This window comes from Nonomuraea terrae (assembly GCF_044465245.1).
Lineage (GTDB): Bacteria > Actinomycetota > Actinomycetes > Streptosporangiales > Streptosporangiaceae > Nonomuraea > Nonomuraea terrae.
Map to the genome: position 1 here is coordinate 57,672 of NZ_JBITLL010000009.1, position 114,374 is coordinate 172,045.

Annotated in this window: 104 protein-coding genes (2 of these 104 cut by a window edge); 51 read left to right on the plus strand and 53 right to left on the minus strand. The window is 71.5% G+C overall.

Features of this window, described 5'->3' with window-relative positions; all coding sequences use genetic code 11:
• From ligD (ACIBP6_RS42525) to ACIBP6_RS42545, 5 genes are all read left to right on the plus strand, one after another.
• Positions 1-305 carry the final stretch of a non-homologous end-joining DNA ligase gene (gene ligD / locus ACIBP6_RS42525; RefSeq protein ID WP_397060380.1) on the plus strand. Its footprint begins 577 nt before the window's first position, so only the last 305 of its 882 coding nucleotides appear in the window; the start codon falls outside the window, past its left edge; its stop codon occupies positions 303-305.
• Entirely contained in the window at positions 302-1,174 is an 873-nt protein-coding gene (ligD, locus tag ACIBP6_RS42530; RefSeq protein WP_397060382.1) for a non-homologous end-joining DNA ligase, read from the plus strand. Before ligD (ACIBP6_RS42525) ends, ligD (ACIBP6_RS42530) begins: the two co-directional genes overlap by 4 nt.
• Positions 1,175-1,217: 43 nt before the next feature.
• On the plus strand, positions 1,218-1,424 hold the full coding sequence (locus tag ACIBP6_RS42535; RefSeq protein ID WP_111184499.1) for a hypothetical protein: 207 nt from the start codon (positions 1,218-1,220) through the stop codon (positions 1,422-1,424).
• A 119-nt stretch (positions 1,425-1,543) separates the two neighbouring features.
• On the plus strand, positions 1,544-2,164 hold the full coding sequence (locus ACIBP6_RS42540) for a TetR/AcrR family transcriptional regulator (protein ID WP_165969699.1): 621 nt from the start codon (positions 1,544-1,546) through the stop codon (positions 2,162-2,164).
• Between the two features lie 88 nt (positions 2,165-2,252).
• Complete coding sequence (locus tag ACIBP6_RS42545) at positions 2,253-2,483, plus strand: DUF3107 domain-containing protein (RefSeq protein WP_132611774.1); 231 nt, start codon at positions 2,253-2,255, stop codon at positions 2,481-2,483.
• 462 nt (positions 2,484-2,945) lie between these two features.
• On the opposite strand, the gene ACIBP6_RS42550 is transcribed toward ACIBP6_RS42545, so the two are convergent.
• A complete protein-coding gene (locus ACIBP6_RS42550) occupies positions 2,946-3,590 on the minus strand; it encodes a ferritin-like fold-containing protein (RefSeq protein ID WP_397060385.1) in 645 nt (214 codons plus the stop codon).
• Positions 3,591-3,940: 350 nt separating this feature from the next.
• Between ACIBP6_RS42550 and ACIBP6_RS42555 the strand changes: the two genes are divergently transcribed.
• The 3 genes from ACIBP6_RS42555 (at position 3,941) to ACIBP6_RS42565 (ending at position 8,378) form a co-directional block, all read left to right on the plus strand.
• Entirely contained in the window at positions 3,941-5,851 is a 1,911-nt protein-coding gene (locus ACIBP6_RS42555; protein ID WP_397060387.1) for a DEAD/DEAH box helicase, read from the plus strand.
• A 720-nt stretch (positions 5,852-6,571) separates the two neighbouring features.
• The gene (locus tag ACIBP6_RS42560; protein WP_397060389.1) at positions 6,572-7,462 is read left to right on the plus strand and encodes an alpha/beta fold hydrolase; all 891 of its coding nucleotides are present in this window, start codon (positions 6,572-6,574) and stop codon (positions 7,460-7,462) included.
• Between the two features lie 13 nt (positions 7,463-7,475).
• Entirely contained in the window at positions 7,476-8,378 is a 903-nt protein-coding gene (locus ACIBP6_RS42565; RefSeq protein WP_397060391.1) for an oxygenase MpaB family protein, read from the plus strand.
• Here ACIBP6_RS42565 and ACIBP6_RS42570 read toward each other — a convergent pair.
• The 3 genes from ACIBP6_RS42570 to ACIBP6_RS42580 form a co-directional block, all read right to left on the minus strand.
• Positions 8,332-9,507, minus strand: coding sequence for an MFS transporter (locus tag ACIBP6_RS42570; RefSeq protein ID WP_397060393.1), 1,176 nt, complete (start codon positions 9,505-9,507; stop codon positions 8,332-8,334). The two genes, ACIBP6_RS42565 and ACIBP6_RS42570, sit on opposite strands and share 47 nt — an antisense overlap.
• A gap of 107 nt (positions 9,508-9,614) precedes the next feature.
• Positions 9,615-10,514, minus strand: coding sequence for a RecB family exonuclease (locus tag ACIBP6_RS42575; protein WP_397060395.1), 900 nt, complete (start codon positions 10,512-10,514; stop codon positions 9,615-9,617).
• Between the two features lie 59 nt (positions 10,515-10,573).
• Positions 10,574-11,287 (minus strand): MBL fold metallo-hydrolase, encoded by a 714-nt coding sequence (locus ACIBP6_RS42580; protein WP_165970131.1) that lies wholly within the window; start codon positions 11,285-11,287, stop codon positions 10,574-10,576.
• 102 nt (positions 11,288-11,389) lie between these two features.
• Here ACIBP6_RS42580 and ACIBP6_RS42585 point away from each other — a divergent pair, with 102 nt between their 5' ends.
• A complete protein-coding gene (locus ACIBP6_RS42585) occupies positions 11,390-12,934 on the plus strand; it encodes a serine/threonine-protein kinase (RefSeq protein WP_397060397.1) in 1,545 nt (514 codons plus the stop codon).
• On the opposite strand, the gene ACIBP6_RS42590 is transcribed toward ACIBP6_RS42585, so the two are convergent.
• Positions 12,921-13,562, minus strand: a complete 642-nt coding sequence (locus ACIBP6_RS42590) for a DUF6758 family protein (RefSeq protein ID WP_165970130.1) — start codon at positions 13,560-13,562, stop codon at positions 12,921-12,923. The genes ACIBP6_RS42585 and ACIBP6_RS42590 overlap by 14 nt on opposite strands.
• A 74-nt stretch (positions 13,563-13,636) precedes the next feature.
• Between ACIBP6_RS42590 and ACIBP6_RS42595 the strand changes: the two genes are divergently transcribed.
• Entirely contained in the window at positions 13,637-14,035 is a 399-nt protein-coding gene (locus ACIBP6_RS42595; RefSeq protein WP_397060399.1) for an NUDIX hydrolase, read from the plus strand.
• Positions 14,036-14,121: 86 nt separating this feature from the next.
• Here ACIBP6_RS42595 and ACIBP6_RS42600 read toward each other — a convergent pair whose 3' ends face one another.
• Both ACIBP6_RS42600 and ACIBP6_RS42605 read right to left on the minus strand, forming a co-directional pair.
• Positions 14,122-16,911 (minus strand): hypothetical protein, encoded by a 2,790-nt coding sequence (locus ACIBP6_RS42600; RefSeq protein ID WP_397060401.1) that lies wholly within the window; start codon positions 16,909-16,911, stop codon positions 14,122-14,124.
• A gap of 365 nt (positions 16,912-17,276) precedes the next feature.
• Entirely contained in the window at positions 17,277-18,278 is a 1,002-nt protein-coding gene (locus tag ACIBP6_RS42605; protein ID WP_397060403.1) for a lysostaphin resistance A-like protein, read from the minus strand.
• 99 nt (positions 18,279-18,377) lie between these two features.
• Between ACIBP6_RS42605 and ACIBP6_RS42610 the strand changes: the two genes are divergently transcribed.
• Positions 18,378-19,085 (plus strand): hypothetical protein, encoded by a 708-nt coding sequence (locus ACIBP6_RS42610; protein ID WP_397060405.1) that lies wholly within the window; start codon positions 18,378-18,380, stop codon positions 19,083-19,085.
• The gene (locus tag ACIBP6_RS42615) at positions 19,082-19,630 is read left to right on the plus strand and encodes a DUF6529 family protein (RefSeq protein ID WP_397060407.1); all 549 of its coding nucleotides are present in this window, start codon (positions 19,082-19,084) and stop codon (positions 19,628-19,630) included. The genes ACIBP6_RS42610 and ACIBP6_RS42615 overlap by 4 nt, the downstream gene beginning before the upstream one ends.
• Here ACIBP6_RS42615 and ACIBP6_RS42620 read toward each other — a convergent pair.
• Positions 19,620-20,552, minus strand: a complete 933-nt coding sequence (locus ACIBP6_RS42620) for an HpcH/HpaI aldolase/citrate lyase family protein (protein WP_132614167.1) — start codon at positions 20,550-20,552, stop codon at positions 19,620-19,622. The two genes, ACIBP6_RS42615 and ACIBP6_RS42620, sit on opposite strands and share 11 nt — an antisense overlap.
• Before the next feature lie 349 nt (positions 20,553-20,901).
• Between ACIBP6_RS42620 and ACIBP6_RS42625 the strand changes: the two genes are divergently transcribed.
• Positions 20,902-21,330, plus strand: a complete 429-nt coding sequence (locus ACIBP6_RS42625) for a hypothetical protein (RefSeq protein ID WP_397060409.1) — start codon at positions 20,902-20,904, stop codon at positions 21,328-21,330.
• Positions 21,331-21,375: 45 nt separating this feature from the next.
• Here the strand turns inward: ACIBP6_RS42625 and ACIBP6_RS42630 are convergent, their stop codons facing one another.
• Complete coding sequence (locus ACIBP6_RS42630) at positions 21,376-22,320, minus strand: EamA family transporter (protein ID WP_397060411.1); 945 nt, start codon at positions 22,318-22,320, stop codon at positions 21,376-21,378.
• 96 nt (positions 22,321-22,416) lie between these two features.
• Between ACIBP6_RS42630 and ACIBP6_RS42635 the strand changes: the two genes are divergently transcribed.
• Both ACIBP6_RS42635 and ACIBP6_RS42640 read left to right on the plus strand, forming a co-directional pair.
• Positions 22,417-23,625, plus strand: coding sequence for a magnesium transporter MgtE N-terminal domain-containing protein (locus ACIBP6_RS42635; RefSeq protein WP_397060413.1), 1,209 nt, complete (start codon positions 22,417-22,419; stop codon positions 23,623-23,625).
• Entirely contained in the window at positions 23,615-24,085 is a 471-nt protein-coding gene (locus ACIBP6_RS42640) for a DUF1003 domain-containing protein (protein ID WP_397060415.1), read from the plus strand. Before ACIBP6_RS42635 ends, ACIBP6_RS42640 begins: the two co-directional genes overlap by 11 nt.
• Before the next feature lie 7 nt (positions 24,086-24,092).
• On the opposite strand, the gene ACIBP6_RS42645 is transcribed toward ACIBP6_RS42640, so the two are convergent.
• Positions 24,093-24,539: a MarR family winged helix-turn-helix transcriptional regulator gene (locus tag ACIBP6_RS42645; protein WP_246074965.1), complete on the minus strand. Its 447-nt coding sequence runs from the start codon at positions 24,537-24,539 to the stop codon at positions 24,093-24,095.
• Positions 24,540-24,699: 160 nt separating this feature from the next.
• Between ACIBP6_RS42645 and ACIBP6_RS42650 the strand changes: the two genes are divergently transcribed.
• Together ACIBP6_RS42650 and ACIBP6_RS42655 are read left to right on the plus strand one after the other, a co-directional pair.
• Positions 24,700-25,836: an Mrp/NBP35 family ATP-binding protein gene (locus ACIBP6_RS42650; RefSeq protein WP_397060417.1), complete on the plus strand. Its 1,137-nt coding sequence runs from the start codon at positions 24,700-24,702 to the stop codon at positions 25,834-25,836.
• Positions 25,837-25,972: 136 nt separating this feature from the next.
• A protein-coding gene (locus ACIBP6_RS42655) for an IS5 family transposase (protein WP_397061276.1) occupies positions 25,973-26,894 on the plus strand; the annotation gives its coding sequence in 2 pieces (ribosomal slippage) (positions 25,973-26,422 and positions 26,424-26,894; 921 coding nt in all).
• 19 nt (positions 26,895-26,913) lie between these two features.
• On the opposite strand, the gene ACIBP6_RS42660 is transcribed toward ACIBP6_RS42655, so the two are convergent.
• Complete coding sequence (locus ACIBP6_RS42660) at positions 26,914-27,279, minus strand: sec-independent translocase (protein ID WP_397060419.1); 366 nt, start codon at positions 27,277-27,279, stop codon at positions 26,914-26,916.
• 196 nt (positions 27,280-27,475) lie between these two features.
• Between ACIBP6_RS42660 and ACIBP6_RS42665 the strand changes: the two genes are divergently transcribed.
• The 5 genes from ACIBP6_RS42665 to ACIBP6_RS42685 all read left to right on the plus strand — a co-directional run bounded on the left by ACIBP6_RS42665 (position 27,476) and on the right by ACIBP6_RS42685 (position 32,496).
• The gene (locus ACIBP6_RS42665; protein WP_397060421.1) at positions 27,476-27,868 is read left to right on the plus strand and encodes a GntR family transcriptional regulator; all 393 of its coding nucleotides are present in this window, start codon (positions 27,476-27,478) and stop codon (positions 27,866-27,868) included.
• Entirely contained in the window at positions 27,865-28,755 is an 891-nt protein-coding gene (locus ACIBP6_RS42670; RefSeq protein ID WP_397060422.1) for an ABC transporter ATP-binding protein, read from the plus strand. The genes ACIBP6_RS42665 and ACIBP6_RS42670 overlap by 4 nt, the downstream gene beginning before the upstream one ends.
• Entirely contained in the window at positions 28,752-29,804 is a 1,053-nt protein-coding gene (locus tag ACIBP6_RS42675) for an ABC transporter permease (RefSeq protein ID WP_397060423.1), read from the plus strand. The genes ACIBP6_RS42670 and ACIBP6_RS42675 overlap by 4 nt, the downstream gene beginning before the upstream one ends.
• Positions 29,801-31,216, plus strand: coding sequence for a S41 family peptidase (locus ACIBP6_RS42680; protein WP_397060425.1), 1,416 nt, complete (start codon positions 29,801-29,803; stop codon positions 31,214-31,216). The genes ACIBP6_RS42675 and ACIBP6_RS42680 overlap by 4 nt, the downstream gene beginning before the upstream one ends.
• 86 nt (positions 31,217-31,302) lie before the next feature.
• Positions 31,303-32,496 carry an alpha/beta hydrolase family protein gene (locus ACIBP6_RS42685; RefSeq protein WP_397060427.1) on the plus strand — a complete coding sequence of 398 codons (1,194 nt, stop codon included), beginning with the start codon at positions 31,303-31,305 and terminating at the stop codon, positions 32,494-32,496.
• 57 nt (positions 32,497-32,553) lie between these two features.
• On the opposite strand, the gene ACIBP6_RS42690 is transcribed toward ACIBP6_RS42685, so the two are convergent.
• The 3 genes from ACIBP6_RS42690 to sigE form a co-directional block, all read right to left on the minus strand.
• Entirely contained in the window at positions 32,554-34,449 is a 1,896-nt protein-coding gene (locus tag ACIBP6_RS42690) for a trypsin-like peptidase domain-containing protein (protein ID WP_397060428.1), read from the minus strand.
• A gap of 166 nt (positions 34,450-34,615) precedes the next feature.
• Positions 34,616-35,137 (minus strand): anti-sigma factor family protein, encoded by a 522-nt coding sequence (locus tag ACIBP6_RS42695; RefSeq protein ID WP_397060430.1) that lies wholly within the window; start codon positions 35,135-35,137, stop codon positions 34,616-34,618.
• 1 nt (position 35,138) lies between these two features.
• Positions 35,139-35,771 (minus strand): RNA polymerase sigma factor SigE, encoded by a 633-nt coding sequence (gene sigE / locus ACIBP6_RS42700; protein WP_111181302.1) that lies wholly within the window; start codon positions 35,769-35,771, stop codon positions 35,139-35,141.
• Between the two features lie 194 nt (positions 35,772-35,965).
• Between sigE and ACIBP6_RS42705 the strand changes: the two genes are divergently transcribed.
• Positions 35,966-36,604, plus strand: coding sequence for an O-methyltransferase (locus tag ACIBP6_RS42705; RefSeq protein ID WP_132614145.1), 639 nt, complete (start codon positions 35,966-35,968; stop codon positions 36,602-36,604).
• Here the strand turns inward: ACIBP6_RS42705 and ACIBP6_RS42710 are convergent.
• Together ACIBP6_RS42710 and ACIBP6_RS42715 are read right to left on the minus strand one after the other, a co-directional pair.
• Complete coding sequence (locus ACIBP6_RS42710) at positions 36,601-38,031, minus strand: leucyl aminopeptidase (protein WP_397060432.1); 1,431 nt, start codon at positions 38,029-38,031, stop codon at positions 36,601-36,603. The genes ACIBP6_RS42705 and ACIBP6_RS42710 overlap by 4 nt on opposite strands.
• A 70-nt stretch (positions 38,032-38,101) precedes the next feature.
• Complete coding sequence (locus ACIBP6_RS42715; protein ID WP_020545024.1) at positions 38,102-38,269, minus strand: DUF3117 domain-containing protein; 168 nt, start codon at positions 38,267-38,269, stop codon at positions 38,102-38,104.
• Between the two features lie 181 nt (positions 38,270-38,450).
• Between ACIBP6_RS42715 and ACIBP6_RS42720 the strand changes: the two genes are divergently transcribed.
• Positions 38,451-39,227: a PaaX family transcriptional regulator gene (locus ACIBP6_RS42720; RefSeq protein WP_397060434.1), complete on the plus strand. Its 777-nt coding sequence runs from the start codon at positions 38,451-38,453 to the stop codon at positions 39,225-39,227.
• Complete coding sequence (locus ACIBP6_RS42725) at positions 39,224-40,000, plus strand: enoyl-CoA hydratase-related protein (protein WP_397060436.1); 777 nt, start codon at positions 39,224-39,226, stop codon at positions 39,998-40,000. The genes ACIBP6_RS42720 and ACIBP6_RS42725 overlap by 4 nt, the downstream gene beginning before the upstream one ends.
• 153 nt (positions 40,001-40,153) lie before the next feature.
• Here the strand turns inward: ACIBP6_RS42725 and ACIBP6_RS42730 are convergent, their stop codons facing one another.
• The 8 genes from ACIBP6_RS42730 to ACIBP6_RS42765 form a co-directional block, all read right to left on the minus strand.
• The gene (locus ACIBP6_RS42730; protein WP_397060438.1) at positions 40,154-40,867 is read right to left on the minus strand and encodes a hypothetical protein; all 714 of its coding nucleotides are present in this window, start codon (positions 40,865-40,867) and stop codon (positions 40,154-40,156) included.
• Between the two features lie 96 nt (positions 40,868-40,963).
• Positions 40,964-42,283 (minus strand): helix-turn-helix transcriptional regulator, encoded by a 1,320-nt coding sequence (locus ACIBP6_RS42735; protein WP_397060440.1) that lies wholly within the window; start codon positions 42,281-42,283, stop codon positions 40,964-40,966.
• A gap of 183 nt (positions 42,284-42,466) precedes the next feature.
• Positions 42,467-43,018, minus strand: coding sequence for a DNA-3-methyladenine glycosylase I (locus ACIBP6_RS42740; protein WP_397060442.1), 552 nt, complete (start codon positions 43,016-43,018; stop codon positions 42,467-42,469).
• Positions 43,011-43,844 (minus strand): hypothetical protein, encoded by an 834-nt coding sequence (locus ACIBP6_RS42745; RefSeq protein WP_397060444.1) that lies wholly within the window; start codon positions 43,842-43,844, stop codon positions 43,011-43,013. The genes ACIBP6_RS42740 and ACIBP6_RS42745 overlap by 8 nt, the downstream gene beginning before the upstream one ends.
• Positions 43,845-43,923: 79 nt before the next feature.
• Positions 43,924-44,508 carry a TIGR00730 family Rossman fold protein gene (locus ACIBP6_RS42750; RefSeq protein ID WP_397060446.1) on the minus strand — a complete coding sequence of 195 codons (585 nt, stop codon included), beginning with the start codon at positions 44,506-44,508 and terminating at the stop codon, positions 43,924-43,926.
• A gap of 11 nt (positions 44,509-44,519) precedes the next feature.
• A complete protein-coding gene (locus ACIBP6_RS42755) occupies positions 44,520-45,329 on the minus strand; it encodes a TIGR00730 family Rossman fold protein (RefSeq protein WP_397060448.1) in 810 nt (269 codons plus the stop codon).
• Between the two features lie 248 nt (positions 45,330-45,577).
• Positions 45,578-46,645: a succinyl-diaminopimelate desuccinylase gene (dapE, locus tag ACIBP6_RS42760; RefSeq protein WP_397060450.1), complete on the minus strand. Its 1,068-nt coding sequence runs from the start codon at positions 46,643-46,645 to the stop codon at positions 45,578-45,580.
• Positions 46,645-47,478 carry a 2,3,4,5-tetrahydropyridine-2,6-dicarboxylate N-succinyltransferase gene (locus tag ACIBP6_RS42765; protein WP_397060452.1) on the minus strand — a complete coding sequence of 278 codons (834 nt, stop codon included), beginning with the start codon at positions 47,476-47,478 and terminating at the stop codon, positions 46,645-46,647. Before ACIBP6_RS42765 ends, dapE begins: the two co-directional genes overlap by 1 nt.
• 37 nt (positions 47,479-47,515) lie before the next feature.
• Between ACIBP6_RS42765 and ACIBP6_RS42770 the strand changes: the two genes are divergently transcribed.
• On the plus strand, positions 47,516-48,328 hold the full coding sequence (locus tag ACIBP6_RS42770) for a hypothetical protein (protein ID WP_397060454.1): 813 nt from the start codon (positions 47,516-47,518) through the stop codon (positions 48,326-48,328).
• Positions 48,329-48,332: 4 nt separating this feature from the next.
• Here the strand turns inward: ACIBP6_RS42770 and ACIBP6_RS42775 are convergent, their stop codons facing one another.
• The 3 genes from ACIBP6_RS42775 to fdxA all read right to left on the minus strand — a co-directional run bounded on the left by ACIBP6_RS42775 (position 48,333) and on the right by fdxA (position 50,572).
• The gene (locus ACIBP6_RS42775) at positions 48,333-48,989 is read right to left on the minus strand and encodes a DUF4178 domain-containing protein (RefSeq protein WP_397060456.1); all 657 of its coding nucleotides are present in this window, start codon (positions 48,987-48,989) and stop codon (positions 48,333-48,335) included.
• 92 nt (positions 48,990-49,081) lie between these two features.
• Positions 49,082-50,152, minus strand: a complete 1,071-nt coding sequence (gene dapC / locus ACIBP6_RS42780; RefSeq protein ID WP_397060458.1) for a succinyldiaminopimelate transaminase — start codon at positions 50,150-50,152, stop codon at positions 49,082-49,084.
• Between the two features lie 93 nt (positions 50,153-50,245).
• Complete coding sequence (gene fdxA / locus ACIBP6_RS42785) at positions 50,246-50,572, minus strand: ferredoxin (protein WP_397060460.1); 327 nt, start codon at positions 50,570-50,572, stop codon at positions 50,246-50,248.
• 144 nt (positions 50,573-50,716) lie between these two features.
• On the opposite strand from fdxA, the gene ACIBP6_RS46860 reads away from it, so the two are divergent.
• The 8 genes from ACIBP6_RS46860 to ACIBP6_RS42820 all read left to right on the plus strand — a co-directional run bounded on the left by ACIBP6_RS46860 (position 50,717) and on the right by ACIBP6_RS42820 (position 63,045).
• Positions 50,717-50,908, plus strand: a complete 192-nt coding sequence (locus ACIBP6_RS46860) for a putative acetyltransferase (RefSeq protein WP_449595889.1) — start codon at positions 50,717-50,719, stop codon at positions 50,906-50,908.
• A gap of 17 nt (positions 50,909-50,925) precedes the next feature.
• Positions 50,926-51,996 (plus strand): ABC transporter substrate-binding protein, encoded by a 1,071-nt coding sequence (locus ACIBP6_RS42790; RefSeq protein WP_246074959.1) that lies wholly within the window; start codon positions 50,926-50,928, stop codon positions 51,994-51,996.
• A 99-nt stretch (positions 51,997-52,095) separates the two neighbouring features.
• Complete coding sequence (locus ACIBP6_RS42795; RefSeq protein ID WP_132614117.1) at positions 52,096-52,872, plus strand: class I SAM-dependent methyltransferase; 777 nt, start codon at positions 52,096-52,098, stop codon at positions 52,870-52,872.
• A 144-nt stretch (positions 52,873-53,016) separates the two neighbouring features.
• Positions 53,017-55,296: a hypothetical protein gene (locus tag ACIBP6_RS42800; RefSeq protein WP_397060462.1), complete on the plus strand. Its 2,280-nt coding sequence runs from the start codon at positions 53,017-53,019 to the stop codon at positions 55,294-55,296.
• Between the two features lie 4 nt (positions 55,297-55,300).
• The gene (locus ACIBP6_RS42805) at positions 55,301-57,157 is read left to right on the plus strand and encodes a UvrD-helicase domain-containing protein (RefSeq protein WP_397060464.1); all 1,857 of its coding nucleotides are present in this window, start codon (positions 55,301-55,303) and stop codon (positions 57,155-57,157) included.
• Between the two features lie 48 nt (positions 57,158-57,205).
• Positions 57,206-59,047 (plus strand): sigma factor-like helix-turn-helix DNA-binding protein, encoded by a 1,842-nt coding sequence (locus ACIBP6_RS42810; protein ID WP_397060466.1) that lies wholly within the window; start codon positions 57,206-57,208, stop codon positions 59,045-59,047.
• Between the two features lie 33 nt (positions 59,048-59,080).
• Positions 59,081-60,460 (plus strand): cysteine--tRNA ligase, encoded by a 1,380-nt coding sequence (cysS, locus tag ACIBP6_RS42815; protein WP_397060468.1) that lies wholly within the window; start codon positions 59,081-59,083, stop codon positions 60,458-60,460.
• 98 nt (positions 60,461-60,558) lie between these two features.
• Positions 60,559-63,045, plus strand: a complete 2,487-nt coding sequence (locus ACIBP6_RS42820) for a penicillin acylase family protein (protein ID WP_397061278.1) — start codon at positions 60,559-60,561, stop codon at positions 63,043-63,045.
• A gap of 75 nt (positions 63,046-63,120) precedes the next feature.
• On the opposite strand, the gene ACIBP6_RS42825 is transcribed toward ACIBP6_RS42820, so the two are convergent.
• Positions 63,121-63,534 (minus strand): hypothetical protein, encoded by a 414-nt coding sequence (locus tag ACIBP6_RS42825; protein ID WP_397060470.1) that lies wholly within the window; start codon positions 63,532-63,534, stop codon positions 63,121-63,123.
• Positions 63,535-63,609: 75 nt separating this feature from the next.
• Between ACIBP6_RS42825 and ACIBP6_RS42830 the strand changes: the two genes are divergently transcribed.
• The gene (locus ACIBP6_RS42830; RefSeq protein WP_397060471.1) at positions 63,610-64,674 is read left to right on the plus strand and encodes a hypothetical protein; all 1,065 of its coding nucleotides are present in this window, start codon (positions 63,610-63,612) and stop codon (positions 64,672-64,674) included.
• A gap of 47 nt (positions 64,675-64,721) precedes the next feature.
• Here ACIBP6_RS42830 and ACIBP6_RS42835 read toward each other — a convergent pair whose 3' ends face one another.
• From ACIBP6_RS42835 to mshB, 3 genes are read right to left on the minus strand one after another with little or no spacing between them, the layout of a single operon-like run.
• Positions 64,722-65,216, minus strand: a complete 495-nt coding sequence (locus ACIBP6_RS42835; RefSeq protein ID WP_397060473.1) for a flavin reductase family protein — start codon at positions 65,214-65,216, stop codon at positions 64,722-64,724.
• 17 nt (positions 65,217-65,233) lie between these two features.
• Positions 65,234-65,647 (minus strand): DUF6113 family protein, encoded by a 414-nt coding sequence (locus ACIBP6_RS42840; RefSeq protein WP_397060475.1) that lies wholly within the window; start codon positions 65,645-65,647, stop codon positions 65,234-65,236.
• 11 nt (positions 65,648-65,658) lie between these two features.
• Entirely contained in the window at positions 65,659-66,564 is a 906-nt protein-coding gene (gene mshB, locus ACIBP6_RS42845) for an N-acetyl-1-D-myo-inositol-2-amino-2-deoxy-alpha-D-glucopyranoside deacetylase (RefSeq protein WP_397060476.1), read from the minus strand.
• Positions 66,565-66,608: 44 nt separating this feature from the next.
• On the opposite strand from mshB, the gene ACIBP6_RS42850 reads away from it, so the two are divergent.
• Entirely contained in the window at positions 66,609-68,672 is a 2,064-nt protein-coding gene (locus ACIBP6_RS42850) for a S9 family peptidase (protein ID WP_397060478.1), read from the plus strand.
• 72 nt (positions 68,673-68,744) lie between these two features.
• The gene (locus tag ACIBP6_RS42855) at positions 68,745-69,620 is read left to right on the plus strand and encodes an MBL fold metallo-hydrolase (protein ID WP_397060480.1); all 876 of its coding nucleotides are present in this window, start codon (positions 68,745-68,747) and stop codon (positions 69,618-69,620) included.
• Between the two features lie 18 nt (positions 69,621-69,638).
• Here the strand turns inward: ACIBP6_RS42855 and ACIBP6_RS42860 are convergent, their stop codons facing one another.
• The 3 genes from ACIBP6_RS42860 to ACIBP6_RS42870 all read right to left on the minus strand — a co-directional run bounded on the left by ACIBP6_RS42860 (position 69,639) and on the right by ACIBP6_RS42870 (position 74,408).
• Complete coding sequence (locus tag ACIBP6_RS42860; RefSeq protein ID WP_397060482.1) at positions 69,639-71,384, minus strand: ABC transporter ATP-binding protein; 1,746 nt, start codon at positions 71,382-71,384, stop codon at positions 69,639-69,641.
• 3 nt (positions 71,385-71,387) lie between these two features.
• Positions 71,388-73,076, minus strand: a complete 1,689-nt coding sequence (locus ACIBP6_RS42865) for an ABC transporter transmembrane domain-containing protein (protein ID WP_397060484.1) — start codon at positions 73,074-73,076, stop codon at positions 71,388-71,390.
• A gap of 144 nt (positions 73,077-73,220) precedes the next feature.
• A complete protein-coding gene (locus ACIBP6_RS42870; RefSeq protein ID WP_397060486.1) occupies positions 73,221-74,408 on the minus strand; it encodes a nitrate/nitrite transporter in 1,188 nt (395 codons plus the stop codon).
• Between the two features lie 45 nt (positions 74,409-74,453).
• Between ACIBP6_RS42870 and ACIBP6_RS42875 the strand changes: the two genes are divergently transcribed.
• Genes ACIBP6_RS42875 through ACIBP6_RS42895 form a run of 5 tightly spaced genes read left to right on the plus strand, consistent with a single transcriptional unit; the run spans position 74,454 to position 81,466 of the window.
• Complete coding sequence (locus ACIBP6_RS42875; RefSeq protein ID WP_397060488.1) at positions 74,454-77,948, plus strand: nitrate reductase subunit alpha; 3,495 nt, start codon at positions 74,454-74,456, stop codon at positions 77,946-77,948.
• Complete coding sequence (narH, locus tag ACIBP6_RS42880) at positions 77,948-79,549, plus strand: nitrate reductase subunit beta (protein ID WP_397060489.1); 1,602 nt, start codon at positions 77,948-77,950, stop codon at positions 79,547-79,549. The genes ACIBP6_RS42875 and narH overlap by 1 nt, the downstream gene beginning before the upstream one ends.
• Positions 79,546-80,109 carry a nitrate reductase molybdenum cofactor assembly chaperone gene (gene narJ, locus ACIBP6_RS42885; protein WP_397060490.1) on the plus strand — a complete coding sequence of 188 codons (564 nt, stop codon included), beginning with the start codon at positions 79,546-79,548 and terminating at the stop codon, positions 80,107-80,109. Before narH ends, narJ begins: the two co-directional genes overlap by 4 nt.
• Positions 80,106-80,837: a respiratory nitrate reductase subunit gamma gene (narI, locus tag ACIBP6_RS42890; RefSeq protein WP_397060491.1), complete on the plus strand. Its 732-nt coding sequence runs from the start codon at positions 80,106-80,108 to the stop codon at positions 80,835-80,837. Before narJ ends, narI begins: the two co-directional genes overlap by 4 nt.
• Positions 80,834-81,466 (plus strand): phosphotransferase, encoded by a 633-nt coding sequence (locus ACIBP6_RS42895; protein WP_397060493.1) that lies wholly within the window; start codon positions 80,834-80,836, stop codon positions 81,464-81,466. The genes narI and ACIBP6_RS42895 overlap by 4 nt, the downstream gene beginning before the upstream one ends.
• 12 nt (positions 81,467-81,478) lie before the next feature.
• On the opposite strand, the gene ACIBP6_RS42900 is transcribed toward ACIBP6_RS42895, so the two are convergent.
• From ACIBP6_RS42900 to ACIBP6_RS42910, 3 genes are all read right to left on the minus strand, one after another.
• Entirely contained in the window at positions 81,479-82,144 is a 666-nt protein-coding gene (locus ACIBP6_RS42900; RefSeq protein ID WP_397060495.1) for a phosphotransferase, read from the minus strand.
• Between the two features lie 361 nt (positions 82,145-82,505).
• On the minus strand, positions 82,506-82,712 hold the full coding sequence (locus ACIBP6_RS42905; RefSeq protein ID WP_132614524.1) for a DUF397 domain-containing protein: 207 nt from the start codon (positions 82,710-82,712) through the stop codon (positions 82,506-82,508).
• The gene (locus tag ACIBP6_RS42910) at positions 82,700-83,512 is read right to left on the minus strand and encodes a helix-turn-helix domain-containing protein (protein ID WP_397060497.1); all 813 of its coding nucleotides are present in this window, start codon (positions 83,510-83,512) and stop codon (positions 82,700-82,702) included. The genes ACIBP6_RS42905 and ACIBP6_RS42910 overlap by 13 nt, the downstream gene beginning before the upstream one ends.
• 250 nt (positions 83,513-83,762) lie before the next feature.
• On the opposite strand from ACIBP6_RS42910, the gene ACIBP6_RS42915 reads away from it, so the two are divergent.
• Positions 83,763-84,215 (plus strand): ATP-binding protein, encoded by a 453-nt coding sequence (locus tag ACIBP6_RS42915; protein ID WP_397060499.1) that lies wholly within the window; start codon positions 83,763-83,765, stop codon positions 84,213-84,215.
• Here ACIBP6_RS42915 and ACIBP6_RS42920 read toward each other — a convergent pair.
• The 3 genes from ACIBP6_RS42920 to ACIBP6_RS42930 all read right to left on the minus strand — a co-directional run bounded on the left by ACIBP6_RS42920 (position 84,205) and on the right by ACIBP6_RS42930 (position 87,841).
• Positions 84,205-85,392, minus strand: coding sequence for an RtcB family protein (locus ACIBP6_RS42920; RefSeq protein WP_397061280.1), 1,188 nt, complete (start codon positions 85,390-85,392; stop codon positions 84,205-84,207). The genes ACIBP6_RS42915 and ACIBP6_RS42920 overlap by 11 nt on opposite strands.
• Positions 85,393-85,596: 204 nt before the next feature.
• A complete protein-coding gene (locus ACIBP6_RS42925) occupies positions 85,597-86,979 on the minus strand; it encodes an alpha/beta fold hydrolase (protein WP_397060501.1) in 1,383 nt (460 codons plus the stop codon).
• An 82-nt stretch (positions 86,980-87,061) separates the two neighbouring features.
• Positions 87,062-87,841, minus strand: coding sequence for an SDR family NAD(P)-dependent oxidoreductase (locus ACIBP6_RS42930; RefSeq protein WP_397060503.1), 780 nt, complete (start codon positions 87,839-87,841; stop codon positions 87,062-87,064).
• Between the two features lie 153 nt (positions 87,842-87,994).
• Between ACIBP6_RS42930 and ACIBP6_RS42935 the strand changes: the two genes are divergently transcribed.
• The gene (locus tag ACIBP6_RS42935) at positions 87,995-88,612 is read left to right on the plus strand and encodes a TetR/AcrR family transcriptional regulator (RefSeq protein ID WP_397060505.1); all 618 of its coding nucleotides are present in this window, start codon (positions 87,995-87,997) and stop codon (positions 88,610-88,612) included.
• Between the two features lie 468 nt (positions 88,613-89,080).
• On the opposite strand, the gene ACIBP6_RS42940 is transcribed toward ACIBP6_RS42935, so the two are convergent.
• Genes ACIBP6_RS42940 through ACIBP6_RS42950 form a run of 3 tightly spaced genes read right to left on the minus strand, consistent with a single transcriptional unit; the run spans position 89,081 to position 92,486 of the window.
• The gene (locus ACIBP6_RS42940) at positions 89,081-89,821 is read right to left on the minus strand and encodes a succinate dehydrogenase/fumarate reductase iron-sulfur subunit (RefSeq protein ID WP_132614537.1); all 741 of its coding nucleotides are present in this window, start codon (positions 89,819-89,821) and stop codon (positions 89,081-89,083) included.
• The gene (locus ACIBP6_RS42945; protein ID WP_397060506.1) at positions 89,818-91,740 is read right to left on the minus strand and encodes a fumarate reductase/succinate dehydrogenase flavoprotein subunit; all 1,923 of its coding nucleotides are present in this window, start codon (positions 91,738-91,740) and stop codon (positions 89,818-89,820) included. Before ACIBP6_RS42945 ends, ACIBP6_RS42940 begins: the two co-directional genes overlap by 4 nt.
• Positions 91,737-92,486 (minus strand): succinate dehydrogenase cytochrome b subunit, encoded by a 750-nt coding sequence (locus tag ACIBP6_RS42950; RefSeq protein WP_397060508.1) that lies wholly within the window; start codon positions 92,484-92,486, stop codon positions 91,737-91,739. The genes ACIBP6_RS42945 and ACIBP6_RS42950 overlap by 4 nt, the downstream gene beginning before the upstream one ends.
• 133 nt (positions 92,487-92,619) lie before the next feature.
• On the opposite strand from ACIBP6_RS42950, the gene ACIBP6_RS42955 reads away from it, so the two are divergent.
• The 7 genes from ACIBP6_RS42955 to ACIBP6_RS42985 all read left to right on the plus strand — a co-directional run bounded on the left by ACIBP6_RS42955 (position 92,620) and on the right by ACIBP6_RS42985 (position 99,941).
• Positions 92,620-93,549, plus strand: coding sequence for a LysR family transcriptional regulator (locus tag ACIBP6_RS42955; protein ID WP_132614543.1), 930 nt, complete (start codon positions 92,620-92,622; stop codon positions 93,547-93,549).
• 34 nt (positions 93,550-93,583) lie between these two features.
• Complete coding sequence (locus tag ACIBP6_RS42960; RefSeq protein WP_397060510.1) at positions 93,584-94,717, plus strand: PP2C family protein-serine/threonine phosphatase; 1,134 nt, start codon at positions 93,584-93,586, stop codon at positions 94,715-94,717.
• Positions 94,714-95,853, plus strand: coding sequence for a sensor histidine kinase (locus ACIBP6_RS42965; RefSeq protein ID WP_397060512.1), 1,140 nt, complete (start codon positions 94,714-94,716; stop codon positions 95,851-95,853). Before ACIBP6_RS42960 ends, ACIBP6_RS42965 begins: the two co-directional genes overlap by 4 nt.
• On the plus strand, positions 95,850-96,302 hold the full coding sequence (locus ACIBP6_RS42970) for a response regulator (protein ID WP_397060514.1): 453 nt from the start codon (positions 95,850-95,852) through the stop codon (positions 96,300-96,302). The genes ACIBP6_RS42965 and ACIBP6_RS42970 overlap by 4 nt, the downstream gene beginning before the upstream one ends.
• A 217-nt stretch (positions 96,303-96,519) precedes the next feature.
• Positions 96,520-97,281 carry a hypothetical protein gene (locus tag ACIBP6_RS42975; RefSeq protein WP_449595888.1) on the plus strand — a complete coding sequence of 254 codons (762 nt, stop codon included), beginning with the start codon at positions 96,520-96,522 and terminating at the stop codon, positions 97,279-97,281.
• A gap of 12 nt (positions 97,282-97,293) precedes the next feature.
• Positions 97,294-99,195 (plus strand): fumarate reductase/succinate dehydrogenase flavoprotein subunit, encoded by a 1,902-nt coding sequence (locus ACIBP6_RS42980; RefSeq protein WP_397060518.1) that lies wholly within the window; start codon positions 97,294-97,296, stop codon positions 99,193-99,195.
• Positions 99,192-99,941, plus strand: a complete 750-nt coding sequence (locus ACIBP6_RS42985) for a succinate dehydrogenase/fumarate reductase iron-sulfur subunit (RefSeq protein ID WP_397060520.1) — start codon at positions 99,192-99,194, stop codon at positions 99,939-99,941. The genes ACIBP6_RS42980 and ACIBP6_RS42985 overlap by 4 nt, the downstream gene beginning before the upstream one ends.
• Before the next feature lie 66 nt (positions 99,942-100,007).
• Here ACIBP6_RS42985 and ACIBP6_RS42990 read toward each other — a convergent pair whose 3' ends face one another.
• The 10 genes from ACIBP6_RS42990 to ACIBP6_RS43035 form a co-directional block, all read right to left on the minus strand.
• Complete coding sequence (locus ACIBP6_RS42990; protein ID WP_397060522.1) at positions 100,008-101,321, minus strand: hypothetical protein; 1,314 nt, start codon at positions 101,319-101,321, stop codon at positions 100,008-100,010.
• Between the two features lie 99 nt (positions 101,322-101,420).
• Positions 101,421-103,391: a hypothetical protein gene (locus ACIBP6_RS42995; protein WP_397060524.1), complete on the minus strand. Its 1,971-nt coding sequence runs from the start codon at positions 103,389-103,391 to the stop codon at positions 101,421-101,423.
• Positions 103,392-103,466: 75 nt separating this feature from the next.
• Positions 103,467-103,862: a (deoxy)nucleoside triphosphate pyrophosphohydrolase gene (locus ACIBP6_RS43000; protein ID WP_132614558.1), complete on the minus strand. Its 396-nt coding sequence runs from the start codon at positions 103,860-103,862 to the stop codon at positions 103,467-103,469.
• Positions 103,863-103,875: 13 nt separating this feature from the next.
• Positions 103,876-104,970, minus strand: coding sequence for a C40 family peptidase (locus ACIBP6_RS43005; RefSeq protein ID WP_397060526.1), 1,095 nt, complete (start codon positions 104,968-104,970; stop codon positions 103,876-103,878).
• Positions 104,967-105,590 carry a hypothetical protein gene (locus ACIBP6_RS43010; RefSeq protein WP_397060528.1) on the minus strand — a complete coding sequence of 208 codons (624 nt, stop codon included), beginning with the start codon at positions 105,588-105,590 and terminating at the stop codon, positions 104,967-104,969. The genes ACIBP6_RS43005 and ACIBP6_RS43010 overlap by 4 nt, the downstream gene beginning before the upstream one ends.
• A gap of 3 nt (positions 105,591-105,593) precedes the next feature.
• Positions 105,594-107,972, minus strand: a complete 2,379-nt coding sequence (locus ACIBP6_RS43015; RefSeq protein WP_397060529.1) for a type IV secretion system protein — start codon at positions 107,970-107,972, stop codon at positions 105,594-105,596.
• Positions 107,969-110,446, minus strand: coding sequence for an ATP-binding protein (locus tag ACIBP6_RS43020; protein ID WP_132623444.1), 2,478 nt, complete (start codon positions 110,444-110,446; stop codon positions 107,969-107,971). Before ACIBP6_RS43020 ends, ACIBP6_RS43015 begins: the two co-directional genes overlap by 4 nt.
• A 47-nt stretch (positions 110,447-110,493) precedes the next feature.
• Positions 110,494-113,820 (minus strand): TcpE family conjugal transfer membrane protein, encoded by a 3,327-nt coding sequence (locus tag ACIBP6_RS43025; RefSeq protein WP_397060531.1) that lies wholly within the window; start codon positions 113,818-113,820, stop codon positions 110,494-110,496.
• A gap of 55 nt (positions 113,821-113,875) precedes the next feature.
• Positions 113,876-114,127: a hypothetical protein gene (locus tag ACIBP6_RS43030; RefSeq protein ID WP_165970003.1), complete on the minus strand. Its 252-nt coding sequence runs from the start codon at positions 114,125-114,127 to the stop codon at positions 113,876-113,878.
• Between the two features lie 75 nt (positions 114,128-114,202).
• A protein-coding gene (locus ACIBP6_RS43035) for a conjugal transfer protein (protein WP_397060533.1) crosses the window boundary here: on the minus strand, positions 114,203-114,374 show its final stretch. 584 nt of this gene lie beyond the right edge of the window; 172 of the gene's 756 nt are visible here — the last part of the coding sequence; its start codon lies off the right edge, out of view; the stop codon is at positions 114,203-114,205.

A 114,374-nucleotide genomic window follows, 5' to 3' on the forward strand; every position in this document is an offset into this window, starting at 1 on the left:
GCCGCCGTTCAGGCGGCATCGGCTCGCTGGTCATGGGGGTGTTCACGCCGGCCGGCCTGACGTACGTCGGCCACGTGGGCACGGGCTTCACCGACACCGCCCTGGACGATCTGTACGAGGCCCTGCGGCCCCTGGAGATCCGCCACAGCCCCTTCTCCAACCAGGTTCCGTGGCGGAATCGGTGGGTTAGGCCCGATCTGGTCGGGGAGGTGGCCTACACGATGTGGACGGACGAGCAACGACTGCGGCACCCCGTGTGGCGCCGCCCGCGCCCCGACAAGCTCCCCGCGGAGGTGACGCTGTGAAAGTGCCGGTCAAGGTGGACGGGCGCGAGCTGACACTGAGCAACCTCGACAAGGTCCTCTACCCCGACTACGGCTTCACCAAGGCCGAGGTCATCGACTACTACAGCCGCATCGCCCCCGTCCTGCTCCCGCACCTGCGTGGCCGCCCCCTGACCGTCAAGCGCTACCCGAACGGCGTCACCGGCCAGTCGTTCTTCGAGAAGAACGCCCCGGAGCACACCCCGGACTGGGTCAGGCGGGTGAACCTGCCCGCCCCCGGCAGCACCAAGAACCGCGAGACCATCGACTTCGCCGTGGTGGAGGACCTGCCGACGCTCGTCTACTACGCCAACCTGGCCGCCCTCGAACTGCACGTGCCCCAGTGGCGGGTGGATGACGACGGCCGGGCCCAGCCGCCCGACACCCTCGTGTTCGACCTCGACCCGGGGCCGCCTGCGACGATCGTCGAGTGCTGCCGGGTGGCGCTGCGGCTGCGCGAGGTCCTGGAGGCCGACGGGCTGACCGCCGTGCCGAAGACCAGCGGCAGCAAGGGCATGCAGCTGTACGCCGACTGGGACTGCCGCGAGGAGCCGTCGGCGTACGCCAAGAGGCTGGCGCAGCTCCTCGAGAAGGAGAATCCCGAAGAGGTCGTCAGTGTGATGACGAAGAAGGCGCGACCTGGCAAGGTGTTCATCGACTGGAGTCAGAACAACCCGGCCAAGACCACCGTCGCGCCCTACTCGCTGCGGGCACGCGAGCGGCCCACGGTCTCCACTCCGCTGACGTGGAAGGAGGTCGAGGGCTGCGAACGCGCCGAAGACCTCGTCTTCGCGGCGCCGGACGTGCTCGCCAGAGTGGAGAAGCGTGGCGACCTTTTCAGCCGGGCGTAGGCTGGGTGCGTCCACACCAGAAGGGGGACCGATGATGTCGGAGATGGACGTTCGCGGGGACGAGGGCTCCTACGACGAGGAGTCGGGTGAGCTGTCGATCGAGGCTCCGGAGGCCGACGCCGCCGAGCAGCACCGCGAGATGCTCCAGACGGTCGGACGACTGCGCAGGGAGTTGCCGTTCGACGCCGATCCCGCCGACGCGGCCGACCAGGACCGGGTGGTGGATCTCGACGACGACGACTACCGCTGAGCCCGGCGGTGGTGCTGACCTGCGTAAAGGAGACTCACCGTTGACGGGTGCCGCTGTGGCGCGGCCTACCCGCACGTAGGATGTCCGCACTGCCCGCTGAGAGACCAATGGAGACCCGCGTGACCGCAACCCCGGATGCCAAGCCCCGGGGCACCCGGCTGCCCCGCCTAGCCCGCCGCCGGCAGTTGCTGAGCGCCGCGCAGGAAGTGTTCGTGGAGAACGGCTACCACGCGGCCGCCATGGACGAGATCGCCGACCGGGCGGGTGTCAGCAAGCCGGTGCTCTACCAGCACTTCCCCGGCAAGCTTGAGCTCTATCTGGCGCTGCTCGACCTGCACGTCGACGACATGGTCAACCGCTGCAGGGAGGCCCTGGCCTCCACGCAGGAGAACAAACTGCGCGTGCAGGCCACGTTCAGCGCGTTCTTCGACTTCGTCTCCACGCAGGGCGAGGCGTTCCGCCTGGTCTTCGAGTCCGATCTGCGCAACGTCGCGCCCGTGCGGCAGCGGATGGAGCGGTCCCTGCGCGAGTGCGCCGAGATGGTCAGCGTCCTCATCCAGGAGGACACCGGCTGCACCAGCGACGAGGCCCACCTCCTCGGCGTCGGCCTGGTCGGCATGGCCGAGGTCAGCGCCCGTTACTGGGTCACCACGCACGGCTCGATCCCCAAGGACGCGGCCGAGCAACTGATGGCCCGCCTCGCCTGGCGCGGCATCAGCGGTTTTCCGCGTACGGCATAACCCGTTCGCTGGGCGCGATCATCGCGTCATCGGGGGTCATGGCGCGCCACGATGGAGGTGAGCCAGCCCGTCGACTAGGGAGCCCACGATGGAAGTCAAGATCGGCGTACGCTCAGTACACCGCGAACTCGTTGTCGAGACCGACCTGTCCGCTGATCAGGTCGAAGAGCAGATCAGAGAAGCCCTGGCGGTCAACGGCGGCGTGTTCGCGCTGACCGACACGAAGGGCAGGAGGATCGTGGTGCCGGTGGCGTCGCTCGGCTTCGTCGAGATCGGCGAGGACGAGGCCCGCCCAGTCGGCTTCGGCGGCACCCTCTGACACCGGCCCGGCAGGGTACGGCGCACCCCGCCGTACCCTGCCGGCGTCGTCTCCCGCCCGGCCCGTACGGCTCCCGAAGAGACGGGCGCTCCCGTGCGGCAGGCGGTCCGTACGGCTCCCGGCCGCGCACGGAAGGCGCACCCGCCTGATCCCTACGATTCCCGGCCGCGTAGGCGCACCCGCCCGATCCCTACGGCTCCCGCGTACGCGCGTGAGTGGATCAGGCGGGAGCCTTGGAGAGGTGACAGCCGCGGGGGCGGCGGGGGCGGGTGGCGGTGTGACCACTCGGTACGGCCGGACAGACCGTGGCCTGCCTGCGCAGTACAGCGCGGGAAATCCAGCGATTCGGACCGCATCTCGTCAAGGAACTGCCGTAGCGGCGCGAGGCCCTCATGTCGGCACGGTACAACCGTTTCGGCGCTCGCGCCGCCCAATCGCCGACCCGGCGTCCACGCGGGCGGGTCAGAGCCCCATCGCGGCCATCCGTTTGTTGTGCTCCTCCTGGAGCTTCGCGAAAAGTCGTGAAATATCGGCCTTGCCCTCTTCAAGCGACTCCGTCAGCAACGTCGCCAGCTCCGGCCGCGCCGAGGCCACCTGCTGCCCCTGGCTGAGCGCCTCCCCCACCAGCCGCCGAGCCCACAGCGCCAGCCGCCCGCTCGCCACCGGATCCGTCTCGATCGCCGCCCTGACCCGTTCGACCGCGAACTGCGAGCGCCCCTCGTCGACGAGCACCTCGTCGACCAGCCGGGCGATCGAGGGGTCGAGATGACGGGCCGCCTCCCGGTAGAAGTCGTGCGCGATGCCGTCGCCGACGTACGTCTTGACCAGCGCCTGCAGCCAGTCGGACGGCCGGGTCTGCGCGTGCCAGGCTTCCAGCGCCGCGATGAACGGCGCCATCGCCTCGTCGGGATCGGCCCCCAGCTCGGTCAGCCGGTCGCGCAGCAGGCGGAAATGGGCGTACTCGGTCACGGCGAGCTCACTCAGCGCCGCTCTGTCGGCCAGCGAGGGGGCGAGCGTGGCGGCATCCTCGGTCATGCGCGCGTACGCGCTGAGCTCCGCGTAGGCCAGCACACCGAGCAGGTCGACGACTCCAGGAGACTCTTTCATGGAAGGCAGCGTACTTCGGTGAATCTTCGGGAACATACGTAAGCTCGGTCAGCGTTGTGGTATCGAGTACACTGCTCTGTGAAAGTGCGACCGCACTGTGTTAATTCGGGACAACACCCCGATTACCCCCCGTTTCCCCGGGTGCGCGGTCGCTGATGACGCGAGAGGGCTGGCTCTACCGCGAGGACCCACGACAAGGGGCGTATTCCGCCCGTCGGTCCCGGCAGGCCCGCCTTCATTTGAGACTGAGGCAGGCCACGCTGACGACTTTCCGAGACCTCGGAGTCACACCAGAGATCGCCGACGCCCTCGAGACCGAGGGCATCGTCACGCCGTTTCCGATCCAGGAAATGGCCCTCCCGCTAGCCCTGAGCGGGCAAGACCTCATCGGTCAGGCCCGCACGGGCACGGGAAAGACCTACGCGTTCGGCATCGCGATGCTGCAGAGCATCGGCAAGCCGCGCAAAAACCGGAAGAAGCCCCGCGGTCTGGTCGTCGTGCCGACCCGTGAGCTGGCCGTGCAGGTGAGCGAAGACCTCGTCACCGCCGCCGGCAAGCTCGGGTCGCGCGTCCTGACCGTCTACGGCGGCCGGGCGTACGAGCCGCAGATCGAGGCGCTCAAGGCCGGTGTCGACGTCATCGTCGGCACCCCCGGCCGACTGCTCGACCTGGTCAAGCAGAAGCACCTCGACCTGAGCCAGATCACCTCGCTCGTGCTCGACGAGGCCGACCGCATGCTCGACCTGGGCTTCCTCCCCGACATCGAGCGCATCTTCAAGCTGATCCCGGCGGAACGGCAGACGATGCTGTTCTCCGCCACCATGCCGGGCGAGATCGTCTCGCTGTCCCGCAAATACCTCAACCGTCCGACGCACGTACGCGCCGAGATGGAGAGCGGCGATGGCGAGACCACCCCGCAGGTCCGCCAGATCGTGTGGCGCACCCACCGGATGGACAAGATCGAGATCGTCGCGCGGCTGCTGCAGGCCCAGGGCCGCGGGCTCACCATGGTCTTCTGCGAGACCAAGCGGGCCTGCGACATGGTCGCCGAGCAGCTCGACACCCGCGGCTTCGCGGTCGCGGCCGTCCACGGCGACCTCGGCCAGGGCCAGCGCGAGCAGGCGTTGCGGGCGTTCCGCAACGGCAAGATCGACGTGCTCGTGGCCACCGACGTGGCGGCCCGCGGCATCGACATCGACGACGTCACCCACGTGGTCAACTACGACTGCCCCACCGACGACAAGACCTACGTGCACCGCATCGGCCGCACCGGCCGGGCCGGGCGCACGGGCATCGCGGTCACGTTCGTCGAGTGGGAGGAGCTGACCCGCTGGAAGATGATCAACCAGATGCTCGGGATGGACTTCGCCGAGCCCGTGGAGACCTACTCCACCTCGCCGCACGTCTACACCGAGCTCGCCATCCCCGAGGGCACCAAGGGCGTCCTGCCCCACGCCGCCCGTTCGCGGGCGGGGTTGTCGGCCGAGCGGATCGAGGACCTCGGTGAGACGGGCAGGATCCGCACGCGTGGCGGGCGCCGCCGCGAGGAACGTGAGGAGCGCGAGGAGCGTCCCTCGCGTACGCCGCGCCAGCGCCGCCGTACACGCGGTGGCAGGGAGCTGGCCGAGACCGTCGAGACGCCGGAGGTGGAGTCCGTGAACACCAAGACGCAGGAGGCGCTCCTGAGCACGGACGAGGTCGAGCAGACGGCCGAGCCGAAGCGCACCCGTACGCGCAGGGGGGCTGCTTCGACGGCCATCGAGCAGGCTCTCGCCGAAGCCCCTGAGGCTCCGGTGACGGGCGGCCGCTCTCGCCGGGCCGCCGATGCGGAGCCTGCGGAGGAGGCGCCGGTGCGGAGCACCCGGTCCCGCCGGGTCGACACCGAGCCGGAGCCGGTCACCGAGCGTCCCGCGGCACCCGCCGCCGAGCGTCCCGCGGCACCCGCCGCCGAACGCCCTGCGGCACCCGCCGTCGAGCGCGCCGAGGTGCCCGTCGCCGAGCGCCCTGTGGCGCCTGCCGTCGAGCGTCCCGCCGCGCCCGTCGCCGAGCCGAGCTTCCTGACCACGCCGCCACCGCCGGCGCGCAAGGAGCCGGAGCGGATCATCCCGCCGAACCCGTTCACGGTGATCTTCCAGTCGCCCGACCTCGCGACGGACGACGACGACATCGCCCCGTCGGCGGCGACCGAGCGCAAGCAGCAGCGCCGTCAGCCTCGCGGCGGCGCTGGCGGTGGCGGTGGCAACCGCCGCCGCACCGGCTGACCGACAACGAAAGGCGCGCATCCCTGGTGGGTGCGCGCCTTTCGCATGCCCGCCCACCACCGGGTGCGACGCTCCCGCACACGCGAACACCCCCACCGCTACCTCGCCGCCCTGAACCCCGATACCGCCGCCGGATCCCGGCCGATCATCGACACGATGACGGACAGGCGCGGGCGGTGGACGGCCCGGACGTCCGTGCGGCCCCGGCCGGTGATGCCTGCCGGGGCCTGGATGGCTCCGCGCGGCTACGACCCGGCGGGTCGCCGCGAAACCGGGCAAGTCGGTGCTCACCGGCAGGGCGGGCGGGACTACCAGGCCACCGCCGCCTCCTGGCTGACCGATGGTCTGCCGGGGCCCGGGGAATCCTTGATCCGTGCGTCCAGGGTCGCTCCGCGATCTCCCGTCGATGTCGTGGACGCGCAGGGGCCGGTGAGCTCGGCGGGTTGTCCGCGACGCACGGGCCGTACGTGCTCCTCACGCGGCGCCACGGCCATCACCCCACCCGGGGCACCCTCCAGCTACGCCGGCACCTCAGGAGGCCGCTCAGCGCCGCTCACGAGGCTCTGGAGGCGTTCCTTCTGCTCCGGCGACGGCATGGCGCGGAACCACGTGGCGGGCCTGAGATCGAGGTCGCGCAAACCTCACAACTTCCCAGAAGTCGCACCGGTGTAATCACCATGGCGGTGTCGAGCCGCTGACCTCTGGGTATTGTTGCCCCACGTGAGTACGCCCCGATTCCTCGACCTGCCTCCCGGTGTTGCGCCGCAGAAGATCGAGACGCCACAGGGCACGTTCGCGGCTCTGGAGGCGCTCCCGGTCAGCGGCGTGGTGGAGCGCTGGCCCGCGCTCCTGGTCCCCGGGCTCACGGGCAGCAAAGAGGACTTCATCGCCGTCCTGATGACCCTGGCCCAGTCGGGGCGGCGGGTGGTGGCCGTCGACCTGCGGGGGCAGTACGAAACTCCGGGCCCCGACGACCCGGCCGCCTACACCTGCGCCGCGCTCGGCGCGGACGTCGACGTGCTGTCCCAGGTCATCGGCGGCGGTGACCCCGTCCACCTGGTGGGCCACTCCTTCGGCGGGCTGGTGGCCAGGGAGGCGGTCATCGACGGGCGCACGAAGTTCGCCTCGTTCACGCTGATGAGCTCGGGCCCTGCGGCCATCGAGGGCCGGCGGGCCCGCAACGGCAGGAAGATCCTCGAAGAGGTGCCCGCGCTCGGCCTGGAGCACGTGTGGCAGACCAGGTTCGAGCCCGAGGCGCTGGCCAACGACGTGAGCGACGAGATCAGGGAGTTCCTGCGCAGGCGGCTGCTCAACAACTCCCCGACCGGCCTGACCAGCATGGCCGAGCAGGTGCTGACCATGCGCGACCGCACCGACGAGCTGCGCCAGATCGAGCTGCCGACGCTGGTGCTGTTCGGCGAGCACGACGACGGCTGGCCGCCCGAGGCGCAGTCGGAGATGGCCGCCCGGCTGGGCGCGGAGAGCGTGGTCGTGCCCGGCGCGGTGCACTCCCCCGCCGTGGAGGCGCCGGAGACGACCGCGGCGGCCCTGGTCACCTTCTGGAACGCGGCCGAAAAGCACTACTTGGACGTTAGATCGAGCGCCATGTAATCATCTGTCCACTATGACCGATGAGCTCGTCGCCCAGCCTCCGCAGAGCGCGACCTGGCTGGTTCATCTCGACCGTTCGATGTGGGTCGGCGGCGTACGCGGGCTCATGCTCCAGGCCCTCCATCCGTGGGCCATGCTGGGCGTCTGGCAGAACTCCACCTTCCAGGAGGATCCGCTCGGAAGGCTGCGCCGTACGGCCGACTTCGTGGAGCGGGTGACGTTCGGCAGCCCGGAGGAGGCCGAGGAGATCGGCCGGCGGGTCCGCGGCATCCATCGGGCCATGCGCATCCGCGATCCCGAGACCGGCCGCGCGCATCGGGTCGACGATCCGGAGCTGCTGCTGTGGGTGCACTGCGCGGAGGTGTCGTCGTACCTGGAGGTGGCCAGGCGGGGCGGGGTGCGGCTCACCGAGCGCCAGGCCGACCGGTACCTCGCCGAGCAGCGCAGGAGCGCCGCGTACGTCGGCCTGCATCCCGACGACGTGCCCGGCACGTGCGCCGAGCTGGACGCCTACTTCAAGCAGATGCGGCCGCGGTTGCGCGTGACGCCGGAGGCGGCCTCGACCGTGCGGTTCCTCATGTGGCCGCGGCTGCCGCGCCACCTCAGGATGCTGGCGCCGGTCAAGCCCGTCTGGTTCCCGTTCGGCGCGCTCTGCTACTACACGCTCCCCGGCTGGGCCCGGCGCATGTACGGCGCGCTGCCCGAAGTGCCCGAAGCGGCGGTCACGGCCGCGCTGAAGGCGTTCCGGCTGGGCGTGAACGCGCTGCCCGAGCCCGTCCACGAACGCGCCTTCATGCCCGCCACCCGGCAGATGCTGCGGGCCTCCAGGGAACGCCTCGGCGCGGCCGGCTACGACCTCAGCAGAGGGCTCAGGGGCCTGACCGATCCCCGTCGCCGGCCGCGGGCCGCCGTCTGACGGGCAGCACGGCGGTCCCCGCCAGCACGGCCGCCGACACCGCGGCCATCGTCCACGCGCTCGTCTCCAGGCCGCCTCCGCCGGTCAGCACGCCGAGCAGGGAGGACGCGGTGGCGGCGCCGACGTACCTGGACGCCTGGAAGAAGCCCACGGCGGCGCCGGTGTCGCGGCGGTCGGCGTGCACGAAGACGAGCGAGTTGAGCGCGTACTGGCCGAAGGCCGCGGCCGCCCCCAGCACCGAGGCGGCGGCCAGCACCGGCGCAACGGAGGCGGACACGGCCAGCAGGCACGAGCCGAGCAGCAGCAGCGCGGCGCCGGTCACCAGCACGGTCCGCATGCCCGCGCGCCTGGCCAGGGCCACCGCGACCGGCGTCATGACGATGCCCAGCCCGGCCAGCGGCAGCACGAGCAGGCCAGCGACGTGCGCCGGCACGCCCGCCGTCTGCTGCGCCCACAACGGCACCGCGAAGAACGCGACGTAGAAGACCACGTTGGTGAGGGCGAACTGGGCGCACGTGGCGAGCAGGCGGGGCCGCAGCCGGGGCAGCGGCGGCCGGGCGGCCCCGTCGGCGCGTACGCGGGGCAACCAGCGCAGCGCGGCGACGAACGCGACCACCGCGAGCGGCACGTTGACCAGGAAGATCGCCCGCCACCCCCACAGCCCGATCAGCACCCCGCCGAGCACGGGACCGAGGGCGGCGCTCGCGGTGAGCACCATGGAGATCGTGGCGATCACGCGCGGCGGCGGCCGGCCGTCCTCGCCGGGCATCACGGCCTGCACGATCGCCATGCCGGCGGGCATCGTCGCGCAGCTCCCGAACGCCTGCAGCAGCCGCACGACCACCAGCATCGGGTACGTCGGCGCCAGCGCGGCCAGCACGCCGGTCACCGCCATCGTCACGAGCCCGCCGCAGAACACCAGCCGCGGCCCGAACCTGTCGGCCAGGGTGCCCATCACCGGCGGCGCCAGGATGCCGGTGAGGTAGAACCCGGCGGCGAGCCACGTCACGGCCGCGATCCCGACGTCGAACTCGGCCTCGACGTGCGCCAGCGCGACCGCGATCATGGAGGAGTTGAGCGGGTTGAACAGGGAGCCCAGCGCCACCGCGGCCGGTAATCGGTCTCTCACATGTGATCCATGACCCCTGATGTCGCCAGGAAACGGATCAGAGGCCGCCGAGAGTCCGCCACCGCCGTGCCGTCATCCGCCCCGGAGGACGTGGGCACGGCGGTGGGTCACTCGGCCAGGGCGTCCCACGGGCGGCGCTCGGGCCCGGCCGCCTGGCCCTCGGCGCAGTGGCGGCGGAAGTCGCACCACGAGCAGAGCGGACCGGGGCTGGGCGGGAACAGCTCGTCGATCTCGGCGGGCACCGGCGCGGGCCCGGCGGGCGGCCCTTCACGGGACGGGCGGCCGGGCGCGGGCGCCACGACCTCGCGGTAACGCTCGTCGGCCGCCGCTGCCTCGGTGGCGACCTCCTCGGCGCGGCGCAGGTGGCGTTCGAGGGACTCGCCGGTGTGCCGCCACTCGACGATCTCGCCGGTGGGCAGGTGGTGCAGCTCGACCGTACGGCAGGGAGCGCGCATCACCGCGGACGCCGCCACGGCGTAGACGGCCAGGGCGAGCGAGGAACGGGCGTCGTCCTGCGTCAGGGGGCGGCGGCCGGTCTTGTAGTCGACCACGACCAGCTCGTCGCCGCGCCGGTCGAGCCGGTCGATGCGGCCGGACACGGCGATGACCTTGGTACGGGTGGCGACGGTGCGCTCGACGCCCACCGGGTCATCCGCCGGATCCAAAGTCGCGACATATCCGGACACAAGGTCGCGGGCGCGGCTCAGCCACCGGCCGGACTGCTCGGCGTCCTTGAACCCCTCGGTGATCCACCCGTTGGTGAGCAGGATGGACGCCGTGAGCGGGGTGCGGCGTTCGTACGGCTCGCGCCACCAGCCCGCCAGCGCGTTGTGCACGCTCGCGCCGACGCTGTTGTGCGCCCACGCCGGGCCCTTGGCCGGCTGCGGCCGGTCGAGGTAGGTGAACCGGTAGCGGCGGCGGCAGTCGAGCCAGGCGTTCAACCGCGACGGCGTGCAGGAATAGAGCCGCCGCGGCATCCCCTCCAGGGGCAACTGGGTGGGATTCATCTGGCCTCGCAGAGTAAGGCGGTCGCCGGGTGCCGCCGCCTCGCGCTCCGGTGTCTCACCTAGTCGTCGCCGAGCTTGATGCCGGAGATCTTGGTGCCGTCGGTCAGCGGGCCCTCGGACTCGTCGTCGGCGGCGGCCGTGCGGGTCAGCGAACCGGACACCCAGTCGTCGAAGTGGGGCTCCAGGTCGGCGATCGTCACCTCTTCGCCGTGGGCCGGCAGCACCCGTGTCTCGCCAGGCAGCGTGAACAGCCGCCCGCCGATCGAGGTCAGCTGGTCGGCCAGGGCGGGGTATTCGCCGCCCAGCCTGCCGGGGCCGTCGGCCTGCAGGGCCTCGCCGCTGAAGACGACCTTGAGCGCCTCGCAGTAGAGCGACACGCCGCCGGGCGTGACGCCGGGCGTCTCCATGACGTCGAGCTGGACGTCGGCGACCTCGAAGATGCCGTCGTCCTCCATGTCGATGTCGGGCCAGGTCTCCCGCCAGGTCTCCCGCCACAGCGGCTTGTCCTTGGGGTGCAGGGCGATCACGGCCTCGTCTCTGCTGGCCACCTCGATGGCGGCCGAGACGTGGTCGGGCAGGCCCGCCGTGCAGATGACGGCCAGCACCTCCCGTTCGCCCACCTGCTCCAGGATCTTCTCGGCGTCTCGCGCCGCGTCGATGACGATCACCTCGTCGTCGTCGCCCACGATCCAGGTGTTGTTCTCGACCTTCTGATCGGTGCCGTCGATGTCGACGACGCCCTCGGTCACCACTCGCTCGATACGCGCTGTCACGCCTCCGAACTCTAGCTCCTCTACCTGAGAGCGCGAATCGCATACGCCGTGATCAAGCGTTCCGCTAGCACAATTCAGGCCCGGTCATGACAATTGCTTTCCGTGAGCGATCAACGCCAGCAAATCGGCCCGTATCGGCTCGTACGTACGCTTGGGCAAGGCGGCATGGGGATCGTCTACCTGGCTCATGACGCGGATTTCCGCCTGGTGGCGTTGAAAGTGTTGCGCCCCGAGCTGGCCGCGGACGCCGACTTCCGCAGACGTTTCACCAGGGAGGCCGAGGCCGCGCGCAGGGTGGCGCGCTTCTGCACGGCGCCGGTGCTTGCGGCGGGGATCGACGGGGAGATCGCCTATCTCGTCACGGAATACGTGGACGGACCGGATCTGGCGTCGGTGATCGGGGCGCAGGGCCCGATGAACGGCGCCAACCTGGAGGCGCTGGCGGTGGGCGTCGCCACGGCGCTGGCGGCCATCCATCAGGCGGGGGTGGTGCACGGCGACCTCAAACCGTCCAACATCCTGCTGAGCGCGGTGGGGCCGCGGGTCATCGACTTCGGCATCGCCCGCCTGTCCGGGTCCGCCGACACGACGCAGTCGGCCGTCGTCATGGGCACGCCGCCCTACATGGCCCCGGAGCAGGCCGACGGCCGACCCGCCACGGCGGCGAGCGACGTGTTCGCCTGGGGCGGTGTGATGGCCTACGCGGGAGCGGGCCGGCCGCCGTTCGGCACCGGGCCCGCGCCGCAGGTGCTCTACCGGGTGGTGCACCACGTGCCCCGGCTCGACGGCCTCGACGAACGGCTGCGCCCCCTGGTGGAGCAGGCGCTGGACAAGGACCCGGCCCGCCGGCCCACCGCCCAGCAACTCCTGGACCGGCTGCTCGGACGGGAGTCGGCCACGCCCGCGCTGGCCACGCGGATGGTGAGCGACTCCTGGACGCCGCTCCTGCCTGCCCCGCAGGCGCCGCCGGCCCGCCGGCTCCGCGTGGCGCCGGTGGTCGCGGTGGCGCTCGCCTTGCTGGTCACAGCCGCCACGTTGGTGGCCTGGCGGCCGTGGGACCGCCCCACGACGGCGCAGCCACAGACGAGCGCGATCACCACGGTGACCGCGACCGTCACCGCCGACCCGCCGCCTCCCCCGGCGACCGGCAACCCCTCAGCGACCGGCCCCACCACCGACTCGACCACCGACTCGACGACCGGGGAGCAGCCGGCACGGCCCGCCGGCGACGGCAAGGCGCTCGCCGAAAGCGACACCTTCGTCACCAACGTGTACGACGCGAGCGTGCCGGTGCACGTCAGGATCCTCTCCCTGGCGCGCAAGGGTGAGGAGGTGACGCTGCGGTGGACGCTCAGGAACGACTCTCCCTCGGGCGACGAGGTGACCCTGCTCGTGCTGATGAAAGGCACGTCGGAGTTCGACCTCCAGGGCATCGGCCTGCTCCCCGCGGGCTCCGGCGAGCCCATCCATCCGCAGCTGCGCAGCGGCGCCTGCGCGTGCTCCCGATGGGACTCCTTCACCAGCGTCCCCGCCGGGAAGACTCACACGTTCCATGCGATCTTCGGCGTGCCCCGGGACGTCAGGACGGCCGACGTCGACCTGATGCTGCTCGGGCGCTTCCCTGGCATCCCGATCAGCGGTCGGTGACCTGGTCTTCGAGCCTCGGGGAGAAGGCCCCGAACGGCACGTCCAGCTCGTGGTCGCGCACGTCCAGCAGCGACAGCTCGGCCAGCGCGATCACGCAGCCCGCGTCGGCCGGCCAGGCGATGGCCCACAGCCAGTTGCCGAGCGCCTCACCGGCGTAGACCGCGCGGTCGGGCTGCCCGTCGACGCACCACAGGGCGGTGGGATGGCCGAGCACGTCGATCTTCGCGTTCGGCGGGCCCGCGTCGAACCCCTCACCGGGGTCGGGGCCGCGGAGACCGGCGAAGGCCGCGCCCAGCCCGATGCCCGGCTCCTCGGCGACGAGGATCAGGTCGGCGGGCCCCTCCGTGAGAGAAGGACCGCTCAACGCGACCAGGCTGGCACGGGATCCGGTGCGTTTGTCGCCCACCTCGCCGAACCCGGTCACCAGCCAGCCGGCGGGCAGCGGCCACGGCAGCCAGACCGGCACGACCGAACTCTTGCGGATCGCCTCGAGCGCGGTGCTGCTCGGGGGCCACGGGGGCTGGTAGGGCAGGACGTCTCCGTGCGTGCCGCAACGAAACGCACTCGACCAGGCGCTCGGCCCGTGAAGCGGGCCAAAACACCGTGGGCAGGTTGGTGCCGCTCTCACAACTACCCACGGTGCGTGCTCCGGCGCGGCCCCGTCAAGGGTGCTCCGCGTTATCCCGCCGTAATCTTGGTCAGGTGCGGGTAAATTGTGTGGGCGCGATCGTCTTCGACGCGGCCGGTCGGCTGCTGCTGATCAAGCGCGGCCATCCGCCCGGAATGGGGCTGTGGTCCCTCCCCGGAGGCCGCCTGGAGCCGGGCGAGAGCGACGAGGCCGGCGTGCGCCGCGAGGTCCTCGAGGAGACCGGGCTGCGGGTGGAGGTGGGCCGCCTGGCCGGCACGGTCGACCGTCCGGGGCCGGGCGGGGTGACGTACGTGATCCGCGACTATCTCGCCACCGTCTCCGGCGGCACGCCCACGCCCGGGGACGACGCCGCCGACGTGCGCTGGTGCGCCAGGGACGACCTGGCTCGCCTCCCGCTGTCGGAAGGGCTGCTGGAGTCGCTGACCGGCTGGGGCGTGCTCCCGCCTGGTTAGGCGAGGTTCGCGGCGCCGCCCGCCCGGCCTCGGCCGACCGTACGCGTGACGATCGGTCGCGGCGCCGCCCGCCCCACACACCGGGTCTATCTGCTCGACGACAGGCTTGAGGTCCACAGGATCAGGTGGTCGGCGCTGTAGGTCGTGGACCGGCCGAGCGCCACGACCTCCGAGCCGTTCACCGCCACCGCCGACAGCCACTGCGAGCCCTGGCCCGCCAGGCGGTCCTGGGTGAGCGCCATGCGGTTCCACGACAGGCCGTCAGGAGACGTCCAGGCCGCGCTGTCGCCCTCGCCGGACACGCCGTGCCAGCCGACGGCGACCAGGCCCTCGCCGGCCGCCGCCAGGTCGTACACGGCCGCCGCCTGCTCGGCCGGCAGCCAGGCCGTCCGCCAGCTCTCGCCCTCGTCGTCGGAGACCGCGGCGAACGCGCGCCGCGACCCGCCTGTCACGGCGGTGCCGATCGCCACCAATTTTTCCTGATAAATCGTGATCTGTCGTAGGCCGGCCGACGTGGCGTCCGGCGGGGTCACCCGCGGGCGCGCGCTCCAGTTCAGGCCGTCCTCCGAGAACCACACCACGCTGGTCTCCCGGTCGGCGCCGCCCGAGCCGCCCACCACCACGTACCCGCCGGGAACGGCGACCGCGTCGTGGACGCGCACCCCCGCGCCGCGCTGCGGCAGCCGCTCGGAACGGGTGTACGTGCGCGTGTCCCGCGTGAACCACACCTCGGCCGAGGACACGCCCGCCTGGTTCCTGGACTCGCCCGCGACCACGTAGCCGTCCTCTCCCGCCGTGACCACGTCGGCCCGCAGGTACGGCAGGTCCGCCGCGCGCGCCAGGTCGCCCCTGACGTCCACCTTCCGCCATTTCTCGCCGTCCGCGGAGGTGACGAGGAGGGGGTCGATGAAGGAGACGTCCGCCGCGGTGCCGCCGACGGCGAGCCAGCCCCGGCGGCCGTGCGCCACGTCCTCCAGCGTCTGCCTGCCGGGGCCGCCCAGGCTCATGGACTTCCAGCTCTGCCAGTTCCTGATCGTCCACAGACCCGCGTCGCCCGAGGCCGAGCCGACGGCGACGTACCGGCCGCCGGAGCTCGCGAGGGCGTTCGTCTCGCGGGCGATCCTGGTCAGGCCCTCGACCTCGCCGAGCGGCACGCGCTCCGCCTTGCCGCGCTGGGGCGCGGCCAGCAGGACGAGCTGGTTGTCCACGTCGGAGGCTGCCTGGTCGCCGCCGGCCAGCAGGGTACCGCCGGCCGCGATCGTGAACCCGCGCAGCGTGGCGCCCGGCAGGTCGCCGAGGTCGGCCCGCTTGTCCCACGAGCTGCCGTCGGTGCTGGTCAGCACGGAGTAGCGGCCGAGGCCGGTCTGCGCGATCGCCGCGACGCCGGACTGGTGGGAGATCAGCGACTCCACGCCGACGCTCTCGCCGCCGAGCCCGCCGATGGAGCCGCACTGCGACCACTCCGCCCCGGTCGAGGAGCAGTAGACGCGTACGTCGCCCTCGGCCGTGCGCCGCCGGGTCGGCACCAGCACGAACCGCTTCGACAACACCGCCACCGTGCCCGCGCGCGGCTCCCCCTCGGGGAGCTGGAAGCCGGTCGCCTGCCAGGTACGCCCGCCGTCTGCCGAGCGCAGCACCCGCGATCCCTCGCCGACCGCGGGTACCCCGATGGCCACGACCGTGTCGCCCCTGGCCACCACTGCCTTGAGCTCCCGTACTTCCAGCTCCCTGGTCTCTGCGCGCTCCCAGGTCCGGCCGTCGCCCGAGCGCCACGCGGCCGGCAACGAGCCGCCGTCCTCGCCGGTCGCGCGCCCCACCGCGACGAAACCGGACGCTGTGCGCGCGATGTCGTGGATCTGGTCGCCTGCCCGGAACGCGGCCGACCCTGACGCCTCCACGGCCGTCCAGGTGCGGCCGTCGGGGCTGGTCCACAGGCCGCGCCCGCCGGACGTGCCGTCGCCACCGCTGGCCAGCCAGCGCCCGTCGCCGCCCACCACGCGCTGCACCGTGGGCGTCGAGGCGCCGTTCACCTGGCCGAGCCGCCAGGTCTCGCCCCCGTCGGGGGAGAACAGGAACAGCGGGCGCGGGGTGGGGCTGGTCGTGTCGCTGCCGACCGCCACCACCATGCGGCCCACCGAGGTCATGTCGTTGAGCTTCTGGTCGGCGCCGTCGCCCGCGGCCGGGACGGTGAACAGCTCGTCCCCCGACCGGCCGGTGCCCGCCGCCAGGCGCACGGCGGGGCTGTCCTCACCGGTCCACTGCCACACGAGCACGCCGGTGCCCGCCAGGACGGCCGCGGCCACGGTCAGCACCACGGGGACGGCCCTGCTGCCCCGGCGTACCGGGCTGGACCTGCGGACGGCGGCGGGGGCGGGGCCGCGCTCGTGCCGGCCGCCCTGCGGGCGCGGCGGGCCGGTGGCGACGAGCAGGTCCGGCCGGGTGGGCCGGCCCGCCGGAGGCCGCCCCACCCGCCGCACCTCGGGCTCGCCCTCGGGGGTCTCGTCCGGGCGCGGGCGTTCCTCGACGGGAAACACCAGCCGGTACGGCGGCGTCCGGCTCCCGGACGCGTCCCGCTCGGCCGGCCCCACCTCGGACGGTCCCACCTCGGACGGTCCCACCTCGGCCGCCTCCCGCTCGGACGCGGGCCGGCCGGATCCGGCGGTCGCCGGCGGGCGGTCGGGGTCGGTGTTCGCCGGCGGGCGGTCGGGGTCGGCGGAGAGGGGACCGCCGGCGACGAGTTTGTCGGGGCGGTTGACGATGCGGCGGGGGCGGCGGCGCGGCTCGACGTCCGGCTCGGCCGTCGGCGAGCTGTACGGCATGCGCCCCCGGGGCGGCTCCTGCGGCTCGTCGGGGACGGGAGCCGCGAACGGCGGCATGCCCCAGGGAGAGGCCAGGGGTAAGCCGCGCGCCCGGTCGTCCGTGGGACCGGGCGGTGAATGGCTGATCCTGGGCTCTTCAGGCTCTTCGGGCTCTTCGCAAGAAGATCGCCCCGAAGAGGAGTGCGGTCCGGACGCGCCCTCGGAACGCGCGTCGTCGTCACCCGGCGGTCGCCGTGGCGGGTCGCTGGGGCCGGAGGCCACGCGCCGTACCTCCTCTGCGAACTCGTCGTACAGCTGCATCCCGGTCCCGTTCAGACGGACCGTTCCAGCCTGTCGTCGGGAATCCTTCGCCATCCAGACCAGCATGCTTGGGCCAGAATGGCGAGACCTCTCTAGCGAGATTCCCGAGCAACCAACCAGCTTTATCCCGAAATAGTGTGAATTGACCGCTTTTTAGCTAGGTACATCACACCAAACGCATACACCCCGAGTTGCACCACGGTTCCCGTCAACGCCTCCCACGGCACCGACGTACGGCCCTGATCCAGTGCGTCGTCGAGCGTGCCCGAGGCGGCGCTCACCCCGAACGCCACGAGGTTGTTCATCACGTGCAGCGCGATCGCCGCCTCCAGGCCGCCCGTCCGCACCGACAGCCACGCCATGACGGCCCCGAACGCGAACACGTCCACGAGCCCCGCCGACGAGTAACCGTGCAGCGACGCGAACAGCGCCGAGCCGATGACGATCGCCCAGACCGGGTTGCGCACGTGCGTACCGACCGCCTGCAACACCCACCCGCGGAAGACGTACTCCTCGGCCGCCGCCTGGAAGGGCACCAGCAGCACGATCACGACGAGCAGCGGCAGGAACCCCTCCCACCCCGCCCAGCCGAACATCGCCGCGTCCTGGCCCGAGTTGGCCAGCACCAGCCACTGGGCGGCCTGCCCGAGCACCATCGCGACCAGGGCCAGCCCCACGCAGCTCATCAGCCACGACCAGCGCAGCCGCCCGGCCACCGACGACAGCGTCCCCGGACGGCGCCGCTGGATGAGCGCCGCCACCCCGAACACGAGCAACAGCGCGGGCGCGATGGACAACAGCGTCATGGCCAGTCCGAGCGGCGTCGGCTCGGGCGCCCCCGTCTCCGGGTCCACCGGCGACGGCAGCCCGAACAGGAACGCCGGCACCGTGAACGCCACGACCACCACGACGCCGATCGCCAGGAATCCCACGGCGACGAGCAGCGTGCCGACGATCGACCGCCACAGCTGGGCGGCGGGGTTCCTGGCGAGATGGTCGAAGCGGACCCCGGCCGGCGACGGCAGGAACCAGGGCTGCGGCTGGTACGGGATGCCCGACGGCGCCGCGCCGTACGGGAGCGGCCCGCGGTTGTCGGGGTAGTGCGGCCCCGGGTTCTCCTGCATCTCTCCATTCTGTCCGCTTGGTGCGCATTAGTTCACAGACGGCGCGCTCTTTTGGCCGGATGCTCGGGAGCATACGGAATCCGACCACGGGAGCAGACCATGTCGAGGCTGGGACCAGTCATCACCCTCGCGGCGGGCGCGGTGCTCGCCGGGGGGCTCGGTGTCGCGAGCGTCATCGCGATGCCCACGGCCGGGAGCCCGGCCGTCAACACCGCCGCCGAAGCACCCGTCGTACAACAGAACGGCGCCGCGGCGCAGCCCTCCGCCGCGCCGACCCCGTCGCCCTCCCCCACGACGCCGAAGAAGACCGTCAAGGCCGACTACGGCGGCCGGGTGAAGGGCAGCGGCGCCCTCATCGCCCTGTCGATCAGGAACGGCAAGGCCGTCGGGTACTTCTGCGACGGCAGGACCGAGGCCTGGTTCACGGGCGTGGAGTCGGGAGGCGAGCTGAAGCTGACCGGCGTGGCCGACAAGCGCGCCAAGGTCAGGGCCGAGCTGAAGGGCCGCAAGGCCGAGGGCTCGCTCACCGTCGCCGGCCGCAAGTGGAGCTTCTTCGCGCCCACCGTCACCAAGCCGTCGGGCCTCTACCGCGCCACCGCGACCGTCAGGGGCGCCAAGGTACGCGCCGGCTGGATCGTGCTGAAGAACGCGAACGGCACCTACACCCAGGTCGGCACCGCCTTCGCGGGCGACCGGCAGGTCGACGTGCCGCGGATCGACACCGCGGGCCCCACCGCGCCGGTCCAGGTCGGCGGCGCCACGATCTACCCCAAGGACGTCGACGGCTTCATCGGGGAGATGTCATGACCACCGCGACGTACCAGCGGCCGTCCCGCGGCCTGACCACGCTGGTGGTGCCACTGCTGGCGGGCGTCCTGGTGGCGGTCGCCCTCGGCGTGTACGGGCGGGCGCACACGCCGACCGGGTTCGCCGTCGGCGTGGCCGGGTTCTCCGCCGCGCTGCCGATGAAGGTGTGGCTCACGACGGGCGCGTTCGTGCTGGCGGTCGTCCAGGTCGTCTCCGCCCTGTCGATGTGGGGCAGGCTCGGGGTCGCGATCCCGCCCGCCGTGCACCGCTGGTCGGGGCGGCTGGCGTTCGCGCTCACGGTCCCCGTCGCCTTCCACTGCCTGTACGCCCTCGGCCTGCAGTACGACGTGCCGCGCGTGCTCGTGCACTCGCTGCTCGGCTGCTTCTTCTACGGCGTCTTCACCGCGAAGATGCTGGCCCTGCCGAAGCGGGACGCGCCCGGCTGGACGCTGCCCGTGCTCGGCGGGCTGACGTTCACCGCCCTCGTGGGGCTCTGGCTGACGTCGTCGTTCTGGTTCTTCACCGCCGTCGGCATCAAGGTGTGAAGCTCTTCGTCCGGCTCAGCCCGGCCGCCCGCCCCTTGGCGGCCACGACGAGCGCCATCTTGCGGGAGGCCTCGTCGATCATCTCGTCGCCCAGCATGACCGCGCCGCGCTTCTCCACGGTGGTGTAGTACTCGTACGCCTCCAGGATCAGCTCGGCGTGGTCGTAGTCCTCCTGCGTCGGCGAGAACACCTCGTTGGCCGCCTCGACCTGCGACGGGTGCAGCACCCACTTGCCGTCGAACCCGAGCGCCGCCGCGCGGCGGGCGACGCGGCGAAAGCCCTCGACGTCCTTGATCTGCAGGTAGGGGCCGTCGATGACCTGCAGGTCGTACGTCCTGGCGGCCATGAGCAGGCGCATGAGGATGTAGTGGTAGGCGTCGCCCTCCTCGTAGCCCGGGGGCTGCTCGCCGACGACGAGCGTGCGCATGCCGACCGAGGCCATGAAGTCGGCCGGCCCGAACACCAGCGTCTCCAGCCGCCTGGACGACCCCGCGATGGCGTCGACGTTCACCAGGCCGCGGGCGTTCTCGATCTGCGCCTCGATGCCGATGCGGCCCGGCTCGTACCCCATGGTCTTCTCGATCTGGGTGAGCAGGGTGTCGAGCCAGACGACCTCGGTCGGATTCTGCACCTTCGGCAGCATCACGCAGTCGAGGTACGCCCCCGCGCCCTCGACCACCTCGATCACGTCGCGGTACGTCCACTGCGTGGTGAGGTCGTTGACCCGGACGACCCGCGTCTTCCCCGTCCAGTCGCCCTCGCGCAGCGCGGTGACGATGTTGCCGCGCGCCTCCTCCTTGGCGAGCGGCGCGACGGAGTCTTCCAGGTCGAGGAAGACCTCGTCGACGGGAAGGGTCTGGGCCTTCTCCAGGAACCGGGGATTGCTGCCGGGCACCGCCAGCACCGAACGTCGTGATCGCATACGCCCACGCTACTGTCTGATCATCCCGGGGTCCCAGGTCTCGAACCGGTCAAGCGGTGAGCGCTGAGCCGGCCGATGAGCCGCCGACGCCGCACGGCTCGCTCAGCCGGCCGGCGGCGGCAGGCCGGCGCATCCGGGGTGCGGAACGGCTGGTGGTCGACCTGGACCCGATACTGCACCTCGGTGTCCAGCGTGCCGGTGGGCGCCTCACGCGACGCAGCCGGGCGCTCGCCGCCGGCGCCGCTCCCGGCGGCGAGCAGCAGAACGAGCGAGATCGCTCACATGCCCCGTCAACGGCTCCGAGCGGCGGCGGTTCACCCGGCCGCACGCCCGGATTACAGTCGCATGTGTGAGCGACCACACCCCGCCCGCCGGAAAGACGACGCCGCAGCCGGCCTCGGAGCAGGGCGTCCCCGAGAGGGCGGCGGCCATCGCGGAGGGCGCCAAGAAGTCCGGCATCCTGTGGCTCACCCTCGATCGTCCGCGCCTGGCCTGGCACACCTGGCACGACGGGGCGATCTACCTCGTGACGGGCGGCGAGGAGCAGGCCCTGCCCGGCCTCGACGCCCTCGACCGGGTCCATGTCACGCTGCGCAGCAAGGACAACGGCGCGCGGCTCGTGGAGTTCGACGCGACGGTGTCGGTCGTCGACCAGGCGGCCTCGGCCGACGTCGTCGCCGCCCTGGCCAAGGACCGGCTCAACGCCCGCGACAGCGAACACCTCCCCGACCGCTGGGCCCGCGACTGCACGATCGTGCGCCTCACTCCCGAGGAGTGAGGCGAGGAGTGAGGCCGGTCCAGGCCGGCCATGGGCGCCGGGCGGTCAACTCTGGGCGGGGAGCGGCTCGGGCAGCGGATCCGGCTCAGGGAGGGTCGTGGTGGCCGTCTGGGCGAGCAGGGCGCCCGAGAGCACGATCAGACCGCCGACGATCTGGAACAACCCCAGCGTCTCGCCCACCAGCACCCAGGCCACGATGGCGCCCGCGATGACCTCCAGCGAGGCGACGGTGGCCCCGACCGCCGCCGACAGCCGCCGTACGGCGTTGACGCCCAGCGTGTAGCCCAGCACGGTGGCCACGACCACCATCCACAGGTACGCCCCCAGCACCGGCAGCGTCTGCCCGCCCTCCGGGGTGGCGGAGACGGTGAACGCCTCCCACGGGATGTCCCACGGCCGGGAGAACGGCGCCAGCACGACAGCCGCCCCGATCATCCCCCAGGCGACCAAGCCGAGCGGGTCGATATCGTCCCCGAAGCTATCGTTCATCAGGAAATATCCGGCGCAGCACGCCCCAGCCAGCAGCCCGAGCGCCAGCCCCAGCGCGTCCAGGCGCATCCCCTGCCACGCCTCGACGACGATCCCGAGCCCCACGACGGCCACCACCGCACCGAGGTAGGCCGCCCGTGCGAGCCGCACCTTGCGGACCAGCCGCACCCAGGCGACCACCATGACCGGCGCCATGAACTCCAGCAGCAGCGCGATCCCCACCGGCAGCCGCGTGATCGCCACGAAGTACAGGGCCTGCACCCCGGCGACCGCCATGATCGCGTACAGACCGAAGAACGGCAGCCGCGACCTCGGGATGCGCAGCGCCCGGGGGCGCACCACGGCGAGCACCGCCACCAGCAACAGCCCCGCGCCCGCCATCCGCGTCCAGACCGCCTCCATCGGCTCCAGTCCGGCGGCGATGAGATATTTCGCCATCGGCCCGGAGAACGCGAAACACCACGCGGACACGAACGCCAGCGCGAGCCCCACCGACCTCATCGCACCCCACCCGTTGAGTAATGACCGTCAAACGGGTTTGATACTGACATGTACGGCGTCCCGGGCGCAATGGGTCGCCTTTGTTAGCCTGGCGACGTGCAGATCTTCGTGGCCCGGCTGGCGGGGACCCCGGTCTTCGACCCGGCGGGCGACCAGATCGGCCGCGTCAGGGACGTCGTGGTCGGGCTGCGCATCGGCCGCCGGCCGAACGTACACGGCTTCGTGGTGGAGGTGCAGCCGCGCCGCCGGGTGTTCCTGCCCATCACCCGCGTGCGCCGCATCGAGGCCGGCTCCGTGGTCTTCACCGGCAAGCTCAACATGCGCAGGTTCGAGCAGCGTGTCACCGAGACCCTCGTCATCGGCGAGATGCTCGACCTCACCGTCCATCTCGGCGAGCAGCCCATGACCGTCTACGACGTCGCCATGGAGGACGTCACGCCGTCCACCTGGCAGATCACCAAGGTCGCCCTCTACAAGGGCCGCCGGCGCGAGCCCCGCATCGTCGACTGGGGTGAGGTGACCGGGTTCGACACCCTGCAGAGGGACCAGGGGGCGGCCGGGCTGATCGCCGCGTTCGAGTCGCTGCGCGCCGCCGACATGGCCAGCGCCCTGCACGACCTGCCGAGCAAGCGCCGCATCGAGATCGCGCGGGCGCTCAACGACACCCGGCTGGCCGACGTCCTGGAGGAGCTGCCGCCCGACGACCAGATCGGCATCCTCGGCACTCTCGACCCCGAGCGGGCGGCCGACGTGCTGGAGGAGATGGGCCCCGACGACGCCGCCGATCTGCTGCACGACCTGCCGGACGAGCAGGCGGCCCGGCTGCTGGCGCTGATGGAGCCCGGCGAGGCGGCGCCGGTGCGGCGGCTGCTGACGTACCCGGAGACCAGCGCGGGCGGCGTCATGACCAGCGAGCCGGTGATCCTGCCGCCCACCGCGACGGTGGCCGAGGCGCTCGCGCACATCCGCCAGCAGGACCTGTCGCCCGCCATCGCGTGCCAGGTCTACGTCACCCGGCCGCCGACCGAGACGCCGACGGGCACGTACCTGGGGGTGTCGCACTTCCAGCGGCTGCTGCGTGAGCCGCCCTCGACACTGCTCGGACGCGTGCTCGACCCCTCGATCGACCCGATCAAACCCGAGTTCACCCTGCACGAGGTGACCTACTACCTGGCCAACTACAACCTCGTGGCCGCCCCCGTGGTCGACGAGCTGGGCCGGCTCGTCGGCGCGGTGACGGTCGACGACGTGCTCGACCACATCCTTCCCGAGGACTGGCGCGAGAGGCCCGACCGTGACGAGTGACCGCCTCGACCAGCCCCGCGAGCTGCGGCCCTCACTGCGGGCCCACTACGACCCCGAGGCGTTCGGCCGGCTCTCCGAGCGCATCGCCCGCTTCATCGGCACCGCGCGGTTCCTCGTCTACATGACGGTGTTCGTCGCGGTCTGGGTGATCTGGAACGTGGCCGGGCCCGAGCATCTGCGCTTCGACCCGTACCCGTTCATCTTCCTGACGTTGATGCTCTCGCTGCAGGCCAGCTACGCGGCGCCGCTGATCCTGCTGGCCCAGAACCGCCAGGACGACCGCGACCGCATCCAGTACGAGCAGGACCGCGAGGCCGCCGACCGCAACCAGGCGGAGATCGAGTATCTGACGCGCGAGATCGCCGGCCTGCGCCTGACACTGAGCGAGGTGGCCACCCGCGACTACTTGCGCACCGAGCTCGGCAGGCTGCTCGACGACCTGCGCAGCCGGCCGGAGTGAGGGTCTTTCAGGCGAGCTTGGCGAGCATCGTACGCATCTGGGCGAGCTCTCCCGGCTCCAGCAGGTCGGCGAACTCGCCCTTGACGCCGCGCAGATAGGTCGGCGTCGCGTCGGCCAGCCGGTCGGCGCCGAGGTCGGTCAGCACCGCGAACAACCCGCGCGCGTCGTCGGCGCACGCCTCCCGGGTCACCAGCCCGTCGCGCTGCAGCCGGTCGATCAGCCTGGTCAGGCCGCTGCGGGAGAGCAGCACGCGGTCGGCCAGGTCGTTCATCCGCAACCGCCGCCGCGGCGCCTCCGCCAGCTGCATCAGCACGTCGTAGGAGGCCAGCGGGAGATCGTGGACGATGAGCAGCTCCCCTTCCAGGCGACGGGTGATGCGCACCTGGGCACGCTGTAACATCCGCCAGACCGCGAGCTCCTCGGCGGTCAGGCCCTCGTCGCGCAGAAGTGTCACGGAGTAACCTTAAAACGTTATTGCACAGACATCTAACAAGACGGATTAACCCAGTGAGCGCGCCGGTTCATACCATGGAGGGGCATCCTCAACTGGCGTCCAGCGCCTGCCACACATAGACGACTAAGGAGGGACGGCACTCCCTCGTGCCGACACTTCGATGGCACCAACCCAGGAACAGGTGACCGCGGCCCTCGCCACGGTCATCGACCCCGAGATCCGTCGCCCGATCACGGACCTCGACATGGTCAAGAGCATCGACATCGCCACCGACGGTGCGGTGCGCGTGGGCGTCTACCTCACCGTGGCCGGCTGTCCGATGCGTGACACCATCACCCGCGACGTCACCACCGCCGTCTCCAAGGTCGAGGGCGTGACGGGCGTCAAGATCGAGCTCGACGTGATGAGCACCGAGCAGCGCAAGACCCTGCAGACCAAGCTGCGGGGCGACCGGGGGCCGGAGAAGGAGATCCCGTTCAACCAGCCGGGCTCGCTGACCCGCGTCTTCGCGGTGGCCAGCGGCAAGGGCGGGGTCGGCAAGTCGTCGGTGACGGTCAACCTGGCCGCCGCCATGACCGCGAGCGGCCTCAAGGTCGGCATCGTCGACGCCGACATCTACGGCCACAGCATCCCGCGCATGCTGGGCGCCGCCGAGCGGCCCACCAAGGTCGAAGACATGATCATGCCGCCGGTGGCCCACGACATCAAGGTGATCTCGGTCGGCATGTTCAAGCCCGAGGGCAACATGCCGGTGGTCTGGCGCGGGCCGATGCTCGACCGGGCGCTCCACCAGTTCCTGGCCGACGTCTACTGGGGCGACCTCGACGTCCTGCTGCTCGACCTGCCTCCGGGCACCGGCGACATCGCGATCTCGGTGGCGCAGCGGCTGCCGTCGGCCGAGATCCTGGTCGTGACGACGCCGCAGATGGCCGCCGCCGAGGTGGCCGAGCGAGCCGGCTCCATCGCCGCCCAGACGCACCAGCAGATCGCCGGCGTCATCGAGAACATGGCGTGGCTGCCGTGCCCCCACTGCGACGAGCGCATCGCGGTGTTCGGCGAGGGCGGCGGCCAGACCGTGGCCGACGCGCTGACCCGTACGCTCGGCGCCCCCGTCCCGCTGCTCGGCCAGGTGCCGATCGACATGCGGCTGCGCGAGGGCGGCGACGAGGGCAAGCCACTGGTGCTGACCGAGCCCGAAGCACCGGCCTCCGTCGAGCTGCGCCAGATCGCGGCCGGCCTGAGCAAGCGCTCCGGCAGTCTCAAGGGCATGCAGCTGGGTCTCGCGCCGCGCCGCTGACGCCTTTTCGCCTCGGGCCCGTTCCGGTTCACCGCCGGGGCGGGCCCTAGGGCCTGTCTCAAAGATCCAGCAACGGCGTGTCGTAGCCAGATAACCAGAGAGGTCTCCGGTAGAGGGTTCATCGACCAAGAAGAACCTGACATCCGGAGACCTCGTGCCCACCTTAACGGTGACGGGGCGGTTCGACCTGACCGATGCGCAGTGGACGGTGCTGGAACCGTTACTGCCTGCGCCCAAGGGACCAGGTCGGCCGTCGCAGTGGACCAAGCGTCAGCTCATCGACGGGATTCGATGGCGGGTGCGGGCCGGAACACCATGGCGGGACGTGCCGGAGTGTTACGGCTCTTGGCGGGCGGTGTATGCGCTGTTTCGGCGCTGGCAGCGAGCTGGCGTCTGGCAGCAGATCTTGACCGCGCTGCAGGCGCTGGCCGATGCGGCAGATCTGATCACCTGGCAAGTCGGGGTGGATTCCACCGTCTGCCGCGCCCACCAGCACGCGGCAGGCGCGTCCAGGCGTGCAGATCGGCAGGCGGAATCACCAGGCGGGGTCACGCCCGAGCCTGCCGATCACGCGCTGGGCCGTTCCCCGGGGCGGCTTGTCGTCCAAGCTGCATCTGGCGTGCGAACAGGGTCAAGGGCTGCTGTCGGTGGTGGTGACCGCCGGGCAGCGCGGTGATGCGCCGCAGTTCACCGCGGTGATGGCCGGGATCCGGGTGCCCCGGCCCGGGCCGGGCCGACCCCGCACCCGGCCCGACCTCGTACGCGCCGACAAGGCCTACTCGTCCCGCGCGATCCGCGGGCATCTACGCTCACGCGGAATCCGGTGCACCATTCCTGAGCCTGCCGACCGTATCGCTGCCCGGTTGCGACGTGGCCGCCGCGGTGGCCGGCCCTTCGCGTTCGATGCGATCGACTATCGCGCCCGTTCGGCCGTGGAGTGCGGGATCAACCGGCTCAAACGCCACCGCGCCGTCGCCACGAGGTATGACAAGCTCGCCGTCCGCTACGAAGCCACCATCCATGTGGCCGCTATCAACGACTGGCTCACCCGCCTTTGAGACAGGCCCTAGTCGTCTCTTAGGTGGCTTCCCGGTCGAACGGGGGCAGCTCGCCGTAGGCGAGCTCGTCGACCACCGGCTCGGGCACGTACGGCGTCGTGGTGGCCGGCGCCAGCTCCTGCGACTTGTTGTTCCAGTCGTCCTCGAGGTCGTCGAGGAGATGCTTGCGGACGAAGTTGCGCGGATTGAGGTCGGCCGGGTCGAAGTTGGAGAACTCCGGGCCGAGGCCCGAGCGCAGGTCGTCGCGCGCGTTGTTGGCCATCCGGCGCAGATTGCGCAGCGTCCTGCCCGCCTGCGTGGCGGCTTGGGGCAGCCTTTCGGGACCGAAGACGAGCAGCGCGATCACGATCAGCGCGCCGACCTCCAACCATCCGAGTCCGAACACCGTGATCTCCTACCGCAGTCCAGCCTCTCCGAGGACAACCCCGGCCTCTCCACAGAGTACGGGCTCGCGACCGCAACCCGGTCGCCTCCCCTCCTCATATCTCCCACCAAAGCGCCCGAATCGGAAGAGGCATCTTTTACGACTGCTTAACGCCCTGCTTCCTAAAGTGCTAGGAGCCTAGATAAATGGAGGAAGTGTGATCGAGTTCCACCTGGACGGCCGGTCGGGGGTCTCGCCGTACCTTCAGCTGGTCCATCAGGTCCGGCACGCACTCCGGCTGGGCCTGCTGCGCGAGGGCGACCAGCTGCCGACCGTGAAGGACGTGGTGGCGCGGCTGGCGATCAACCCCAACACGGTCCTCAAGGCCTACCGGGAGCTCGAACACGAAGGGCTGGTGGCCGCCCGGCCCGGCGTCGGCACGTTCGTGACGAGGACACTGGCCGATTCCTCCCTGGCCGCCCACGGCCCGCTCCGGCAGGAGCTGCGGCGCTGGCTGACCAAGGCCCGCATGGCGGGGCTCGACGACGAAAGCATCGAGGCCCTGTTCATGACCACCTTCCGCACCGCCGCACAGGAGGACACAGCGTGAACGGCACCGCCATCCTGCAGACCCGGGGCCTGGGCAGGAAATACGGCAGACGATGGGCGCTGCGCGACTGCACCCTCGACCTCCCGGCCGGCCACGTCGTCGGCCTGGTGGGACCCAACGGTGCCGGCAAGACCACCCTGCTGAAACTGGCCGCCGGCTGGCTCGCGCCGTCCTCGGGCGGCATCACCGTGCTCGGCGGTTCTCCGGCGGGTGGCCCGGCGCAGCTGGCGAAGATCGGTTTCGTCGCCCAGGACACCCCCGTCTATCCGGGGCTGACCGTCGCCGACCACCTGCGGTTAGGAGCCCGGCTCAACCCCGGCTGGGACGCCGCCCTCGCGCGAGAGCGCATCGCACGGCTCGATCTCGACCCCGCGCACCGGGCGGGGAAGCTGTCAGGCGGGCAGCGCGCCCAGCTCGCCCTCACTCTCGGCCTGGCCAAGCGGCCTCGGCTGCTCCTCCTGGACGAGCCCGTCGCCGCGCTCGACCCGCTCGCCCGCCGCGAGTTCCTGCGGACCCTGATGGAGGCCGTCGCCGAGCTGGACCTGAGCGTGGTGCTCTCCTCCCATCTGGTGTCCGACCTGGAACGGACGTGTGATCACCTGATCGTGCTGGTCGACTCGCGCCTCCAGGTGGCCGGAGAGGTCGACGATCTCCTCGCCACCCACCACCGGCTCACCGGTCCGCGCCGCGATCCCGGCCGGCTCCCCGCCGGCCAGGACGTCGTCTCCGCGCATCACACCGACCGGCAGAGCACCATCATCGTCCGCACGGACACCCCGATCCTCGATCCGGCCTGGACGGTCAGCCGGCTGACCTTGGAGGACCTCGTGCTCGCCTACATGGACCAGCCCTCCTCCGGGCACACGGCCCTGGAGGCGGTGCGATGATCTGGCTGACCTGGCGGCAGTTCCGTGGCTCCGCCGCGATGACGTCCGCGGCTCTCGTGCTGCTCGCCGCCGTCCTGGCGCTGACCGGGCCCGGCCTGGCCGCCGACTACGCCACCGGGCTCGCCTCCTGCGCCCCCGCCGACTGCGTACGCTTCTTCGACCGTTTCTTCGAGGCGCATCAGGGCGCCTTCATGGCCGTCACCGTCGTCGTGCTGGTCGTGCCCGGCCTGGTCGGGCTCTTCTGGGGGGCGCCGCTGATCGCCCGTGAGCTGGAGAGCGGCACGCACCTGCTGGTGTGGAACCAGAGCATGACCCGCACCCGCTGGCTGGCCGTCAAGCTGACGCTCACGGGCCTGGCCGCCGTGGCCGCCGCCGGGCTGTGCAGCCTCATGGTGACCTGGTGGTCCGCACCCCTCGACCGGTCCGCCACCCCAGGTTTCGCCCTGATGGATCCCGCCGTGTTCGCCGCGCGCGGCATCGTTCCCCTGGGATACGCGGCGTTCGCTTTCGTCCTGGGCGTGGCCATGGGGACGCTGATGCGCCGCACCCTGCCCGCCATGGCCGTCACGCTGGCGATCTTCGCTGCGCTGCAGGTCGCCATGCCGCTGCTGATCCGGCCGCACCTGCTGCCTCCGGTCAGCGCGGCCTTCGAGCTCGACCCCGCGAACGTGGGCAATTTCGGCGTGCCGCCCGACGGGTCCCCACGGGTGTCGGTGGACCGGGCGGTGCCCGGCCACCCGGGTGCCTGGGTCCTGTCCAGCCGCCTCATCGACCCGTCAGGACGACCTGCCGAGACCGATGCCGCGGGCGCCGCCGTTCAGGTGTCGGTGACGTCGGGACCCTGCGCGCCCCCGGAGGTTCCCGATGCCGGACGGAGCCTGCGGGCGTGCCTCGACGAGATCAACCGGCTGGGGTACCGGCAGGCGGCGACGTACCAGCCGTTCGAGCGCTTCTGGGCCTTCCAGTGGATCGAGACGGGCTTCTACGCCGTGCTCACGCTCGGCCTCACCGGGTTCTGCTTCTGGCGGGTCAGGAGGCGCGTGCCATGACCGTCAGGACCGTGACAGCCGGCCTCGTGCTGCTCCTGACAGCCGCGTGCACCGGGGCGACGCCGCCGCGCACCCTGCCGGCCACGGCGGCCTCGGGCGGGTTGCCCGCATGCGGGCAACCCGCCCAGGGGGCCGTTCTCCCGCCGGAGACCGCCACCACGATCGACGTGGTCGAGCAGGCGTACCTCTGCATCCTCGGCGCCTACTACGGCGGGGCCGCGCTGGACGCCCGCGCGCTGCTGACAGCGGGGTTCGCCGCCTTCACGCAGGAGCTCGACCGTGGCGGGCGCGACCTGCCGGGCGCCACCATGCCGGCGCTGAGCGGTGACCGGGAGGGCGACTGGGCCGCTTTCGAGGCGGTGTACCGGCGCCTTACCGACGCGTTGCCGGGGGACATCAGACAGAGGCTGGCCGTCGTCACCCTGGAGGCCGTCGTGGCCGCCCTGGACGACGATCACGCCCGCTGGACGCACGGCGTACGGCAGCCGCCCGGTTCCTACGACGACGACCAGTACGGCCTGGGCCTCAGGGTGAGCGGTGACCCGGGGACCGCCGTGCCGCCGCTGTTCGTCACGACCGTCCTCGGCGGACCTGCCAGGGAAGCCGGGTTGCGCCCCGGAGACGTCATCGAGTCGGTCAGCGGATCGGCGCCCTTCGTCGACGGCGTCGTCGTCCCGGCCGCCGTCGCCGCGCTGCACCCGCGGTATCCGGAGGACCGTCCGGTCCGGCTGCGGCTGCTGCGGCAGGACACCGGCAGGCGCTGGAGCGTGACCCTGAAACCCGGTTCGTACCGGCCCGACCCGGCCGCTCTGCAACCCCTCACGACCGAACTGCCGCGGGACAGCGTCGCGTACGTACGGCTGCGCGGTTTCGCGCCCGACTCCGCGGACCGGGTGCTCCGGGCGATCGCCCGGCTGCGGGCCGGCCGCACGCTCACCGGCCTCGTGCTGGACCTGCGCGGCAACGGCGGCGGCAGCCCCGGCGAGGTGAACCGGCTGCTGGGCGCGTTCGCCCACGGCAAGGTCACCGCGTACCAGTGCGCCGCGGACGGCACGTGCGACGCCATGCGCACCGACGACACCGTGGCGCTGCTCGGCCTGCCGCTGGTGGTGCTCACCGACCGCGGCTGCGCCTCGGCGTGCGAGCACTTCGCCTCCGCGGTCAAGGACCTCCGCCTGGGCGCGCTGGTGGGGACGCGGACGGCGGGCGCCGTCTCGGGACCTGCGCAGCCGCACGTGCTGGCGAACCACACCGTCCTCACGCTGCCGTCGAAACGCCACCTGGCGCCCGGCCGCGAGGTGATCGACCGGATCGGCGTGGCGCCCGACCACCACGTGCCTCCGACGCCGCGGGACGCCGCGGCCGGACGCGACCCGGCACTGGCCGCAGCCCTGACCCTGCTCCCCGGATGACACCCCGCCTGCCGGGCACATCTGCCTGGCTCGCCCGCCGGGCACGCCTGCCGGGCCCGCCTGCCGGGCACGTTGAAAGGACGGACATGAGCCTCGCCCTCGGGCGGAGACCGATTCTGCTGGCCGCCGCCGGGCTGGCCCTCCTCGCCGCCTCCGCCTGCGCCCCGCCGACCCCTCCGAGGTCCGTCGCGGTGGCGTCCGCCGCGACGCCGGCCGCCACCTACCCCGTGCTGCCCGCGCCCACCGGCGCCCATCCGGTCGGCACCACCCGCCTGCACCTGAGGGACGCCTCCCGCCCCGACCCGTGGGTGCCCGAAGCGGCGGCCAGGGAGCTGATGGTCGTCCTGTGGTACCCGGCACGGCCCCGGGGCGGGCCACAGGCTCCCTACATGACGCCGAAGGAGTCGGAGCTCATCCTGAAGGGCCGGAGGGTGACCGGCGCGCCGTACGACATCCTGAGCAGGACACGCACCAACGCAGTGCGCGACGCCGAACCGGACGGGCGCACGAGCACCCTGCCCCTGGTGGTGCTCTCGCCGGGGTTCACCATGCCCGTCAGCACGCTCACGGCCCTGGCCGAGGACCTGGCCTCCCACGGCTACGTGGTGGCCGGCGTCGACCACGCGTACGAGAGCTACGCGACGACCTTCCCCGGCGGCCGGGTCGCCACGTGCGTCGCATGCGACAGCGACCGGGACCCCGGCTTCGGCTCGAAGGTGATGGGGGTCCGGGCGGCCGACGTCTCCTTCGTGCTCGACCGGCTGACCGGGCCGCGGGCGGCGTGGGAGGGCTCGTCCCTGGTGGACCCGTCCGCGATCGCGATGGCCGGCCAGTCGATCGGCGGGGCCGCCGCCCTGGCGGCCATGCGGGCCGACCGCAGGATCCGGGCCGGGATCGACCTCGACGGCACCACGTACGCCCGGATCCCGGAGGGGTTGTCGCGGCCGTTCCTGTTCATGGGCTCGGCCGAGCACCGGCCCGGCGGGCGCGATGCCTCCTGGGACCGCGACTGGAGACTCCTGACCGGCTGGAAGCGCTGGCTCGTGCTCCCCGGCGCGAACCACCAGTCGTTCACCGACGTACCGCTGCTGGCCGGCGCCCTCGGCGTGAGCATCGCCGGCGACCTGTCCCCTGCCCGCGCCCTGACGATCACCCGTACGTACGTCCGGGCCTTCGTGGACCTGCACCTTCGTCGCGAGCCGCAGCCCCTGCTGGACGAGCCGTCACCCCGCTTTCCCGAGGTCCGGCACTGCGCTCCGGGCGGCAGGACCTGCGGATAGCCCCGCGCTCATGCGCGAGCGCCGCAGGAGACGGACTCCTGCGGCGCTCGGGAAGGGTCAGGACCGGGTCGGGGTGGGCTCGTCCTCGGCCATCACCGTGAGCGAGGCGTTGCGTTCCTTGCCGTCGCGCAGGTACTTGACGTTGATCTTGGAGCCGGGAGCCTTGCTGCGGATCAGGGCGATGAGCTCGTTGCCGTCCTGCAGCGGCAGCCCGTCGATCTCGAGGATCACGTCACCCGCCCGCAGCCCGGCCTTGTCGGCCGGCCCGCCCGGCGTCACGGGCTGCTGGCCCGCCACGGCCTCGGTCGCGATCTTGACGCCCTGGCCCCGGAAATCGCGGTCGAGCAGGATGCCGATCTTGGGGCGCTTGGCCCGGCCGGTCGTGATCAGCTCTTCGGCGACCCGTCGCGTCTGGTTGACCGGGATCGCGAAGCCCAGGCCGATGCTGCCGCTCTGGCTGCTGCTCATCGAAGGCCCGAGCGTGGCGATCGCCGAGTTGACCCCGACGACCTCGCCCCTGCCGTTGACGAGCGGGCCGCCCGAGTTGCCGGGATTGATGGCGGCGTCGGTCTGGATGGCGCTGATGTACGCCGGCTCCTCGCTGGTGGCGCCCGTGTCGTCGCCCGCGATGACCGGACGGTTGAGCGAGCTGACGATGCCGGTGGTGACCGTGCCGGTCAGGCCCAGCGGGGAGCCGATGGCGATCACCGGGTCACCGACGACCACCTGGTCGGAGTTGCCGAGCGTGAGCTCCGGCGTGCCGAAGGTCTCTTCCGGCTTGACCACGGCCAGGTCGGAGCCGGGGTCGCGGCCGACGATGCGGCCCGTCGTGGTCTTGCGGTTGTTGAACTGGATCCGGATCTCGCCGCCGCCGGCCGCCAGGGCGACCACGTGGTTGTTGGTCACCACGTAGCCGTCCTTGATCAGGAAGCCGGAGCCGGTGGCGCCTTCGGTGCTGCTGCCGTTGCCGACCTCGAGCGAGACCACGCTGGGCAGCACCCGCGAGGCCACGCCCGCCACCGAGTCGGGCGGGCGGTTGGTGGCGCCGCTGGGCACCGGGCCGAGGCTGTAGGAGGGGTCCTGGGCGCTGCTCGTGGGCCTGGTCAGCAGGTACGTGCCGACGCTGCCGAGCAGCGAGGCCACCAGGGCGATGACCAGGGCCATCGCGATCAGGAACCCGGTGCCGGGCCCGCGCCTGGACGCGCCCGCCCCTGCGCCGTGCGCGCCAGGAGGCGGCGGCCCCCAGCCCGGACCCATGCCGAGGGCCTGACGCGGCGGAGGCGGCGGATTGCCGTAGGGCTGCCCGAACGGCGGACGCTCGTAGGCCTGCGTCCCGTTGTCGGGGCCGCCGAACGAGGGATTCTCGAAGCGGGGACCGCCCTCGCCGAACGGGCTGTCGTAGGCGCGCGTGCTGTTGTCGCGAGCGCCGAACGCCGGCCCCTCGCCCGGACCGTCAGGCGGCCCGAACGCCGGCCTCTCCCCCGGACCGTCAGGCGGCCCGAACGCCGGCCTCTCGCCCGTCTCGAACCCCGACGGGCTCTCGAAGCGCGCCGGGTTCTCGTACCCCGACGGGTTCTCGTAGCGCGACGGGCTCTCGTACGGGTTCTCGTAGCGCGACGGGTTGTCGATGGACGCGTTCTCGCGGGACTGGGCGCCCGGGTCGGGCGCGCCGAACGACGGCGCCCCCTCCTGCGGAGCGCTCGGCGCGCCGTCGTCCTGCCCCGGCCTGCCGCGCCCGGCCTCGCTGTACGGCCGGCTCTCGTACGGTGGCGCACCGGCGGCTTCCGACCGGCCCGACGGGTCACCCCACGACGTACCGAACGAGGCGGGCGGCTCGGGCCGCCGGCCCTGTGCGTCGGACCCGTCCTGTGCGGGCAGGAACTCCGGCCGCACCGGTGGCTCGGGGGTGTCCGACGGCATGCGCTCCTCGTTGCGGCGCGTCTCGTCGGTCATCTAAGTCTCACCACTCCTTGGCTCGGCCACCGCAAATCCTCGCTCTTGCGGCATACGAGGCTTATAAAGCTTTACCGGGACTTGCCGCCGACAAATCCCGAACCCAGATCGTATGCCCCGCGCGCCGCGGACTACGCCAACCGACTATGCCCGGCTTCCGGGAGTGTCAAGGCGTGGTGGGTGCACTCGTAGGCGATGTACGGGCCTGCTGCTGGAAGAGTTCAACCGGTGGGGCCGGATTGTTCTGCCCCACGCCACTCGCCGCGAAGAAGGTGCCGAGCGCGACGGCCGCCGAGACGACGCCCACCGCGACGTAGGTCGTGCGCCGCCTACCACCACGACCCGGGCCGGAAGACCCGCCGGTGGCGTCTCTGCGCGGCCGGTTGTCCAGCGGCGCGATGGTGTGCGGGCCGGGGATGGGCACCCCACCGAAGGTGCGGGCCGGAAAAGGGCGCTCCCTCGGGGGCAGCGGGCCGCCCGGCTCCGCCATCCGGAGCAGGGACATCGTCAGGTCGGTGGGCATCGCCGGGGTCTCGAGCGAGCGCAGGCGCGACTTCAGGGCGCGCACCGACTCGACCTCTCTCCGGCAGTCAGCACAGAAGGTCAGATGAGCAAGCGCACGCTCGCGTTCGGTGTGGCTGAGTTCACCGTCCACCAGTGCGGATACGCGTTCTCCAAGATGAGCCATGTCAGACTTCCTCCCCACGGATCACGGTCGGGGGGAGTTGGGAATTACGGGGGGCTCGATGATCGAGCGCCTCCCGCAACTGCGCCCGGCCACGGTGAATACGGCTTCGGACCGTACCCAGCTTGACGCCGAGCGTGGCCGCGATCTCCTCGTATGACAGGCCCTCGATGTCACACAGCACGATCGCCGCCCGGAACTCGGGGGCGAGCGCGTCGAGGGCCGCCTGGATGTCGGGCTCCAGATGAGCGTCGTCGAACGCCTGCGCCGGGGACGGCTCGCGCCCGCGCAGCCGTTCGGCCGCGTCGTCGGCGAGCCCCTCGAACCTGATGCGCTGCTTGCGCCGCGCCATGTCGAGGAAGAGGTTGGTCGTGATCCGGTGCAGCCAACCCTCGAAGGTGCCGGGGGTGTAGCTCGACAGCGACCTGAAAACCCGGACGAAGACCTCCTGGGTGAGGTCTTCGGCGTCGTGGACATTGCCGGTCAGCCGGTAGGCGAGCCGATACACGCGTGCGGAGTGAGTCCGCACCACTTCCTCCCACGTGGGAGGAGTCCAGTCAGACGACACGGGAGTATCCGCCTGGTGGTCGCTTTCGTCCACCAGAACTCCTCTCTCTGGGACCACCGCTACCGCCATAGTGCCTGGTTTCGTCCCTTCGTGCGCACTGACTGCCCTCCGGACCGGCAAAGCCCGTTTAAACCTGCAACGCCTCAGGACCCTCCTGAGTTCCCGTCCGGGCGTGTCTCCCTTAGGCTGCGAACGGTGTCAATCACGCGTATACCTTGTGCGGCCTATGCGGCCAATCGCACGAAAAGTGGGGGAGGAGGCCGATGACCACTCCGGTGGAGGCCACTCTGGCCTATGCGGAGCAGTTCCATCAGGAAGATGAGGTTCTGCACGCGGCGCGGCAGCGCGGGCTGGAGATGGGAGCGCCGCCCATCCTTCCCGGGGGCGGGGCCGCCCTGTGTTTTCTCGCCACCGTCCTCAACGCCAAGTCCGTCGTCGAGATCGGCACGGGCTGCGGCGTCTCGGGGCTGTGGCTGCTGCGCGGCATGCGTCCCGACGGCACGCTGACGAGCGTCGACGTCGAGCCCGAGCACCAGCGGCTGGCCCGGCACGCGTTCACCGAGGCGGGTTTCTCCGGCAGCCGGGTGCGGTTGATCACGGGCCGCGCGCTCGACGTGCTGCCGCGGTTGTCCGACGGCGGCTACGACATGGTCTTCGCCGACGGCGCGAAGCGGGAGTACACCGACTACCTGGCCGAGGCCGTGCGGCTGCTGCGCGTCGGCGGCGTGGTGGCCTTCGACAACATGCTCTGGCACAACCGCGTGGCCGACCCCACGCAGCGCGACACCGACACGGTGGCGCTGCGCGAGGTGGGCAAGCTGGTGCAGGCGGACGACCGCCTGCGCTCGGTGCTCATGCCCCTGGGCGACGGGCTGCTGGCGGCCGTCAAGATCGCCGACTAGGCGCGGGTGAGCCAGTCCAGCAGCACCCGCACGCCGAACCCGGTCGCGCCCTTACTGAGCGTGCCCTCGTCCACGGTGCTGCGGCCGACACCCGCGATGTCGAGGTGCGCCCACGGGCGGCCGCCGGTGAACTCCCGCAGGAACAGCGCCGCCGTGATCGACCCCGCCCCGAACCGCGAGCCCGCCTCGACGTTGGACAGGTCGGCGATCGACGACTCGAGCGCGGGCGTGTAGTCGTCGATCAGCGGCATCCGCCACAGCCGGTCGTCGGTGACCTCGCCCGCCTCCAGGAGCTGCTTGGCCAGCACGTCGTCGGAGGCGTAGACGGCGCCGACGTTGCGGCCGAGCGCCACCGAGATGGCCCCGGTCAGCGTGGCGATGTCGACGACCGCGTCGGGGTCGAGGACGGCGTCGGCGTAGGCGAGCGCGTCGGCCATCACGAGCCGGCCCTCGGCGTCGGTGTTGAGCACCTCGACCGTGCGGCCGCCGTAGTGGGTGATGACGTCGCTGGGCCGCTGCGCGGTGCCGGAGGGCATGTTCTCGGCGGCGGCGACCAGCCCGGTGACCTTCACCCGGGCGCCCAGCCGGGCCAGCGCGCCGAGCACCGCGATGACGACCGCGCCACCCGCCATGTCGGTCTTCTGCGTCTTCATGTTCTCGGTCGGCTTGAGCGACAGGCCGCCCGAGTCGAACGTGATGCCCTTGCCCACCAGCACGATGTGCCGATCGGTGGGCTCGGCGGGCGTGTAGGACAGCTGGATGAGCCGGGGCGGGCTGGCCGAGCCGCGCCCGACGGCGAGGATGCCGCCGAACCCGTCGGCCTGCAGCTGCTCTTCGTCCCACACCCGGACGGGGACGCCGCTCTCGGCGGCCCGCTCCGCGAGCCAGGCCGGGTTCTTCACGGAGGAGGGCGTGTTGGCCAGGTCGCGGGCGAGGGCCACGGCCTGGGCGACGGTCTGCGCCCGCCGCACGGCCTCCTCGTCCGCCCCCGCGAAGGCCAGCGTCCGCACGGCCTTCTTGCCGCTCTCACCGATCTTGAACGTGTACGCCGCCAGCAGCGCCGCCTCCGCGAACGCGGCCACGTCGCCCTCGGGCGTCACGACGGTCAGCCGGTCGCGGCCCTTGACCCGCCGGGACAGCGCGGCGCCGGCCTTGCGCAGGGCACGCGGGGAGCCGTCGCCCACGCCGTACAGCAGCACGCGGCCCACTCGGGGCGTGGCGCCGCCGCCCCGTGCCACGGGCACCTCGACGATCTCGCCCGCCTCCCCCTTGGCCTCGTAGTGCGCCAGCAGGTCGGGCACCGGCAGGTGCAGCTCGACCGGGTGGGCGGTCCGGAGATCGGCGGAGTACGGGACGGCAAGCAGGTCGGGGTCGTCGGGAACCTCGGCGACCACCGTCGCAGTGGTCTCAATGGGCACGGAAAACATCTCCTCAAACGTCAGCGACCCTGGCGCCGGACTACGCCAGGGTCGTGGATCAAGATTCTCTCGGGAGGGCTCAGCCGACGACGTTCTTCAGCGCCTCGCCGAGCGCCTTCGCCTCGTCGGCCGAGATCTCCACGACGAGCCGGCCGCCACCCTCCAGAGGGACCCGCATGACAATGCCGCGCCCTTCCTTGGTGACCTCGAGCGGACCATCGCCGGTCCGCGGCTTCATCGCCGCCATGCGTGCATCCCTTCCTGCCTTGGGCTCCCGCGGCCCGCGATTTCCGACCTCCCATGGGGGGTGGTCGGCGCATTCACGTCTTCTGTGATGTCCTATTCTCCCGCATCGAGAGCGCTCATGGGTAACGATCTCCTCCCAGAATGCGTTGTCCAGGCGTGCGATCACGTCCAAACTGGACTTCGTGCATGCTCGCGCCGCTCTGTTCGACCTCTATGGAGACCACCTGCTCTCGCGTGGAGGGCAGGCGTCAGTCGCGGCGCTCGTACGGCTGATGAAGCCCATGGAGATCGCCGCTCCCGCCGTCCGCACGGCGGTTTCACGCATGGTGCGGCAGGGGTGGCTGAGGCCGCTGAGACTGACGCAGGGGCCCGGTTACGGGCTGACGCCGAAGTGCGTGAGGCGGCTGGACGAGGCCGCACTCAGAATTTACCGAGCAGGAACATTGTCCTGGCACGGCCGCTGGCATCTGATCATCGTGGAGCCCGTACGCGAGCGTGCGCGCAGGGAGCGGCTGCGGGCCGACCTGACGTTCCTGGGCTACGCGGCGCTGTCGGAGACGACCTGGATCGGCCCGCGCTCCTCCATCGAGCTGGACAACCTGCTCGACGGCGAGGGGGTGCGGGCCGACAGGTTCGACGCGGCGCTGGAGGGCGACCCGCGCGAGCTGGTGTCGAGGGCCTGGGATCTGGACGCCATCGGCGAGGCGTACGAGCACTGGCACACCGAAGCTGTCACGCTGATCAGCACGCTGCCCGAAGGGGCGCCGGACGACCAGGTCTTCGCCACGAGGAGCCGGCTCGTGCACGGCTGGCGCAATTTCCTCTTCCGCGATCCCGGCCTGCCGCCGGAGCTGCTGCCGCCCGGCTGGCCGGGCGACAAGGCCAGGGCCTACTTCGAGCAGGAGGCCGCCCGGCTGCTGCCCGCAGCCGCCGCGTTCGTCGACAGGGAGTTATCGTGATCCGCTATGACGTGGCCGACGCCGTCGCCACCATCACGCTCGACCGGCCCGACGCCATGAACTCACTGACGGTCGAGGTCAAGGAGGCGCTCCACGGGGCGCTGCGCCGCGCCGCGGGCGACCAGTCCGTCAGGGCCGTGCTGCTGACCGGCTCGGGCCGGGCCTTCTGCGCGGGCCAGGACCTGCGCGAGCACGCCGACAACCTGGAGGCGGGCCGCGGCCTGGCCAACACCGTGCGCGAGCACTACAACCCGATCGTCGAACTGATCGCCACCATGGCCAAGCCGGTGCTGGCCGCGGTCAACGGCGTGGCCGCGGGCGCGGGGGCGTCGCTGGCGTTCGCGTGCGACCTGCGGATCGCCTCGGACAAGGCGAAGTTCGCGCTGGCGTTCGCCGGCATCGGCCTGGCTCCCGACTCAGGCGCGTCGTGGACGCTGCAGCGCCTGGTCGGCCGGGGCCGCGCAGCCGAGCTGATGCTGCTGGGCGAGCCGCTCGACGCGGCCCGCGCGCTGGAGCTGGGCCTGGTCACGCGCGTGGTGCCGACCGGCGACCTGGCCAAGGCCGCTCAGGAGCTCGCCGTACGCCTGGCGCAGGGCCCGACGCTGGCCTTCGCCGCCACCAAGTGGGCCCTGGCGTACGCGGCGACGCACTCGCTGCCGGACGCGCTCGCCATGGAGGCCGACCTGCAGGACAAATGCGCCGCCACCCGCGACCACCTCAACGCCACGGAATCGTTCCTCGCCAAGGAACGGCCGACCTTCAACGCCGAGTGACCGCCCGCCACGCCCGCGTGGGAGTCGGCGCCATGCGCTCATCCCGTGGAGCGGGTCGCGCGGGCGCCGGCGCGCGTCCGACCCCCGTGTACGTCCCGGCCACCGCCCTCGGCGAGCGGGTGGCCGGGTGGCCGGCAGCGCCACCGCGCGGGGTCAGCTCCTACCGAGCGCGGCGCGGAGCCCGAACCAGCCGATGGCGGCGACGAGCGTGACCTGCAACAGGTAGGCGATGGCGGCGGCCACGGGACCGGACGTCTCGACCGGCAGCGCGACGAACATGATGACGTACACGATGCCCGCGATCGACAGCCACCGCGGCATCGCCTTCGACAGCAGCGTCCCGATGAGCGCGGTCAGCACGCCGGCCGAGATGGCGATCTGGGTGCCGGCGATCGCCGGGACGAGCAGACCGAGGTGCGCGTTCAGGATGTCGAAAAGCTCGCGTCCCTCGGACTCCGGCAGCACCATGGGATCGGCCGCGAAGGCGAACGGCAGCGCCTCCGCGGTGATCGTGAGCGCGAAGAGGATCCCGCCGACCCCGGACAGCAGAGCGCCGATCAGGTTCAGCGCGCGGCCCCTGCCGCGGGCGAGCAGCACGAGGAAGATCGCGGTGGCGACCCAGGAGATCGCGTATCCGGGGCCGCCGAGGTACAGGTTCATCGGCCAGTAGGCGCCGCCGAGCGCTCGCACGTCGTCGTACCGGACCGTGCCGTCGAAGGGCGGTTCCCAGAACGCGAAGCAGGTACGGGCCGCGAGCGAGACCAGCAGCAGGACGAAGAGCCCGACGACGGCGGTACGCCGCGGGGCTGACGCGGCGGCCGGGGCGGGCGGCGGCAGCGCGGTCCCGGCGAGTTCGGATGCGGTCACGGTCGTTCCCCTTCGATCGGTTGACAGCTGCCTCGATCGTCGGCACAGGGCCTGCGCACCGCATCGGTGCCAGCACCTATTTCGAATCCGCCCTGTTCAGGTGCTCTGGCCGCGGTTCGCGGCGGCGTTGTCGAGCCAGATCCGCGCGGCCTGCACGCGGCGGTTCGTCCCCGCCTCCGGCTTGAGGTCGAGCTTGACGAAGATCGCGCGCAGGTGGGCGTCGACCGTGCGCTCGGAGACGACGAGCTGGGCCGCTATTCCGGCATTGCTGGCGCCCTCGGCGAGGACGGCGAGAACCTCCGCCTCACGGGGTGTCAGGCCCGGGACCGGTATCGCCCCGAGCGGTGCCGGAACGTCCTCCTCCGGCGCCGGCCGTTCTTCGGGGGTCAGGACGCGGGCGAGCCGTTCGGTCCCTGCCCAGGCGCCGCCGACGACGACGAGTGTCACGGCCGCGACGGCGACGGTGACCGCCGTGGCGCCGAGCCGGACGCCGGGAGAGGCGATGACCGTCCCGATGGCGATCACGACGAGGGCCGAGGCGACGAGCCCGGTGCCGCGTACGACGATCGCCACTTGCCGGGGGTTCACACCGCCACGTGCGGCGAGCACCGCGCACGCCGCGCTGAACGCCGAGGCCCCGGCGAGAGAGATGAGGAACGCGGCCGAGCCCAGTGACGGCTGCACGGCTCCGGGGTCGCGGGCGATGGCCAGCAGGAGGCAGAAGCAGACGGTGAGCGGGGCGCTGGTCGTCCCGGCCGCGGCGACGCCGATCCGCGCGCGGGCGGAACCGGCGGAACCGAGCGCGGCCCGCCACAGGGTGATCGGGATGAGCAGGAGGGCCAGCGCGCCCAGAAGCGTGGCGAGGCCACCGAGCGGTTCGAGGGCTGTCCGCCAGGACTCCGGCGCGATGGTCGGCAGGCCGACGAAGGGCTCGCTCGGCGTCGTCAGCAGGGAGTTCGCGAGCGTGACGGCGGCGATGGTCCCGACGAGCACGTGATGTGTCCACGGTGCCCGTCCGTCGGCCCGGATGGCCGCTGACGCGGCGAGCTGCATGAGCGCGAGCGGCGGGATCCAGGCTGAACTCCAGATCGCGACCGCGAGTGCGGCGGTGGGGTGCCCGGTTGCGACCGCCCACACCGCCCAGGCGGCCGCGCCGAGGTAGGTCAGCAGGGCGAGGCAGAGCCAGGTCGCGAGAGTGCCGGCTCTCCGGTTGGCCGCCGCGGTGAGCCGGGTGGCGGCGACGGCCGCGCTCGTCGATGCCGCCGCCAGCGCGAGCACGCCGACCGGGTCGGTGGGGAAACCGCCGTGGCCGGCCAGCCGGAGCGCGAGCAGGACGGCCACCGCGGCGGCCCCGGCGACCCCGGCGACCAGGGGCAGGAGCCGGCCCGTGAACGGCGGCTGGGCGATGACGGTCATCCTGGTCCCACCCTCGGCCTCGTCATGGGTCGTCAGGAGCAGAACCCGGAGGGCGGCCGTGCTCCGGATCGTACGGCGATCTTATGAGCGAACCCGCGGCTGGACCAGGTGGATTCCGTCATTCATGGACGACCGCCGGGTCGATCCGCGGGGGCCATCCCGGGCGCACCCACACCGCCGAGCTCAGCGCGTACGGGCCAGGCAGCCTTCGATGTGATCGTTGACCAGGCCGATCGCCTGCATGAGCGCGTACGCGGTGGTCGGGCCGACGAACCGGAAGCCGTGCCGCTTCAGTTCCTTGGCCAGCGCCGTCGAGGCCGGGGTGATGGCGGGCACGTCGGCCGTCGTCCGCGGCGCGGGGGCGTCAGGGTCGGCGTAGCGCCACACCAGGTCGGAGAGGCCGCCGGGCAGGTCGAGCGCGGCCCTGGCGTTGGCGATCGCGGCCTCGATCTTGGCGCGGTTGCGGACGATGCCGGGGTCGGCGAGCAGGCGTTCGACGTCGTGCTCGGTGTAGGCGGCGACCTTGAGGAGGGAGAAGTGGTCGAAGGCGGCGCGGAAGTTCTCCCGCTTGCGCAGGATGGTCAGCCACGACAGGCCCGACTGGAACGCCTCCAGCACCACCCGTTCGTAGACGGCGTCGTCGCCCTTGACCGGGCGGCCCCACTCCTCGTCGTGGTAGGCGAGGTACATCGGGTCGGCCAGGCCCGGCCAGGTGCAGCGGATCAGCTCACTCACCGCCGCTCGTCCCCTTCCTCACCCGCACCCGCTCTTCCTCGTCCTCGGCCTGCTCGGCGTCGTCCGGCTTGTCGCTGTCGGCGGTGAGCGCGCCGTTGCGCTTGTCGTCGCGGGCCTCCGGCGCGCCGTCTTCGGCGGCGGGCTCGTCGCTCTCGTGCGCCTGCTCGGCGTCGGCCGGCTCGTCGTTCTCGTACCTCTGCTCGGCATCGGCCGGCTCGTCGCTCTCGCGGGCTTCGGCGTCGGCGGGTTCGCCTGCCGCGGGCTCCGGCTCGGTGGCGGTCCGCCCGTTCTCGGACGCCTCCGTGTCGGTGGCGTCTTGCGCACGACCGGGGACGGCGACCGTGTCGACGCGCCACTCCGGGTCCTCCGCAGGAGTGATCGTCGCCTCGGTGTCCCACGACACCGCGGCGCCGCTGGCCGTCACCGGGTCGCCGGACTCGGGCAGCTCGCGCTGCGCCGGAGCCTCGGGCTCGTGCTCGGTACGCGGCCCCGCGCCCGGCGAGGCGTAGACCTCCTGCCGCGCGTACAGCCGGCTGGCCAGCAGCTCGGAGACCCGCTGCTCCAGCACGGCGATCCGGGTGTCGCGGGCGCTGATCGCGCCGGCGGCCCGGCGCAGGGTCTCGTCGACGCTGGCCGTGTGGTAGCCGACCAGGTTGACCGGCAGTTGCAACGCCATGACGTCGACCGCCGTGAGCTGACCCGCCTCCGGCAGGTCGAGCGGGGGCACGTCGGGCGGGAACTCGCTCAGCTCACCGCCCCGCCCCAGGGAGACCAGGACCACGCAGGCCAGGATGGCGATGGCGGCAATGGCGAGAATGACCAGCACATTGGCATCGTACTCATCCGGTGGAGCGCCTTCAGCGATCTACCGCAAGTAACGCATTCCACACAACCTGTGGAACGTGTCAGCCGGCGGCCTCGCCGAGTTCGGCGACGCTGGGCCGTACGGGTTGCGCACGCGACTCCAGGTGCGCGAACGCCTCGTCCACGGTCGAGGTGAACGAGATCGCGTCGAAGACGTCGGGACGCGTGAATCCCTCGTCGTACATGTGGCCGATCATCGCGCGCAGCGGCTCGTACAGGCCCCAGGGGTCGAGGACGACGAGGGGACGGTCGTGGATGCCGAGCACCCGCGCGGTCCAGATCTCGAACAGCTCCTCCAGCGTGCCGATGCCGCCCGGCAGCACCAGGAACGCGTCGGAGCGGGCGTCCATGACCCCCTTGCGCTCGCGCATGTCGGCGGTCACGACGAGCTCGTCGGACTCCTCGTCGGCCACCTCGATGTCCACCAGCACCTGCGGGATCACGCCGATCGTGCGCCCGCCGGCGGCGCGGGCCGCCGAGGTGACGGCGCCCATGCACGAGACCGTGGCGCCGCCGCTCACCAAGGTGTGCCCGCGCCGGGCCAGCTCGGTGCCGACCTCGGTGGCGAGGTCGAGGTATTTGCGGTCGATGTTCTGGCTGGAGGCGCAGTAGATGCAGATGTTCACAGAGGGGAAGCCTATTGCGGCTCGGCGATCTGGGCCGCGCAGGATTCCTCCTCCTCCAGGAGCTGCCGCGAACGGGCCAGGTCGGAGTCCACGATGATGCGCACGGCCTCGTCCACGTCGTCGGTGACGGTGATCAGGTCGAGGTCGTCCGCGGCGATCTTGCCGGTGCCCAGCAGCGAGCCCTTGACCCAGTCGAGCAGCCCGCCCCAGAACTCCGAGCCCATCAGCACCACGGGGAAGGAGGTGACCTTGCGCGTCTGCACCAGGGTGAGCGCCTCGAACAGCTCGTCCAGCGTGCCGAAGCCGCCGGGCAGCGTGATGAAGCCGCACGAGTACTTGACGAACATCGTCTTGCGCACGAAGAAGTAGCGGAACTCCACGCCCAGGTCGACGTAGTCGTTCATGCGCTGCTCGAAGGGCAACTCGATGCCGAGGCCGACCGACACCGCGCCGTCCACCTCGCGCGCGCCCCGGTTGACCGACTCCATGACGCCCGGGCCGCCACCGGTGATCACCGCGTAGCCGGCCTCGGCGAGCGCCCGGCCGAGCCGCATGCCCGTCCGGTACTCAGGGGAGTCCTCAGGGGTGCGGGCGGAGCCGAACACCGTGACCGCCGGCGGCAGCTCGGCGAGCTGGCCGAATCCCTCCACGAACTCCGCCTGGATGCGCAACACCCGCCACGGGTCGGTGTGCACCCAGTCGGACGGCCCCTGGCGGGCCAGCAGCCGCTGGTCGTGCGTGGAGGTGGGCACGAAGCGACCGCGGACGATGGCCTGCCCCTGGCGGTGCTCCCGGCGGTGTTCACGACGTGGTTCTTCCATGCGGATCACGCTAGCCCCTTCACAAACGGCCGGTTCCACCCGTGCGTCCCTACCCGCGCGGTACGACGCGAGTCGATAGGTTCTTCCCCCGGGGCGAATCCCCAGGCAAACCGGGCGAAACAGCACGCTAAAAAATCTTGAAAAAACCAGGGAACCGGATTTCGACCCCCCTGCGTCTAACTGCCGAGGGTGCTGCTCGGGACTGAAAGTGGCTTTCCCCGCCAAATGGCCGGCGAGGAAAGCCACTTTCATGTGGAGAGCCAGTCCAGCATCGCCCGCTCGCTCTCGACGATCTTCGGCAGCGAGACGTACTCCCCCTGCTGGTGCGCGAGGTTCGGGTCGCCCGGGCCGTAGTTGACGGCGGGGACCCCCAGCGCGGAGAAGCGGGCGACGTCCGTCCAGCCCAGCTTGGCGCGCGGTTCGCCGCCGACCGCCCCGGTGACGGCCGCCGTGAACGCCGCCGCCGCCGGATGCGTCAGCCCGGGCCTGGCCGCCGGCGCGGCGTCCACGACGCTCACGGCGAACCCGTCGAAGACCTCGCGTACGTGCTGCTCCGCCTCCTCGATCGACTGGTCGGGCGCGAAGCGGTAGTTGACGCTCACCACGCACAGGTCGGGGATGACGTTGCCCGCCACACCGCCGCTCACGCCGACCGCGTTGAGCCCTTCGTGGTATTCGAGCCCTTCGACCACCGGCCGCCGCGGCTCGTACGCGTTGAGCCGGGCCAGCACCGGCTCGATGCCGTGGATGGCGTTGACCCCGAACCAGGAGCGCGCGCTGTGGGCCCGCTTGCCGCTCACCGTCACCTCGGCGCGCAGCGTGCCCTGACAGCCGCCTTCGATCACCCCGTCGGTCGGCTCCATCAGCACCGCGAAGTCGGCGGCCAGCCAGTCGGCGTGGTCGCGGGCGACCCGGGTCAGGCCGTTGCGCTCGGCCTCGACCTCCTCGCAGTCGTAGAAGACGTACGTGACGTCGCGGTTGGGCGCGGGCAGGGCGGCGGCGAGCTTCAGCGCGACCGCGACGCCGGCCTTCATGTCGGAGGTGCCGCAGCCGTACAGCAGGTCGCCGTCGACCCGGCTCGGCAGGTTGCCGGCGACGGGGACGGTGTCGAGGTGGCCGGCGATGAGCACCCGTTCGGCGCGGCCGAGCCCGGTGCGGGCGACCACCGTCTCGCCCGAGCGCGACACCTTCAGGTGCGGCAGCGCGGACAGCGCCCGCTCCACCTGGTCGGCGAGGGCCTTCTCGTGGCCGCTGACCGACTCGATGTCCACGATCGCGGCCGTCAGCGCGCGTACGTCCTGGGTCAGGTCGAGCATCAGATGTCCATCCCGTGTTCGCGCAGCACCTCGTTGAGTGCCGCCTTGTCGTGCCGCTGCCCCGGCTCCAGGCGCTTGAGCACCAGCACGCACGGCAGGCCGAACGTGCCGCCGGGGAACTCCTTCTGCCGTGTGCCGCTCACCGCCACGCACCACGGCGGGATCCGGCCGCGTGACAGCTCCTCGCCCGTCGCGACGTCGATGACCGGGATCGAGCCGGAAAGGATCGTTCCCGCGCCGACGACCGCGCCCTCGCCGACCCTGGCGCCCTCGATGAGCATGGACCGGCTGCCGATCAGCGCGTCGTCCTCGACCACGACCGGGACGGCGCCGGGCGGCTCCAGCACCCCGCCGACACCCACGCCGCCCGACAGATGCACGTTCTTGCCGATCTGGGCGCACGATCCGACGGTGGCCCAGGTGTCGACCATCGTGCCCGCGTCGACGTACGCGCCGATGTTCGTGAACGACGGCATCAGCACCACGCCGGGCGCCAGGTAGGAGCCCCAGCGGGCGATCGCCCCCGGCACCACGCGCACGCCGTCGAACGTGCTCTTCAGCGGGATCCTGTCGTTGTGGTGGAAGTCGCCCACCTGCGAGCGGGCCAGTCCGAGCACCTTGAAGGCGAGCAGCACGGCGCGCTTGGCGCGCTCGTCGACGACGACCTCGCCGCCCGCCACCCGGGCGGCCCGTGCCTCGCCTCGGTCGAGCAGGTCGACCGCGCCGACCACCTGCCGGCGCGCCTCGGCGTCGGCCGGCGACAGCTCCGCCCTGCGCTCCCACAACTCATCCACGATCGCGGGAATCGGGGACGAAGTGCTCACATGACTCATGGCCACGGAGCTTATCCGTCCGGGTAGGTTCTTCAGCGTGCGCCTGCGCTTCTCCCGTGGAGTCATCACCATCGCGGTCATCGTGGTCGTACTCGCCGTCGCCGTCTCCCTAGGGCTCTTCCACCTGCTGAAAAGGGCGCCCGTGGTGGTGCGCGAGGCGTACTGCGTGGTCGACACCCCGCTGGGCGTGCGCGAGCTCGACCCCGAGCAGGCCCAGATCTCGGCCACGATCGCCGCCGTCGCGGCGCGCCGCAAGCTGCCCGAGCGGGCCGTGGTCATCGCGTACGCGACGGCGTTGCAGGAGTCGAAGCTCAGGAACGTCGCCTACGGCGACCGCGACTCGGTCGGCGTGTTCCAGCAGCGCGAGTCGCAGGGCTGGGGCACCAAGAAGCAGATCATGGACCCGGTCTACGCGACGAACAGGTTCTTCGCCGCGCTGGTCAAGGTGGCGGACTACCGCAAGCTGCCGCTGGCGGAGGCGGCGCAGGCCGTGCAGCGCTCGGCGGGCGGCTACGCGTACGCGCCGCACGAGGAGGAGGCGAAGCTCCTGGCCGCCGCCTTCACCGGGCGGGTGCCGCGGGCCCTGCACTGCTGGTATCCGCAGGCCCGCACGCCCGCGCCGGCGCCGCGTACGCGGGAGGCCCGCAAGCAGCTGGCCAGGGCGCTGGGCAGCACGGCGATCACCACGAAGAAGCGCGGCTGGCTGGTGGCCTCCTGGTGGGTGGCCCACGCCGAGAAGTACGGCCTCAGCAGGGTCGGCTACGGCGGCGCGGCGTGGGCCAACGACTACGAGACCGAGGGCTGGGAAGCCGACGGCAAGGCCGGCGCGCGCGGCGTGGAGCTGTCGTGACCCGTCAGGACGCGCGGGTGACGATGGAGATCGAGCCCGGCGGCAGCGGCTGGGCGTAGGCGGCCGTCCAGGCACCGCCCTGGACGCGTTCGAACGACAGCAGCCGGCCGTCGGAGGCGCGGTAGTCGGCGAAGTCGAGCAGCCCTCGCTCCGGCACGCCGGTGTCGCCCTCGCTGCGGAACGCGGCCGTCCCCCGCTCGATCGGGTAGAACTCCACGCCCTCCATGATCAGCATGCTCTTGGCCGGCACCATGCCCTGCGTGGGCACGTCGTTCCAGAGCTTGACCTCCAGATGCGGCGGGTCGCCCGGCAGCTCCTCGACGGAGAGCCACTGGAAGCGCCGGGAGGAGTCGCGCAGCAGGAACTCGGTCCACTGCTGGCCCTGCCACGAGACGTACATGGCGCCGAGGACGCGCGCGGGCGACCCGTGGATCTCGATCCGGTCGCCGACCCCGATCGTACGAGGGTCGGTGAAGTCGGTGCCGGCATGCCCGGGAGCGCCCACCGGAGCCGCCAGCGGGGTCTCGAGAGGAGCGACCTCGGCCGGCGGCGCGCTGACGCGGCCCCTCCTGTCTTGCCGCGTCGTGGCCCAGAAGGCCCCGAGCAGCAGCAGGACGGTGGCGATGCTCAGCCCGAGAACGACCATGGAGGTCACGCTCATCGATCAGCTCGCTCCACTCGCGGTCTGCCTCGGCATAAGCCCTTATCGATTTGTGCGAGACAAGCCCGTTTCGCGGGCTGTGCGGGGCGATCCTACTGGAGGCGGCGCACGGCCGCAGCGATCCGTTCGTCTGTGCCGGTGAGCGCGACGCGGACGTGCCGCCCACCTGCGGATCCGTAGAACTCGCCGGGCGCGACGAGAATGCCGATCTCGGAAAGTTTCCCTACCTGATCCCACGCGCTCTGCCCATTGGACGCCCAGAAGTACAGGCCCGCCGTCGAATGGTCGATGTGCCACCCGGCCTTTTCCAGCGCGGGACGCAGCACCTCACGGCGGGCGGCGTAGCGCTCGCGCTGCCGCTCGGCGTGCTCGTCGTCGGAGAGCGCCACCGTCATCGCGGCCTGCACGGGCTGCGGCATGAGCATGCCCGCGTGCTTGCGCGTCTCCAGCAGCCGCTTGACCAGGACGGGGTCGCCCGTCACGAACCCGGCGCGGTAGCCGGCCAGGTTGGAGCGCTTGGACAGGGAGTGGACGGCGAGCAGCCCCTCGTGGGAGCCGCCGCAGACGTCGGGGTGGAGGATCGAGACCGGCTGCTCCTCCCACCCGAGCTCGATGTAGCACTCGTCGGAGGCGACGACCGTGCCGCGCTCGCGCGCCCACGCGACGACCTTGCGCAGGTGTTCGGCGGGCAGCACCCGGCCCGTGGGGTTGCCCGGGGAGTTGACCCAGATGAGGTCGACGTGCTCGGGGCCGAGCGCGAGCGTGCTGTCGGAGGCCGTGCCGTGCGCCCCGGCGAGCCGGGCGCCCACGTCGTAGGTGGGGTAGGCCAGCTCGGGGAAGACCACCCGGCGCGCGCCCAGGTAGGTGGGCAGCCAGGCGACGAACTCCTTGGAGCCGATCACCGGCAGGACGTCCTTCGAATCGACCGTCACGCCGTGCCTGCGCCGCAACCACCCCGCCGCGGCCTCGCGCAGCGCCTTGGTGCCGTGGGTGAGGGGGTAACCCGGGCTGTCGGCCGCCTGCGTCAGAGCGTCCTGGACGATCTGCGGCACGGGGTCGACGGGAGTGCCGACGGACAGGTCGACGATGCCGTCGGGGTGTGCCAGTGCGCGCTCCTTGTACGGCTCCAGCCGGTCCCACGGGAAGTCAGGCAGGGTGTTCACGGTTCTCCATGATGTCGCGGTGCCGTACTGCGGCGCGGCGGGCACGTGGACGGGGTGCATCCGGCCCGGATGCCCCCGTGCACGGCGTTCGTACTAGTGGTCCTCGCTCTGTGGCGGCAGAGCGGCGACCACCGGGTGGTCCCTCTCGATCTTGCCGACCTTCGAGGCGCCGCCAGGCGAGCCCAGCTCCTCGAAGAAGTCCACATTGGCCTTGTAGAACTCCTTCCACTGCTCGGGAAGGTCGTCCTCATAGAAAATCGCCTCTACGGGGCACACTGGTTCGCACGCGCCGCAGTCCACGCACTCGTCGGGGTGGATGTAAAGCATGCGCTCGCCCTCGTAGATGCAATCGACGGGGCACTCCTCGATGCACGCCTTATCCAGGACGTCCACGCAAGGCTGCGCGATGACGTAGGTCACCTCGAGCTCCTTCTTCTCCGCACCATGGCATGACTTCGACCGCGGTTTGCTACGCCCTAGTATTGCCGTGCTTCCCGGCTGGCCGAAACGGAGGGTGGCAAACTCGTGGCCGGACGCCTTGTCATCGCCATTACAACGCACGACGTGGGCGCTCGGGTCACCACCCGCAGGCGCGTCCCCGGTGGGTTTCGCGACGCTGTCGGAATTTTGGTGTCCTGGGAGAACGGAGTGCTCAAAATCCGGAAAAAAGACGGCACGGTGGTGGAGATCCCCGAAGAGACGCTGGTGGCGGCCCGAGTCGTTCCGGCCGCGCCTCCTCGACCTGGGCGGATGTAGCAGTAAGTATTCATTGTGTGACTGTACGTACCTGCGCCGCCGCAGCAGCCATCCTCGCCAGCGCCGGATGCGGCGCGTCGTCCACCGACTCCACCGCGACCGAAGCGAAGAACCTGCCGCCCGTCAACGTCCAGGCCGCCTCGCTGAAGAGCGGCTTCGGCACGATGGACCGGCTCGTCGAGGCCGCCAAGAAAGAGGGCCAGCTCAACGTCATCGCCCTGCCTCGCGACTGGGTCAACTACGGCGAGATCATCGACACCTTCGTCGACAAGTACGACATCAAGGTCAACGAGCTGGAGCCGAACGCGAGCAGCAGGCGCGAGCTCGACGCGGCCCCGCAGCTCAAGCCGGACGTGTTCGATCTCACCATGGACGTGGCCGTGTCGGGGGCCGACCGGTTCGCTCCGTACAAGGTGCAGGGGTGGCAGGACCTTCCCGACCACGTCAAGGACCCGTCCGGCTCCTGGTACGCCGCCTACGGCGGCTACATGTCCATCGGGTACGACCCCCGCGCGGTCAAGGCGCCCGTCTCCTTCAACGACCTGCTGCAGCCCAACTACCGCGTCGCGCTCGACGGCGACCCGCTGCGCTCGGCCTCGGCGTTCGGGGGCGTGATGGCGGCGTCCATGCGCGCGGGCGTGCCGCAGCCCGAACAGGGCGTGGCCCTGTTCGCCAAGCTCAAACAGGCCGGCCGGCTCACCGATCCGGCCAAGGCCAACGTCGTCGTCGCCTGGGACCACCTGAACGCCGCCCGCAGCGCCCACCACTCCGACGGCTGGCAGGTGACGATCCCGCGCGACGCGGCGCTCGGCGCCTACCACGTGCAGGCGATCAACAAGGCGGCCCCGCACCCGGCCGCGGCCCGGCTCTGGCAGGAGTTCCTCTTCTCCGACGAGGGCCAGAACCTGCTGCAGAAGGGGTTCGCCCGGCCGGCGCGCGGCGAGGCGATGCTCATGAAGGGCACGCTCGACCGCGAGCAGGCCGCGAAACTGCCCAAGGCGCCCGGGCCGCCCGTCCTCATGACCATCCCGCAGACGGACGCCGCTAAGGCGTACCTGAAGCGGGAATGGGGGAAGAGTGTGGGCTGAGTCCGAAGTGACTTGATATGTCGTCGCGACGTTCAGGCTCTAAAGTGAACGGACAGCACGGCCACGGGGGCCCGAAGTCCGAGAAAAGAGCTGATCGTCTTGCGATACGACACACCGAGCTTGGAGCGGTGGAACAGTCGCGCCTACGACAGCAGCTTCGGCTACGTCTCGACGCAGGGCGCGCCACTGGTCGACCTGCTCGACCCGCGGCCCGGCGAGCGCGTGCTCGACCTGGGCTGCGGCACCGGGGTGCTGACCGCGCAGATCGCCTTCCGAGGGGCTGAGGTCCTCGGCATCGACGGCTCGCCGGCGATGATCGAGAAGGCGCTGGCGCAGTATCCGGGCATCAACTTCATCGTCGGGGACGCGCACGACTTCACCGTCGTCGATCCGTACGACGCGGTCTTCTCCAATGCGGCGCTGCACTGGATGACCCGCGACCCCGGCGCCGTGATCGCAAGCGTCCGCGAGGCACTCACGCCTGGCGGGCGCTTCGTCGCGGAGATGGGCGGTGCGGGCAACTGCGCGGAGCTGACCGCGGCCATGTTCACCGCCTGGCGCGAATACGGGCTGCGCGAGCCCGAGCTCCCGTGGTACTTCCCCACCCCCGCCGAGTACGCCCGCCGCCTGGAGCAGGAGGGCTTCGTCGTGCGGCTGCTCGAATACTTCGACCGGCCGACGCCTCTCGAGGAGTGCCCCGGCGGGGCCGCCGACTGGGTGCGCATGTTCGCCGGGTCGGTGCTCGAAGGGTTGCCGCCCGAGATCGTGGAGCCCCTGCTCCAGCGGGTCAACGAGCTGGCCGCGCCCGCGCTGCGCAGGGAGACCGGCTGGATGGCCGATTACGTGCGTCTACGTTTTGCCGCTGTTCGGCGTTGATGCGACGGCATGATGCGTAGGGCTGTTTTGCCGGACTATGGTCTGTTCCGTGGGCGGCGAGATGATGGCTGCACCGCTGCCATGGCGTGAGGGGCTGGTGAACGGAACGGGATGAATTTCTGCCTGAGCGACCTCGTACCACCGTTGAGGTGGAGCGACGCGTCGACGATCACGCTACTCGCCGGACAGCCGGACCTGCCGGACGCGTGGTGGCGCAGCCTGCCCATGCCTCGGGTGCTCGCGGCGATCGGCCCCGAGTCGCTGGGCGAGCTGCTCACGGAGATCGCCCTGGAGCACTGGCCCGCGGCGGCGCTCGGCGACGTCCTGCCGGCGCTGTACGTGCTCGACCCGGAAGAGGCCGACGAGCCCGCGGTCGCGATCGCGCTCGACCGGGCCGGGTCGTGGGCCGGGCTGCTCGCGCTGACCGGGCGGGAGCTGGTGGACCAGCCGTTCATCCAGGCGCGGCCGGTGATGAACATCCTGTTCACGGCCGTTCTGGCGCGCCTCGCGCCTGAGCGCCCCGGGATGGGCGCCGAGTCGTACGCGGCGGGCGGGCTGCCCATCGCGGACGACGCGTACGAGGAGGCCGCGGCCGGCCGTGCCGAGGACGCGTTCCATGAGGTCGCGGCCGGCCATCCGTTAGTGGACGAGAAGCCGGAGCCCCCCGTCCCCGTGTCGAAGCCCGGGGCGCCGGTCGAGGAGCCTTCGGTCCGCTTCGCCGCCTACGCACCCGCGTTCCGTGGCTCGGAATCCGCCGACGACTCCTACTCCACGGAGGACGAGGAGCCCGAGGACGAGCAGCCGGCACAGGACGCCGTCCTGGAGCGGGCGCCCGCCGCCGACCGGGCCGGTGAGGACGCGGCGGAGGCGGCGGCAGCTCCGGACGAGCCCGTCGCCTTGCACGCCGAGGCCGCCGAGGCCGCCGAGGCCGCCGAGTGGCTCGCTCCCGGCGAGCCCGCCGACGGCTCCGCCGCACGGGAAGCCGCCGGAGTTCACGAGGAGCAGGAGCACGCCGACGCGGCGCACGCCGAGCCGACGCCCGCCGAGGCACACGGCGAGGCGCACGGCGAGGCGGCGGATGGCGAGGCGGAGCACGCCGAACCGATGCACGCCGAGCCGATGCACGCCGAGGGCCTGCCGGCTGAGCCGGAGCACGCCGAAGCTGAGGACGACGAGCCGGAGGACGCCGAAGCCGAGGACGACGAGCCGGACTACGCCGAAGCTGAGCACGCCCAGCCGGCTCAGGCCGAGCCTGTGCACGCCGAAGCCGAGGACGCCCAGCCTGAGCAGCCCGTGCCCGCGCCCATGGGCAAGGGTGCCGGGGACAGCGGCGGTCAGGGGCTGCTCGAGTTGCTCGAGGCGGCGTTCGCCGGGCTCGACGACAAGACGTGGGCCGTGGCGCAGAACCGGGTCTTCACCGACGAGCCGTCGGCCGTCGACCAGCTGGCCAAGCTCTTCGCCGTCCCCCCTGCCGACATCACCGCCACCGAGTACGAGCTGCGCACCCGCCTCGACCAGTGGCTGGCGAGCGACGAGGCGGCGCCGTTCCGGGCACATCTGGACGAGCTGATCAAGACGGTCGGGCCGGCCCCCTCCAAGGACCAGCTCACCGGCGCGGCGAGCTGGCACGGCGCGGAGATCCGCGCGCTGGAGGTGCCCGCCTGGCAGTTCGTGCTGGCGTCGTTGGCGGCGCACGCCCGGCAGCCGCAGGTGCAGCACGTGCCGCCGCAGGTGCAGTTCCCTCCGCCGCCGGGCGGGCCGCAGTCGGCGTTCGGCCCCTTCCCGCCGCCCCCGCCCGTGGTCCCGCCTGCCGGGCTTCCGGTGGAGCCGCCTGCGGGACCGCCGGTGTTCCAGGCGTTCACGCCGGTGACGCCACCCGAGGCCAACGGCGAGCCGGAGCGGCCGTACCAGCCGCTCAAGGACGTCTCCCAGACGCGGCGCTGCTTCCGGCAGCCGGACGGACGGTGGTGGCTGCGCGTCGACGTGACCGCCGAGCAGCTCGCCGGAGGCGAGTGCCCGCTGCCGACGGGGTTCGCCGCCTACCTGGGGCTGTCGCCGGGTGAGACGAAGACGGTCAGGAGCGCGGCGGGCGAGCTGACGATGACCTGGCACGGCAGGCCGGTGCTGGTGTCCGTCGCTCAGCTGCTCGTGGACGTGGGCGCCAAGGAGGGCGGACACCTGTTCCTGACCCTCTCGGACGAGGGCGTGCTGCGGGCCAGGCACCTGCCGGTCGCCGCCCAGGGCGCCGAGAAGATCACCAAGGCGCTGCGCCTGGTGGGCTACACGGCGCCGGGCGGCACCAAGGAGCAGGCGGCGAGGGTGATCGCCACGAGGATCGGCATGACGGGCCCCGTACCACTGCCCGACCTGCTCGCCAGGCTCCGCGAGCGCGGGGACCGCGACCTGCTCGAACTGCTGGACTGAGCCGGTGCCGCGGCTCGCGATCGGCCCAGAGTTCCCCACGGCACTCAGCGCCCTTGCCCCGTCGGTGCGCAGGGACGCCGTGGTGGCGCTGCGCCGGTTCCTGCTGAACGTCGCGGGCGCCCCGCACCCCGAGCGGGTGAGGGGCGCCAGGGATCCGCGGGTCGCGACCCTGCGCCTGGCGGACGGCCATCGCGGCGTCGTGGTGCGGCAGCGGGACGTGTACTGGCTGCGGACGGTCCTGCCCGACCCGGACGCCTGGTCGTACGCCCGCCGCCACCGCTACGGCGTCAACCCGGTGATCGGGGTCGTCGAGGAGTGGGACGCCGCGGCCCTGGAGCGGGTGGAGCCGGCCCTGCGCAGGTCGGCGGGCAGGTCGGCGGGCAGGTCGGCGGGCGCGTCGGGGCTGTTCGACCCGATCTGCGACGGCGACCTGCTGGGCCTGGGCCTGGACGTGCACGCCCTGCCGCTGTTCCGGCTGATCACCACCGAGGCGGACGTGGCCGCGCTGGAGCCGCTGCTGCCGCCCACGCAGCACGTCCCGCTGACGGTGCTGGCCCGCGGCGGCACGCTGGCGGAGGCGTGGCGGGCGCTGGAGGCATGGCGGGCGTCGTCCGAGCCGCCGGGCCCGATCGACGCCGAGGACCTGCACGCCGCGCTGCTGCGCACCCCCGACCGGGCGGTGTTCGTGCCCGACAAGGTGGCGCTGGATCGGGTGCTGCGGACGCCGGACTGGTGCACGTTCCTGCATCCGCCGCAGCACCGGCTGGCCAGGGCCTCCGTGTACGAGCACCCGGCGCTGGTGGTAGGCGGCGCGGGCACCGGCAAGAGCGTCGTCGCCCTGCACCGGGCCGCCCATCTGGCGGTCCACGGGGCCGGGCCGGTGCTGCTGGTGACGTTCTCGCAGAGCCTGGCCGAGGAGCTGTCGGCGAAGCTGGACCTGCTGCTCGAGGACGAGGTGGTGCGCAAGCGGGTCGAGGTGGACAACCCGGAACGCCTGGCCCTGCGGATCGTGACCGACGCGGAGGGCCGCCGCCCGGCGCTGGTCGGCCAGGGCGCGAGATCGCTGGCCGAGCTGACGGACGCGGCATTGCGGTTGCTCTCGCTCGCGACGGGTGATCTGCTCGACGATGTGGACCCGGGACAGAAGCCGTACCGTCACATCGTGGTGGACGAGGCACAGGACATCAGCCCGGCGCAGTGGCGGCTGCTGCGCGCGGCGGCGCCGCACGCGCGCGACGACCTGTTCATCGTGGGCGACCCGCACCAGCGGATCACCGACACCCGGGTGGCGCTGGCCACGGTCGGCATCCCCGCCGAGCACCACACGCTCGGGATCTCCTACCGGCTCCCCCACGAGCTGCTCTCCTTCGCCGTACGGCTGCGCGGCGGCGGCCTCTCGACCGGCCTGGTGCGGGGCACGACCGACCTGTACGACCTGACCGCCATCCGCAACGGCGAACGCCCGGACGTCAGGGCGTACGCGACCCGGGAGGCGGAGCTGGCCGGGCTGCGCGCCACGGTGGAGTCGTGGCTGGCCGAGGGGGTGGCGCCGGCGGAGATCGCCGTGGGCGCGCGCAACCCGGGGCTGGTGCGCGAGGTGCGGCGGGCGCTGGACGGCCTGGAGGTGCGGGTGGCGACGTTCCAGCAACTGAAGGGGCTGGAGTTCGAGCGGGTGGCGCTGCTCGGGGTGGCGGAGGGCGTGGTGCCCGAGCCGCCGACGGAAGATCCGCCGGAAGATCCTTACCTACGGGCTCGTGCGCTGCAGCGCGAACGGAGCATACTGTTCGTCGCCTGCACCCGCGCCCGTTCGAAGCTTTATATCTCCCATTCCGGAAGAGGGAGCCCGTTTCTACCCCTCTGATCACATAGTCTGAACTGCGGATATCTCTCCTTTGCCGGTTGGACGTCAATGAACCTCAGCCTGAGCGACCTCTCGCCACCCCTGCGCTGGACCTCCCCTGGTCAGATCGCGCCGATCGTCGAGGAGCCCCAGCTGCCCGAGGCCTGGTGGCAGGCGATCCCTCTTGACCGGGCGTGCGCCCTCGTCGGCACGCAGACCGTGGCGGGCCGTCTGGCCGACCTGGCCGTGGCCTGCTGGGGGCATCTCATGCTCGGTGACATCCTGCCGCTGCTGCGGTTCTCCGACCCGGCCGAGGCCGAGCGGACGCCGGAGATGCTCGGCAAGGACGTGGTGCAGAAGTTGTTCACCGGCGTGTTCGAGCGGCTGCTGGAGCCGGTGCCGGACGCGGTGCCGGCGCCGGTGCGGGCGGATCGCCCGCTGCCCGAGCTGATCGACGAGCTGTTCGCGGCGCTGGACGACCGGCAGCGGGCGATCGCGCGCGACCGCCTGTACGCCGAGCAGCGCGCCACGCTCGACGAGCTGGCGCAGCGGTTCTCGGTGACGCGCGAGCGCATCAGGCAGATCGAGCGTGACCTGCGCGACCACATCGAAGCCTGGCTGGGCAAGCCGGAGGTCGCCCCGCTGGTGGCCCACGTCGCGTGGCTGCGCGGCCGGCTCGGCTCGGCGGTGCCGGCCGACGACCTGCAGGCCGCCGTACCGTGGCACGGCACGGAGCTGGGCGCACTCGGCATCCCGGCCTGGCGGTTCGTCCGTACGCTGCTGACCGGTTACGAGCAGGCCGAGGGGTGGCTCGTCTCGGGCGGGAGCGACGAGCTGCGGGAGAAGACGCGCCAGCTGTTCACCGACGGCCCGCGCCCGCTCGCCGAGGCCGTGGCCATGGTGTCCCAGCTCGGGGTCCGCGAGGACGTCGCCGAGCGGTGGATCCTCGCCACGCCGCAGCTGCGGGTGCTCGGCCGGCACGTGGTGCCGTGGCCGCGCAGCATCAACGAGAAAGCCGAGGCGGTGCTGGCGGTGGCGGGCACGCCGCTGTCGCCGGAGGAGATCCAGGAACGCATCGGCGAGGACTACAGCCTGGTCGGCATCCGCAACCAGCTCACCGCCGACGACCGCTTCCTGCGGGTCGACCGCAACAAGTACGGCCTGACGCGGTGGGGCGGCGACGAGTACCTCGGCATCAGGGAGATGATCGCGAGGGAGATCGAGCGGGCCGGCGGCGAGGCGTCGGTGAGCACGATCGTGACGAACCTGACCTCCCGCTACGACGTCAGCGAGAGCTCGGTGCGCGCCTACTCGGGCGGGCCGGGGTTCGAGCGGACGCAGCGGGGCTGGATCCGGGTCGCGGGCACCTCGCCGGGCGGGGAGGTGACGTACCAGCCGCGCAAGGACGTCTCCGAGACCCGGCGCAGCTTCCGCTCCCGCGACGGCCGCTGGTGGCACCGGGTCGACATCAACGCCGAGCACCTGCGCGGGTCGGGCTCGCCGCTGCCCACCGGGTTCGCCGCCTATCTCGGGATGGCGCCGGGCGGGCAGCTCACCGCCTCCGCGCCGTCCGGCGACGTGGTGATCAGCTGGCACAACCAGCCGACCATGGGGTCGATCAGGAACGTGCTGGCGGAGTACAACGCGCGCGAGGGCGACCACGTCTTCCTGACCGTCTCCGACGGCGGCGAGCTGCTGACCCGCTACCTGCCGGCCGCGCCCGTGGCGATGCCGCCCATCAACCGGGCCCTCTACCTGCTCGGCTACACCGCTCCGGTCGGCTCGGAGTCGGAGGGCCTGCGGCTGATCGGGGCCAGGATCGGGCTGCCCGACACGGCTGCCCGCGAGGAGGTCCTGGCCAGGCTGCGCGAGCGCGGCGACCGCGACATCCTCGCCTACCTGGGGGCGTAGGGGTTCGCCGCGGCCCCCGACTAAGCTCGGGGGATGTTGCGGATCTACGACACGCGCGCCAGGCAGGTCGAGGAGATCGAGGCCGATCGGGCGGTACGCATGTACACGTGCGGGCCGACCGTCTACCGTCACGCGCACGTGGGCAACCTGCGCACGTACGTGCTGTCCGACCTCATCAGGCGGGTTCTGGAGCGGCGGCGGGTGCGCGTCGTGGCCTGCCGCAACATCACCGACGTCGGCCACCTCGTCGAGGATCCGTCGGGCGACGGCGAGGGCACGGACGAGGACAAGGTCGTCGCGCAGGCGCGGGCCGAGGGGCGTTCGGCGCGCGAGCTGGCCCGCTTCTACGAGGACGCCTTCGTCGCCGACACCGCCGCGCTCAACCTGCGGCCACCGGAGCACGCGCCGCGTGCCAGCGAGACCGTCGACCTGATGATCGAGCTGATCGCGCAGCTGGTCGAGCGGGGTCACGCGTACACGGTGCCGGACGGGTCGGTGTTCTTCGACGTCCAGAGCTTCCCGTCGTACGGCGAGGTATCCGGCAACCGACTCGACGCGCTCAGGCCCGCGCACCGCATCGAGGCCGTCGACCCGCGCAAGCGCTTCCACGCCGACTGGGCCCTGTGGAAGCCCGGCGACGGCGAGCTGACCTGGGACGCGCCGTGGGGCCGCGGCTTTCCCGGCTGGCACGTCGAGTGCTCGGCCATGTCGCTGCGCTTCCTCGGCCCGCGCTTCGACCTGCACACCGGCGGCATCGACCTGCGCTTCCCGCACCACGAGGACGAGCGCGCCCAGTCGAACGCGGCGACCGGCCACGAGGTGGTCCGCCACTGGGTGCACGGCGAGCACCTGCTGTTCGACGGGCGCAAGATGGCCAAGTCGACGGGCAACGTGGTGCTGCTGTCCGACGTCGTGGCGGCCGGGCTCGACCCGCTTGCCGTGCGGCTGGCGTTCCTGGAGCACCGCTACCGGCAGCAGCTGAACCTCACATGGGACACCCTGCGGGCCGCCGACCGCACGGTGCGCCGGTGGCGGGCGCGGGTGGCCGAGTGGTCGGAGTCGCCGAGCGCCCCCATGGCCACCGCGTACGCCGAACGCGTCGAGGCCGCCTTCGACGACGACCTGGACACGCCGTCCGCGCTGCGGATCCTGCGCGAGCTGGAGCGCGACGAGTCGGTGGCGCCGGGGGCGAAGTTGGAGACGTTCCTCCATCTCGACCAGGTGCTGGCGCTCGACCTGTCGTCGGAGATCGGCAAGCCGAGGGTGTTGCCGCCCGGGGCGGCCGAGTTGCTGGCGGCCAGGGAGCGGGCGCGGGAGGGCGGCGACTGGGCGGCGTCCGACCGGCTGCGCGACGAGCTCGCCGAGATGGGCGTCCGGGTGTCCGACACCCCGGAGGGCCAGATCTGGGCCTGACATCTCCTTGTGGCGGCGCGTCCGGAGTACTGATCGCGTGCTGTCAGACTTGATCCCAGTTCGGGGACAAGGAGGTGTCGGTGAGGCCCTATGCGTGGATGCCGTGGCCTTTGCGGTGGTTCGCTCGGGTGTTAACCGTTCTTCTCGCGCTGGCGGTCGTGCTGGCAGGGGTTGTGGTGTACACCGTGCAGAGATCCTTCCCACAGGTGGATGGGGCCGTACGGCTGCCGGGGTTAGCGCAGAACGTCGAGATTTATCGGGATAAATCGGGAATCCCGCATATCTATGCCGACACCGCGGCCGACCTCTTCATGGCTCAGGGCTACGTCCACGCCCAGGACCGCTTCTTCGAGATGGACTTCCGCCGGCACACCACCGCCGGCCGCCTCTCGGAGCTGTTCGGCGCGGCCACGCTGGACAACGACAAGGCGCTGCGGACGATGGGCTGGCGCCGGGTCGCCGAGCAGGAGCTTCCCCTGCTCGACCAGTCGACCCGCGACTACCTGGACGCGTACGCCAAAGGCGTCAACGCCTGGCTCGACGCCCATCCGAACGCCTCCAGCCGCAGCCTCGAGTACTCCATCCTGAAGATCCAGAACGGCGGCGGCCGGCCGGAGAAGTGGACGCCGGTCGACTCGCTGGCCTGGCTCAAGGCCATGGCGTGGGACCTGCGCTCCAACATGGAGGACGAGATCGACCGGGCCCTCGCGCTCACCGAGCTGCCGAGGGAACGCGTCGACCAGCTCTACCCCGGTTACCCGTACGACCGGCACCTGCCGATCGTCAACCAGGGCACCATCGAGCGCAACCGCTTCGACCAGCAGGTCGAGCCCCGGCTGCGAGCCGGTGACGCGCTCACCCGGGCGGCCGGGACGCTCGACGCGGTGCCGAGCACGATGGGCACGGCCGACCGCGACGGCCTCGGGTCGAACTCGTGGGTGGTCTCCGGCGAGTACACCGCGAGCGGCAAACCGCTGCTCGCCAACGATCCGCACCTGGCCGCGCAGATGCCGTCCGTCTGGTACCAGGCCGGGCTGCACTGCCGCAAGCTCACCGCGGAGTGCCCGTACGACGTGACCGGGTTCACCTTCTCCGGCGTCCCCGGCGTGATCATCGGGCACACGGACAAGATCGCGTGGGGGTTCACGAACCTGGGGCCGGACGTGTCCGACCTCTTCCTGGAGCAGGTGGACGGCGACACGTACCTGTACAAGGGCCAGCGGCTGCCGCTGGAGACCCGCAGGGAGCAGATCAAGGTGGCCGGGGGCAGCCCGGTCACGATCACCGTCAAGAGCACCCGGCACGGCCCGCTGATCGACGACGTGATCGGCGGTGCCCGGCCCAGCGGCGAGGCGAACGCCGTGGCGCTGCAGTGGACGGCGCTGACGCCCGGCCGGACGGCCGACTCGATCTTCCTGCTGAACAAGGCGGCCGACTGGGAGGAGTTCCGGGCGGCGGCCGCGCTGTTCGAGGTGCCGGCCCAGAACCTCGTCTACGCCGACACCTCGGGCACGATCGGCTACCAGGCGCCGGGGCGCATCCCCGTACGCGAGAGCGGCGACGGCACCCTGCCCGCCCCCGGCTGGACCGGCGAGTACGACTGGAAACCCGCGCCCATCCCGTACGACCAGCTGCCGTCGGTGCGCAACCCGGCGGACGGGTTCATCGTCACGGCCAACAACGCCGTCATCGACCCCAGCCGGTACCGGCCGCTGCTGACGAAGGACTGGGCGTACGGCTACCGCTCCGAACGCATCCGCACCCTCATCACGGCGGCGATCCAGCAGGGGCCGATCGACGCGGCCGTCATGTCGCGCATCCAGCAGGACACCCACAACGGCTTCGCCGACACGCTGATCCCGGCGCTGCTGCGGGTGGATCTCGCGGGCCCCGGGGTCGCCGCCAGGGAGTTGCTGAAGACCTGGGACCGGCGGCAGGACCTCGGCTCGGCCGCCGCGGCGTTCTTCAACGCGGTCTGGCGGCAGGTGCTCGTGCGGACGTTCGACGACGACCTGCCGGAGTCGGCCCGGCCCACCGGGGGCGACCGCTGGTACGAGGTCGTCAGGCGGCTGCTGGACGCCCCCGGCGACCCCTTCTGGGACGACGTGACGACCCGGAACGTCAAGGAGACCCGCGACGACATCCTGCGCCAGGCGATGGCCTCGGCCCACCAGGAGCTGGCCGACCGGCTCGGCGAGGACGTCAAGGCGTGGCGCTGGGGCGACCTGCACCAGCTGGAGCTGGTCAACGGCTCCCTCGGGACCTCGGGCATCGCACCGGTGGAGGCGCTGTTCAACCGCGGGCCGCTGCGGGTGCCGGGCGGCAAGGACGCGGTGAACGCCACGGGCTGGAACGTTCAGACGGGGTACGCCATCACCACGGTCCCGTCGATGCGCATGATCGTCGACCTGTCGGACCTGGACAAGTCGCAGTGGATCAACCTGACCGGCGCCTCGGGGCACGCCTTCCACGACAACTACTGGGATCAGGCCGAGGCGTGGGCCCGCGGCGACCTGCTGCCGATGCGCTCGACGCCGCAGGCGGTCAGGAAGGCCGCGGTCCACACCCTCCGACTGACCCCCTGACTCGCCACGGCCCTGCCCCTCGCTCGGGGCAGGGCCGTGGTGCTCGCCGGGGGCGTTCTTCCTGACAGGAGGCTGTCAACCGGGGCGGCGCCAGCGGAGCGGCTCGCGCGGGTAGCCGCCGTCGTCCAGGCCGGCCAGCCGCTCGAAAATGTTGTACGAGGCCTGGTGGCCGCAGACGGCCACCGAGACGAGCATCGCCAGCAGATAGAGCGGGAGCATGGGCAGGCCGCCGCACCAGGCCCACTGCGTGGCGTGCCGGGATTCGTGCAGGATCAGCCGCTCGCTCAGAGCGTTTCGCCTGGTCAGAACCACATTTCCGACCGTGAAGGCACCCGCGATCGGGAAGCGGGGACGGTAGCCGAAGGCCAGGATGAGCCCCTCGGGGCCGCGCCGCGGGGTCGCCCCGCCGGCGACCGCGAGCAGCAGGCCGAGCGGCGTGGAGAGATTGAGGAAGTTCGCCACGGAGCGGAACCGGAAGCGCTTCTCCATACGTCTCAGTCTTGACCGATCTTGACAAGCCGGAATAATAACCCCTGTCCTGAAATCTCCCACAAGAGCAGGATTATGAGATTCTCCATCCTGGGCGCGCTGCTCGGCACCGTCGCACTGGCAGGAACCGGCGGAGCCGCGATCACGCAGGCGTCAGCAACCGAATCCCTCCGACTCACTGACAACCCTCCCCCTCTCCACCTGGCCTTAGTCGCCGATCCCAGCACGCCGACGCCGACCTCTCCTACGGCGTCGCCCTCCCCCGCGGAGACGCTCTCCCCGACGGCGACCCCCACACCGACGGCCAGTCCCCCGAACGCCGACTACACCGCCGAGACGCGGGTGGTCAAGAGACGCGGCATTTCCTACCTGAACGTCTCCGTCGCCTATGAGGGCGCGGGGTTCTTCACCGTCGACCAGCGGGTGTGCAGGAGAGGATCCTGCACGACCGCGAACACCGAGATCACCGTCATCAACGGCGAGGGCGACGCCACGGCCAGACTGGGCCGGGGCACGTTCAAGAAGCGCGGGCAGCCGGAGGTCGCGATGGCGCCGCTGCCGACCGTGACGGTCAGGGAGACGGTGACGGTCACGGAGCCCGGCCCGACGGTCACGGTCACGGAGCCCGCTCCGACGGTCACCGTCACCGAGCCGGCCCCGACGGTCACGGTCACGTGCCGGCCGGACGTGGAGCCGACCCCGGCGGAGACCCTCCCGCCGACCGTGGAGCCCACCGACACGGCCGCCCCGACGGACAACCCGACGGAGAGCCCCACCGCGGAGCCCACCGGCACGGAGACGACGGCCCCGGCCGTCCCGGCTCCCCCGGCCGCTGCCGCGCCTCCAGCACAGACCCCGACAGAGACCCCGACAGAGACCCCCACCGACACCCCGACCGAGACTGACGCCCCCACCGTGCCGCCCACGGTGGACCCGACCGCGACCGGCACTCCGACGGAGAGCGTCGCGCCGACGGCGAGCCCCACGGAGCTCCCGATCTGCCCGACGCCTTCGGAGGAGCCGCCGGTGGAGCCTCCGCTGGAGCCGACCGACGCGCCCGCGGAGACCACGTCCCCGGCCGAGCCGACGGACACCGCGACGCCGACGCCGTCCGAGACGGCGACCACCCCCGCCCAGTAGGCGGACGACAGACGGGCCAGGCCCCGCGCCTGGCCCGTCTCACGTGTTCACAGGGTGTTGTAGCGGCCCTCGTGGTAGAGGAGCGGCGGGCCGTCGCCCGGCATGCCGAGGGCCGTCACCTGGCCCACGACGATGGAGTGGTCGCCGCCGTCGTACACCGACTTGGTCGTGCACTCCACCGTGGCGAGCGCGCCGTCGAAGAGGGCCACACCCGACTCGCCCCGGTGGTGGGCCCAGCGGGCCAGCTGCCCGTCCAGGGGGCGCCCGCGGTGGGCGAAGAAACGGGAGGCGTCCTCCATCGAGGCCGGCAACACCGACACGCCCCACGCCCCGGCCTCCAGCACGGCGTCGTGGAAGCGGGCCACCTTCTCCGCGCAGAACAGCACCAGCAGGGGGTCGAGGGAGACGGAGGTGAAGGAGTTGACCGTCATCGCGTGGTCGACGTCGCCTGCCCGGGTCGTGACGATCGTGACTCCGGTGGCGAAGCGGCCGACGACCTTCCGGTACGCACGTGGGTCAATTGGCCGCTCGATAAAGTGCACCTAGATACTTTATGCCGTTACGTCGGGTTCTTCGGTGTGTACCCCCGGAGCAACCATGATCCACCGCTTGACGGCGACATCAGATACGCCACCACCAGCGCCGCCAGGCCGCCGTACAGGTAGACGTAGCCGGGCGCGCCCTGCGCGATCACCAGGTCGCCCACCCGCAGCTCCAGCGTGAACGGCATGGTCACCAGCAGCCACCCGAGCGCCGTCACCATGGCGCCGAGCTTGGCCCGCATCAGCCTGCCCGCCCCGAAACACACCGCGAACAGCGCGAGCACCCATGCGGCCGCCGCCCCCGGGAAAGGCCCTGTCTGCCACACGGGATGGGTGAATCCGCCCACGACCCCCATGACGACGCCGAGCACGAACAACATGCCGTACGCCGCTCCGCCGAGGGCCGACTCGGCCTGGCTGCGTTGCTCCATGTGGACCGAGGTTAGTCGATGCCCGCGAACAGATCGTTCTCGCGGTTGTGCGGTTCACCGAGCCCCCCGGCCTCGACGGGCGGGCCCGCCACCGGCGGGCCGGGCACCCCGAGGGCAAGCGTGTAGTGCTCGACGCCCAGCACCTCCTGGCCGATGTTGTTGGACAGCGCGAACCAGGTGCCGCGCACGAGGATCTGGGTGGCGTGCGCGCGCATGGCCTCGATCTTGTTGCCGATCCACGGGCGGGCGTCGATCTCGGTGGTGACGGCCTCGTCGAGGCTGCCGAACGGCATGTCGCCGACGTCCTGGACGATGAAGCCGAGGTTGGCCTCGCGCAGCCCCTCCACGCCGCGCCGCATCACGGAGCGGGGCATGGCGGTGTGGTAGAACTTCGCGATCTGCCAGGGCTCGCCCACGCCGAACCCGGGCTTGGCCGCCAGCTCGTACGCCCTGCGCGCCACCCGGTGGGCCTGGATGTGGTCGGGATGGCCGTAGAAGCCGTTGTCGTCGTACGTGACGAGCACCTGCGGGCGCACCTCGCGGATGACCTTGACCAGCTCACCCGCCGCCTCGTCGAGGTCGGCCCGCCAGAACGCCTTCGGATGGTCGTTGGAGGCCGCGCCCATCATGCCCGAGTCGCGCCAGCGCCCTGGCCCGCCCAGGAAGCGGTGGTCCTCCACGCCGAGCGCCTGGCAGGCCGCGGCCAGCTCGCCGATCCGGTACGGCCCCAGCGAGTCGTCCCGGTCGGCGGCCAGGTGGGCGAGGTCGCTCGGGATGATCTCACCCTCCTCGCCCAGCGTGCAGGTCACCAGCGTGACGTGGCAGCCCTCGGCGACGTATTTGGCGATGGTCGCGCCGGTGCCGATCGTCTCGTCGTCCGGGTGGGCGTGCACGAACAGGAGGCGGCGATCAGTCATAGCCCCGAGCGTAACAATGGCGGCGTCCTGGCAGGATTGTGCCCATGAGTGAGAGCTTCCCGCGCCTGTCTGCCCGGACCCGCAGGTTCACCCTCGGCGTTCCCCGGGGCTTCACCATCTCCCCCGACGGCAGCCGGGTGGTCTTCCTGCGGACGAAGTCGGGCACCGATCCGGTGACCTGCCTGTGGGAGCTCGACACCGACACCCACGTCGAACGCCTGGTGGTCGACCCCCGCACCCTCCACCCCGACGAGGAGAACCTGCCGCCCGAGGAGCGGGCGCGGCGCGAGCGCAGCCGCGAGGCCGCCGGCGGCGTGGTCGCCTACGTCACCGACACCGCGGTGACCAGGGCGTGCTTCGCACTGTCCGGCACGCTCTACGTGACCGACCTGGCGAGCGGCCGGGCGCACCGGCTGGAGACCCCCGGCCCGGTCATCGACCCGCGCCTGTCCCCCGACGGCCGCCTGGTCGCGTACGTCACCGGCGGCGCGCTGCGCGTGCAGGACCTCGGCTCACGCGAGGACCGCGCGCTGGCCGAGCCGGAGTCGGAGACGGTGACGTACGGTCTGGCCGAGTTCATCGCCGCCGAGGAGATGGACCGGATGCGCGGCTACTGGTGGTCGCCGTCGGGCGACGCGCTGCTGGTCGAGCGGGCCGACGAGGCGCCCGTGCGCGTCTGGCACATCGCCGACCCGGCCAACCCCGACCGCACGCCCGCCGCCCAGCGCTACCCGGCCGCGGGCACCCCCAACGCCGTCACCGAGCTGTTCGTGCTGGGGATCGACGGGTCCCGGGTGGCGGTGCCGTTCGACGAGGAGTACCTCGTGACGGCGGCGTGGGACTCCCACGCGCTGTCGGTCGTGACCATGACCCGCGACCAGCGGACGATGCGGCTGTTCTCGGTCGACCCGGCGACCGGCGCGTCCACCCTGGTGCGCGAGGACACCGACCCGGCGTGGGTCGACATCGTCACCGGTGTCCCGGCCCACCTCGACGACGGCTCGCTGGTGTGGGTGGCCAACGGTGAGGGCGGCCACCGGCTGTTCGTCGGCGACCGCGCGGTCACGCCGCCGACGCTGCAGGTGCGGGCGGTGCTCGACGTCGACCACGACAGCGTGCTGTTCAGCGCGAGCGGCGACCCGACGGAGATCCAGCTGTGGACGTGGGACGGCCACTCGCTGCTGCCGGTCTCGACCCGGTCCGGGGTGTTCTCGGGGCGGATGGCGGGCGGGGTCGGCGTGCTGACCGAGCAGAGCCTCGACGCCGAAGGTGTCTCCACCACGGTCGTGCGCCGCGACGGCATGGCGGTGCCGATCCCGTCGTTCGCCGAGCGGCCCGGCCTCGACCTGCGGGTCTCGATCGGCCGTTCCGGCCGGCGCGAGCTCGCCACCGCCGTGGTGCTGCCGTCCTGGCACGAGCAGGGCTCCGGCAAGCTCCCCGTCCTCATGGACCCGTACGGCGGCCCGCACGCGCAGCGGGTGCTCAACCGGCGCGGCGCGTTCCTGGAGAGCCAGTGGTTCGCCGAGCAGGGCTTCGCCGTCATCGTGGCCGACGGCCGCGGCACGCCCGGCCGGGGCACGGCGTGGGAGCGGGCGGTGCTCAACGACCTCGCGACCCCCGCGCTGGAGGACCAGATCGACGCCCTGCAGGGCGTGGCGGAGCAGTATCCCGACGACCTCGACCTGACCCGGGTGGCCATCCGCGGCTGGTCGTTCGGCGGCTTCCTGGCCGCGCTCGCGGTGCTGCGGCGGCCCGACGTCTTCCACGCGGCGGTGGCGGGGGCGCCGGTGACCGACTGGCGGCTGTACGACACGTGCTACACCGAGCGTTACCTCGGTCACCCCGGCGAGCAGCCCGACGTCTACGAGAAGTCGTCGCTGTCCGCCGACGCGGCCAAGCTGGAGCGCCCGCTGCTGCTGGTGCACGGTCTGGCCGACGACAACGTGGTGGCCGCCCACACGCTGCGGCTGTCGTCGGCGCTGCTCGCGGCCGGGCGCCAGCACAGCGTGCTGCCGTTGTCGGGGGTGACGCACATGACGCCGCAGGAGGTCGTGGCGGAGAACCTGCTCCTGCTGCAGGTCGACTTCCTGAAGAAGGCGCTCGGCTGATTCGTCCGGCCTCCCGTTCGGTCTTTACCGGAAGCGGCGTTATGCCCGGAAATTTCCGAGTATGTGCTCGTTATGAGCGCTGTTGACGACCGCCTCCACCAGACGTCCCCCATCCGTTCGCTCCGGCTGGGGGACGTCACGGTCACGTACGTGCCCGACGGCGAGGTGCGGCTCAAACCGTACGGCTGGCTGCCCCAGTCGACGGAGCTCGACTGGCGGGACGACGCCGCCTACCTCGCCGAGGACGGCAACCTGGTCGCCTCGGTCGGCGGGCTGCTCGTCGAGCACCACGGCAGGGCCCTGCTGATCGACGCCGGGCTGGGCCCGGTGTCCCGCCCCGACGACCCGGGCAACCCCATGATCGGCCTCGTCCGCGGCGGCGACCTGCTGGACAACCTCGCCGAGCTGGGGCGTCGTCCGGCGGACGTCGAGGCGGTGGCCATCACTCACCTGCACTTCGACCACGTCGGCTGGGTCGTGCACCCGGGGCCGGGCGGCGGGGCGGCCTTCCCCGAGGCCGCGTACCTGGTGTCCGCGCCCGAGTGGGAGCACCGCCACCTGAGCGCCATCGAAGGCGCGCGTGTGGGGCAGTTCGACGCGATGGCGTCGCGGGTGCGCACCTTCGGCGACGGCGAGGAGGTCTTCCCGGGGGTGCGGACGATGTTCACGCCGGGGCACACCATCGGGAACACGAGCTACGTGATCGCCTCCGGCGGGCTGCGCCTGGTCGTCTTCGGCGACGTCATGCACAGCCCGGTGCAGATCCGCCACCCCGACTGGCCGGTCGGCGCCGATCTCGACCCCGTCCAGGCGGCCGCCAGCCGGCGCCGGGTGCTGGCGGAGCTGCTGCGGCCGGACACGCTCGGCTACGGCGGTCACTTCGCCGACGTGGTCTTCGGTCGCCTCACCGAAACCCTCGCCGGTCTCTCCTGGCAGCCCGCCCTCTGATCCCTCCCCCTCATGAGGTCAGGAGGGGCCGCCGTGCCAGCTGCGCCACAGCGCCGCGTACGAGCCGCCCGCCGCCACCAGCTCGTCGTGGGAGCCCAGCTCGCTGATCCGGCCGTCCTCCACCACGGCCACCCGGTCGGCGTCGTGGGCGGTGTGCAGCCGGTGCGCGATCGCGATCACCGTACGGCCCTCCAGCACGGCGGCGAGCGACCGTTCGAGGTGGCGGGCGGCGCGCGGGTCGATGAGGGAGGTGGCCTCGTCGAGCACCAGCGTGTGGGGGTCGGCCAGCACGAGCCGGGCCAGCGCCAGCTGCTGCGCCTGCGCGGGCGAGACCGCGAGACCGCCGGAGCCCACCTCGGTGTCGAGGCCGTCGGGCAGCCCCAGCACCCAGCCGAGCGCGTCCACCGCCTCCAGTGCCGTGCGCACGGCCGCGTCGGAGGCGTCGGGGCGGGCGATGAGCAGGTTGTCGCGCACGGTGCCCTTGAACAGGTGGTGCTCCTGGGTGACGAGCGCGACGTGGCCGCGCAGGTCGTCGAGCGGCAGCTCCACCAGCGGCACCCCGCCCACGGTCACCGCCCCCGTGCGCGGCCCGTGGATGCCCGCCAGCAGCCGCCCCAGGGTGGACTTGCCCGCCCCGGACGGCCCGACCATGGCCAGCCGCTCGCCGGGCCGGACCGTCAGGGACACGCCGTGCAGCACGTCGCGGCCCTCGCGGTAGGCGTAGCGGACGTCGGACGCCTCCAGCAGCTCTCCGGACGGCCGCGCCGAGGCGACCGCCCGGTCGTCGGGCACGTTGGCCACGCCCAGCAGCCGGGCCATCGACGCCCCGCCGACCTGCAGCTCGTCGATCCACATGAGGAAACGGTCGAGCGGGTCGATGAGCTGCTGGGCGTACAGTGTGGCGGTGGTCACCTGGGCGAGCGTCACCCAGCCGGAGGTGTAGAACAGGCCGCCGGCCAGCAGCGCCGCCACGACCGGGATCACGTAACCCAGCTCCACGGCGGGATACCAGGTGGTGCGCAGGCCCAGGGTGTAGCGCTCGGCCGCGTACGAGCCGGCGATGTCGCGGTCGGCGCGCTCCCGCCGCCGCTCCTGCAGGCCGAGCGCCTCGACGGCGCGGGCGCCCTCGACGGTCTCGGCCAGGCCCTCGGTGAGGTCGGCGTAGGCGGCGTTCTCGCGCAGGTAGCCGTCGCGGGCCCGGCGGAGGTACCACCGGGTGGAGATCGCGATGATCGGCCCCGCGATCAGCATGGGCAGCATGAGCAGCGGGCTGACCAGCAGCAGCGCGCCGATGGTGATCACGAACGTGACGAGCGCGATGAGCGTCTCGGGCACGGCGTGCCGCACGGTGCGGGACAGGGCGTCGACGTCGCGCGAGGTGCGGGTGATCAGGTCGCCCGAGCCGGCCCGCTCGACGGTGGACAGCGGCAGGCCGAGCACCCGGTCGACGAACTCCTCGCGCAGCTCGGCCAGCACCAGCTCACCGAGCCGGGCCGAGGCCATCACCGCGAACCGCACCAGGATGCCCTGCAGCAGCAGGAACGCCCCGATGCTGACCGCCACCCAGACCACGTGCACCTCGGCGCCGTGCTGGACGTCCTGCACCAGCCGGCCGAGCCGCCATGGCACGACCAGCCCGGCGACGGCGGCCAGGCCGTGCAGCGCCAGGGCCAGCGCGAGCCGACGCGGGTATTTGAGCGTCAGCCGCCGGGCGTAGGCGCGTACCTGTTGGCGATCGGCGACCGGCAGGATCTCGCGGGCCATGGGTCAGTCCTCCCCGCGCGTGACGGTCGCGGCGTATTCGGGTGAGCCGTCCAGCAGCTCCCGGTGGGTGCCCTCGGCCCGCACCCGGCCGCCCTGGACGTGGATCACGTGGTCGGCGCGGTCGAGCACGAGCGGGCTGGTCGTGCAGATCAGGGTCGTACGGCCGGCCCGCGCCTTGGCCAGGCGTTCGGCGATGCGGGCCTCGCTGTGGGCGTCGACGGCGCTGGTCGGCTCCACCAGGACGAGCACCTCGGGGTCGGCCAGCAGCGCCCTGGCCAGGCGGAGCCGCTGCTGCTGCCCGCCGGAGAACTCCCGGCCCGCCTCCGACACCACGGAGTCGAGCCCGTCGGGCAGGGCCTCCACGATGTCGGTGGCGCAGGCCGCGTCGAGGGCCTCGCCGATCTGGTCGTCGGTGGCCCCGCCGCGGACGTCGAGCTCGTCGCGGAGCCGGCCGTTGAACAGCCGGGCGTCGTTGTCGGCGACCAGGATCCTGGAACGCACCTCGGCGAGCGGCAGCGTGCGCAGCTCGGCCGGGCCGAACGTGACGTCGCCGTCGGTGTAGCGGCCGAGCCGGTCGGCGACGGCGACGGCGTCGCCGGGCGAGCTGGCCGCGAGGGCGGTGAGCACGCCCGGCTGGACGGTGACGCCGCTCAAGCTGTCACGCAGCACGCCCCCGTCGCTCTCGCCCGTGCCGCCGGTCATCTCGGGGTCGATGGACAGGATCCGGATGACGCGCCCGGCGGCGACATGACCTTTCGTGATCCGGTCGGCGGCCTCGGTGAGCGTGCGCATCGGGCCGATGAGGAAGACGGCGTACAGGTAGAAAGCGACGAGCTGGCCGGTGGGGATCTCCCCGGCGACCGCGAACGACGCGCCGACGCCGGTGACGAGCGCGATGAGCAGGCCCGGCAGCACGACCTGGGCGCCTTCCAGCACCGACTCGACCGTGGCGACGCCTACCCCCGCCCGCCGTACGCGCTGGGACTCTTCGCGGTAGCGCTCGGAGAACACCTGCTCGCCGCCGATGCCGCGCAGCACCCGCAGCCCGGCCACGATGTCGGCGGCCCGGGTGGACAGCTCGCCGGTCAGCTCGCGATGGCGGTGCTGGCGCCGGTGCAGGGGACGCAGCAGCGGCCCGACGGCGGCGGCCATGAGCGGCACGCCGAACAGCACGAGCAGGCCGAGCGGGAGCGAGGTCGAGATGAGGATCACGGTGACGGTCACGATGGCGACGACCGCGCCGGCGCCGCGCAGCAGGATGTCCATCGAGCCGCCGATGTGGGCGATGTCGGAGTTTCCGACGCTGACCACCTCGCCGGTGGACAGGCGCCTGGGCAGCGTGGCGCCGAGCCTGGCCGCGTGGCGGGTGGTCAGCTGGACGGTGCGGTACGCGGCGGCCAGCCAGCAGTAGACGGCCATCCGGTGCCGCATGATCCCGGTGAACGCCTGCACCAGGCCGAGCCCGAGCAGGATCGCCGACCACCGCAGCAGCGCGCTCGTGTCTTTCGCGGTGACGGCCTCGATGCCCTTCCCGAGCACCGCCGGCATCAACGCCTGGACCAGCCACCACAGGGTGGCGAAGCCGATGCCGGTGAGCAGCGGGGCCGCCTGCCGCCGCGCGTTCCACCACAGGAAGCGGATCGGGCTGCGTAGGTCGGGCAGGCCGGGATCGGCCTCAGGAAGGGAGCGCATAGCGCGTCCACCTTGACAACCGACCCCCACCCCCGGCAAACCATTTTCCCTCGAAGACCGACGTCCCTGGGGGGAGGCAGCCCACTGGAGAGCGGGCTCGGAACCGTGGGCGGCGGGTCAGGAGACTCTCTCCAGTGGCTTCCCTCAAGGGACGTCAGCCTGGCGGCGGAGCGTCGGGGAGACGCGGGTGGTGTAGGCGAGGGCGGCGACGGCGGTGGCGGCCAACAGGACGTAGCCGAGGGTGTAGGTGGCGGTGGCGGTGAAGACGGCGCCCATGACCAGGGGCGGGAAGTAGCCGCCGAGGCCGCCGGCCGCGCCGACCAGGCCGGTCACCGTGCCGACGCGGGAAGGGTCCACCAGGCGGGCCACCAGGGCGAAGACGCCGCCCGCGCCCAGCCCCAGGAAGAACGCCATGAGCACGAAGCTGACCCCGGCGGGCAACTCGGCGGGCGGCTGGAACGCCAGCACGACCGCCATCACCGCCGTGCCCCCGAACGCGATCCACAGCACCCTGACCGGCCCGAACCGGTCGGACAACGCTCCGCCGACCGGCCTGGAGACCACGGCCGCGATCGAGAACCCGGCGGTACGCAGCCCGGCGTCGGTCTGGACGAAGTGGTAGACGTTCTGCAGCAACGTCGGCAGGTACGTCGAGAACGCCACGAACCCCCCGAACGCCACCGCGTACAGAAAGGCGCACTGCCAGGTCGCCTTGATCGTCAGGGCCTCGCGCATCCGGGGCAGCGCCGGCGCGGTCGCGGGCGCCCAGCCCGGCGCGTCCCGGCCGGCCACCAGCATGATCACCCCCATGACGGCGAGCACCACGGCCATGAGCACGTGCGCGAACGGCCGCCCGAACGCCTCGACCAGACGTGGGGTGAAGAACGCCGACAGCGCCGTGCCGCCCATGCCCGCCCCGAAGACCCCGGTCGCGTACCCGCGCCGCGCCGGCTCGTGCCAGGCGTTCACGAACGGGATGCCGACCGCGAACGACGTGCCGGGAATCCCCAGCACGAACCCCCAGAACAGCAGCCACCCGTACGAGTCGGACCAGCCGACGAACAGGACGGGCACGATCGACACGAAGCAGATGACCGCGAACATGCGCCGCCCGCCGAGCCTGTCGGTCAGCACCCCCACCGGGATCCGCCCCAGCGAGCCGACCAGCACGGGGATCGCCACCAGCAGCGAGGTCTGGGTCGGCGACAGGCCGAGCTGCCTGCTGTAGCCGCCGGACAGCGGCCCGATGAGGTTCCAGGCCCAGAAGGTCACGGCGAACGCCGCCGTGGCGAGGGCCAGGTTCCCCGCCTGTCCTTTGCGAGGCTCAGACATACACCCTGTGTAACAGGTGGTCACCTTCTGTGATGGAGTGGGGGTGTGAATGCCGAGGACCTCCTGCTGAAGACCGGCCGCTTCCTGCGCAGGTCCGCGACCGGCGGTGACCTGCACACGCTCCACCTGAAGGGCGGCACGGAGGGCGACGCCTTCTACCGCGACCGCTGGAGCCACGACAAGGTGGTCCGCTCGACGCACGGCGTGAACTGCACGGGATCGTGCTCGTGGAACGTGTACGTCAAGGACGGCATCATCACCTGGGAGACCCAGGAGACCGACTACCCGAGCGTCGGTCCCGACCGCCCCGAGTACGAACCGCGCGGCTGCCCCCGGGGCGCCGCCTTCTCCTGGTACACCTACTCGCCGACCCGGATCCGCTACCCGTACGCGCGCGGCGTCCTGGTGGAGATGTACGCCGAGGCGAGGCGCCGCCTGGGTGACCCGGTCGCCGCCTGGGCCGAAATCACGACAAATCCTGAAAAGCGAGAAAAGTACCAGTCCGCCCGCGGCAAAGGCGGCCTGGTCCGCGTCACGTGGACCCTGGCCACCGAGATGATCGCCGCCGCCCACGTCCACACCATCCAGGCGTACGGCCCCGACCGGATCGCCGGGTTCTCCCCCATCCCGGCCATGTCGATGGTCTCGCAGGCGATCGGCGCCCGCTTCGTGTCGCTCATCGGCGGCGCCATGCTCTCCTTCTACGACTGGTACGCCGACCTGCCGGTGGCGTCGCCCCAGGTGTTCGGCGACCAGACCGACGTGCCGGAGTCGGCCGACTGGTGGGACGCGGCGTACCTGTTCATGTGGGGCTCCAACGTGCCGGTGACGCGCACACCCGACGCCCACTGGATGGCCGAGGCCCGCTACCGGGGCCAGAAGGTCGTGGTGGTCGCGCCCGACTTCAGCGACGCGGCCAAGTTCGCCGACGAGTTCCTCAGCGTGCGGCCGGGCACCGACGGCGCCCTGGCGATGGCGATGGGCCACGTGCTGCTCAAGGAGTTCTTCGTCGACCGCGAGACGCCGTACTTCGCCGGCTACGTCCGGCGTTTCACCGACCTGCCGTTCCTCGTCACCCTCGACGAGCACGACGACGCGTACGTGCCGGGCCGGTTCCTCACCGCCAAGGACCTTGGATCCCGGGAGGAGGCGGCGGAGTGGAAGACCGTGCTGATGGCCGAGTCGGGCGAGCCGGTGGTGCCGAACGGCTCGGCCGGCTTCCGCTGGACGGAGTCGGGAGCCGGCCACTGGAACCTGAACCTCGACGTCACCCCGAAGCTCACCCTCCTCGGGGACGAGACCGCCGAGGTCCTGCTCCCCCGCTTCGACGGCGGCCACTCCGTGCGCAGGGGCGTGCCCGTCAGAAGGGTCGGCGGCCGGCTCGTCACCACGGTCTTCGACCTCCTCCTCGCCCAATACGGCGTGCGGAGGCCGGGGCTGCCCGGCGTCTGGCCGGGCGGTTACGGCGACGCCGGTGAGCCGTACACGCCTGCCTGGCAGGAGCCGATCACCGGGGTGCCGGCCGCGCGGGCCGTCAAGATCGTCCGGGAGTTCGCCAGGACGGCCGAGGAGACCGAGGGCCGTTGCATGATCATCCTGGGGGCGGGCGCGGCGCAGTGGTTCCACGGCGACACGATGTACCGCGCGTTCCTGACCCTGCTGCTGCTCACCGGCTGCCAGGGCCGCAACGGCGGCGGCTGGGCACACTACGTGGGCCAGGAGAAATGCCGCACGCTGGCCGGCTGGCAGCTGCTCGCGGGCGCGCTCGACTGGTCGCGGCCGCCGCGGCAGGTGCCCGGCACGCCGTTCTGGTACCTGCACACCGGCCAGTGGCGCTACGACCACTACGACGCCGGCGAGCTGGCCAGCCCCCTGGCCAAGGGCGTCTTCAGCGGCCGGCGCACCGCCGACCTGGTGGCGCAGTCCGTACGCGAGGGCTGGATGCCGATGGCTCCCGCCTTCGACCGCAACCCGCTCGACCTGGGCGAGGCCGACGACCCGATCGCGTACACCTACGACGAGCTGGCGGCGGGACGGCTCAGGTTCGCGGCCGACGACCCGGACGACCCGCGCAACTGGCCGCGCGTGCTCACCCTGTGGCGCTCCAACCTGCTCGGCTCCTCCGCCAAGGGCAACGAGTACTTCCTGCGGCACCTGCTCGGCGCCACCTCCAACCTGGAACACCCCGACCCGCGGGCCGCCTCCGGCAAGCTCGACCTGCTGCTCACCCTCGACTTCCGGATGACCTCCTCCACGGTCTTCTCCGACATCGTGCTGCCGGCCGCCACCTGGTACGAGAAGCACGACCTGTCCTCCACCGACATGCACCCGTTCGTGCACGCCTTCAACCCGGCGATCAACCCGCCATGGGAGACGAAGACCGACTTCGCCGCCTTCCATGCCATCGCCCGCGCCTTCAGCGACCTCGCCCGCGGCCGCCTGGGCGTGCGCAAGGACGTGGTCGCGCTCGCGTACCAGCACGACACCCCCGGCGAGATCGCCGGACGGCCGGGGCGTCCGGAGCTGAAGGTGGTCGAGCGCGACTACGGCGCGGTCGCGGAGAAACTGGCCGCTCTCGGTCCGCTCACGGAGGAGCTCGGCATTCCGGTCAAGGGCGTGACGTTCCTGCCCGACGAGGAGGTGGAGTGGCTCGCCCAGCGCTGCGGGCTGGTGCCGCGCGGCGTGGCCAAGGGCCGGCCCGAGCTCGACACCGAGGCCAAGGCGTGCGAGACGATCCTCGCGCTGTCAGGAGTGAGCAACGGCAGGCTGGCCGCGCAGGGCTTCCGGCAGCTCGCCGAGCGTACGGGCGTGAGCTTCGACGGTCTGACGAGCGAGCACCACCGCATCGTCTTCTCCGACACCCAGGCCAGGCCGATGCACGTCGCGGCCAGCCCCGAGTGGTCGGGCAAGGAGTTTCAGGACCGCCGCTACGCGCCGTTCACGATCAACGTCGAGCACGGCAAGCCGTGGCACACGCTCACCGGCCGCATGCATTTCTTCCTCGACCACGAGTGGATGCACGAGTACGGCGAGGCGCTGCCGGTCTACCGCCCCCCGCTCGACCTGGCCGCGCTCCACGGCGAGAAGGGCGCGCTGCGTTTCCTGACCCCGCACAGCAAGTGGTCGATCCACTCGGAGTACCAGGACAACCTGCTGCTGCTGACGTTGTCGCGGGGCGGCCCCACGATCTGGATGTCCACCGAGGACGCCGCCGCGCTGGGCATCGCCGACAACGACTGGGTGGAGGCGGTCAACCGCAACGGCGTGGTGGTGGCCCGGGCGATCGTCTCGCACCGCATGCCGGCGGGGACGGTGTACATGTACCACGCCCAGGACCGCCTGATCGACGTGCCGAAGTCGGAGGCGACCGGCCGCAGGGGCGGCATCCACAACGCCCTGACGCGCGTGCTCGTCAAGCCCACCCACCTGATCGGCGGCCACGCCCAGCTCTCGTACGGCTTCAACTACCTGGGCCCCACGGGCAACCAGCGCGACGAGATCACGACCATCCGCCGCAGGTCGCAGGAGGTGACGTACTGATGAAGGTCATGGCCCAGATCGCCATGGTGATGAACCTGGACAAGTGCATCGGCTGCCACACGTGCTCGGTCACCTGCAAGCAGACCTGGACCAACCGGCCCGGCGTCGAGTACGTCTGGTTCAACAACGTCGAGACCCGCCCCGGCCAGGGCTACCCCCGCCGCTACGAGGACCAGGAACGCTGGAAGGGCGGCTGGGAGCTCACCGCGAGAGGCAGGCTCAGGCCGAAGGCCGGCGGCCGGATGCGCAAGCTGCTGAGCATCTTCGCCAACCCGCGCATGCCCTCGATCCAGGACTACTACGAGCCCTGGACGTACGACTACGAGCACCTCACCACCGCGCCGCTCTCCGATGACGTGCCGGTCGCGCCGCCCCGGTCGCTGATCAGCGGCGAGCCGGCGGCGATCCGCTGGAGCGCCAACTGGGACGACAACCTCGGCGGCGACCCGTCCCCCGACCCGGTGCTGGAGAAGGTGTCGGGCGAGGTCAGGACGGCGTTCGAAGAGGCGTACATGTTCTACCTGCCGCGCATCTGCGAGCACTGCATCAACCCGTCGTGCGTGGCGTCCTGCCCGTCGGGCGCCCTGTACAAGCGGGCCGAGGACGGCATCGTCCTGGTGGACCAGGACCGCTGCCGGGGCTGGCGCATGTGCGTGACGGGGTGTCCGTACAAGAAGGTGTATTTCAACCACAAGACCGGCAAGGCCGAGAAGTGCACGTTCTGCTATCCGCGGGTGGAGGTGGGGCTGCCGACGGTGTGCTCCGAGACCTGCGTGGGGCGCCTGCGCTACCTCGGGGTCCTGCTCTACGACGCCGACCGGGTCGCCGAGGCCGCCTCGGTGCCCGACGAGCGCGACCTGTACGAGGCGCAGCTCGGCCTCTTCGTCGACCCGGAGAGCCCGGAGGCCGCCGCCGCGGGGCTGCCGGCCGAGTGGCTGGAGGCGGCCCGCCGCTCCCCCGTCTACCACCTGATCACGAAATATCGGGTGGCGCTTCCGCTGCATCCCGAGTACCGCACCCTCCCCATGGTCTGGTACGTCCCGCCGCTCTCCCCCGTCGTGGACGCGCTGTCCACCACCGGCCACGACGGCGAGAACGCGGGCAACCTGTTCGCCGCCATCGAGACGCTGCGCATCCCCATCGACTACCTGGCCGAGCTGTTCACCGCGGGCGACCCGGCCCCGGTGACGGCCGCGCTGCGCCGCCTGGCCGCGATGCGGTCGTACATGCGGGCGGTCAACCTCGGCCAGGAGCCGGTGCTGCCCGACGCGGGCCTGTCCGAGGAGGAGCTGGTGGCCATGTACCGGCTGCTCGCCGTGGCCAAGTACGACGAGCGCTACGTCATCCCGACGGCGTACGGCAACGTGCCGGGCGTCGTGGAGGAGGCGGGCTGCCCGCTCGACTACGACGCCGGGCGCGGCTCCCAGGCGCCGTTCGGCGAGACCTCCGGGCGTCCGGTGCCGGTCTCGATCGAGAACTTCCATGGGCTGAAGGAACGCCAGACCAGCGACGAGGTCACCCACGATCGGGTGAACCTCCTCAACTGGGACGGCCGCGGCACGCCGGCCGGCCTGTTCCCGCCGAGAAAGGGCAAATCATGACCGATATCACCAAGGCGGTCGTCTGGCAGGCGGCCGCGCATCTGCTCGCCTACCCGGACGAACGGTTCTGGCGGCGCCTGCCGCTGATCAGAGAGGCCTCCGAGCCGCACTTCGGGACGTTCCTCGCGACCGTCTCCGACATGACACCCGGCGAGCTGGCCGCCCACTACGTCGACACGTTCGACCTGCAGCGGCGCTGCTGCCTCTACCTGACGTACTACGTCGACGGCGACACCCGCCGCAGGGGCGAGTCGCTGGCCGCGCTCAAGCAGCACTACCGCGCCGCCGGGTGGGACCTGCTGGACGACGAGCTGCCCGACTTCCTGCCCGTGATGCTGGAGTTCGCCGCGCTCGACCCGTCGGGGGCCGAGCTGCTGGAGGAGCACCGGGTGGGGCTGGAGCTGCTGCTCGCGGCGCTGGAGGAGCGCGAATCGCCGTACCGGCACGTGATCGGCGCGGTCTGCGCAGCCCTTCCGCCGATCACCGCGGCGGGCCGGGCGCGAGCCGCGCGCCTGGCCGCGGGCGGCCCACCTGCCGAGACCGTGGGGGGCTACCGTTGAGCTGGGGTGAGAGCCTGCTCTGGACGGTAACGCCGTACGTCACCCTGGTCCTCTTCGTCGGCGGGCTGATCTGGCGGTACAAGTACGACAAGTTCGGCTGGACCACCCGCTCCTCCCAGCTCTACGAGAGCACGCTGCTGCGTGTGGCGAGCCCGCTGTTCCACTACGCCCTGCTGTTCGTCATCGTCGGCCACGTGACCGGCCTGCTCATCCCGATCGGCTGGACGAACGCGATCGGCGTGTCCAACCACGCCTACCACGTCAACGCGCTGCTCTGGGGCGGCCTGGCCGGCCTCGCCACGCTGGTGGCGCTGGCCCTGCTGATCTGGCGCCGCCGCACCAACGGCCCCGTCTTCATGGCGACCACGGTCAACGACAAGGTGATGTACGCGGTGCTGGCGGCCGCGATCGTGTCGGGCGTGGTGACGACGGCGGCGGGGTACGCGCCCACCGAGGTGAGCTATCGGACCACCGTCGCGCCGTGGTTCCGCGGCGTCTTCGTCCTCCAGCCGGACGTCATGGCGATGGGTCAGGCGAGCGGTCTTTACAAGGTGCACACCCTGATCGGGATGGTGCTGTTCGTACTCTTCCCGTTCAGCCGCCTGGTGCATGCCCTTTCCGCGCCGTTGGGCTATCTGTTCCGTCCTTACATCGTGTATCGGAGCCGTTCGGACAGCGCGCCGCGGCGCCCGGCACGCGTCCGGGTGCGCCAGAATCGTCCCTTGTGAAGCACGGGTACACCAACAGCACGGTCGGCGACGGCGCCCTGGTCGTGAAGTGCTACCAGGGGCCCGAGGCGGCGTTCCGGCTCACCACGGAGAGCAGGTATCTGCGCCGCCTGCGTGGCCGGATCCCCGTCCCACGCGTTCACCAGGTCACCCCGACGAGCCTGACCGTCCGCTTCGTCGACGGCCGCCATGGTCAGGAGCTCCTCGACGAGGGGCGCGCGATCGAGGTGCTCACCGAGTGCGGGCGCATGCTCGGGCGCATCCACCGGCTCGGCATCGTCCACGGCGACTACGGGCCGCAGAACATGTTGTTCGACCCCTCGACGTTCGAGGCGACCGCGGTCCTCGACTGGGAGTGGGCCCACCCTGGGCGCCCGGTGGAGGACCTCGCCTGGTGCGAGTGGATCGTCCGCAGCCACCATCCGGAGCACGTGCCGCTGCTGCCGCACTTCTTCGCCGCCTACGACGGCCCCGTCCCGCCGTGGGAGGAACGCCGGGCGGCCATGGTGGCGCGCTGCCGCGAACTGCTCGACTTCTGCACCCGATGGGAGCCGGGCGGGCCCGGCGAAAGTCTCTGGCACGACCGCCTCGAAATCACCGCTGCCTGGACCGAACACGTGACCACGTAGCCGACCCCCCCTTCATGCGAGGCGCAGGGCACGCACCAGGGCCACCGCATCGTCCAGCAGGGCAGTTTCGCGGGGGGTGAGGGCCCGGTCGGCGGCGCGGAGGGCGGCGGCCCGATCAAGGGCCTCGCCGGGGGCCAGCGCGTCGCCGAGCTCGGCGACCAGCGCGACGAGCACCTGCCGGGCGGGACCGGCCAACCCGCTCTCCCCGTCCACCGCCGCCTGCGCGAGAATCACCGCCGACAGGCCGCAGTCCAGCGCGGGTGACCCCTCCTGCGTGTTGCACCAGTCGATCACGACCGGCCCGCTCGGCGTGAGCAGCACGTTGTCGGGGTGCAGATCGAGGTGGAGGATCCGGTCGGCGGGCTCGGCGGAGAACCTGGCCGGGATCTCGTGCAGCCGCCGCAGCAGCCGGGCGAGCGTCCGGCCGGCCTCCTCGGCGGTCATCTCGCCGTCGACCAGCGCCCGCAGCATGGTCGGCCCCGCCAGCCGCTCCATCACGAGGTCCGTGGCCGTCCCCGCCTCCGGGTACACCCGGGGCACGGGATAGCCGTGCGCGCCCACGTACACCATGACGGCCGACTCCCGGCGCGCGTCCGCGTCGATCCGGTAGCGGCGCAGCACCCGTTCTCCGTCGAGCGCGTACACATCGGCGCTGCGCCCCGCTCCCAGGAACTCCACTCCGCCAACGTACAAGCCCGCGGGCGGCGACGTATCCCTCCGTGGGGCGGTCCCACGACCTCGTCCGGTCGCGTACCAGCTCGTACGGCACCACCGGCACGCCCGCCGACGCGAACAGCCCGGCGACCCGAACAGCGCGCCGACGCGAGCAGCCCGGCGACGCGATGGTCGGCCCATACGTCCCGCGCCCCGTCGCGGACGCGTTCGCGACGGGGCCGCACGGGCGCATCCCGGACCGGCCCACGCTCAGATCCGCACCGATCCGGCGCAGACCACGCCGGATCGGGCGCTCTAGCCGGTCCGTCATGCCTGGAACGGCCCTGCTTCCCGTGGCGCGTGCGGAAAGCAGGGCCGAACCGCGTCAGATGTCGAACTCTCCCCGATCAACGCCTTTGAGGAACGCCGTCCACTCGCCGGGAGTGAAAACGAGCGCGGGCCCCTGGGGATTCTTGCTGTCGCGGACCGCGACGATTCCGGGGAGGTTGGTGGCGACTTCCACACACTGGCCGTTGTCGCCGCTTGCGCTGGACTTGTGCCATTCTGCAGTGTCGAGGTTCAGCTTTTCCATTTCCTAACCGCATCCTCTATTGCCTGCTGCGTCACGCTTTTCGGCTGCGCTTCCGCTCGGATGATGTCGTATCTCTGCTTGATTCTCGCAACCGCTTCGTGATCGCCGGTGACGTGTCCGGACAGTACCGAGTCGGCCGATACCACCTCGGAGCCGTCGCGGAGTCGCGCCAATGCGAACGCGCTCATCATGCCAGCCACACACCCAGCGGCGATGGGAACGAGCTGAACAGTGATGCGCGGATGCTGCGACAGTTCTAGCAAATAGCGAAGCTGGCTGACCAGGACATCGGTACCTCCGATGGGACGATGCAGCACCCCCTCGTCGATGAGCGCGAGAAAGGTCGGCGGGCTCGGGCCGTCGAAAATCGCGATACGCCGGATTCGGGCCTGGACCCGCTCTTCCACCCGGTCAGGGGCGGCGGTGGCGAAGATCGCGCGGGCATAGTCGGCATTCTGCAGCAATCCCGGAATGAGCAGCGGGTCCCAGGATTGCAGGATGACCGCCTGCGGTTCGATCTCCTCGACCCATCGCGCGAACCACCCGAGAGCGGGCGATTGAGATATACGTCGAAATAGTGCGACAAAGTGGCCGTCAAGGCCGAAAGCCTTGTCGGCGCCCTGCGCGAAATCCAACGTGGGCGCCCGGCGGCCGTTCTCGATGTGACTGATGAGCGATTCATGGCAGGGTATACGCCCAGCGAGCGCGGTCTGCGTCAGTCGCGCGGCTCTGCGATGCTCGGCCAGGTCAGCGGCGAAGCGAGCCCTGGGTGACATCTGGTCGCCCGGCCGGGGTTCCACGGCGTCTCCACGATCGCAAGTCGGGGGTCACAGGCTTTCGTGACCGGATCGTGACAACGATACGACAATCAATACAGCGATCGTGTCGTTCTTTGTCACATCGACTTCGTGAGATTGAGCGGGCGGCGCTTCACGCGAGCATTCATGCTGGAAATCGGCACAGCCGGAAACAGCATCGCGCATTTCTCGGGAACTCGGATGAGTCGGTGATTTCATGGCAGCTGGCACCGTACCTACGCAGATGCCTGACGTGACGCCGTGGAGAGACGCGACGCTGCGGCGCAGCGAAGAGGCGGCGCGTCAGGCACGACAGGCCGTCAACGCCTGGCTGACCCACAGCGCCGCTTCCGTCCGCTTCGACATGCTCCAGGTGGTGTCGGAGCTGGTGAGCAACGCCATCAAGCACGTGCCCGCCGGCCCGCAGCGCGACTGGCTCCAGGTCCGGCTCGGCGTCGGGGCCGGTTTCGTCCGCCTTGAGGTGATCGACCCGGGCACACCGGAGCCCCAGCCGTGCTTCGCCCCGCTGCGGATGAGCTCGCTGGAGGTGTCGGGCCGCGGCCTCGGCATCGTCGCCGCGTTGTCCGTACGCTGCGGCACCCATCTCGTCGACCACGGCCACCGCGTCGTGTGGGCCGACCTCGCCGACGCCCGGCGAGCCCTCCCCGCCGTCCGGGAGCCGGCGGGGCGGGCCCTCAGCCCTTGATGCAGATGAGCTGGCGCAGGTGTGCGACCACCTGCACGAGATCCGTCTGGGCGGCCATCACGGACTCCAGGTCCTTGTACGCCCCCGGGATCTCGTCCACCACCCCGGAGTCCTTCCGGCACTCCACACCCGCCGTCTGCTCCACCAGGTCCTTGACGGTGAACGTCTTCTTGGCCTTCGTACGGCTCATCTTCCGCCCGGCCCCGTGCGAGGCGGAGTTGAACGCCGCGCCGTTGCCGAGACCCTTGACGATGTACGTGCCGGTGGCCATCGAGCCCGGGATGATCCCCAGGTCACCGGCCCCCGCCCGGATCGCCCCCTTACGCGTGACCAGCACGTCGACCCCGTCGTAACGCTCCTCCGCCACGTAGTTGTGGTGGCAGGAGATCGGCTGGTCGAACGTGATGTCGGGCAGGTGGCGGCGTAGGACGTCGCAGGCCAGGCCCATCATGAGCGCCCGGTTGCGGCGCGCGTAGTCCTGGGCCCAGAACAGGTCGCGGCGGTAGGCGTTCATCTCCGAGGTGCCGGCGAGGAACACCGCGAGGTCGCGGTCGACCAGGCCCTGGTTGTGGGAGAGCTTGCGGGCGACACCGATGTGGTGCTCGGCCAGCTCCTTGCCGATGTTGCGCGAGCCGGAGTGCAGCACGATCCAGACCGAGCCCTCGTCGTCGGCGCACACCTCCAGGAAGTGGTTGCCGCCGCCGAGCGAGCCCATCTGGGCCTCGGCACGCTCACGCCGGGCGTGTACGGCCGGGGCCAGGTCGTCGAAGCCCTTCCAGAACTCGGCCCAGCCGGACGTCTTCATGCCGTGCACCTTGCCGGGGTCGACCGGGCGCTTGTGGAGCCCGAACCCGACCGGCACCGCCTGCTCCAGCTTGCCGCGCAGGTAGGCCAGGTTGTCGGGCAGCTGCGCCGCCCGGTACGACGTCTTGACCGCCGTCATCCCGCACCCGATGTCGACGCCGACGGCGGCCGGGGAGACGGCGCCCTTCATGGCGATGACCGAGCCGACGGTCGCACCCTTGCCGTGGTGCACGTCGGGCATGACGGCGACACCGTGGACCCACTCCAGGTTGGCCACGTTGCGCAGCTGCTGCATGGCCTGCGGCTCGACCGTCTCCGGCTCCGTCCACATCCTGAGCGGTCGCCGGGTGCCGGTCACCTCGTGATACGTCATCTTCATGTCGCCTCCTTCCCGATCACATCCCGAACGTGATCTATGACGCCAGAGCCGGCACATCCTCCGCAACCGAATTAGGCCACCGGCGCGCCCGTCGGCAGCGGACTGGACGGCCGGCTGGACGGACAGCCGGGACGGGCGGCCTGCACGAACGGCCTGGTGGCGCAGCCTGGACAGGCGGCCCGGACCTCGTCACGACGGTCAGCAGGCCGTGTTCTTCGGCGGCAGGATCTTGTCGGTGAAATAGCGGTTGATGTGGTCGCGGGCGCACGTGTTGGTGCCGTAGAGGGTGTGGCCGGGGCCGTCATGGACGATCGTGACGCTGCCCGGGACCTGGCCGATGGCGCGGGCGACCGCGTCGGACTCGCCCCAGGCCCCGGCGCCGAGCAGCGGGGGAAGCGTCTTGGGCAGCGGGGTGGGCGGGTTGGTGACGGATACGGGCCAGCCGACGCAGGCCAGCGTGGCCGTCGCCATGGTGCCGGCCGCGCCCGCGTTGGGGGCGGCCTTCCGCAGCCGGTCCACCGTCGCGTCGAGCTCCTGGCGGCCGGCCGCGCGCGGCCAGTCGGCGCACTCGGTCACGCCGGTGGCCTGGTCGGGGTAGCGGGCGCCACGGGCGGGGACGAAGGCGGAGGCGTCACCGTCGCGGGCCTTCCTGATGGCCTGCGCCAGGCCCGGCCAGGCCGTCTTGCCCTGCCTGGCCGACGCGATGGCGAAGGCCTGCAGATCGCGGCCCGTGTAGGCGACGTTCTTCGCGGCGGGGACGGGACGGCGGTCGGCTCTGGCCACGAGCGCCCGCCACGCGCGGGGGACGTCCTCGCAGCCGTTGGCGGCGCACCAGTCGAAGAAGCGGGTCAGGAACCGCTCGTTGCTCCTGGCCATCTCCTCAAGCTCGCGGCCCCAGTCGGCCGGGCTGTGGTTCCACGTGCCGTCGAGGACCATCGTGCGGACCTGGCGAGGGAAGAGGCGGGCGTAGGCCTGGCCGTAGAAGCCGGCGTAGGAGGCGCCGTAGTAGTTGAGCTCGGCGCCGCCGAGGGCCTTCCTGATGGCCTCCATGTCGCGCGCGTGGTCGGCGGAGCTCATGTTGGCGAAGAGCACGGGATCGGCCTGGCGGCAGACCTCGGCCTGCCCGCGGTTGGTGTCGGACAGCCTGCCGAAGTCGGCGTCGTCCCGCGGGAAGGCGGGGAGCGGGACGCGGGTCCACAGGCAGGGCAGGCCGGTGCTGAGGCCGCCGAACTGGGCGCCGTAGCCCCGGGTGTCCCACGTGACGACGTCCATGCGATTGCGCAGGTCGGCCCACCAGCCGGACATCGACTGGGTGAGGGCGACGCCGGGGCCACCCGGGCCGCCGTAGGCGATCAGGGCGACGCCCTTCGCAGGGCCGGTCGCGGGGAGACGGCCCAGCTTGAGGGTGATCCGGCGACCCGCCGGGGCCGCCCAGTCGGCGGGGACCTGCAGGTCGGCGCATTGCATGCCGACCTTGTCGTCAGGACAGGGGCTCCAGTCGAGTGAGGCGGACGCGGGCTGGGCACGCAGCCCGCCCCCGGCCGTCAGCAGGACCAATGCCAGGGCGATGGACTTCAGCATGCCGTAACGATGCTTGAAGGGGCGGGCCTGGCGCGTCGGACCACGGTTTGATCTTTCGGGGCCCGCATCAGACCTGGGTTTGTCATCCCGACCGATGCCGGGCGAGAAGTTCCAGGGTGAGCGTGTGGAGCCGTTCGGCGGCCGCCGGGTCGAACGCGGACGGCTCCAGGGGCATCGGCCGGTCCCGCAGCCAGGCGGTGAGCGGTGCGGCGGGCGGCTGGTCGATGAGGGCGACGATGGGCCGGATGCCCTCCTCGACCGGCATCCCGTGCCGCCTCAGCGCCCGCGCGTGCGAGGCCGTCGTCGCGTCGTACTCGCCGGCCACGCTCGTCGCGACCCCTCCCGGATGGACCAGCGCGTACGGCGTCCGCCCGCCGTGCCGTGCGGCGTACGCCACCCCGAGCAGGTCGTTGCCCTTCCCCGCCTGGAGCTGGGCCGTCACGCCGTCGTAGCCGCGTTCGAGCATGACGTCGTCCCAGCGGATCATGTCCGCCGGCTGCCCGGGGCCTGAGACGTTCACGATCAGCCGGGGCGCGTGCAGGCCGTGGCTGAGCAGGAAGCGGCTCAGGTAGTCGAGGGCGAACGTCCCCTCCAGCCCGTCCGCGGTCACGTACCGGTGCGTACGGAAGAACCGCGCGCACAGCACGAGCGCGTCCACCTCCGGGAACCGCACGTTGACCTCGTCGATCACCCGCCGGTTCGCGCCGACCAGGCTCAGGTCGGCCCCGACGAACACGGCCCCGGGCGGCGCCTTGGCCGGGTCCCGCCCGACGACGACCACCGTGTCGCCGCGCTCCAGGTACGTACGGGCGAGCGCCCGCCCCATCCCGTCGGTGCCACCGGTGATCACCAGCGTCTTCATGCGACCTCCGCCGGCGCCAGGACGACGCCGATCGTCAGAGGACGCGGATCCAACCGCTCCGAATATGAACTCATGGGTTCAACGTAACGATCCACAAGGTCAGTATGCAACCGGCAAGACCACGAATATGAACCAGCTAGTACAATCAACGGCATGACAACGCGCGGACGGATCGACAAGCGGCAGGCGATCCTGGACGGCGCGTTCACCGTGTTCGCACGGGAGGGCTACGCGCAGGCGTGCGTCCAGGACATCGCACGCGAGTCAGGCGTCGCCAAGCCGACGGTCTACAACCACATGACCGACAAGGCCACACTGTTCGTGAACGCCCTGGAGGTCGCCGCGCAGACCGCCCTCGCCGAACGCATCGCCGCCCTGGAGCCGCTCGCCACCCCCGGGGACGACCTGCGGGCCACGCTGGACGAGGTCGCCCACGCGCTCCTGCGCCTGCACACCGACAGCCGCTCGTGCGCCCTGAAACGGCTGCTCCACTCGGAGATCAACCACCTCCCCGACATCCTGGAGATCGTCAAGGAGAGCGGCCCCGACCGGCTCAACCAGGCCCTGGCCGACCGGCTGGCCCGCCTCGCGCTCGCCGGCCGGCTGCGCGCCGCCGACCCCGACCTGGCGGCCGAGCAGTTCATGGCGCTGCTCCTCGGCCCCCTGGAGGCCCGCTCCCGCCTCGGCACCCGCACACTCGAAAAGGCGGAGCTACGCACCATGGCCGCGGCCGCGGTCGACACCTTTCTCCGCGCCTGGGCCACCCCCTGACCGGCGCGGCACCCCGACCGGTTCCCCACCGCCGGCCACGGCGACCAGCGGCGCATCTTCCCGGCGTCGCGCCGTGTCGACGAGATCGGCATGGAACCCGCCGTCGAGAACAGCGCCGGCACCGACGACCCGGGCTCGGCCGGCAGCGCCCTGACCTCGTGGAGTCCGGCGGATGACGGTCGCCTTGGCCTCCCGATGAGCGTGATGCCGGCCCCCGATCTCTTGTCCAGGGCCAGGACGTCGATCTCGTGCTCGGCCGGCCCCTTCTGGTCGTTGACGACCGTCATCATGCAGGCGTTCCCCCTGAGGGCGGGATCGGCGTGGGCACGGAGCCAGTCCCTGGTGAAAGGAAACGGGGGTGTCCGGCGCTCACCAGCGCGTCCACGGGCCGTCGGAATCAGGTCGCGACGAAAAACCGGGTGCCCGCCTCCGTGCGAGAGGAGGCGGGCACCCGGGCGGGGAACCGGACTACTTGGAGTTGGCCTTCAGGTAGTCGCTGTTCATCTGGGCGATGGCGTCCAGCGGGATGCCCTTCGGGCACACCGCCGTGCACTCGCCGGTGTTGGTGCAGCCGCCGAAGCCCTCGGCGTCCATCTGGTCCACCATGGCCTTGGCCCGCGACAGCCGCTCGGGCTGGCCCTGCGGCACCAGGCTCAGGTGGGTGATCTTGGCGGCGGTGAACAGGGAGGCCGAGCCGTTCGGGCAGGCCGCGACGCAGGCGCCGCAGCCGATACAGGTGGCCGCGTCGAACGCCGCGTCGGCGTCCTCCTTGCGCACCGGGATGCTGTGCGCGTCGGGGGCCGAGCCGGCCGGCACCGAGACGAAGCCGCCGGCCTGGATGATCCGGTCGAACGCGCTGCGGTCGACGACCAGGTCCTTCACGACCGGGAACGGCGCCGCCCGCCACGGCTCGATGGTGATCGTGGCGTCGTCCTCGAAGTGGCGCATGTGCAGCTGGCACGTCGTCGTGGCGCGCTGTTCGCCGTGGGCCACGCCGTTGATGACCATGCCGCACATGCCGCAGATGCCCTCGCGGCAGTCGTGGTCGAAGGCGATCGGGTCGTCACCCTCCAGGATGAGACGCTCGTTCAGGACGTCGAGCATCTCGAGGAAGGACATGTCCGGGGAGACGTCCTCCACGCGGTACGTCACCATCCGGCCCGCGTCCGAGGGTCCGCTCTGACGCCAGACCTTGAGGGTCAGGTTCACTTGTAGCTCCGCTGGGTCATCTTGACGTACTCGTACTCGAGCGGTTCCTTGTGCAGGACGGGCCCGTCCGGGGTGCGCTCCCAGGCCGAGACATGCGCGAAGTTCTCGTCGTCGCGCAGGGCCTCGCCGTCGGCGTCCTGCGACTCGGCCCGGAAGTGGCCGCCGCACGACTCGGTGCGGATCAGGGCGTCGAGGCACATGAGCTCGGCCAGGTCGAAGAAGTCGGCGACGCGGCCGGCCTTCTCCAGCACCTGGTTCAGCTCCTCGGCGGTGCCGCTCACCTTGACGTTCTGCCAGAACTCCTCGCGCAGCTCGGGGATGCGCTCCAGGGCCTTGCGCAGCGACTCCTCGGTGCGCTCCATGCCGCAGTAGTCCCACATGAGCTTGCCGAGCTCGCGGTGGAAGGAGTCGGGGGTACGGGTGCCGTTCACCGACATCAGCCGCTCGATCTTGGTACGCACCTTGATCTCGGCCTCGGCCACGGCCTCCTCGTCGACGTCGCCGAACGGCCCGTCGGCCAGGTAGTCGCCGATGGTCGTCGGCAGCACGAAGTAGCCGTCGGCCAGGCCCTGCATCAGCGCGGAGGCGCCGAGGCGGTTGGCGCCGTGGTCGGAGAAGTTGGCCTCGCCGATGACGAACAGGCCGGGAATCGTCGACTGCAGGTCGTAGTCGACCCACAGCCCGCCCATCGTGTAGTGGACGGCCGGGTAGATGCGCATCGGCACGTCGTACGGGTTCTCGCCGGTGATGCGCTCGTACATCTCGAAGAGGTTGCCGTACTTCTTCTCGACGGCGTCGCGGCCGAGGCGGTTGATCGCGTCGCGGAAGTCGAGGTAGACGCCGAGCCCGCCGGGGCCGACGCCGCGGCCCTCGTCACAGACGTTCTTGGCGGCGCGGGAGGCGATGTCACGCGGGACGAGGTTGCCGAACGCCGGGTAGATGCGCTCCAGGTAGTAGTCGCGCTCCTCCTCCGGGATGTCGCCGGGTGCGCGGGTGTCGTTCTTCTTCAGCGGCACCCAGACGCGGCCGTCGTTGCGCAGCGACTCCGACATGAGCGTGAGCTTCGACTGGTATTCGCCCGACACCGGGATGCAGGTCGGGTGGATCTGCGTGTAGCAGGGGTTGGCAAAGTACGCGCCGCGCTCATGCGCCCGCCAGATCGCCGTGGTGTTGCAGCCCTTGGCGTTCGTGGACAGGAAGAAGACGTTGCCGTAGCCGCCGGTGGCGAGCACCACGGCGTCCGCGAAGTGGCGCTCGATCTCGCCGGTCACCATGTCGCGCACGATGACACCGCGCGCCCGCCCGTCGGAGACGATCAGGTCGAGCATCTCGTGCCGGGTGTGCATGGTGACGGTCCCGGCCGCGATCTGCCGCTCCAGCGCCTGGTACGCCCCCAGCAGCAGCTGCTGGCCCGTCTGGCCGCGGGCGTAGAAGGTACGGGAGACCTGGGCGCCGCCGAAGGAGCGGGTGTCGAGCAGGCCGCCGTACTCGCGGGCGAACGGCACTCCTTGCGCCACGGCCTGGTCGATGATGTTCACCGAGACCTCGGCCAGGCGGTAGACGTTCGACTCGCGGGCGCGGAAGTCGCCGCCCTTCACGGTGTCGTAGAACAGGCGGTAGATGCTGTCGCCGTCGCCGCGGTAGTTCTTCGCGGCGTTGATGCCGCCCTGGGCGGCGATGGAGTGGGCGCGGCGCGGGGAGTCCTGGTAGCAGAACGACGTGACGTTGTAGCCCAGCTCGCCCAGCGTCGCGGCGGCCGAGCCGCCCGCGAGGCCGGTGCCGACCACGATCACGTGAAGCTTGCGCTTGTTGGCCGGGTTGACCAGCCTGGCGCTGAACTTGCGCTTCTCCCAGCGGCCCTCGATCGGGCCCTCGGGAGCCTTGGCGTCCCGGATCTCGGGGCCTTCGGTGTACTTCACTTGATTACTCCGAACATGATCGCGAGGGGCGGAGCCAGGAAGCCGACCACGAGCACCACGGAGACCGCGGCGGCGGTGACGCGCAGGGCGCGGTAGCGGTTGCGGTTGGCCCAGCCGAGCGTCTGGAAGGCGCTCCAGATGCCGTGGCGCAGGTGCAGGCCGACCATGACGACGGCCACCACGTAGATGAGCGTGACCCACCAGCGGGACGCGTCGAAGCCGGAGACCATCCGGTCGGCGGGAGCGGAGTCGAAGCCCTCCGGGTTGACCACGCCGAAGGTCAGGTCGAGCAGGTGCCAGATGACGAAGAGCAGGATCGTCACGCCGCCGAACCGCATGATGTGCGTGGCGTAGCCGTTGGCCTGCGACTTCTTGGCGACGTACTTGACCGGACGGGCGTGCGAGGCACGGCGCGACAGCGAGATGGCCGCCCACATGTGCATGACGACCGACACGACCAGCACGATCTCCAGGATCGTCAGCAGCGTGCGGTAGGGGGCGATCGGCTCCAGCAGTGTGCGCAGGGCGTGCGCGTACTCGTTGAACGAGTCGCGACCAAAGAAGATCTTGAGGTTGCCGAGCATATGGGCGACGAGGAAGAGGACCATCACGGCGCCCGTGACGGCCATGACGACTTTCTTGCCGTTCGACGAGCCGAGGAACCCGCCGGGCCTCTTCCGCGCTGGAGCCTTCTTGGGGGAGTTAACAGGCGCGGTCGCGGAACCGCGCTCTATCGTGGCAGTCACGATTTCTGACGCTAGATATCCAGCATTGATCCGTCCAAGTCATCACAGGTCTGGTTTCGATAGCTTGACGCTATGATGTGGGTCGGGGCGGCCTTATGCCGGCCTCAAGCCGCGCGGGTGCGAGGAATATCACATGCAGTTGCAACAGCTCGCGTACTTCGTCGCGGTCGCCGAGAGCAGGCACTTCACCCAGGCGGCCGAGCGCATGCGGGTCGCGCAGCCGTCGCTGAGCAAGCAGATCAAGGCCCTGGAGGCCGACCTCGGCGCGCCGCTGTTCTCCCGGGCGCGCGGCAACGTCACCCTCACCGCGGCCGGGGAGGCGCTGCTGCCGCTCGCCCGCCGCATCCTGGCCGACGCCGACACCGCCCGCCAGGAGGTCGCTCAGCTCGCCGGGCTGCGCCGCGGCCGCGTACGCCTCGGGGCCACGCCGTCGCTCTGCGCCGGGCTGCTGGCCGACGCGCTGGCCCGCTTCCACCGGGCCTACCCCGGGATCGAGCTGCTGGTGGAGGAGGGCGGCTCGCGTGACCTGGTCAGGGCGCTGGCCCGGGGCCAGCTCGACCTGTCGCTGATCATCATGCCGCTGCAGAGCGACGATCCCTCGCTGGCGACGCAGGAGATCCTGCGGGAGAACCTCGTCGTCGTCACCCCCTCCCACGAGCACGTGAAGGGACCGTACCTGCGCATCGAAGACCTGCGCGGCCGGCAGATGGTGATGTTCCGGCGCGGCTACGACCTGCGCGAGGCCACGCTGGCGGCCTGCCGCCAGGCCGGGTTCGAGCCGCGGTTCGCGGTGCAGGGCGGGGAGATGGACGCGGTGCTGCGGTTCGTGGAGGCGGGCCTGGGCGTGGCCGTGGTGCCGTCGATGGTGCTCGACGGGCGTCCCGGCCTGTCGGGCACGCCGCTGGCGCCGCCGGGGCTCAGCCGGACGATCGCCCTCGCCCACCGCAAGGATGTCGAGCCCACCAGAGCGGCGCAGGCCTTTCGGGAGACCTTGCTCACCTTTGTCGTAGAAGCTGGGCACGAGGGCACGCTTCCCCAAGGCGTAGAACTCATCGCAGAATGACCATCAAGGCTTCCGATCCCCCGAAGAGGCGCGTGTGACGGCAAATCTCTCCGAAACGCTGACGCTGCTCCTCATCGAGGACGACGACGGCGACGCGTTCCTCGTCGAAGAGCTGCTCAAACAGGCCGTCGCGCCACCCAAGATCTTCCGTGCGCGCAGCCTCGAGGAGGCCAAGTCCAAGCTCTCCGCCGACATCCAGTGCGTCCTCGTGGACCTCTCCCTGCCCGACGCCAGCCACCTGGAGGCGCTGGAGGAGGTGCTCGCGCTGGCCCCGCACACCGCCGTGCTGGTGCTGACCGGCCTGCGCGACGTCCACGTGGGCGTCTCGGCCGTGCAGTCGGGCGCCCAGGACTACCTCGTCAAGCAGGACATCGACGCCCGGCTGCTGGCCAGGTCGATCCGGTACGCGATGGAGCGCAAGCGCGCCGACCTGGCCCATGTCCGCCTCGTCCAGGCGGAGCTGACGGCCAAGGAGAACGCCCGGCTGGAGAGCGCCCTGCTGCCCGGTCCGCTGCTGCGGACGCGGGCCATCGAACACCTCACCCGGTATCTGCCGGGCAGCGGCGGCACTCTGGCCGGCGACTTCTTCGACACCGTGCAGACGCCCGACGGCGCGGTGCACGTCGTGGTCGGCGACGTGTGCGGGCACGGCCCCGACGAGGCCGCGCTGGGCGTGGCGCTGCGCATCGCCTGGCGCTCCCTGGTGCTGGCCGGGCAGACCGGCGACACGCTGCTGCGTACGCTCGACCTCCTGCTGCGCGCCGAGCGCAAGGCCCCCGAGATCTTCACCACCCTGTGCACGGCCACGATCTCCCCCGACCTGTCCCACGCCCGCATGCGCGTGGTCGGGCACCCTCCCCCGGTGCTCGTGCGCGACGGCGTGATCGAGGTGGTGGACGGCACGCCCTCGGGCCCGCCGCTGGGGATCTTCCCCGACGCCGAGTGGACGATGATCGACGTGCCGCTGGGGCAGGAGTGGACGATGATGCTCTACACCGACGGCCTGATCGAGGCCGCCGCGGGCGAACGCGAGGAGTTGCTCGGCGTCGAGGGCCTGGTCGACCTCGTACGCCGACAGGGCGGCGTCGACCTCGACCGGCTCATCACCCACGTGGGCACCCTGAGCGACGACCTGGCCGTGGTCCTGCTGCGCAGGAGGAGTTCGTGAGCATCCATCCGCTGCCGCCGCCGAAGGAGCCGACGGGGGTCGGCCGGCTGCCGGTCGTCCGCTGGTTCCTGGTCATCGGGACGCTCGCGGGCCTGACGTTCGCGGGCGGGTTCGTGATCGTCATGACGATGATCGGCGACACCCTCGACCTCGCCCCGCGGCCGGAGGTGACGGCGCAGATCGGCCGGCTCAACACGGCCCTGCTCGTGCTGTTCGGGCTGCTGCTCGCCTGCGGCCTCGTGCTGGTCTTCATCGTCCGCTTCGCCGTGCTGAAACCCATCGACCAGCTCACCGACCAGGTCCGCGCGGTGGCCGCCGGCGACTTCGACCGCGACCTGCACGTCGACCGCCCGGCGGAGCTCGCGGAGCTGTCCAGCCACATCGACTCCATGCGCGACCGCATCGTGTCGGCCTGGCGGGTGGCCAGCGACCAGGCCGAGGAGCTGCGCAGGTCCAACAGCGAGCTGGAGCAGTTCGCGTACGTCGCCAGCCACGACCTGCAGGAGCCGCTGCGCAAGGTCGCGAGCTTCACGCAGATGCTGGAGCAGCGCTACGCCCCCGAGCTCGACGACCGGGCCCGGCAGTACATCCACTACGCGGTCGACGGCGCCAAGCGCATGCAGCTGCTGATCAACGACCTGCTCGACTTCTCCCGCGTGGGCCGCGTCACCGGCGGCAGGTCCCCCACGGAGACCGGCGCGGTGCTGGACCGGGCGCTCGACAACCTCTCGGCCGCCATCGACGACACCTCGGCCACCGTCACCAGGGACGAGCTGCCCCGGGTCGACGGCAACCCCACGCAGCTCACCCAGCTGTTCCAGAACCTCATCGAGAACGCCATCAAATTCCGCTCCGAGGAGCCGCCACGCATCCACATCGGGGCCCGGCGCGCGGGCGACATGTGGGAGTTCAGCTGCTCCGACAACGGCATCGGCGTCGAGCCCAAGTACGCCGACCGCATCTTCCTCATCTTCCAGCGCCTCCACCCGCGGGAGGTCTATCCGGGGACTGGCATCGGACTGGCACTCTGCCGGAAGATCGTCGAATACCACGGCGGACAGCTGTGGCTCGACGGCGAGACCGAGAGCCGGGGCGCGACGTTCCGCTGGACCCTACCGGCGGCGGGAGACCGATGACGAACGAATGGCGGCCCATCGAGGTGCTGCTGGTGGAGGACGACCAGGGCGACATCCTGCTGACGCGAGAGGCGTTCGACCTGAACAAGGTGCGCAACCGGCTGAGCGTCGTCAACGACGGCGAGCAGGCGATGGCGTTCCTGCGCCAGGAGGACGGCTACGCCGACGCGCCACGCCCCGACCTCATCCTGCTCGACCTCAACCTGCCCCGGATGGGCGGCCTGGAGGTGCTGCGCGAGGTCAAGGACGACGTCGGCCTGCGGACCATCCCCGTGGTCATCCTGACGACGTCTCAGGCCGAGGAGGACATCCTGCACAGCTACCGGCTGCATGCCAACGCGTACGTCTCCAAGCCCGTAGATTTCGAGCAATTCATCCGAGTTGTCCGTCAGATAGATAATTTTTTCGTCACTGTGGTTAAGTTGCCCGTTCATGGGAATCGGGCTTGAGCACGTACGTGACAGGAATCACAGCCAGTCATCGAAAAAGTGAGTGACGTCGCTCACAAATTTCGATCCTGTCGTCGTAACGTATCCCCCACCAACGCGCGCCCGTGCGGATCCGGCCGTGAGCGCGCCCAGCGAAACGACACCACGGACCCCCTGCGCGACGGGTCCGCGGGAGGTGGAGAGGTCCGCGATGACCCAGACGACGCCCGAAGCCCCGATGAGAAGGCAGCGTGCGCAGGTCAAAGTGCGCACCCTGCGCACAGACAGATGGTGGCTGGTCCCGTTCCTGACATTCCTCGGGCTCAGCTCGTTCCTCGTCTACGGTGTATGGGCGATCATCGACAACAGCATCTTCGTCGAGCCCTACATCGCCCCGTTCGCCTCGCCCTGCCTGGCCGCGGTGACGTGCCCCGAGGGGGCTCAGCTGTTCGGGTGGGCGCCGATCGGCGACTGGTACACGCTGTCACCGGGGCTGCTCATCCTGGCGCTGCCCGGCGGTTTCCGGCTGACGTGCTACTACTACCGCAAGTCCTACTACCGCTCGTTCTGGCTGTCGCCGCCCGCGTGCGCCGTGCAGGAGCCCCACGGGAAGTACACCGGTGAGCGGCGGTTCCCGCTGATCATCCAGAACGTCCACCGGTACTTCTTCTACGCGGCGATCGTCATCGGCCTCGTCCTGGCCTACGACGCCGTGCTCGCGGTCGTGCACAAGCCGCTCGGCCTGGGGTCCTGGATCCTGATCGCCAACGCCGTCCTGATCAACGCCTACACGCTGTCGTGCCACTCCTGCCGGCACATCACCGCGGGCAGGCTCAACCACTTCTCCCGCCACCCGCTGCGGTACCGGGCCTGGACGTTCGTCTCCAAGCTCAACGCCAAGCACCAACCCCTCGCGTGGGCCTCGATGTTCTCGGTCATGGGCGCCGACTTCTACGTCCGCATGGTGGCCAAGGGCATCATCGCCTTCCCGTACGCGTAAGGACCAGCTTCAGTGGAAAACACGCACAACACAGAGCGTCACGAATACGACGTCGTCGTCATCGGCGCCGGCGGCGCCGGGCTGCGGGCCGCGATCGAGGCCCGCCAGCAGGGCAAGAGGACGGCGATCGTCTGCAAGTCGCTGTTCGGCAAGGCGCACACCGTCATGGCCGAGGGCGGCGCCGCCGCGGCGATGGGCAACGTCAACCCGGACGACAACTGGATGGTGCACTTCCGTGACACCATGCGGGGCGGCAAGTTCCTGAACAACTGGCGGATGGCCGAGCTGCACGCCAAGGAGGCACCCGACCGGGTCTGGGAGCTCGAGGCCTGGGGCGCGCTGTTCGACCGCACCAAAGACGGCAAGATCAGCCAGCGGAACTTCGGCGGGCACGAGTACCCGCGGCTCGCACACGTGGGCGACCGTACCGGCCTGGAGATGATCCGCACCCTGCAGCAGCGCGTCGTCGCGCTCCAGCAGGAGGACCACGAGACGCACGGCGACTACGAGGCCTACATCAAGGTCTTCGCCGAGTGCACGGTCACCCGGCTGCTCAAGGACGGCGACCGGATCTCGGGCGCGTTCGGCTACTGGCGCGAGTCCGGAAATTTCGTGCTTTTCGATGCTCCCGCGGTGGTCCTCGCGACCGGCGGCATCGGCAAGTCGTACGTCGTCACCTCCAACTCCTGGGAGTACACCGGCGACGGCCACGCCCTGGCCCTGCTCGCCGGCGCGAACCTCATCAACATGGAGTTCATCCAGTTCCACCCCACCGGGATGGTCTGGCCGCCCTCCGTGCGCGGCATCCTCGTCACCGAGTCCGTACGCGGTGACGGCGGCGTGCTGCGCAACTCCGAGGGCAAGCGCTTCATGTTCGACTACATCCCCGAGGTGTTCAAGCACCAGTACGCCACCACCGAGGAGGAGGCCGACCGCTGGTACACCGACCAGGCCAACAACCGGCGCCCGCCGGAGCTGCTGCCGCGTGACGAGGTGGCCCGCGCGATCAACGCCGAGGTGAAGGCCGGGCGCGGATCCCCGCAGGGCGGCGTCTTCCTCGACGTCTCCACCCGGCTGCCCGCCGAGGAGATCAAGCGGCGGCTGCCGTCGATGCACCACCAGTTCAAGGAGCTGGCCGACGTCGACATCACCGCCGAGCCCATGCAGGTGGGCCCGACCTGCCACTACGTCATGGGCGGCGTCGAGGTCGACGCCGACACCGGCGCGGCGGCCGTGCCCGGTCTGTTCGCGGCCGGCGAGGTGTCCGGCGGCATGCACGGCTCCAACCGGCTGGGCGGCAACTCGCTGTCCGACCTGCTGGTCTTCGGCCGCCGGGCGGGCGCGGGCGCGGCGGCGTACGTCGACGAGCTGGCCGGCCGCCCCAAGGTGCTCCCGGAGCAGGTGGAGTCCGCGCGGCAGGAGGCCCTCGCGCCGCTCGGCCGCAGCGGCGACAACCCGTACGAGGTGCACCACGAGCTCCAGCGGACGATGAACGACCTGGTCGGCATCATCCGCAAGGCCGAGGAGGTCTCCGAGGCCCTGCAGGTCGTCGAGAAGCTCAAGGAACGCGTCAAGATGGTCGGGGCGGCCGGTTCCGCCGTCTACAACCCGGGTTGGCATCTCGCGATCGACCTGCGCAACATGGTGTTGGTGTCGGAATGCGTGGCGCGCGCCGCGCTCATGCGCGAGGAGAGCCGCGGCGGCCACACGCGCGACGACTTCCCGGCGATGGACCCGAAGTGGCGCCGCAAGCTGCTCCTCTGCTCCGTGGGCGACGGCTCCGCCGTCAAGGTGGCGGAGAAGGCGCAGCCGCAGATGCGCGACGACCTCATCACGCTGTTCGACCGGGACGAGCTGAAGAAGTACCTCACCGACGAAGAGATGGCCGAGTTCGACGGGATAGCGAAGTCATGAGCTACAAGGCAAAGTTCAAGGTCTGGCGCGGTGAGGGCGGCGAGGGCAGGCTCGAGGACTTCACCGTGGAGGTCAACGAGGGCGAGGTCGTCCTCGACATCATCCACCGCCTCCAGGCCACCCAGGCGCCCGACCTCGCGGTGCGCTGGAACTGCAAGGCGGGCAAGTGCGGCTCGTGCAGCATGGAGATCAACGGCAAGCCCCGGCTCGGCTGCATGACGCGCATGTCCACCTTCGACGAGGACGAGACCATCACGGTCACCCCGATGCGGACGTTCCCCGTCATCAAGGACCTCGTCACCGACGTGTCGTACAACTACCAGAAGGCCCGGGAGATCCCGTCCTTCACGCCGCCGGCCGGCGTCCGGCCGGGCGAATACCGGATGAAGCAGGTCGACGTCGAGCGGTCCCAGGAGTTCCGCAAGTGCATCGAGTGCTTCATGTGCAACAACGTCTGCCACGTCATCCGCGACCACGAGGAGAACAAGAGCAACTTCTCCGGTCCGCGCTTCCTCATGCGGATCGCCGAGCTCGACATGCACCCGTACGACGTGGCCGACCGGCAGGAGGCGGCGCAGGAGGAGCACGGGCTCGGCTACTGCAACATCACCAAGTGCTGCACCGAGGTGTGCCCCGAACACATCAAGATCACCGACAACGCGCTGATCCCGATGAAGGAACGCGTGGTCGACCGCAAGTACGACCCGCTGGTCTGGCTCGGCGACAAGATCTTCAGGCGCAAGTAGCCGCGTGAAACGCAACGGCGGGGGCCGGTCGTGACGACCGGCCCCCGCCATGCTGTCCGGGTGCGGCTACTTCTTGCGGCGCGAGCCCTTGCGCCGGCCGCCGGGCTGCGGTTGCTCCTCGGTCACGGGCAGCGGCTGCACGGCCGTCGCCTCCACGTCGGGCGGCAGGTACGGCGGCGGCTCGTATCCCTCGCCGGGGTCGTCCGAAACGGGCTTCTTCGGGGTGAACAGCGAGCCCGGTTCCATCCAGGGCTCCGCGTCGCCCGCCTCCGCGGCCGAGGCGGGGCCGAGCGGCGGCGCCGGCCCCTCGTACGGGTCGGCGCCGCCCGGCGGGATGTCGCCCGGGAGCGGCTCCGGGGCGATCACCGGCTCGAACAGGCTCCGCTCACGCGCCGGCTCGTCCGGCTCGCGGGGCGGCTCGTGCGGCTCGGGCGGCTCGGGCGGCTCGTTGGTGGAGACGAACTCCTCCGGACGCAGCACCACGGGCTCCGGCGGCGTGGGTGGCTCCTGCGCGTACCCCTGGGGCGGGTACGGCGCGCTCGGCTCCGGATAGCCCGGGCCGTAACCGGGCTGGCCGCTCGGATAGGTCTGCACCGGTACGAAACTGATGATCGGCGCGTACGCCGTCCCGCCCGGGTAGCCGGGCGACGGGAAGCCGGCCGAGGCGTACCCGGGCCCTGCCGGGTAACCGCCCGCCGCAGGCATGTCCGGCCGCCCCATCTGCGGGCCCGCCTTCCGTACGGCGGCCGCGTGGGCCATGCGGCGCAGCCGTCCCTCGAAGATCAGCACGGCGAAGAGCGCGAGCAGCACCAGCACCAGCGCCGGGATGCTGAGCTGCTGCGCCATGGCCCGCTGGTCGTACTCGGGCGCCGCGTTGCGCAGCTCCAGCGGCACCTCCTCGGAGGAGGCAACCTGCGTCTCGCTCGGCACGACCGGCGGGATGGTCTCGGTCGGCGCGATGGCCGGCATCTCGACCGACTGCTCCGGGGTGGGCGTGGTCGGCACCACCGGGACCTCGGCGGACTGGGTGGGCAGCGGCTGCGGGTTCTGCGTGATGGCCGGCGGCGGGGTCGCGGGGGCGCTGGTGGTCTTCGTCGGCTTCGGAGACCTGGTGGTCTTCGTCGGGGTCGAGCTCGGAGTCGCGGTGACGGTCTTGGTGATCGTCGTCTCCGGCTGCTCCTGGTCTTCCGGGCCTTCGACCGTCGGCGAGCCGAGGGTCGTGGTGACCGTGACGGTCGTCTCGGGGACGATGTCGCAGACCTCGCCGACGTCACAGGGCGGGACGGCGGGGTCCAGCGCCACCGCGGCGCTCGCACTCTGCATGACGAACGGCGTCACCGCCACGCCCGTCAGGCCGAGCGCCAGGACGACAGCGGACACGGCTGTCGCTCTCCTGCGTGCCACCGGTGTCCTCCGCCGTAGTCCCGGAACCTTGGTCAAGGGAATACTAGTCGGGGAAAAGCAACAGTAAAGCCTCCTTTACAGCACCTTTTTCCGGTTACGGCCTCGTTGTACCGTGCCAATGATCCACAGGGTCGCCATCAGCGCGCCGACTCCCCCCGCGACCATGAACATCCCACGCTGGCCTTCGACAAGGCTCACGCTTTCACCATCCCTTACAGGCCTGGCGGACGTGGCCAGCTCCCAAGGCAACGGCGCCTCACTTCCGGCGCCTTCCCCCTGGAACGCGGCAATCCCCCCACTGGTAGCCGGCAACTGCACCCCACCAGGCACCTGCCCCGCCACACCGGGCACGCCCCCCGGCTGCCCTGCCACACCGGGCTGGCCCGCCACGCCGGGCTGCCCGCTGGTGACACCCGGCTGGCCGGCAGCGCCGGGCTGCCCTGTGGTCGCCCCCGGCTGACCGGCCACACCAGGCTGCCCCGCGGTGACACCCGGCTGGCCCGCCACGCCGGGCTGCCCCCCAGCGACACCCGGCTGACCCGCGGTTCCCTGCTGACTGCCGCTCGTACCAGCCTGACCGGTCGCCGCATCCGGGTTGGCTCCTTGCTGACCGGTCACTCGCGGCCCGCCTCCCACGGCACGCGGCGCGTCGGACAGAGTCTGCGGCGAAACCCCGGCCGAGGCGTCGGCGCCACCTTGCCCGGGGCCCTGCGCGAGCACTCGCCCGACTCCGTCGGCCCGTCCTCCGCCATCGGCCTGTCCAGGCCGGCGCTCCACGGCTTCGACCCGCGCGACCCGCCGCTCATCCACTGCGCCGTCGCCGTCAGGATCGACGTGGGCCACGCCCAGCCTGTCGGGAACCTCCGCAACCGGCGTTCCCCCTGCACCGTCCTGAGCCGAAGCACCCTCGCCATCCGCCTGACCGGAGACTCCCGCCACAACACCGACCCCAACGGGCCGCCCGTCCGCATCCGTACGGACAAGGGGCCGCGATCCGGTGGCGGCGGGCCTCCCCGAGCCGGACGGACCGGTCCCGGCAGCGGGCTGGCGCGTACCAGCGGACGGCGAGCCCGTACCGGCGGCGGGCGGGCGCGCGCCGATGGTGGCCGAGCGTGGGATGACGACGCCCGTCAGTTGCCCGGTGGCGGTACCGGTCGCGTTCGTGGAGGTGCCGGTCTGCGCCGGATCGGTCGTGTCGGCATCGAACTTCTGGACGGTCAGAGCGGCGGTCCCGCTCATCGTGGTCAGCCCGCCGTCCGAGGCGGAGCGCATCCTGGCCACCGCCGCGAGCACCACTTCCTCGGCCCCGGCGGGCGCGGTCACCGTGACGTCCACGGCCCGCTCGCCGCTGACGTTCCCCAGCCGGCACACCCGCGCTCCGGTCGGCCCACCGCCCACCGCGGCCGACTCACCAGCGGCAGCCGGCGCCTCCACCGCGCCCGACGTTCCCACTCCGGCCGGGGCCTCCACCGCAGTAGCCGTTCCCCCCGCGACGGGCGCCTCCACAGCAGCCTGTACGCCCGCGGGAGGCGTCCCCTCGGCAACCGGCGTGCCCCCGGCAGCGGGCGCCTGCGCGGCGGTCAGTGCCTCCGCCGTAGTCGGCATGCCCACGGCGGTGAGGGCCTGCGCGGCCAGCCCGCTCTCCGCACGCCCGAAACCGGCCTCTGTCACAGCAGCGGCGCCAGGAACCCCGGTCGCACCGCCACCGAGACCACTACCGGGACCGCCATCGGCGCCCGTAACAGCACCAGCGCCTGCTCCGGCCCCAAGGCCCGGCGTACCGCCCGGATCACCGCCCGCCGGTACGCAGGACACCTCACCCAGCGCCTCCGCCGGGTTGGCCGCCACCGCGACCTTGGCTCCACGGCCCATGCCGTTCAGGCGCACCCTGAAGCGCTGCACATCGCCGGTCCTGACCCACTTTCCGGTGCCGTCGGCCGCGTTCTCCCGCTCGAGCACCAGCGAAACCCCCGTCGCCGCCCACGGAACAGAGGGAACCGCCGCCAGAATCAGGGCCCCGGCAATGATCCAGCCACGCCGCATCATTCCAGCTCCCCCGCTGCGACAAATCACATGGAGTAACCATTGTGTCACAGAGAGGCACGACCCAATCCTAATGCCCTAGTCGCGGACGAGGAGATTCTCGACCGTCTTCATGACCGGAAGATCAGCTCCGAGCCAGTCCACGGAGTAGTACTCCCCCGGCCCCAGCCACCGCAACGCCAGGTGTTCGCGGGCCTGCGGGGTGCCCGAGGCCAGGGAGCACAACCAGACACGCATGACGTACCCGTCGGCGAGCGGCCAGTCGTCGCCGACGCGTTCGCCCACGGCGATCTCCACGCCGAGCTCCTCCCGGCACTCCCGCACGAGCGCCGCCTCCTCGCCCTCGCCAGGATCGACCTTGCCGCCGGGAAACTCCCAGCCACCGGCGAGCGCAGCAGGCTCGGCGCGCTGCGCCGCCAGCACCCGCCCGCCGGAGGCGACGATCACTGCGGCCACGACCACGACCGCGCTCATGTGGTGACTGTCCTCATAGCGTGGAATTCTGCAGCCTTTTCAGCTGCTCCTGAACATCGGGGTTCTGCAGGGGACGGGTGAAGCCCACCCGGTTCGTACGCGACTCGTAGCTCGTGACCTTGATGGGCCCGCACAGCCGGCAGCGTGCCTCCAGCATCTTGCCCTTCGACACGACCAGCCCGACGTGTCCGGGGTTGTCGGGGGACGTCCCCGGCCCGGAATTGAAGAACACCAGGTCTCCAGGCTGCTCCTGCCCTTCTAACACCTTCACGCCGAACGGCCACTGCCCGAACGTCGTACGCGGGATCGACAACCCCGCCTCCCGGTAGGCCGCGTAGATGACCCCCGAGCAGTCGAACGCGTCGGGCCCGGTGCCGCCCCACAGGTACGGCTTGCCGCGCTGCTCCAGCGCGTACGCCAGAATCTTGGCCACGACGTCGCTCGGCGCGGCGTCGACCAGCGGTTCGTCGCACTCCTCCGACGCCTGCGGCGGCACCTCGACCTCGCCCGACTGGGCGTAGGCGCGGGCGATCTCCTCGACCTGGTCGACGTACCACCAGGCGCGGTTGTAGACGAACAACGCGCGCCGCACGTTCTCGGGCGCGCCGTTGCGCTTGAGCATCTTCGCGGCGCCCAGGATGGCGTCGGCGGGGTTGTAGACGTCGCCCACGCCGTCGCCGTCACCGTCGGAGGCGTACCCGTTGAACGTCGACGACATCGGGACTCTGGCCTTGCCGCCCCACGTGGAGATGAGGAACTGCATCGGCCCTGCCGCGCCGGCGTGGTTGGTGCCGCTCTTGACGCCCGGCAGGCTGGAGCGGCCGTGGTCGGTCTCGCGCTTGCCCACGGCGGCCAGGATGTTCCACTGGACGCCGATCCGCTCGCCGTACTCCTGGTACAACGCCAGGTACTCGGACGGGATGTCGGAGGCCGCCGAGTCGGAGGCCTCCTCCACCTGCGCGGTGTCGTCGCAGTCGACGGCCGTGCCGCCGTTGTTGAGGAACGACGGCATCGAGATCAGCAGCATCGGCGAGACGATGACCGCCACGAGCAGGAGCGCCCCGGCCACGCCGATCAGCACGGCGAGGCGCGTCGGTGAGAGTCTCAACCCGAGGTGTCTCCCTCCTGGCCCTCGGTGGCCGGCAGGATGTCGTAGATGCGCCAATCGGATCCGAGCTGGCTCACCGTGACCGCGTAGTCCTCGGTGACGGCCTGGTCGGAGCTGTTGGAGTCGATCTGGCGGGTCGCGGTCACGACGAAGACGATGGAGCTCCTCTCGACCTGCCTGATCTCCTTCAGCCGCGCCGTGGCCGTGGAGACCAGCTGGTCGTCGCGCTCCTCCTCGACGGTGCCCGCCGACGTCCGGGTGCGGGCCAGCGTGTTGCCGAGCTCGGCGGTGGTGTACGCCTTGAGCCGCGCCGCGTAGGCCGCCGCGTCCTCGTCGTAGCGGAAGGTGCCGTACTCGGCGGTGAACCGCTCGGCGAGGTCGGCCGCCGCGGCGAGCTGCTCCTCGGTCATCGGCAGGTACGCGTACACGTCGAACGGCTTGTCGCTCGCCGTCGCCAGCGGCGTGCTGGACGCCACGGCGGCGCTGGTGGCCCGGGCCTCCGGCTCGGCCGGCTCGGGCTCGGGCGGATCGGACCAGAGCGTCAGGTAGAGGCCGACCGCCGCCAAGACCACGGCGATGGCGGCGAAGGCCACCCCCCGCCGGTCACCTGGCTGCGCCATGTATCAGTCCTTGTCCGGGTTGCTCGGTTTGAGCCAGAAGGGGACGGAGGGGCTTGCGCCGCCGTTGCCGCCGCCGTTGCCGCTGCCGCTGCCGCGCAGCCAGAGCGGCGGCGCCTCAGCGGTACGGGAGGACGGCTCGTCGGAGCCGAAGATCCGCGGCCCTGACGGCCGGGCCCCGCCGCTGGGACGCGACCCACCGGACCGCGCCCCGCCACCGGACCCGCCGGACCGCGACCCACCACCGGACCCGCCGAACAGCCCGCCACCGGACCGCGGACCGCCGCCGGAGCCGCCGGAGCCGCCGAACAGCCCACCGCCGGAGCCACGCGACCGCGACCCTCCGGACCGTGAGCCACCCGAGCCGCCCGAGCCACCGAACCGTGAGCCGCCGGAGCCGCCGGAGCCGCCGGAGCCGCCGAAGCGGGAGCTACGCGACCCCGCGGGGGTACGCGAGCCGCCCGCCGACCCGCCGCGCCGCGCCCAGCCACCGCCGGACCCACCGCCGAACCAGCCCCCAGCCGAGCCGCCACCTGAGCCGCCACCTGAGCCGCCACCTGAGCCGCTCGCGGAGGCGGCCGCCGCGGACCCGGACGAACCACCCGTCCCGCCGACCCGTGGCCCGCCACTTCTCGGGCGCGCGGCGCCGCCCAGGTTGAGCGGGGGCGCGGTGCCCCTGCGCGGTTCGAGCGAAGCCCGCGCCGCCGCCTTGCCACCCTGGTGGTCGGTGTCGAGCGGCGCCGCCGTCGCCGGGATGCGGGTGCCGGCGGGCGATCCCTCGCCCTCCTCACCGCGTACGCGCGCCTGCCCCGCCGCGGCCGTCGCCGCCGCGCCGGCCGGGTTGGCCACGCCCGCCGCCCTGATGAGCGGTTCGGCCTTGCGCAGCCCCCAGCGCCCGATCCGGGCCGAGGCGACCGGCGGCAGCACACCCACCGACCGCTCCAGCACGGACGAGCTGGCCGCCTCGCCGAGCATGCGGGTGGCCACCGTGTGACCGCTCATCGAGGCGAACAGGTGCTGGAACGGCCGCCGGTAGAAGAACACCGCGATCGTCAGCAGGGCCATGAACAACACTTGGAGCCCCCACGGCATGGCCGTGGAGATGATCAACGCGTAGCCGTACACGAGGACGCTGAGCACGATGGTCAGCACGGCCTGCCGCAGCAGCGTGCCGATGAGCATCTCCACCCAGCGCATGGCGACGATCCGGCCGCTGCCCGGATGCACGCCGATGAGCAGGAAGACCGGCCCGAGGATCAGCAACAACAGGAAGCCGACCTTCAGCACCAGCAACGAGACCGCCACCAGGAAGATCAGCAGACCCGCCACGATGGCCGCGATGAACGCGCCGACGGCCACGCCGAGGCGGTTGCTCCAGTCGCGGCCGGAGAAGACGGTGTAGCGGGGGTCGTTCCTGAGGCTGCTGGCGAGCGCGGCGTACTCCGACTGCCGCTCCCCCACGTCGGGGGCCGGCTGCCCCGGCACGGCCGGCGGGATCGACTGGATCTCCAGCATCTTGCGGCCGAAGTCGCGCACGATGGGCTGCTGCGGGTCGGAGGTGCCGAACATGCCCACCAGCCACGGCTTGCAGACCAGCGTGGACCACAGGGCGTCGGCGTTCTGCTCGATCCCGGGAGTGCCGTTCTGGCCGTAGCCGCCCGCCCTGATCTCGGGGGTGGTGTCGCCGGGAGGCGGCAGGCAGGACGCACCGCCCGCCCCGGGCAGGCCGGAGAAAGCGGAGTTGACGACCTCGCCGGTCTTGTCGGTGACGACCTTGCCCAGGCCGGTGAAGTCACCGGGACGGCTGAAGAACCAGACCGCCACGGTGACCGCCAGCACCATCCAGATCACGCCCTCGGCGGTCGTGGTGGCCCGCTTGCGGATGAGGCCGTACCAGGCCAGCCAGATCGCGCCGAGGATGATGACGGGCTGCAGGAACTGCCAGTACATGGCGTCGGCGAGGTTCGTGACGATGTCGTCGACGACGTCCTTGATGGCCTGGAGCGGTCCTTCGGTCGCCGCGGCCTGGTACGTGGTGATCGTCAGCCGGTCGATGGCCTTGGCCGCGGTGAAGATGCCGTTGGCCCACATGTTGCCGAGCACGGCGACGTAGTCGGAGCAGCCCAGGTCGTGCGTGTGCCAGAACTGGCCGCTCATGCCGAACTGGGCGTAGTTGGTGGTCGGCGCCTGGGGCCCGCCCTCAGGAGGCGGCGGCTGGATCATGCCGTCGGTGCCGCCGCCGATCACCTCGGGGGCCAGCGCGCCCGACAGGTCGCAGGGGGCCGCGGCGGCCGGCTGCGTGGCGCCCACCGCGAGCGGCACCACGAGCATGCCGAAGGCCAGCGCGAGAACGAGCGCCAGCCGTCTGGATAGCCGGATCTTCATGACCGTACCTCCTGCGCCCTGCCCACGCCCCCCTGAAGATCATCATGCCCCGCGCTCACGGGTTTGTCGTGCGTCGGGTTCGTGTCGAGCCAACGGAGCAGCTCCTCGGAGACCAGGTCTACTCCGATGCGGCCCGCCCTGCCATCCAGATCACGAAAAACGCATTCGCCGTTGCCGAGCGAGCGGAGCACGGCCTTGTGCTCCTCCGACGGCTCCACCCCGAGCAGCGACATGACGTGGTCCACCTCCACCCGTTCGGTGGACCGGAACGCGAACACGGACGACAGACAGTTGGTCACCTGCTCGTTCAGCAGGTCTCCGGCGTTCTGCGAGACCAGCACGAGCGCGGTGTTGCGGGAGCGGCCCATCCGGCTGACCTCGGGCACCAGCTTGGCGCCCTCGGGCGTGGAGGTGATCGCCCACGCCTCGTCCAGGAAGATCGCCTTGGGGGCGCGCCGGTCCAGGCCGTTCATCAGCCTGCGCGCGAACTGGGAGACCAGATAGAGCAGCGCCACCGACAGGCGCTGCTCGTAGGAGTAGTCGTCCCTGACCGTGGCCACGTCGGGCAGCGTGAGGCCGCCCAGCGTGAACACGGTCGTCCAGCCCTCGGTGTCGATCTGGTCGCCACCTGAGGGGTCGAAGCAGAGCCGGGCCAGGCGCATCTCCGACATCGAACGCAGCACCGCGCCCAGGTTCTTCGACGCGGGGTCGTCGGCCTGCTCCAGGAAGTCGACGACCTTGCCCAGCGACGGCCCCGGCTGGTTGGACACCGCCGCCACCGCCTGGATCATCGCCGACTCGCGCTCCTCCGACATGCGCGGCAGCAGCAGCCGCAGCGTCTCGGTGGCCATGGTCTTCTTCGCCGCGATGTCGTCGCCGAACGAGAACGGGTCCAGCAGTCCCGGCGCCGCCGAGCCGAGCGGGATGACGCGCGCCTTGCGCCCCCGCTTCTCCAGCAGCTGTACGAGCGACTCCGCGTCGCCCTTCGGGTCGATCACCGCGACGGTGACGCCGCGCAGCGCCATCTGGTAGATCATCAGCAGCGCGAGCGTGGTCTTGCCGCCGCCCGGCTCACCGGTGATCGCGATGGCGGTCGGCCGGTTGCGGGTGGCCGCCACCAGCGGGTCGAAGTGCACGACGCTGCGCGCCCTGCCGACGGTCTCGCCGATGTACGGCCCCAACCAGCCCTCGCTGCCCTCGCCGATCCGGTCGCCGAGATCGACGGTGGCCGTGGCCATGCCGCCCGCGATCGTGCGCAGCGGCTGGCGCTGGGCGTAGGCGTTGACGCGTACCTTCTCGCCCGGCAGCGACTCGCAGAACAACGAGAACTGGTCGCCGGTCGAGTTGACCACGTCGATGCCCATGTCGCGGTAGTGCTCGACCACCGCCTCCACCCGCTGCACGCAGATGTCCTCGGTGGGGGCCGAGACGATCAGGCGGTGCCAGCCGTACACGAAGGGCAGGCGTTCCTTGGTGATGCCGTGCTCCAGCATGCGGGCCGCGTCGATCTGCTCGGCCAGCGCCAGCGGCGCCTCCGCGCCCGCCTCGCGGATGTGGTTGTCCATGTCGCGGGCGTGCGCCAGCTTGCGGGCGACATCCTTCGACGCCTTGACCGCCGGGATGAGCCGCATCCGCGAGGAGATCTCCACCGGGAACGGCAACTGGTCGGCGAAGTGCATCCACGGCTCGCCGTCGGGGAACGGCATGAGGTCGGGGAACCGGGCGAACGACAGGTAGGCGACGTACGAGTCGCCCTGCGGCTGCACGATCCGCAGCAGCGACCTGCCGTTGTGGATCTCCCCCTCCACCAGCGACTCGATCTCGCCCCTGCCCCAGCGCCGCCGGGGGCTGGCCGACGGCGGCGGGTCGCCGATGCCGCCCGCGGTGGCGTGCTGGAACAACCACGCCACCTCGACGGAGGTGGCGTGACGGGCGTAGAGGGCGCTCGATGCGAGTGCTCGGCCGAGGCGTTCGGCCTGTTCCGTCCACCGCCCGATCTCGCTGTCGGGCACGTGGTCGTCCTCCATGCCGAGGACCTTCTCGGTCTTCTGGTAGAAGCCGAGCAACTGGGCGAGCACGCCGGCGCCGAGCTGCTTGCCGCGCGGCCCGAGGCGTACGCCGAGGAAGACCTCCTTGGTCCAGAAGTCCTTCGCCCAGACGTGCCGGTACATCTCCTCCAGGTAGTCGCGCCAGCCCGGCCCCTCGTCGGAGGTGGCGTTGAGCGCCATCGCCCACTCGGCCGCCGGGTACGTGCGGTGCGCGACCCTCAGATGCACCTCGGCGTCGGGCATCCGGATCGCGGCCAGCGCGATGGTGATGTTGGTGGCCAGCGCCTCGCGCTCCTCGGGCGTGATGAACTCGTAGCTGACCGTCGGAAGCCGGAAGTACGCCCATGCGCAGGTGTCCGTGAGCAGGATGCGGTCGTCGAAGTAGCGGACCGCGAGGCGCTGGTGCGCTCGGGACGCCCTGCTCATGCCGCCCCCTCGGCGCATGAACGGGCCAGACCTGCTCGCTTGTTCACTTATCGCTCACCGATTCTCGTGCCCGGGGGGTCACTCGCCAACTCCTCTTCGCTCGGTCGTACGGTCTGTGCCGCAAAGCCCGCGACCACGACACCGGCGAGGGCGAGGTAGGCCCGCCGCCCGGCCGCGCGCAACTGCCCTGGATCGACGGTCTCCGCGCCGTCGGGCGCCAGACCGTCCTCCCAGGGGACCCTGACGATGGCCCGGCACCTGCCTCTGGCCACCGACTCCGCCTGCTCGACGTCGGCCATCGAACGTCTGCTCACGCCGTTGACCACCATCACCGCACGCCTGCGCAGCTCCGCGCAGCCGTGCCCGTCGAGCCACTCGTACGTCATCGCCACCGCCTCCGACGCCTCCTCGCTCGCCGGGACCACCAGGACGAGCTGGTCCGCGTACGGCAGCAACCGGGCCGCCAGGGCGGCGGCCGGGTCGATGACGGCCAGCTTGTAGTGGCGGTCGAGCAGGCGCATGGATTCGCCGAGCCGGTGGTCGGAGAAGAAGGACCGGTCCGCCAGGCGCTGTTCGGCGCCCGCGTCGGTGTCCGCGCTGATCACCTCGAGACCGGAGGCGGTCCGCGTGGTGTATCCCCGCATGGTGAGGTAGCCGCTGACCCGGTCGAGCCCCGACAGCAGCGAGGTCAGGGTCTCGGGGGTCTCCGGCTGGATCTTGCTGGTCAGGGTGCCGCCGCCGGTGTTGGCGTCGACGGCGACGACCCTGTCGTCACGGTGTTTGGCGAGCGTGTGGCCGAGCATGAGCGCCGTCGTGGTCTGGCCGGCGCCGCCGGTGCAGCCGAGCACGACGATCCTGCGGCTGCCGGAGAACACCCCTCTGGCCCGGGCCTCGTCGATCTCCGACCCGTCCGTACGCATCCCGCCGGTGCCGCCGACGACGACCTGCGCGATCCGCCGCCATCCGCCGGAGTCGCGCCCGACGACGGACTCGACCCGCCGCACGCGCCCTTCCCCAGGCCGCGGCACGGGCACGGGAGCAACCACACCCCCATCCCCGACGACCCTCCGCGCCGCCCGCCCGTCCCCGGCACCGCGCAGCCCGACGACCCGCCCATCGGCCCCCAGCGGCTCGCCGGCCCTCTCCTCGAAAGGACCCCGCTCCGCAGAACGCTCATCCGCACGGCCCTGCCCCACGGACCGCTCATCGGAACGACGCCGGTCTCCAGGACGCGCATCGACGCCTTCGCCCTCATCCGACCGCTCGGCCGAGCCGCGCGTCTTCGCGGGCACATCCCGGCTGGGAACGGCCCGCTCTGAAGCGCCGTTCTCCGATCGGGCGGGCTCCGCCGCAGCCCCCTCGACGGCACGCCGACGCGCCGCTGGGGCACGTCCCCGCGTGCCGATCTCGCGCACCTCAGCCGCCCCCGCACCAGGCTCCGCTTCGGCGCCTGCGGAGTCACGCTCACCCCGCACCGCCGGACCAGCCTCATCACGATCGTCATCCGCGGAACCCGCCGCAGGACCGACCTGAGACGCTTCCTGGTCCGCAGGCGAGCGATCGGCGGCACCCGCGGGGCCGGAAGCTCCGTGAGACACCTCGCGATCGTCGATCGGGTGCTCAGCAGTGCGGCCGGCATCGGCGGGACGTGGCTCAGGGGTGTCTCGGGAGGCCCCGGTGACGTCCACCGCGTTCGCCGCGTCCGCCGCGTCTACGGGGTCGCGGCGCTCCGTGGACGGGCGGGCCGCCGGGCGCGGCAGGGGCTTGGCGTCGGGGTTGAGCGGGGGCCAGAGCTGCTGCGTGGCCGACAGCGCGAGCGCGGGGCTGAGCCGGGGCGGCTGCCCCTTGCGGTGCTGGTCGCGCGCCACCTCCTCGTCGTACGGCTCTCCTCCCCGGGCGTTCCCGGAAGGCGGCGGCGCCTCGTTGGGGGCGTCGGCACTCGCGGCGAGCCTCCTCAGCCGCCGCAGCGCCTCGGTGTCGATCGGCTTCCCGGCGGCGGGCCGGCGACTATCGGCCGTCTTGATCGGTACGCCGACCTCACGCGCAGCCGCCGCCTCGGCGTCCACGGCACCGAACGGCGCCCCTTCGGCATCCGCGGCAGGAGAGCCCGCGCCTTCGGCACCGGCCACACGGAAGCTGATCCCTTCGGCCGGCGCCACATCCGCAGCCGAGCCTTCGGCGTGGACCGCGCCGCGGGCCACCGCCTCGGCATCCGCCGCCACCGGGGACGTCCCGTCAGGGGCGAGCGCGCCACGCGGCAGCTCCTCGGCCGCGCGCACGTCCTGCGCCCGCCGCCCGCGCTTGCGCCCGCGACCGGCACTCCCCTGCTCCCGCACCTCGGCCCGCGCGCCCGGCCCGGCGCCGGACGCGGCCCCGGCGTCGAACGCGGCCCCGGCGTCGAACGCGGCCCCGGCGTCGGACTCATGCACGGCAAACTCACGGTCAGCCTCATCACGCCCTCGCCCGGCAACCCGACGCTCGGCGTCACCACCACCTCGCCCGGCAACCCGACGCTCGGCGTCACCACCGTTTCGGGCGGTGACGGCCGCATCCGGGTGGTCCGCTGACGGCGGTCGCGTGCGGGCCGGGTCGTCGGGACGGAAGGCGACCAGGGGGCGGAGCTCACGCGCCCCGGCATCGCCCGGCGCCCGTTCCCCGCCCTTGGCGGGCGCGGCCTTCACGGAACCGCCCTTGGCGGGACCGGTGAGCCCCTCACCACTTCGCCCGGAGCCGCCTGAGAGCCCCTCCTCGCGCCGCGCGGCCCCGGCCGGGCCTCCGGACACGGTGGGCGCCGACTCGACGCCCACCCGCGCTCTGAGGGCGGGCGCCGTGCCACGCCGCGAGCCCCACCCCGTACGGGACGACGCCGGCTCGGCGACGGGAGCCTGCGCGGCCGCGGCCGCGGCGGCGGCCACGGCGGGACGGACCTGACGCGGACCGGTGACCCGCTCGCGCCGGCGCTGCGGGTGGCGGGCCTTGCGCGGCGCCTTGGACTTGGCCCGGGCGTGCGTCGTCCGCCAGACGCGCCCGGAGAAGGTCACGGTGTCGGGCTCGGAACCGGGCGCCAGGCGGTACCAAGCCTTCGGCTCACCCAGGTAGCGAAGCTGGGACTCCAGGAGCTCGGTGAGCCGCTTCCCCTCGATGACGGGACGGGTGGCGAGCCACGTCACGATGCCGGGCGGCACGAGGAAGAGCACGTGCCAGGGCATCTGCACCGGCACACCCACCAGGACCAGCAGGAGCGACCACGGAACGAGCACCCCGACGAACACGCCGATCCAGACGATGGGCAGCGGCATCGGCAGCCGTAGGTCGTACAGCTTGTAGAGCCGCTTCTCGATCCGCCAGATGTTCGTATACGTGGGCAGGTCCACGTAGGTCCTCCTCTCCACCCGCTCGTGTATGACCGCCGGGCGGCGATCTCAACCCTTACCTGATCCCCAGCGCTCCCGCGATCGCCCTGGCCGTCACCTCGATGATGTTGGGAACGTAGAAGATCACCCCGATGGCCACGGCCAGGATCAGGAACTGCACGAACCGCGTGATCTCACGGGTGAAGAGGAAGAAGAGCGCCACCACGGAGACCACGACCAGGAACAACGGGGCGAAGAACGCACGCAGGAAGTCGGCGAGCCCGCCGGTGTCGATGCCGGTGGGGGCCGGCGTCGGCGTCATCTCCATCAAGGTGAGCACTGCGGTGTTCAAGGTCACTTCTTGTCCTCCCGGGGGGTACCCATCAGCGGCGCGGCCGTGCGTCTATCCAACGATCCGGCCGCCGCCGCGGATGTCGGCGACGAACCACTTGTCGCCCTGTTTCTCGACGGTCAGGCGGTAGACCTGCTCCAGCGTGCCGCCCACCGCCGCGGGGTCGGTGGTGCCGGGAGTGGGCAGGACGTCGCCGCTCGGCACCGACCACACCACGACCGCC

Coding starts and splice junctions, on each gene's coding strand:
- ACIBP6_RS42830 (WP_397060471.1), top strand. CDS start 63,610: ATGAGATTCTCCATCCTGGGCGCGCTGCTCGGCACCGTCGCACTGGCA.
- ACIBP6_RS43030 (WP_165970003.1), bottom strand. CDS start 114,127: ATGGAGATGACGCCGACGCCGGCCCCCACCGGCATCGACACCGGCGGG.
- ACIBP6_RS42610 (WP_397060405.1), top strand. CDS start 18,378: ATGTCGAGGCTGGGACCAGTCATCACCCTCGCGGCGGGCGCGGTGCTC.
- ACIBP6_RS42870 (WP_397060486.1), bottom strand. CDS start 74,408: ATGTCTGAGCCTCGCAAAGGACAGGCGGGGAACCTGGCCCTCGCCACG.
- ACIBP6_RS42820 (WP_397061278.1), top strand. CDS start 60,559: ATGCCGTGGCCTTTGCGGTGGTTCGCTCGGGTGTTAACCGTTCTTCTC.
- ACIBP6_RS42690 (WP_397060428.1), bottom strand. CDS start 34,449: ATGACCGACGAGACGCGCCGCAACGAGGAGCGCATGCCGTCGGACACC.
- ACIBP6_RS42925 (WP_397060501.1), bottom strand. CDS start 86,979: ATGCTGAAGTCCATCGCCCTGGCATTGGTCCTGCTGACGGCCGGGGGC.
- ACIBP6_RS42650 (WP_397060417.1), top strand. CDS start 24,700: ATGGCACCAACCCAGGAACAGGTGACCGCGGCCCTCGCCACGGTCATC.
- ACIBP6_RS42855 (WP_397060480.1), top strand. CDS start 68,745: ATGAGCGCTGTTGACGACCGCCTCCACCAGACGTCCCCCATCCGTTCG.
- ACIBP6_RS42710 (WP_397060432.1), bottom strand. CDS start 38,031: ATGTTTTCCGTGCCCATTGAGACCACTGCGACGGTGGTCGCCGAGGTT.
- ACIBP6_RS42810 (WP_397060466.1), top strand. CDS start 57,206: ATGAACCTCAGCCTGAGCGACCTCTCGCCACCCCTGCGCTGGACCTCC.
- ACIBP6_RS42630 (WP_397060411.1), bottom strand. CDS start 22,320: ATGAGGTCGGTGGGGCTCGCGCTGGCGTTCGTGTCCGCGTGGTGTTTC.
- ACIBP6_RS43020 (WP_132623444.1), bottom strand. CDS start 110,446: ATGAGCAGGGCGTCCCGAGCGCACCAGCGCCTCGCGGTCCGCTACTTC.
- ACIBP6_RS42715 (WP_020545024.1), bottom strand. CDS start 38,269: ATGGCGGCGATGAAGCCGCGGACCGGCGATGGTCCGCTCGAGGTCACC.
- mshB (WP_397060476.1), bottom strand. CDS start 66,564: ATGACTGATCGCCGCCTCCTGTTCGTGCACGCCCACCCGGACGACGAG.
- ACIBP6_RS42985 (WP_397060520.1), top strand. CDS start 99,192: ATGAGCTACAAGGCAAAGTTCAAGGTCTGGCGCGGTGAGGGCGGCGAG.
- ACIBP6_RS42605 (WP_397060403.1), bottom strand. CDS start 18,278: ATGCAGGAGAACCCGGGGCCGCACTACCCCGACAACCGCGGGCCGCTC.
- ACIBP6_RS42765 (WP_397060452.1), bottom strand. CDS start 47,478: ATGAGTCATGTGAGCACTTCGTCCCCGATTCCCGCGATCGTGGATGAG.
- ACIBP6_RS43015 (WP_397060529.1), bottom strand. CDS start 107,972: ATGAAGATCCGGCTATCCAGACGGCTGGCGCTCGTTCTCGCGCTGGCC.
- ACIBP6_RS42565 (WP_397060391.1), top strand. CDS start 7,476: ATGACCGATGAGCTCGTCGCCCAGCCTCCGCAGAGCGCGACCTGGCTG.
- ACIBP6_RS42735 (WP_397060440.1), bottom strand. CDS start 42,283: ATGACCGTCATCGCCCAGCCGCCGTTCACGGGCCGGCTCCTGCCCCTG.
- ACIBP6_RS42615 (WP_397060407.1), top strand. CDS start 19,082: ATGACCACCGCGACGTACCAGCGGCCGTCCCGCGGCCTGACCACGCTG.
- ACIBP6_RS42695 (WP_397060430.1), bottom strand. CDS start 35,137: ATGGCTCATCTTGGAGAACGCGTATCCGCACTGGTGGACGGTGAACTC.
- ACIBP6_RS42620 (WP_132614167.1), bottom strand. CDS start 20,552: ATGCGATCACGACGTTCGGTGCTGGCGGTGCCCGGCAGCAATCCCCGG.
- sigE (WP_111181302.1), bottom strand. CDS start 35,771: ATGGCGGTAGCGGTGGTCCCAGAGAGAGGAGTTCTGGTGGACGAAAGC.
- ACIBP6_RS42975 (WP_449595888.1), top strand. CDS start 96,520: ATGAGAAGGCAGCGTGCGCAGGTCAAAGTGCGCACCCTGCGCACAGAC.
- ACIBP6_RS43010 (WP_397060528.1), bottom strand. CDS start 105,590: ATGGCGCAGCCAGGTGACCGGCGGGGGGTGGCCTTCGCCGCCATCGCC.
- ACIBP6_RS42930 (WP_397060503.1), bottom strand. CDS start 87,841: ATGAAGACGCTGGTGATCACCGGTGGCACCGACGGGATGGGGCGGGCG.
- ACIBP6_RS42535 (WP_111184499.1), top strand. CDS start 1,218: ATGGACGTTCGCGGGGACGAGGGCTCCTACGACGAGGAGTCGGGTGAG.
- ACIBP6_RS42995 (WP_397060524.1), bottom strand. CDS start 103,391: ATGATGCGGCGTGGCTGGATCATTGCCGGGGCCCTGATTCTGGCGGCG.
- ACIBP6_RS42970 (WP_397060514.1), top strand. CDS start 95,850: ATGACGAACGAATGGCGGCCCATCGAGGTGCTGCTGGTGGAGGACGAC.
- dapE (WP_397060450.1), bottom strand. CDS start 46,645: ATGCTCGACCTGACCCAGGACGTACGCGCGCTGACGGCCGCGATCGTG.
- ACIBP6_RS43000 (WP_132614558.1), bottom strand. CDS start 103,862: ATGAGCGCGGTCGTGGTCGTGGCCGCAGTGATCGTCGCCTCCGGCGGG.
- ACIBP6_RS42755 (WP_397060448.1), bottom strand. CDS start 45,329: ATGGAAGAACCACGTCGTGAACACCGCCGGGAGCACCGCCAGGGGCAG.
- narJ (WP_397060490.1), top strand. CDS start 79,546: ATGACCGATATCACCAAGGCGGTCGTCTGGCAGGCGGCCGCGCATCTG.
- ACIBP6_RS42545 (WP_132611774.1), top strand. CDS start 2,253: ATGGAAGTCAAGATCGGCGTACGCTCAGTACACCGCGAACTCGTTGTC.
- ACIBP6_RS42860 (WP_397060482.1), bottom strand. CDS start 71,384: ATGGCCCGCGAGATCCTGCCGGTCGCCGATCGCCAACAGGTACGCGCC.
- ACIBP6_RS42825 (WP_397060470.1), bottom strand. CDS start 63,534: ATGGAGAAGCGCTTCCGGTTCCGCTCCGTGGCGAACTTCCTCAATCTC.
- ACIBP6_RS42680 (WP_397060425.1), top strand. CDS start 29,801: ATGACCGTCAGGACCGTGACAGCCGGCCTCGTGCTGCTCCTGACAGCC.
- ACIBP6_RS42675 (WP_397060423.1), top strand. CDS start 28,752: ATGATCTGGCTGACCTGGCGGCAGTTCCGTGGCTCCGCCGCGATGACG.
- ACIBP6_RS42705 (WP_132614145.1), top strand. CDS start 35,966: ATGACCACTCCGGTGGAGGCCACTCTGGCCTATGCGGAGCAGTTCCAT.
- ACIBP6_RS42555 (WP_397060387.1), top strand. CDS start 3,941: ATGGCCCTCCCGCTAGCCCTGAGCGGGCAAGACCTCATCGGTCAGGCC.
- ACIBP6_RS42550 (WP_397060385.1), bottom strand. CDS start 3,590: ATGAAAGAGTCTCCTGGAGTCGTCGACCTGCTCGGTGTGCTGGCCTAC.
- narH (WP_397060489.1), top strand. CDS start 77,948: ATGAAGGTCATGGCCCAGATCGCCATGGTGATGAACCTGGACAAGTGC.
- ACIBP6_RS42865 (WP_397060484.1), bottom strand. CDS start 73,076: ATGCGCTCCCTTCCTGAGGCCGATCCCGGCCTGCCCGACCTACGCAGC.
- ACIBP6_RS42955 (WP_132614543.1), top strand. CDS start 92,620: ATGCAGTTGCAACAGCTCGCGTACTTCGTCGCGGTCGCCGAGAGCAGG.
- ACIBP6_RS42775 (WP_397060456.1), bottom strand. CDS start 48,989: ATGAGCGTGACCTCCATGGTCGTTCTCGGGCTGAGCATCGCCACCGTC.
- ACIBP6_RS42840 (WP_397060475.1), bottom strand. CDS start 65,647: ATGGAGCAACGCAGCCAGGCCGAGTCGGCCCTCGGCGGAGCGGCGTAC.
- ACIBP6_RS42920 (WP_397061280.1), bottom strand. CDS start 85,392: ATGACGTATCACGAGGTGACCGGCACCCGGCGACCGCTCAGGATGTGG.
- ACIBP6_RS42575 (WP_397060395.1), bottom strand. CDS start 10,514: ATGAATCCCACCCAGTTGCCCCTGGAGGGGATGCCGCGGCGGCTCTAT.
- ACIBP6_RS42850 (WP_397060478.1), top strand. CDS start 66,609: ATGAGTGAGAGCTTCCCGCGCCTGTCTGCCCGGACCCGCAGGTTCACC.
- ACIBP6_RS42935 (WP_397060505.1), top strand. CDS start 87,995: ATGACAACGCGCGGACGGATCGACAAGCGGCAGGCGATCCTGGACGGC.
- ACIBP6_RS42685 (WP_397060427.1), top strand. CDS start 31,303: ATGAGCCTCGCCCTCGGGCGGAGACCGATTCTGCTGGCCGCCGCCGGG.
- ACIBP6_RS42905 (WP_132614524.1), bottom strand. CDS start 82,712: ATGGAAAAGCTGAACCTCGACACTGCAGAATGGCACAAGTCCAGCGCA.
- ACIBP6_RS42600 (WP_397060401.1), bottom strand. CDS start 16,911: ATGCCGCCGTTCGCGGCTCCCGTCCCCGACGAGCCGCAGGAGCCGCCC.
- cysS (WP_397060468.1), top strand. CDS start 59,081: ATGTTGCGGATCTACGACACGCGCGCCAGGCAGGTCGAGGAGATCGAG.